The organism is Pseudomonas sp. RIT778 (assembly GCF_019718735.1).
GTDB lineage: Bacteria > Pseudomonadota > Gammaproteobacteria > Pseudomonadales > Pseudomonadaceae > Aquipseudomonas > Aquipseudomonas aphyarum.
In genome coordinates, this window is the sequence record NZ_JAIHBA010000010.1 from 1 (window position 1) to 114740 (window position 114740).

Sequence of the window (114740 nt, forward strand, 5' to 3'; positions counted from 1 at the left end):
GAGACCGAAGACAAACAAATCCCCCGGCCACGCCAGCAGCACATCGCCGATCAACGAGAAAATCAGACCGAGGCTGATCCAGCGCCGATAGTCGCTGGGCGGCGCATCGTGCAACCAGCCCAGCAACGCCAACACCGGCAGCGGTTTGACCAGCAGGCAAAGCAGCGCCGCATGGGTGCTGACGCCGTAGAGAAAGGTCACGGCGCCCATCAGCGCGAGGATCAGCCAGCCCACGATCAGTTCACCGAAATGGCGCAGTCAAAGGTTTCCACCGGCAACACTTCCGGCGCCCACGGTTGCTGCGAAGTCAGACGCAGGCGACCGGTGCCGGTGGCGAAAGCCTGGAAGCGCCAGGTCGAGAAACCGGCCGCGCCGACCACGCCGGCGTCTTCCGGATTGCTGTAGACCTCGGGGCTGAGGGCGCGCAATACGCCGCCGGCGGAATCCTGGATGGCCCAGCGGTAGCCGGTGGTGGGGTTGCTCGGGAGCATGACGATCAGGTTTTGCCCGTTGGTCAGCCGCACCGGGCATTCGCTCTGTTTTTCCACGGTCACGTTGGTTTTCGGTTGCGTGGCGCAGGCGGCCAGCAGGGCGAGGGACAGGGGGACAAACAGGCGAAGGGGGGACATGGATTCAGTGGCTCCGGCGTTGGCGACGAACGGCGAGCATAACTGAAGATGAGACAAAGTGTGACAACGCCAGGCTTGGCGTGATCGTTCCCACGTCGAGGCGTCGAACCGTCCGCGTGGGAATGCATCCTGTGACGCTCCGCGTCACGCTTGTGAAGGGACGCAGAGCGTCCCGGGCGGCATTCCCACGCAGAGCGTGGGAACGATCAGCAGGGGAGCGTTAGAAAAGCACCTTCGCCACATCCGCAAACTTCTTGGCGAAATGCACTGTAATGCCTTCCTTCAAGTAGTCCGGCAGCTCTTCGAAATTCCCTCGATTCGCCTCCGGCAAAATCAACTCGAAAATCTTCTGCCGCCGCGCCGCAATCACCTTCTCGCGCACCCCGCCAATCGGCAGCACATGGCCGGTCAGCGTCAGTTCACCGGTCATGGCCACGCCTTTTTTCGGCGCCTGATTGCGGGCGAGCGAGAGCAGGGCGCTGGCCATGGTCACGCCGGCGCTCGGGCCGTCTTTCGGTGTCGCACCTTCAGGGACGTGCAGGTGGACGAAGGCTTCGTCGAAGAATTTCGGATCGCCGCCGAAGGATTTGAGGTGCGAACTGACGTAGCTGTAGGCGATCTCCGCCGACTCCTTCATCACATCGCCCAGTTGCCCGGTGAGTTTGAAACCACGATTGAACGTGTGAATCCGTGTGGCCTCGATCGGCAAGGTCGCGCCGCCCATGCTGGTCCACGCCAGGCCGGTAATCACGCCGGTGCCGGACAATACTTGCTCGTTGCGGAACACCGGATGGCCGAGGGACGCTTCGAGGTCTTTCGGGCCGATCTTGATCACCGCTTTCGGATCGTCGATCAGTTTCATCACCGCTTTGCGCACCAGTTTGCCCATCTGTTTTTCCAGCTGACGCACGCCGGCTTCACGGGCGTAGCCGTCGATCAAGGCTTTGAGCGCCGTGTCGCTGATGCTCAGGCTGCCCTTGGATACGCCGGCCTTTTCCAGCAGTTTCGGCCACAGGTGACGCTTGGCAATGGCGACCTTTTCTTCGGTGATGTAGCCCGACAGGCGAATCACTTCCATCCGGTCCAGCAACGGGCCGGGAATCGAATCCAGAGTGTTGGCGGTGCAGACGAACAGGACTTTCGACAGGTCCATCCGCAGGTCCAGATAGTGGTCGAGGAATTCGACGTTCTGTTCCGGGTCGAGGGTTTCCAGCAGCGCCGAGGCCGGGTCGCCCTGGTAGCTCTGGCCCATCTTGTCGATCTCGTCGAGCATGATCACCGGGTTCATCACTTCGACGTCTTTCAACGCCTGCACGAGTTTGCCCGGCTGCGCGCCGATGTAGGTGCGGCGGTGGCCCTTGATCTCGGCTTCGTCGCGCATGCCGCCGAGGCTGAAGCGGTAGAACGGCCGGCCGAGGGATTCGGCGATCGATTTGCCGACGCTGGTTTTACCCACGCCCGGCGGGCCGACCAGCAGCACGATGGAACCGCTGATCTCGCCTTTATAGGCACCGACCGCGAGAAATTCGAGGATCCGGTCCTTGATGTCGTCGAGGCCGGCGTGGTGTTTGTCCAGCACCTTGCGCGCGTGCTTGAGGTCGAGCTTGTCCTCGCCGTACACGCCCCACGGCACCGAGGTCGCCCAGTCGAGGTAGTTGCGGGTGACCGCGTACTCCGGCGATCCGGTCTCGAGGATCGACAGTTTGTTCATTTCTTCTTCGAGGCGCTTCTGCACCTGCGTCGGCAGGACTTTGCCTTCCAGACGCTGCTCGAACTGTTCGAGGTCGGCGCTGCGGTCGTCCTTGGTCAGGCCGAGTTCCTGCTGGATGACCTTGAGCTGTTCTTTAAGGAAGAACTCGCGCTGATGCTCGCCGATCTTGCGGTTCACTTCGGCGGAGATTTCTTTTTGCAGGCGCGCGACTTCGACTTCCTTGCGCAGCATCGGCAGGACTTTTTCCATGCGCTTGAGCATCGGCACGCAGTCGAGCACTTCCTGCAGCTCGGGGCCGGTGGCGGAGGTCAGGGCGGCGGCGAAGTCGGTCAGCGGCGACGGATCGTTGGGGCTGAAGCGGTTGAGGTAGTTCTTCAGTTCTTCGCTGTACAGCGGGTTGAGCGGCAGCAGTTCCTTGATCGCGTTGATCAGCGCCATGCCGTAGGCCTTGACCTCGTCGGTTGGCTCGGTGGGCTGGTGCGGGTATTCGACTTCAACGAGATACGGCGGACGATGGTGCTTGAGCCAGGTCTTGATGCGGACGCGGCTCAGGCCCTGGGCGACGAATTGCAGTTTGCCGTTTTCGCGGCTGGCGTGGTGCACCTTGACCAGGGTGCCGTATTGCGGCAGTGCCTTGGTGTCGAAGTGGCGCGGGTCTTCCTGGGGGGTGTCCATGAAGAACAGGGCCAGGGAGTGGTGTTCGGATTTGCTGACCAGTTCGAGGGTTTCGGCCCAGGGTTCTTCGTTGACGATGACCGGCAGGACCTGGGCCGGGAAGAACGGGCGGTTGTGGATCGGGATGATGTAGACCTTGTCCGGCAGGTTCTGGCCGGGCAGGGCCAGGCCTTTGCCGGGGACGTGGTGTTCGATGTGTTCGGCGTCGGTTTCGGTGATGTCGTCGGGGTTCTCGGGGAATTCTTGCTGGTCGCTCATGGGGCACCTGCGCAATTGGGTATGGGTCTTAGATGGGGCAGGCTTTTGGTGGTTTCAATGGGGGTGGATGTTTCTGCTTGTGTGTTCAGGGTTTTGACAGGGTTTTGGGGTTGGGCTTGGCGGCCTTTGGGCCGGCCATGCTCTGGATGTTTGGGGTGAATATCCGTTTCTGCGGGGGTTGCCGCTGGCGGTTTCGCCCTTACGGCGAGGCACTTTTTTCAAACGCCAAAAAAGTACCCAAAAAGGCTCGTCCCGGCGTTCGGCCCTCGCAGGCTCGGGTTCCTTCGCTCCGGCGTCCCTCCGGGGGCATCGACTTCGTCGATGAGTTCGGCTTCGCCAAACGGCGCTGCGCGCCAATCCCCGGATGAACACCTCCACTCAGCCTTCCGAAGGGACGGGTGGATCAAGATCAAGAGCTTTGTCGAGCTAACGCTCATCCTGTTTTTTGGGGGAGCCATGCGCGGGTTGGTCGACCGGGGAATGGAACCTGGCAGGGCGTAGGCCCACCCGCGCATGGCTGTAACTTGATCGTTCCCACGCTCCGCGTGGGAATGCAGCCCGGGACGCTCTGCGTCCCAATCGAGCTGCCAGCGAATGCGGTCTGTGGCTGGCAGTCGATTTCGTCAGGGTGGCTTTGATCGTTCCCACGCTCTGCGTGGGAATGCAGCCCGGGACGCTCTGCGTCCCAATCGAGCTGCCAGCGAATGCGGTTTGTGGCTGGCAGTCGATTTCGTCAGGGCGGCTTAGCTGTGTGTTGGGTAACGTTGTACTTCGACGTTATCCAGTACTCGATTCACCGCCAGTTCCGCCAGCATGATCACCTGCTGAATCCCCAGGATCCGGTGCCGCTGCGGCGTATCGACAAAAGCCGCTACATCACTGGCCATGACACTGGCTGTGGCCAAAGACTCACACGCATGAGCCAGGAGGGTTTCGTCGTCCATGTCCGGGGATATCTGGAACATCTGGCTCGGTCGGCGGCCGGGGCATTTTTTGGGGATGGGATTGAAATGGTGGTCGAGCGCGCGTTCGGCGGCGTCGTGGAGTTTCTTTGAATCGGCGGATTCGTAGGGCGAGGTGTCGTTTGATTCGGGGGGATTGGGTGTTGGTTTTTTCATTTTTTACTCCTCAGGAATGGGTCCATTCCTCTAATTGCCGCGACGCAAAAAGAGGGGTGGCAGCTGTACGCGGGTTCGCGGACCGACCTGAGGCATTCGGCATACCCGAAGGTATCCCGCGTACAGCCACCATAAACAAGCACTTGAGGTGCTGCTGTTAAGCGGCGGCAATTATGCCTCAGAAGTCGGGCCGCGACGCCCGTTCGCTGAATTTGCAGCGACCCCCAAAGCCTATCCACCCCATTTCCGACCCACAACCGACGCGACATGTCAGAAACATCCCCCGCAAACACCCCGTCTGTAGGACATAAACACCCCGTTTAAAAACCGCAGCCCACAAAAAAAGGCGACACCCCTCACAGGGCATCGCCTTTTTTCTTACCGCCGCTAAAGCTTATTCCGGCAGTTTGTAAGCAATCACATAGTCACCCATCTTGGTGCCCAGCGAGCCGTGACCACCCACCACGAGCAGGACGTATTGCTTGCCGTCCTTGCCGGTGTAGGTCATCGGGGTCGCTTGGCCGCCAGCAGGCAGGCGCGATTTCCACAGTTCTTTACCGGTGTTCACGTCATAGGCGCGCAGGTACTGGTCCAGCGTGCCGCTGAGGAAGCCGACGCCGCCGGCGGTGACGATCGAGCCGCCCATGCTTGGCACGCCCAGGGTGAAGCCGATCGGGATTGGCGAGCTGTCGCGGCTGGTGCCGTTTTTGCGTTTCCAGACGACTTTGCCGGTGGTCAGGTCGATACCAGCGACGTAGCCCCAGGCCGGGGCCTGGCACGGTACGCCCAGTGGCGACATGAACGGGTGCATGATCACCGCGTATGGCGCGCCGGTGTTTGGCTGCACGCCGGCGGTTTCGCTCTCGCGTTTGCTGCCGGCGGCGACTTGCTCGCGTGGCACCATTTTCGAGACGAAAGCCATGTAGTTCGGGCTGGTGAACAGCATCTGGCGAACCGGGTCGACCGAGACGCCGCCCCAGTTGAACACGCCGACGTTACCCGGGTAGATCAGGCTGCCCTGTTCCGACGGAGGCGTGTATTGGCCTTCGTAGCGCAGTTCCTTGAACTGGATGCGGCACAGCATCTGGTCGAACGGGCTGGCGCCCCACATGGCTTTTTCGGTCAGTTCCGGGGCCAGCAGGTTCAGGTCCGAGCGGGCCTGGGTCGGGGCGGTGTGGTCGCCTTTCACGGCACCTTGCGGCACCGGGATTTCCTGGATCGGGATGATCGGCGTGCCGTCACGACGGTCGAGGACGTATAGGCTGCCCTGTTTGGTCGGGGCGATCAGCGCAGGTTTCACGCCGTCGGCGGTTTTCATGTCCAGCAGGGTTGGCTGGCTGCCGACGTCCATGTCCCACAGGTCGTGGTGGGTGAACTGGTAGTTCCAGCGCACTTTACCGGTGCCCAGGTCCAGGGCTACTACGCCGGCGCTGAATTTTTCGGCGCCCGGGGTGCGGTCGGCGCCCCATTGGTCTGGAGTCTGGTTGCCCAGTGGCAGGTAAACCATGCCGAGTTTTTCATCGACACTGGCCAGCGACCACATGTTGGCCGAGTTGCGGCTGTAGGTCTCGCCCGGGGCCAAGGGTTCGGTGGCGTCCGGGTTGTTGCTGTCCCAGTTCCATACCAGATGACCGTCGCGTACGTCGTAGGCGCGGATCACGCCGGACGGTTCGTTGGTCGATTCGTTGTCGGTGACGTGACCGCCCATGATCACCAGATCGCGAGTAATCGCGGCTGGCGAAGTGGAGTAGTAGCCACCGGCGGTGAACGGGCCGATGCCCTGGGTCAGGTCAACCACACCGTTGGTGCCGAAGCCTTCGCAGATCTTGCCGGTGTCGGCGTTCAGTGCGATCAGGCGGGCATCGGCGGTCGGCAGGTACAGGCGACGCGGGCAAGCCTGGGCGACGGCTTTGCCGGCCTCGGAGATGACAGCGGACGCAGCGTTTTCAGACTTGGCGTAAGCGGCTTCGTCGTAGTACGACACGCCACGGCAGGTCATGTGGGCGAAGCCCTTGAAGCCGACCGGGCTCTTGATCTGCGGGTCGAAACGCCACAGTTCCTTGCCGGTGTCCGGGTCCAGCGCCAGCACTTTGCTGTGCGCGGTGCAGGCGTAGAGCATGCCGTTGGCTTTCAGCGGGGTGTTTTCGTTGGTCAGCTCGACCGGATCATCGGCAGTCGGCAGGTCGCCGGTCTGGATGCGCCAGGCTTCTTGCAGCTTGCCGACGTTGGCCGGGGTGATCTGCTTCAGTGGCGAGTAACGGTCACCGAATTCGGTGCGGCCATAGGCCTGCCAGTCGCCGTCCGGCATTTGCGGGGCGGTGCTGGTGGTGTCGGCGGTGTCGCGACCCAGTTCGCCGAAGGTTTCGCCCGGGTGGGTGAACAGGCTGGCCAGGGCGGTGACGCCGGCCAGAACCACGGCCACGGTCAAACCGCCGGTGCCCATCGGTGCAGGACCGTTGAGCAGCAGCGGGCGACGGAACCACGGCAGCAGCATCACGAAACCGAGGACAAACCACAGCGCCAGACGCGGCACCAGTTGCCACCAGTCCAGGCCGACTTCCCACAGCGCCCAGACGGTGCTGGCGAACAGCACGATGGCGTACAGGCCCAATGCTGCGCGACGGCCCATCAGCATCAGAATGCCGGTCAGCGTGATGCCGATACCGGCCAGCAGGTAATACAGCGAGCCGCCGAGCGTACTCAGCTTGATTCCCCCGGCCAGCATGGCCAGGCCCATCAGCAGAAGCAGAATGCCGAGCAGGTTCGGCAGAAGACGGCTTCGACTCGAAGCACCTTCAGTGCTCATAGTGTGGTTCTCCGTGACGTTTCAAGTAGTCCCGCGCTGTAGTCACTGTAGATGACGATCGGGCGCGGGCATGGTTCAGATAAAAACTTGTCTTGCTATCGAATTTCATCTGCAGGCCTGAGCGGCCTGCATTGGGTTAGAACGACGACTGGATCTTGATCCCGCCGATCAGCGCGTTGTCGACCTTGTCCACACCGCCGGGATGGCGGATGTATTGCAGGTTCGGGCGCACGGTCAGCCAGTTGGTGACGTGCACGCCGTAATAAAGCTCGGCGCTGTATTCGGTGTCCTGCGGCGGCAGGAACGACGGATCGTCATAGTCGTAGACGGCGCGGGCCTGGTTGGTCGCTTCGGCATTTTTGCGGTAGGCCGGGTTGACGTGGACGCGGGCCAGGGCGAAACCGATGTCGTCCTTGGCGCGGGCGTCGAACAGGCCTTTGTAGACCACGCCGGCCTGGACGTAGTTGTCGATGGCGTTGGTCTTCTTGTCGTGCATCGTGCCGTTGGCGAACACGCTCAGACCACGGGAGTTGTCGCTGGCGACGCTGGTGACCTGCTGCTGCACGCCGAGCCACACGCCGTGTTTGCTCGAAGCGCTGCGATAGGCTTCGCCGCTCAGGGCGGCCGGCTGGCCGTTGCTGTCTTTATAGGCGTCGGTGGCCTTGGCGTTGCTGTAGTAGTAACCGGCGCGGTATTCGCCCGGCAGGCCGTTGAGCTTCGGCTTCCACACCAGTTCGATTGGCAGGATCGCGCCCTGGGTGCCGCTGCCGCTGAGCTTGAAGCCGTTGCCGCGATCGAGGTTCGACGGGTTCTGCTCATAGGCACCGACTTGCGCGTACAGCTCCGGCGTCAGGTGATATTTGACGCGCATTGCCCATTGGCTGACCGGCCAGTTGTACCAGATACCGCCGACCCAGTTGCCGACCTGCGAGCCGCAGAACGCCAGGTTCTGGAAGTCGCACGGGAAGGTGTTGAAGTCTTCGCCTTCGCCAAAACGGCCGACCTTGATGTCGAGCTTCTGGTCGAAGAATTTCTGCTGGTACCACATCTGCGTCAGGCGGGTGGTCTGGCCACGGCCCCAGACTTCCTGGGCGGAAGTGAAGCCACCGACGCGCGGGTCGTTGATGCGGTCGTTGCTGATGTTGTTGCCGCTGCGCTTGGTTACGGTCAGCTGGAATTCAGCGTCGTTCCAGCCCAGCAGTTTTTGCAGGTCCAGATGAGTGCCGAGGCCCCATTGGTCGCTGTAGCGCGCGGTGCGGTCGTGGTCGTAGCCGCCGTGCAGGTTGCTGCCCATTTCGCCGGTGTAGTCGAGCTTGAAGTCGATACCTTTTGCCGCGAGTTCGCTGCGGGTGCCGTTCCAGTCACCGAGCATCCACGGTGATTCACTGTCGAAGGCCGGGGCGGCCTGGGTGCAGGTGGCGAGGCCAAGGGCGGTGCAGCCGCCGATCAGGCGCAGGGTTGAGATAGCGCTGTCTCGGGAGAACGGAAAATCGGGCATGAATAGGGTCTTTCTTGATCTTTTTGGGGGATAAGCTGGCCGCTACGATTTGACGCAGGCAGTGAAGCGATTCAGCAGAAGGGCGGCAGGATAATGTCCTGTTACAAAAACACAAAGTGCTTTTGCAGACATGAACCCTTTCGGATTCGGTAACAGTGCGGCAATACAGCGCATTGCGGGCGTTGGCGCAGGCTGCGATCTTCTCCGGTTGGCCTACATTTAACCCAAGGCCTTCCACCCGCCCATGCCCTCGGCTAAGGTGCGCGGCTTCTGCATTTTCACTTCGCCCAAAGGCCCGGCATGAACGACCACAACCCCGATCCGCTGCACGGCGTGACCCTCGAACAGATCCTCAATGCACTGGTGACCCACTACGAATGGTCGGGCCTGGCCGAGCGCATCGACATTCGTTGCTTCAAGAGCGATCCGACCATCAAGTCGAGCCTGACCTTTTTGCGCAAAACCCCATGGGCGCGGGAAAAGGTCGAGCGTCTGTACGTGAAACTGATGCGCACCAAGCGACCACTCTGAGATGAACGCCGTACTGCGGCGACGCCTGATCACTTCGGCTGCGGTGCTGGGCTGGGCCGGGCTGGGGATTCAGCTGTACCTGATTTTCTTCGCGCGCCTGAGCGTCGGCGCCAGTCTGCTGGGCGGGCTGGTGAGTTTCTTCAGTTACTTCACTGTGCTCACCAACACTTTGGTGGCGGTGGTGCTGACCTGCGCGGTGACCGACCGCGAATCCGCAGCGCGACGCTGGTTTCTGCAACCCTGGGTCAGCAGCGGGATTGCCGTGAGCATTGCGGTGGTGGGCCTGGCTTACAGCGTTTTGCTGCGGCATTTGTGGCATCCGCAGGGCTGGCAGTTTATAGCCGACGAATTGCTCCACGACGTGATGCCGCTGCTGTTCCTGGCTTATTGGTGGCTGTGTGTGCCGAAGGGCACTTTGCGTCTGAAGCACCTGCCGCTGTGGCTGATCTATCCGCTGGTGTACTTCGCCTATGCGCTGCTGCGCGGGCATTTGCTGGGGGCTTACGCCTATCCGTTCATTGACGTGGCACTGCTGGGTTATCCACAGGTGTTCATCAATGCCGGGGGGATTTTGCTGGGGTTTGTGCTGATTTCGTCGCTGGTGATCGGGATTGATCGTTGGCAGGGGCGGCGCCTTTAGCAGCGCCGCCGCTCGCTTCACTCTTCTTCGGAGCCCTCGGCACGCCAGTACCCGACGGCTTTGACGAACTGTTCATCCAGCCCGTGCTCATCGAGCAGCACTCGGCGGATCTGCCGCGAGACTTTCGTTTCCGTCGCCACCCACGCGTACAGATTGCCCTTGGGCACCTGCAATTGTTTGACGGTGGCCAGCAGATTGTCCTTGCCGCCTTCGCGCAATACCCAGATCACATTGACCTGTGCGGCACTCTCCAGTGTCTGCTGTTCCTTGCCGTTTTCCACTTCGATCACCACCAGCGCCTTGCGATTGGCTGCCAGGCCTTCGAGGCGGCGGGCGATGGCGGGCAGGGCGGTTTCGTCGCCGATCAGCAGGTAGCTGTCGAAGATGTCCGGCACGATCATCGAGCCACGCGGGCCGCCGATGTGCAGGAATTGTCCGGGCTTGGCCTGTTCGGCCCAGGTCGAGGCAGGGCCGTCGCCGTGCAGGACGAAGTCGATGTCCAGTTCAAGCTTGTCGAGGTCATAACGACGCGGGGTGTAGTCGCGCATCTCGGGCATTGGTACATCGCTCTTGCCGCCGCCGAGCACCAGGGTTTCCAGTGCGGCGGCCTGTTCGGCGTTCTGCGGGAACAGCAGTTTGACGTGGTCGTCGGTACCGAGGCTGATGAAGCCGGCCAGTTCCGGTCCGCCGAGGGTGATGCGGCGCATGCGCGGGGTCAGGTCGACGACGCGCAACACTTCCAGGCGGCGACGTTTGATTTCGTGCATCACACGATGGATGCCTTGAGTCTGTACTTCAGTCATTCGGCTTTCTCCGGGGCAGATTGAACGGCGGGGCCGTCGACGATGGCTTTGGCGGTGTCGTTGAGCAGGTCGCGCACCCGCAGGATTTCTTCCGGGCTCCAGCGCCCGTGGTGCATCTGCAGGGCATGACGCAGGTTGTGCACCGCTTCATGGATTTCCGGCGGCCGGTCGTGGCCGCGTAGCGAGCGCTTGCTGACGTCGATGCGCATGCGCACGCCGTCCAGCGCCACCGCCTGTTCGCTGAGGGATTGGCGACCTGCATCGGTCACCGCGTAGCGCTTTTTGCCGCCCTCGGCGTCGCCGGTGATCATTTCGCTCTCTTCGAGGAATGTCAGGGTCGGGTAGATCACGCCGGGACTGGGGCTGTAGGCGCCATCGAACATGGTTTCGATCTGGCGGATCAGGTCGTAGCCGTGGCACGGCTGCTCGGCGATCAGCGCCAACAGCAGCAATTTCAGATCGCCCGGGGCAAAGACCCGCGGGCCGCGACCGCCGCGCTCGCGGCCGTGGCGTTTTTCGAAGCCGTCACGGCTGTCGCCGTGGTCGCGGTGGGGGGAATGATGGTCTCTCATTTCAGTCTTCTCTCGTCGTGTTTAGATACAACTTAAGATATATCTTTTCGACTGGGCAAGGGCTTTTTGCCGCAGAGCTGACGAGTGGTCAACGGCGAGAAAGGCGCTCCGACAGAGGGACCGCCATGGCTTGTTGATCGAGACAGGAATAACCGGAAAGTTAAAGCTATCACTCTATTAATGCTTGAGCTTATATTCTAAAAAGATTAGAAAGTGCTGACCGGTATTGTCGAAGCTGCTGTAACTTTTTTCATGAATAACTGTAGGTAGGGAATGTCTTACAGCTACTTTTATATATTTTGATTTTTTGATGTTTTTTCTTTCGTGTTGCGAGGTTATTGAACTACAAGCTCGTGGGAAGTTGCCTGCTTACATTCTTGAGACAAGCGTCGATCATGCCCCGGCGTTGAACTTCCATGTTTCGGTACTTATCGACCGGTGTGACATGAACTTCAATGTTCCGATTCCTTAAAAAGAAAACAGGTACTGACCGATGTTCAAGAAAATCGCAATCACCGCTTCTCTCGCTGCCCTGGCCCTGAGCTCGTCCGTGACCTTCGCTGCCGGTGAAGCCCGTCACTCCATCAGCCTGATCGCCCACGTACCGACCAACGGTTTCTACGTGGTGCCGACCGACTCCGACCTGGTCAACAAAGACCAGGACATGAGCTTCCAGCCAAGCACCGGCAAGATGCGTGAAGTCAATGGCTTCTTCGATGTGCGCAATAACAACGGTTCTGTGCATGCCAGCCTGGAAAGCGTGCCGAAACTGATCTCCGGCGCCCAGGCGATCGATCTGCAAGTGCTGTTCAACAACAAGGAACTGACCCTGACCCCGCAAATGGTCGTGGGTGAGTCGGAGTCTGACGTCAACTATCGCGCGCCGCTGAAAATCAGTGCCAAAGGCAGCACTTTCCAGCCGGGTGATTACACCGGTGTTGTCGCCATGACTTTCGACGCCGTGCCGCCGATCGGTGGTGGCAAGTAATCGGTTGATCTGCACTCAACGCAGCTTGCCAGAGTCGCGTTCCCCGGCGGGATAAGCAGCAGTGTCTGTTCCGCCGGACTTCAACTTTTGTAAATCAGAGTACGAGTTCATGTTCCCGATGACACCCGTCGCGGCTGCGCTTGCGCTGTTGTTTTGTGCCAACGCAGCGGCCGCCTCCGAACCCGCCGGCACGACTCCGCGCAGTCTGTTGGCGCAGGCCAAAGGTTTACCGGCAGATTTCGAAGAGCACTTTTTCGATGTGCCGCTGGCGGTGCGGGTCGAACTCGACCAGCAACCGCTGGGGGAAGCCATGGTGGTGTTGTCCCGCGATGATCGCGTCACGTTGCTGGAATTCACTGACACCAGTGAAAACCGCTACACACCCGCCGAACGCGAGAAGTGGGCGGCCTATCTCAAACCTGGCGTGCCGCTGGGCGCGTGCACCGGCTCCTGCCCCGATCAGGTGCTGGCGGTGCATTACAACCTGGAAAATTCGTTGCTCTCGGTTCTCACCGAGAACGCTGAGCGTGACCTGGAAACCAAGCGTTTCTATGACCAACCCGAAGACGGCAGCAGCGGCCTGATGGTGCGCAACCAGCTCAACCTCAATGGCGGCCAGGATCAGGATTTGGGTGGACGTTTTGGCCTCGAAGCCAGCGGCAGCCTGGGCAACTGGAGCCAGACCTTCAACATGCAAATGGCTCGCCTCGGCGGCCCGGACGACAAGCTCTATCACGCGGTCCACGAGCTCTACACCCAGCGCGAACTGCAAGGCAATTTCTTTCGCCTGGGCTATTTCACCCCCAACTCCGAAGGGCTGACCCGCCAGCCGCGCACGTTCGGCACCAGCCCTGACACGGCGGTCGGCGTGATGTACGGCAGCTCCGACAGCCTGGCGATCAACAACGCAGCGCCCAGCGTCTACCCGATTTACGTCACCGCCAATCGCCAAGGTTCGGTGGAGATCTGGCGCGACGGTCTGCTGATCAACACTCAATCGATACCCGCCGGTTTGCAGACCCTCGACACACGACCGCTGCCCGGTGGCATTTACGAGGTGGAAGTGCGGCTGATCGAAGACGGCCAGATCACGTCCAGTACCCAGGAGCTGGTGTACAAGCCCAGCAACTGGCGCAACCTCGACGAGCGCTGGCGTTACAACCTGTTTGCCGGCGAAGAACAGAAACTGCTGAGCAACTGGGATCAACAGTCCAGCGGCAGTCCTACGGCGGGCGCCTCGCTCAACTACCTGCTGCACCCGCGAGTCATCCTCGGCCTGTCGGCGCGGCAGATTCGCGAAAAGCTGCAATATGGCACGTCCATCGACTGGACCCTGGCCAATCACATCAGCCTGTATGCCAACGTCTACAAGACCGAGGATCACGGCACCGGCCTCGATTTGCAGAGCCTGTATAACTACGGTTCCGGCAGTCTGGTGATCAGCCACAACCGCAGCTGGCTCGACACCACCGACCAGTACGAAACCCTGCCGGACGGCACCCGGGTGCGTCAGCGCAATGTGTTCATCGGCGAAACCAGCAACTCGTCGCTGGCGCTCAACCACCGGCTCAACAGCCGCAATTCGCTCAACGCACGGGTCTCCCACAGCGAAGGCAATGTCGAAGGCGTCGGCGTGGATCTGGGCTGGACCCGGCGCAGCGAACTGTTCGGCAATGACGCCAACTGGCGCTTGTCACTGTTCGATCGACCGGGCAGCTACAGCAGTGGCGATGCGCGTAATCGCGGGGTCGACTTGAGCCTGAACATGGCGCTGGGCGCGCCCGGCGAGCAGATCACCGGCAGCATCGGTTCGCGCACCGACCGCGACGGCGGGCGTGACAACAACGCTTCGATCGGCTGGCGCAAGGACCTCAAGGGCCACGTCCTGCAGAACGTCTCGGTGACGGCGCTGACCGACACCTACGGCATCGGCGCTTCCGGCCTGGCCAACTTTCGCACCGACACGATCAATGGCGACGGCTTCATCCAGCGCTCGTCCTACAACGGCAATTTCACCGGCGGTCTCAACCTCGACAGCACGCTGGTGGTCGGCGGCCAGCAGATGCTCATGACCAGCGAATACGAAATGCGCGGGGCCGGGATGATTGTCGACGTCGAGTCGGACATCGAGGGCATTGCCTTGCGCGCCGACGACTTCAGCGGTGGCAGCGCAGCGCTGAAACCGGGGCGCAATTTCATCCCTATCACGGCCTATCAGAACAGCTCGGTGAGCTTCGACTTCGAAGGCAACAACGTGCCGGCGGCGACCATCGAACCGGCGCGCACCCGTTACCACCTGAACAAGGGCGGGGTCGACTACCGCAAGATCCGTGTGATGAAAACCCTGACCGTGCTCGGTCGACTGGTCAACGAACAGGGCCATCCACTCAAGGGGCATCACGTGATCAACCACGCCAGTCGCGGAGTGACCGAGGTCGACGGCTTCTTCTCGATGGAAATGAACGCCGGCTCGCCGACCCTCGAGGTGCGCCAGGATAACCGCCTGCTGTGCCAGTTCCGCCTCGAGGCGGATCAGCACCGCAGCGAAAACAATGTGTTGATGATCGGGGATCTGCGTTGCACACCGGACACCCTGGCCGATGCGACCTCTACCGATCAGAAGGCGGGTTGAGCGTGAAAAAGCTAACCGTATTCATGGCCTTGATCGGGGCACTGAGCCTGCCTTCGGTCGAGGCGGCGAATCAGGAAATCAGGGCATTGTTCCAACCCGACTCCTCGCAGCCGAACAAGAATGTGTTCGTCAACAAGACGCCAAACAGTGGTTATTGCGCGGATTTCCCGAGTGAGTGCGCCAGCAACGGCATGTTCAGCATCCGGGTGCCGATTCGCTTCAGTACGTTTACCCCGCTGTTTTCGGCCAATGGTGTCTGGGTGAAAGTGCCCGCCGCCTGGCAAGTCCTGAACGTAACCAATCAGCAGACCCAGCAGACGCGTGCGGTGGAGGTCCGAATCAGCGGAATCGGCTCGCGCTTTCGCTTGAGCAAGCCCGTCACCGAGTTGACAGGCGAGTCTGATGTGGGGGAGGCGCATCGCAAACTCTGGGAGGGCAGTTCCTGGGTCTACGCCGCGCCCCCCTGCCTCTATAGCGGATGGGGTCTTCCTTCACCGACGACTTATCAGTTTTTCTGGAAGACGCCCGTGCAAGGCAGCTGTATCAAGACTGCCGCGATGGATGTCGGGCATATGGATTTCGAGTATCTCGATATCGCCTACGAGTTGCGCACTCCCGATCCGTTGACCATGCCGACCGGTACGTACACCGGCGCATTGACCTATAGCGTCGGAGCGGGTGGCGCGGACTTCAACATGGGGCCCTTTTTTCGTGCGGATGACTCCAGCCTGACCCTGGACTTCGTGCTCGACGTTCATCACGCCCTGAAAGTCGATCTGCCACCCGGCGGCGACAAGGTGACGATGGAACCGGTTGGCGGATGGCAACGCTGGATCGACACGGGGCGCATGCCGACCGAGATCTATCGCGACCAGCAGTTTTACCTGTCGGCCTCGTCACCCTTCAAGGTGATGATGATCTGCAACTCGCTGGGCGGCACTGAGTGCGGCATCGGCAACAACGAAGTGGGCTTTTCCAAGTTCGAGGTCAAGCTGACCCTGCCCCGAGGTATCACAGGCCCCGGCAACAGCGATGGCTGGTCCGGCACGTTGTCGCACAACACCTGGCTGGGGCCGTTCGAGCCTACTCGTTACGTTGATCGAAAACCCGGCACCTTGCGTTTCCAGATCCCTCGGCGGTGGATCGAATCGCTGCTCAAACCCGGCATGAACGGAACGCTGTGGGGCAACGTCACCATCATTTTCGACTCGGAAGTATGAACCTCCGGGGCTGGCCAATTTTCATTTTCACGAGGTTGAATTCCATGACCCGAATGTTTTTGCTGATGCTGTCCGGCCTGTGTTGCCTGACTGCCCATGCCGGGCCGCAGATCAATGTCGGCACCGTGTACGACTATCTCGACGGCGACAAAAGTACGTACCTGAAGCGTGTTTTCAACAGCGGTGACAGCACCGCTTTCGTCAAGATCAATGTGCTGGAAATCGTCTATGACGCCGACGGCAAACCGCAGGAGATTCCCGTGGTCAACGCGGCCGACGGCGCTTCGCGCAACGGCATCATGGCCAGCCCCGCGCGCCTGATCGTGCCGGCGCAGGGCATGCAGGGCACGCGCTTGCTGTACATGGGCGAGCGGGATCGCGAACGCTACTTCCGCGTGCGTTTCGTGCCGGTCGTACCGGAAAAGGAAGACGAATTCGTGGTCTCCCAAGAGGAGCGCGAAGACTACAAAAAGTCGTTTTCGGCCGGGGTCAACGTGATGACCGGATTTGGCATCGTGTTTTTCGTGCGCCCCAAAGATGCGCGTTTCGACACGGTGATCAGCGACACGCCCGAACGCTACGAGATCCGCAACAACGGCAACACGGTGATGGTGGTCGACGAATTCAAAAGCTGTTCGGTGAGCAATGAAGCCGATTGCGGCGCGACCACCAAACACCACGTGATGGCTGGCAAAAGCTTCGCCTTTGAAAAGGAAGCCGGCCGCGAATACCGCTTCAAACTGGTGGAAGGCGACAGCAGGAAAGACCTCAGGGTCGCGCGCCGCTAAGGCCTCTATCCACGACGCGCCAGGTATCGATCATGAACAAGCAATGCGCCGCTGCGGCACTGATGGCTTTCACCGCCCTGATGAGTATCCCCGCTTGGGCGGTTCGCGAAGAGCTCAACTTCGAAGTGTTCCTGACCATTCCCAGTCGGGCGTTCTACGTCATCCCCGCAGAGTCGGACTGGATTCACCGCCCGCAGCGCCTGCTCTGGGATTACAACACCTCGACCCTGCGCGGCTTGCGTAAATCGTTTGACGTGCGCCATGACAGCAGTGCAATCGAAGCGCGGCTGGAAAGCACCGGACGCCTCTCCAATGGCAGGCTGGGCGAAGAGATCCTGCTGCATGTGAAATTCAACGGCGTGGTGCTGAGCGCAGACGTTCGTCCGCGCGAAGTCCTGTCGCAGGCCGAAGCGGCCGTCGGGAAGCGTGTGCTGCTGGAAATCGATCCGATCAAGCCGCTCGGCGGTTTCAAGCCAGGGGATTACGACGGCACGGTCATGCTGTTGTTCAACGCAAAGGCACCGGGAAGTTGATTGTCACCATCACCCACGCAGAGATCCCAGCCATGATCAAGCGAGTCGCCATCGTACTCTGTCTGAGCGTCCCGACATCGATCCATCCGGCGGTGTTTGCCGCCCAGGAAAAGCACACCTTCGAAGTCTCGGTGGACATTCCGACACTGGGTTTTTACGTGCTCCCCAGCGAAGCCGACTGGATCCATCGTGAGCAGACCCTGCCGTGGGATATCCACACCTCGACGTTGCTCGGGCTGCGCAAGAGCTTTGATGTAAAAACCGACGGCAGTGCCATTGAAGCGCGTCTCGAGAATTTCCCTTACCTGACCGCCGGCGGCGATTCGCGTGACAACATCGTGTTGCGCGTCAGCTTCAACGGCAAGGAACTGGCCCAGGATCCGACGCCCCGGCAAGTGGTGTCCGCAGAGGAGGCGACGGCGGGCCGTCGTGTGCAACTGGAGATCGTGCCTCGCGAGCAGGCCGGTGGCTACAAGCCGGGCGAGTACAACGGCACGGTCAATATCGTGTTCAACGTGGCGGCGCCGGCAGGATGAACAGCGCATGCCGAACAAGGAAAAACGACCTGACAGGCAAGGAAATAGCCAATGGTTTCAGCTGTGCGCAAGTGCTTGAAGAACAGCGTGTTTTGCTTCTGCGGTGGCCTGCTTTCAACGTCGGCGGCTGCCATCACTCAGGAACTTCGCGCGACCTACGTCCCCGATCCCGCCAACCCGCAGAACAATGGGTTCATCAACCAGACGCCGCAGAGCGGTTACTGCGGCCAGTACCCGAATGATTGTCGACGCTACAACCTTATGGGGGTTTCGTTGCCAATGCGTTTCTCGTCGGTACAGGCAATACGGCCAGAAAGCGCTGAGCGCGACGGTGCGACATTCAAGATGCCGGCGCAATGGCGCAGCTTGACGGTGCGCAATATCGTTACCGGTGAGACGCAAACCGTGGAAATGCGTATCGGTGGCTTCGGTACACGTTATGTGCTCAGTGATACGGCAAGTAATCTGACTGGCGTTTCCGGAGAATACGAAGCGCATAACGCGCTTTGGGCAAGGTCGGGATGGCACGTACCGCCCAGGCCGTGCGAACCCGGTGCAATGTCCTCTTATGGTCCGAACTTCTTTCGTTTTTTCTGGTTTACCCCCGCCGAAAACCTGTGCAGCAAACAGTCTGCATTCGTCATTCCGTGGATGTCCTACGACTATCTGGACGTGGCCTATGAGCTGCGTACACCCAACCCGCTGGGCATGTCGGCGGGAATCTATGCGGGTGAACTGACCTATGGCGTGGGTTCCGGTCAGGACATCGACACGGGCAACAACCTGTTGCCTGACACCTCCAGCCTGACGTTCAGGGTTCTTCTCGACGTGCAGCATGTGCTCAAGGTCGACATCCCGCCCGGCGGCAACAAGGTTGCGCTGGTGCCGCAAGGCGGCTGGCAGGCCTGGTTGCAGCAGGGCAGCAAACCGACCCGGCTGTTTCGCGATCAGACTTTCAATATTTCCGCGTCCTCGCGTTTCAAGATGCACTTCGAATGCGAGCACGCCGCCGTCGGTGCCTGCGCATTGCGCGATACGCTCAGCGGCGCCACCGATGCGCAGGTTTTTCTGAGTGTGAGCCTGCCCGACAGCATTTCCGATATCGCAGGCCAACCGGTGAAGCGCCGCCCCTTGAGCAACAATCCTGATGGCGTGGCGTTTCAACCTTCCAGTTTCATGCAGCGAGCACCCGCGACGCTGCACTTCGAGATTCCGGGCGTGTATGTCGAACAGATGCTCCAGCCGGGAAAAGGCAAACGCTATGTCGGCAACGTCACGGTGATCTGGGATTCGGAGGTTTAGCGCTTGGGCCCTGAAGACTTTTGCAGCGAGGCTTCAGGGCGTGATCGTTATGCAGGCGACATTCAGATTCCGGCCCTGCTCATGGCCTCCCGGGTGAGCTGGCGGCGTAGTTCCTTCTCCTGATAACCGATGTCCCGAAGCAGGCGGTCATAGGTTTCGGTGCTCATTTCCATGCCGGTGAAAACCTCCTCTTCGGCAATCGGCAAGCGCTTTGCCAGGTCGCTGAGGGTGCGCCTGCGCAATGCGCGCTCGGCAGGTAACGAGTCGGTTGATTGCGCCCAGTCCCGTTGCGCGGATTTCAGCGCTTCCAGCACGTCGAGCTTTTCCATGTGCAGCTGTTTGTTGGTTTCCATTTCTCCTGGCCAGTTCTTGCGCAAATAGCTTTCCCAGAACGGTAGCTCGATCATCTGATTGACCAGGCCATCGCCTTCTTCTGCCTTGAGCAAAGACTCGATAGCCTTGGCAATGGTCTGATCATCGACACCGGCGACCAGGCGATACCTCATGCTTTCGGATTGCCAGGGCAGCTCCAGTCTGGCCGCCATGCCTGTTTCGTAGGCCAGATGCACTTCGACTTCATCGGGATTGCCCGTGCGGTTCCTGATATCGGCCCGGGCGATTTCAGTGACCTGACCGAGACGCGCCGATCCTTTGGCCAGTGTCACCAGCTTGCGCTCAAGCTCGGCCTGGTTGGTCGAGTACGAGTAGGCTTCCGAAGCCAGCACCTTGACCCCCATGTTGTTGAACAGTTGCGCGCCGGCATCCTCGCAACCTTCAGGATCGGTCGACATCAAAAACAGCTCCTCGCGCAGCGGCGTGTCGATGTCCATGGCGCCAATCATCCGCCAGACGCGGTCGGTCAGTTGATCATTGGCTTTGCCGCCAGCGATGTAATCGGCCGAATGGGTCAAGTCTTCGATCACCGAGAAGAAACCGTCGGCGTTTGGCTCCCCGGCAAGGTCGTGCCAGGCCTCGGGGCGATAGGTGCCGAGCCCGGCCGTTTCGTTGCGCAGCGAGGTGTCGACGAATGCGGGCCAGCGCTCGAGCAGATCTTCCGCCGCCCTGTTATACGTCAGGCGTGGATGGATCCCCACCGAAGTCCGGTAATGTTCGTACTTGACCCGAACCGGGTCCGAGAGCCTGTTGGCGTAGACCCGGGTACGGGCGATCAGCCGCGCGTTATCGGAGCCCGGCGGCACATCCGGGATGCGCTTGAGCGCATTCGCGCCCAGATCAAGAAAGAAGCCGCGTGGCCGGGATTTTTCGAACAATCCCGGTGGCCAGCTCTCGAGGCCGGTGCCGATCAGGCTCAACACCTTGAGCCGTGGCATGCGTTCGACATTCGGCGCAAGGCTCAACGGGTTGTGATCGAGCCTGAGAGTTTCCATGCGCGTCATGTTGCGCAGTTGCTCGACAGTGGTCGGCGTCAGGCGGATCTGGTTGTCGTTCAGGCGCAGGGTTTCCAGCAAATGCATCTTGCCGACAGGCTCCGGCAGAACTGTCAGCCCGCAGTTGCGGGCGCTGAAATGGCGCAGGTGGGGAAGGTCTTTCAACAGGCCGTTCGGCGATTGAGAAAATACCGATCCGTCCAGGTTCAGGGTTGTGACCTGATCGATCCAGGGCTTCAGCTCTTCCGGCAACTGCCGCCACCAACGCTCGATGTCCTTGGGCAACCACTCGCTGGACAGGTCCAGTCGATAGCCTTCCTGCACGCTGAGACTGCGCTCGCCGAACACCTCGGACTTGCGTTCGAAACAGTCCAGCAAGCGTTCGGCGAGAAACTGCCCGCCCTTTTGCTGGTAGTCCCAATAGGCACGTGGCACGTTGCTGTCCGGGTTTTCAGGATCCCAATCAGCCAGGTAGCGCTGACGCCAGGTTTCCAGGGTCTGCTTGAGCTGTTGAATCTCCTGCTCAAGCATCTTGATCTGTGAGTGAGGGGCACCGTTCGCTTGCAGGGATCGACTGAAAGCCAACGCCTCGGCCTGGTCGAAATGCGGGTAGAGGTTCTGGACTTTCTCTTCCACGCTCAACGCTTTTTTCGATTGCCCCGGCCCGCGCAGCAGCAGTTCGGTTTGCAACGGAACCTGCGCGCGAATCGGTGGACGCGCAAGCAGCGTCCTGCGCTCGGCGGGGCGCTCGGTCATGACCAGCACCCATTGTCTGAACAATTGTCCCTGGCCGGCGCGGTAACCCAGCGCGGTACGCTTATCGGCGGGCATGGCCAGCAGGATGGCTTCATACAAGTCTGCGGCAGGATGCAGACTGTCGTTGCGCTCATCGCGCACTTCATAGCGGCCACGCTGATCCCGGACCAGCACGCGCACGATACTGGCCTGCTCGTCGCCCACACTGCAGCGAAGCGCGCCGTCATAGAAGTGCTCGCGTACTTCAATGCGCAGATCGGCGAAGGTATCGGTGCGTTGTCTCAGGACGTTGAGAATCAAGCGCTCGGTATCGGGCAGTCGCAATGCCGGTTCATACAAACCTTCAATGGCACGCGCCGCACTGATTTCAAAGGCGCTTTCCCGGGCCTGATCTTTCAGGCGCAGGGGGATGCGCTGTTCTTCGCGGATGATGGTCTGTTCGGCCGGCGTCGCTTTCTTCAGCAGCGCCTCGGCGACCCGTGAAGGCAATGGTGGAAATTGCTGTTGCAGCAGTTGCACCTGGGCATCGCCACTATGATCTGCGGCCCGATACTGGTAATCGAAAATGTCGGGCGTACGGGTTTCCACGATATCCCCCAGCTGGTTGCGCAACACCTGTGCCCGCTGGCTTTTGGGGTATTGATGGCCGAGCAGGGACTGCATGTCTGCATCGTCGAGAAAGTCCACCAGCCGTTCCGGCAGCTCGCCGGCCAACAGGTCAGGAATGCCGATGCTCATCGTCTGTTCGGCTGTCGCTTGTGGATTGCCGTACAGGTGAAAGTTGTCGCTCGAATCAGCGGTTTCAAATACTTTCAGCGCCTTGTCGGCAGGCCAGCCGGGCATGTCCGGCACCATTCGGCTGAACCAGTAGGCAGTCGGGGCCAGCGGTTGTCCGGAACGAATCAACTGGCCCACGTTGCGGGTTTCGTCCCAGATCCGGAAACGCGTCAGGGTATCGGACAGGAGCGCCGGGGGTGGCGTGTTTTCCACGTACATCCGGCGCAGTGATTCTGGCGCGGTGCCGCTGATGCTGCGCAGGTGTTCCAGTTCGCTATCGTTGTAGCCGTCAACGCCGGGGCCCAACCGGCGCATCAGGATCGAGCCCTGCCAGTCCTGCGGTGTTTCCCCCTCGTGCACCCACGCACCCTGTCCGTTGTGGCGCAATTGTGGCGAGTAAGCTTGTGGGCGGGTCGGATGCTGGACACGATGGCGACCGTTGCTGCGGTCATATTTCACCGCGTAGTACCGACCGTCGAGGGGCAGCAGCACTTTGTCCGCGTGGCGATACAGCCCGGATGCGGACGGTTTCGATGCGGGCGGTGGGGCAATGTCTGTTTGTGCGTAGGGCGTGAGGTCGGTGTGCCACAAGCGGATTTTTCCGTCGTGTCCCGTCACCGGTTTCATGCTTTCGACCCGTGGCGACAGTTTGAGGATTTTTTGCGCGGCCAGGCCACCGACGACAAATGCCGCCAGTTGCACCACATCGTTGACGACACCGACGACATGCTGCGCAGCCTCGGTCCAGTGTTTATAACCAAGCTCCACTGCGCCTTCGACGACTTCATTGGTCAGCTGAAAAGCCGTGTAGACCAGCATCACAACACCGACATACGGCACGAACGGCATCACGACGAACAACGCGGCGTTGAAAATGTCGCCGGCAATCTTCAGAACGTTTTCCCACCACGCCCAGCGCGCATTGTCGTCGGCGTCGGCGGTCGGCACCGCAATCTGGCGGGCGTCATTGAGGATCTTGTTGAGTCGTTGCTGAAAAAGGTACGTCCACAGCGGCGAGCTGATCGGCGGTGCGCTGAATTGCAGTTGCGGTTTCTCCACCGGTGTTTCCCGCCAGGAGGGACGCGAATCTCCCCGTTCCCGCGGATACCATTTCACGTAGCTCAGGCGTTGTTCGAGCCCGGCGAAAAAATGCCCGCGCTGTTCATGATCGACAAACTGACTGAAGAATTGCCGGTAGCTGAGTCCGGAGGAAGGTGATGTCTGGTTGGTCCGCAGCTGGCGGGTCAGCTCTTGCATGAAGTCCAGGGTCGAGGCGTATTCCTTGAGCGGGTGCTCCGGGTCATGGGGGACATAGGCAATCATTTTTTGCGAGTGTTGCGGCTGTTCCGGATCCGGCCGAATGATCAGGATGCCGGTGAACGTCAGGTCCATCATGCCCAGGTCGCAGACCCGCATCGCCTGGCCGTCCAGCAGCAGATTCTGACGGCCAAGCAGCACTTCGCGGATCAGCCCATGGGCACTGTGACCAATGTCTTTTTTGAGCCGGGCCATTTGCGCGGCAGCCTTGAGCGTCGCTTGCAGGCTTTGCTCGACCCGGGTGCGCAGGTACGTTTCGGCCACCGGTTCCTTGTCCAGCAGAATGCTCTCGAGATGGCGCTTGTAGAGCGCGCCAATGTCCAGCTCCCGGCACAACGCTTGAAACTGGCTCACGCTTATTTTCTGGTTGATCGGCGAGGGGTCGAACAAGTCGCGTGCGACATCGGTTTTGATAATGAAGGTCGAATAGTGTTGATAGCGCTCGTCGCGTGCGAAGTTATGCAATGCCGCATCAAGCATCGAAACGGTTCTGGCCTTGGAGCCTTTGCTGAAGTTGTGGACATACCAGGGCGTTTGAGCCGAGGCATACAGTCTCAGGTAGGTGTTCTTGACGTCGATATCGATCTGGAACTGTTCGAGCAGCTTTGCCTTGAGCAAGGGTTCGGCGAATGCGTACACATCCTGAAGTCGTCCGAGCAGGCGATCGATACGGTTCTGTGCGCCCCACGCCTTTCGGTTATCGGCGGACATTCGTTCCAGCTCGTTGGCCGAAGTCTCGATCATCCATGATTCAAGCTGCAGAGGCGTGTTGCTCAGCGCCTGGGCCCGATGTAACTGCATATCGCTGAACACCGGATCAATGCGCGATTTAATTAAGTCGTAATGTTGCCCTTTATATATGGATGTTGCAGTCATGGTGCAGGCCTTGAATAAGTAAAGAATTCTCAGCCTAACGTTCAATGAGCGGATTAATTAGTTTAAAAGCCTGCTGCCGAAGTGTCGGGTTAATACCTGATTTATTGAATATTGGAATGCATAAAACACATAACTACTACCTCGGATCAATTCAGTCCGCTGCGGATGCCACCGTCGCCACTTGCGGCGCCAGACACTGCGAATCACTGCCCGGTTGCAGGTACGGCATCAGAATCGGCGCCATGCCTTTGAGCACCTGTACCGGCAGGGCGGAAGTGAACTTGAAGTTCTCCGCCGAGCGCCCCGGCACGAACGCGGTGAGCGTGCCGAAATGGTGGTCGCCGATGTAGAACACGAAAGTCGCCGTGCGGTTGATCGACTTCGAGCTGAGAATCCGTCCGCCGGAGCCGATCGCCTCGATCCGGTTGTCGCCGGTACCGGTCTTGCCGCCCATGGTCAGCGGTGTTCCATCGTTCAGTTTGAAACTGCCGGAAACACGTTTCGCCGTCCCCGAGTCCACCACTTGCGACAGTGCTTCGCGCATCGCCGTGGCGACTTCGGACGGCATCACCCGTTTGCCGACGTGAGGGTCATTGACCAGTTTGGTTTCGTAAGGCGTGCCGGCGGCGAAGTGCAGGCTGTCGATACGCAGGGTCGGCATGCGCACACCGTCGTTGAGGATGGTGCCGATCAACTCGGCCAGCGCGGCGGGGCGGTCGCCGGAACTGCCGATGGCGGTGGCCAGCGAGGGCACCAGGTGATCGAACGGATAGCCGACTTTCTGCCAGCGCTGATGGATCTCCAGGAATGCCTCGATCTCCAGCATCGTGCGAATGCGGCTGTCGCGGGCGCCCTTGTGCTTGCTCTTGAACAGCCAGCTGTAGACTTCCTGACGCTCGAACTGGCTGGCCTTGACGATGTCCTTGAAGGTCGCGTCGGGGTGGTTGAGCAGGTAGCCGATCATCCACAGGTCCAGCGGGTGAACCTTGGCGATGAAACCCTGATCCGGCAGGTCGTAGGTGCCGGGGCCGTAGGCCAGATAGAGCCGCTCCAGGCGTTCGTCGGTGAGTTTTTCGGTGATTTTTACGCCCTTGAGGTGCGAGCGCACAAAGGTATTGAAGTCTTCCTGACTGGCGTTGGGCAGCAGGTAACGGTGCACGGCGGCCATGCGGATCGGGGTCGGGCGCATGCTGTCGAGGAAGGTATCGAGCCGGGCCTGGGTGTCCTTGTTCCGGTACTTCTTCCAGAACTTGAGCAGGAACGAGGTGCCTTCGCGGTCGGCGAACGAGGCGAGGTATTCCTGACGGCGCGGGTCGCGGTCGTCCTTGAGCAGCTCGGCGCTGTTGTTCGGGCCTGAGTAGGTGGTGTAGCGCACCAGATCGCGCATCAGGCGAATGAACGGCAGGTTGATCGACTCGCGCAGGGCATCGCGCAGGGTCGGCAGGCGGCCGTTGTCTTCCTTGCGAAAGTTATGGAACACATGCAGGCCGCCACCGGTGAAAAACGCCTCGCCGGGGCTGGCCGAGTATTTGCGGTCGAGGGCGGCGGAGAGCATTTTCGACAGGTCGTGATCCTTGTTCTGGATCAGGTAATCGATCACCCACTGGCTCAGGCGATCCTGATCCGGCACGTCGACTTTCTTCAGTTCCGGCACGGTCATGGCGCCGTACTTGTCATGCAGCTCCGCGATGATTTGCAGGTAGGTGGTCAGCACCCGCATCTTCGCCGTGGAGCCCAGTTCCAGCTTGCTGCCTTCGTTGATGTCGAACGGCTGATCGGTGCTGTCGGTCTGCACCCGCACGCGCGAACCGTCCGGGGTCAGCTCGAACAAGGTGAAGCTGTAGCGCACCTGAGTGGTGCTGGTGGGCGTCAGCAGGCGTTCGCCCATCAGGCCGACTTCGGTCGCGTAGGCCGGGTCGGCCAGTTTTTTCAGGTAGGCGGTGGCCTGGGTTTGCAGCTCGCCCTGCAAGGTGCTGGTGGCGGACAGGTCGAGGCGGTCGAGGTCGTACAGCGGACGGTTGAGCATCGATGCCAACCGGCTGCGGGCGACACTGATGCCCTTGTTGGTTTCGATCGGCTGAATGGTCGGTTGGGTCTGCCAGTCGCGATAGCTGATGGTGCTGGCCAGCGCGGCATCGGCCAGGGCGGCGTCGATCACACCGTTCTGTTTCAGCAGGCGCAGGTGGCTGTTGGTCAGTTCGACCAGTTCTTCGCGGCCCTTGGTCAGGTAATGCGAAGGACGGCGCTGGGCGATCATCAGCGAAAGCATTTCGCGCAGGGCCAGGCCTTTGTCCGCCATGGTCTTCGGATCGGTGGCGGTACTCGCGAGCTTGCGGTTGGCCTCGTTGAAATCGGCGCCATACCAGACCCGCAGCCCCTCGGCCATGCCGTGCACTTCGCCATGCCCCGGCACCGCCGACAGCGGCACGCTGTTGAGGTAGTCACGAATGATGTTCTGCCGCGCCGGCAAGGTGTCCGGGCCGCCCTGATAGGCGCGCACGCTGGCGGAAATCATCTGGCGGATTTTCTCCGCGCCGGACACCGTCAGCCCGTCGGGCGAGTGGCGGTATTTCTCAAGCTGGGTGGCCAAAGTACTGCCACCGGCCGACTGCCCCGGCAAGTGCAGCAGCTTGGCGACCTGCGACCACGCGGCCATGCCGAAGCGGGGCCAGTCCACCGCCGGGTTGGCCATCGGTTGCTTGGGGTCGAGCAAAAAGCGGTTTTCGATGAACAGCAGGCTGTTGACCACCACCGGTGGGATCGAGTCGAAACTCGCGTACAGCTGCTGCGGATAGTTGTACTGATACAGCGGCGCGGCACGGCAATCTGTGATCGACAGCCCGGCCTGGATCTTTTCGGAGTAGGGCACGAACAGGCCCTTGTCGGTGTAGTTGAGCAGCGCCGGGGAGAAGCGCGTCTGCTCGGTGATCACATAATTGCGCTTGATCAGCCGCGGCAGGAACTCGTCCAGCGAGCTGTAGCCCAGACGCAGATCGAACGGCCCGTTGCCTGGATAGCGGATCGCTTCACTGGGTCCCGGTTGCAACTCGTACTTGAGCTTGGCGGCGTACTGGCTGACCTCGCGGGACTGAAAACGCGAGGTGCGCATTTCCTTCATCGCAGCCAGGCCCACGACAATCGCAATGATCACCAACAGGAGCCAGAAAGCCTTCCACCCATGCCGGTTACGACGGGGTTTTTCAGGTACAGGCGCTTCATCCACACGTTCAGTCGGAACCACTTTTTCACTCGAATCGGTTTGCCACAAAGCGCCCATAGTCGATTGATCCATTCACGCAGATTGATCGGACTTGACTGAAGCTTAGTCGGTGGTTGGCGCGGGTGAAAAAATTGTGAAGGCGGGACCCTGAACAAATCTGCAAATCTGGCTGCTGCCTTCCGGCAAGTGATCGAAAGCCTGAAAAGGCCGGAACAGAGAGGTCTTCAGGCCGCTGCGACTTTGGTCGCGGCATGACGTTGCACCATTGCTGTGCAATACTCGGCGCCCATTTGTGCGGTGAATAATCCTCGAAATGCAGGATGGTTTGTCTCGTAAACCTTGTGATTGGCGAGGTTTACGTCTGAATCAGATGCCTTATAGAGTGAAAAAACCTGTCGCAAGCTTTTTATACTGCATGCCCCGCTGATCCCGCAGGTTGCTTCTGCGCGACGGTCCTGCCCACGAAGCAGGGCCGGTTTTACCCAGGCGCAGGCTTATCGGCCGACGCTTGAACACTCGGTGGTCACATCCAATAACAAGACGAGGAAGTCCCCCATGCCAGTCGGCAATCACCCGCCCCATGGCGAAACCGCTCAAGGCGGTCCGCTCAAACGCGAACTCGGTGAACGGCATATTCGCCTGATGGCGCTCGGCGCCTGCATCGGTGTCGGTCTGTTTCTCGGTTCGGCCAAGGCCATCGAAATGGCCGGCCCGGCGATCATGCTGTCTTACATCATCGGCGGTCTGGCGATCCTGGTGATCATGCGCGCCCTCGGCGAAATGGCCGTACACAACCCGGTCGCCGGCTCCTTCAGCCGTTATGCACAGGATTACCTCGGCCCGCTGGCGGGCTTTCTGACCGGCTGGAACTACTGGTTCCTGTGGCTGGTGACCTGCGTCGCCGAAATCACGGCGGTGGCGGTGTACATGGGCATCTGGTTCCCCGATGTCCCGCGCTGGATCTGGGCGCTGGCGGCGCTGGTCAGCATGGGCTCGATCAACCTGATCGCGGTGAAGGCGTTCGGTGAATTCGAGTTCTGGTTCGCCCTGATCAAGATCGTCACCATCATCGCCATGGTGCTCGGCGGCATCGGCATCATCGCCTTCGGTTTCGGCAACGACGGTGTGGCACTGGGGATTTCCAACCTGTGGGCCCACGGCGGCTTCATGCCCAACGGTGTGACGGGCGTGCTCATGTCCCTGCAAATGGTGATGTTCGCCTACCTCGGCGTGGAAATGATCGGCCTGACCGCCGGTGAAGCGAAGAACCCGCAGAAGACCATCCCGAATGCGATCGGCTCGGTGTTCTGGCGGATCCTGCTGTTTTACGTCGGCGCGCTGTTCGTGATCCTGTCGATCTACCCGTGGAATGAAATCGGCACTCAGGGCAGCCCGTTCGTGATGACCTTTGAACGTCTGGGCATCAAGACCGCCGCCGGCATCATCAACTTCGTGGTGATCACTGCGGCGCTGTCGTCGTGCAACGGTGGCATCTTCAGCACCGGGCGCATGCTTTACAGCCTGGCGCAGAACGGCCAGGCGCCGGCCGGTTTCGCTCGCACGTCGAGCAACGGCGTACCGCGTCGCGCATTGCTGCTGTCGATCTTCGCGCTGCTGCTGGGCGTGCTGCTCAACTATCTGGTGCCGGAAAAAGTCTTCGTCTGGGTGACCTCGATTGCCACCTTCGGCGCGATCTGGACCTGGGTGATGATCCTGCTGGCCCAGCTGAAATTCCGCAAAGGCCTGAGCGCCAGCGAGCGGGCCGGCCTGAAATACAAGATGTGGCTGTTCCCGGTCAGCTCGTATCTGGCGCTGGCGTTCCTGGTGCTGGTGGTCGGCCTGATGGCGTACTTCCCGGACACTCGCGTGGCCCTTTATGTAGGCCCGGCGTTCCTGGTGCTGCTGACCGTGTTGTTCTACGTGTTCAAGCTGCAACCAAGCGATGCGTCCCAGGGCGCGGTGCGTTCGGCTTCGTAATTCGTTGTCGCTGAAACCTGAAGCCCCGGTCGAAAGTCCGGGGCTTTTTCGTGGGTGCGAGGTTGATGCCGCTGGTCTGAAAGCGCCGCAAAAATCGACTTCTGATTCAGAGTCATGTTCGAAGGTTTATCTACGTTGTTTCCAGCGCAGCCGTGAACAGAGGCGCAGGTATGAGGACCAGCGATTTTCTCGTACAAGAACTCGGCCGTCGTCAGGTCGTGCTGTTCTTCCTGCTCGCCACGCTGCTGTATATCCTGCCGCTGATCCTCGCCGACTTCCCCTACATCGACGACAACTGGCGCACGCTGGCCGCCGGCAACGCCTGGGCCGGGCAGGGGCGATTGTTCATGGACTGGCTGTATCAGGCGCTGACCTTCACCGGCGCTGCGCCGAATATTTTCCCACTGCCGCTGTTACTCGCCACGGTGGCCATGTCGTTCGCGTTGACCCGGCTGACCTTCCACTATTTTCCCGAACCGACGCTGGCCTGTTGTCTGGTGGTGTTGCCGCTCTGGTACAACCCGTTTCTGCTGCAGAACCTGTCCTATCAATACGACGGGGCCGGCATGGCCCTGAGTCTGGTCGCAGTGATTTACGCGATCACTTTTTGCGGCGCTTCACGCATTCAGCGATGGCTGGTGCCGTCGGTGTTGCTGGCGCTGGCGATCGGGCTGTATCAGATCAGCCTCAATGTGTTTCTCGGGCTGTGTTGCCTTGAATTGCTCAGGAATGTTCATCGGCGAGTACCGTGGGAGGAACTCTGGCACCTGTCAGGCTGGCGGCTGGCGCAACTGCTGCTGGCGGTGCTGATTTACAGCGTCACGGCCTATCCGTTCACTGACCACGGGCGCACGCAATTGCTGAATGCAAGCGCTGATCCGTTGCTGCAGATCGGCATCAATATCGGTCGGGTGATGGAGAAGGTTGCGCTGCTGTTTCACGGCGGCTACACGATGGTTTTTATTGTTTTGGTGCTGTGCGCCGTGTTCGGCGCCGTGCAATTGGGGCGGCAGATTCGCGAGCGCAAAATGTCCCGCGCCAAGGGCTTGCTCCTGAGCTTCACCAGCCTGCTGGCATTGCCGCTGATTGTGCTGCTGGTGCCGGGCATGACGCTGCTGTTTCGCGATTTCAACGAAGGCGCGCGCACCCTGATGGGGTTCGGCGTACTGCTGATGTTGCTGTTCTATCTGGCCTGGTTGGGGTTGATGCCGCTGCATCAACGGTTGCCTTTGGTGTTGGCGATTCCGCTTCTGGCCACGCTGTCGTTGTCCTTCGCTTATGGCCGGGTGCTGACGATGGAAAAAACCTTCGCCAGCAATGCGCTCTACAGCCTGAGCCACGACATTTCATCTCATCGCGAACTGCGCGAAGCCAAACGGATTTATATCTCGGTGACGTACTCCGACCGCTGGCTGGCGGGGGCGGTGGGTACGTTCAAGCAGTTGCCGGTGCTGCAATATCTACTCAACATCGATTACTTCATGCTCGCCGAAAATCTGCCCTCGGCCGGCATCACCAACGTGGTCGCCGAGCGCGAACGGCGCAACGCGACCCATGTCGGTCTGATGGGCTATCCACCCTTGGTGGACAGCCTCTATTACCGCCTCTACCTAATTGGCGACTACGGCTTCATCGTGATGAAGGAGCCGCCCCACGGTCGCTTGCTGCAATGGTGACCGTTCAGAGTCTAGGCCGCCGCGATTTCCTGCGGCTCGAAACTGTCCGCCCTCGCCATCTGCCACATCCGCGAATAGAACTCGCCGTTCACTTCCCCGGTGAGCAATTCCCCTGGCTTCAGGAACACGTGCAACTGCGAGAACAGTTTGATCTCGGTCGCCGACATGCGCCGCACCAGATGCTTGGCCGACAGTTGCGACGGATGATCGAGGCCGGCGGCGGCGAGCATTTCCGCCAGGGCCTTGAGCGTATTGCGGTGGAAGTTGTAGACCCGCTGGGCCTTGTCCGGCACCACCAGCGCGCGCTGGCGCAGGGTGTCCTGGGTGGCGACGCCGGTCGGGCATTTGTTGGTGTGGCAGCTTTGCGACTGGATGCAGCCGATGGCGAACATGAAGCCGCGCGCCGAGTTGGCCCAGTCGGCGCCGATGGCCAGCACGCTGGCGATGTCGAAAGCGCTGACGATCTTGCCGCTGGCGCCGAGCTTGATCTTGTCCCGCAGATTCAGGCCGACCAGGGTGTTGTGCACGAACAGCAGACCTTCGCGCATCGGCACGCCGATGTGGTCGGTGAACTCCACCGGTGCGGCGCCGGTCCCGCCTTCCTTGCCGTCAACCACGATGAAGTCCGGCAGGATGCCGGTTTCCAGCATGGCCTTGGCGATGCCCATGAACTCCCACGGATGGCCGAGGCAGAACTTGAAGCCCACCGGTTTGCCGCCGGACAGTTCACGCAGTTGCTGGATGAAATGCATCATCTCGATCGGCGTGGAGAACGCGCTGTGGCGCGACGGCGAGATGCAGTCTTCGCCCATCAGAATTCCACGCGTATCGGCGATTTCCTGGGTGACCTTGTGCTTGGGCAGAATCCCGCCGTGGCCGGGTTTGGCGCCCTGGCTCATCTTGATTTCGATCATCCGCACTTGCGGGGTCTGCGCCTGGGCGGCGAAGCGTTCCGGGTCGAAACGGCCGTCGCTGGTGCGGCAGCCGAAATAGCCGCTGCCCAGTTCCCAGGTCAGGTCGCCGCCGTGTTCGCGGTGATAGGGGCTGATGCTGCCTTCGCCGGTGTCGTGGGCGAAGTTGCCGAGTTTGGCGCCCTGGTTGAGTGCGCGGATCGCGTTGGCGCTGAGCGAGCCAAAACTCATGGCCGAGATGTTGAACACCGACGCCGAATACGGCTGGGTGCACTGCGGGCCACCGACGGTGACACGAAAACTGTTCGGGTCGCTTAGCGGCGCCGGGCGCATCGAGTGGCCGATGAATTCGAAGCCGGATTGATAGACGTCGATCAGGGTGCCGAACGGCTTGTCGGCGGTTTCGTTCTTGGCCCGCGAGTACACCAGCGAACGCTGAGCGCGGGAGAAGGGCAGGGCGTCGCTGTCGGATTCCAGCAGGTACTGGCGGATTTCCGGGCGGATGCCCTCCACCAGATAACGGATGTTGCCCAGGATCGGATAATTGCGACGCACCGCGTGCGGGCTCTGCATCAGGTCGAACAGGCCGATCAGGCTCAATACGCCGGTAACGGCGGTGATCGGCCACAGCCAGTCGTGTTCGAGAAAGGGCAGGCTGGCGAGGGTGAAAATCACGCAGACGGCAAAGAAGGCGTAGCGGCTCAGGAGTGACAGGCTCATACGGTTTCCTTGGTTCGGACGGTTTTTTTGCGGCAGTCAGGCGTTCTGCGCCTGCAGAAAGATCGAAAACAGCTCCGACTGGGATTTGATCCCCAGCTTGCTGTACATGTGTTTCTTATGGACTTTCACGGTTTCAACAGAGATTTCCAGCTTACGGGCGATTTCTTTACTGGAGCAACCGCTGAGCATCAGGCGCCCGACGTCCAGTTCCCGGGCGGTCAGTTGTGCGCCCTTGAGCTGCTGCACCGACGCTTCGAGCTGCACCCGCCAGTCCGGTTGCGCAGGCGCCGGGGCGAGGGCCACGGTTTCGTTGATTTCATAGGGCAGGCGCTGGCGCAACAGGCCGAGCACCCACGGCTGGATCAGCGACAGCAGGGCAATCTGCTCGCCGGTGAAGCGTTGCTGGCTGCCCAGCGACAGGCACAGCGTGCGGTCGCCTTCGAGCTGGCAATTGAACTGGATTTCGTCGGCCACCACATTCAGACGAAAGTATCGCTGGTAATACTCGGTCAGTTCGAAGTGCTCCGGCGCGACCTCCGACAGGCGATACAACCCGGTGCGCGACTGCTCGCGGCAGGCGATATAGAACGGGTCGAGCAGGTACAGACCGCGCAGATAATCCTGAAACAGCTGATCGGGACTGCCGTCGGCGCCGGGGCATTCGGCGAACACCTGCGGGTGGCGGTCGGCGCTGAACAGCAACGCCACCCAGCTATCGAACGGCACGTACTGGTCGAGCAGGCGCACCAGTTGCGCCCAGAAATTCGGCTTGTCGAGGGCGTCGATCAACTGGCCGACGGCGCGGTGCCAGGTGATGTCGTCAAACGAAAGAGTCATGCCTCTACCCCTATCGGGTTACCCCGGCCGCGTAATTCCCTGGCCGGTCGAATGCGAAGCATACTGGCCCACAGACAGCCGCCGGGCAATCTTTCGGCGCCCGGTGCTCATAACAAGGAATACCCATGAAAGTCGAACTCGCCCAACTGGCGGGCCGTGACAAAGACACGGCGTACAACCTCGAACGCGCCCTCGCGGCGATTGCGGCCTGCGCCGCCGACACGCAATTGATCGTGTTCCCCGAGACCCACCTGATGGGCTTCCCGACCGCCGACACCGTGGCGCAGATCGCCGAACCGCTGGACGGCCCCACCGTCAGCGCCGTGCAGGCCGCCGCCCGCGAACGCAACCTCGCCGTGGTGATCGGCATGGCCGAGAACGACAACGGCCGCTTCTACAACACCACGCTACTGATCACTCCCGAAGGCATCGCCCTGAAATACCGCAAGACCCATCTCTGGGCCTCGGATCGCGGTGTGTTCGAGGCCGGTGACCGTTACGCCACCTGTTTGTGGAACGGTGTGCGGGTCGGTCTGCTGATCTGCTACGACATCGAGTTCCCGGAATCGGCCCGCGCCCTGGCGCAACTGGGTGCTGAATTGCTGATCGTCACCAACGGCAACATGGACCCGTACGGGCCGACCCACCGCACCGCGATCATGGCCCGGGCCCAGGAAAACCAGGCGTTTGCGCTGATGGTCAACCGTGTGGAAGCCGGGGATGACGGGTTGATGTTTGCCGGTGGCAGTGCGCTGGTGGATCCGCTGGGCACGGTGCTGTTCGAGGCCGGGCGTGAGGAAGGACGGTTCAGCGTCGAGCTGGATTTCGCTCAGCTGGAGCTGGCGCGCAAGGATTATCGGTATCTGGATGATCAGCGGTTGAGGTTGCCGGGGGAGGTGGTTGAACACGCCTCGGGAGTACGTGAGCTGCTGATCCCTTGACCCGTTGTACCCGATCGTTCCCACGCTCTGCGTGGGAATGCAGCCCGGGACGCTCTGCGTCCCAAGAGCGGACGCAGAGCGTCCATTGAGGCATTCCCACGCGGACGGTTCGACGCCTCGACGTGGGAACGATCAGCAACACCCGAAACATTCGCCGAACTCGGCCTCTGCCATAAATCCAATAAAATCCGGAGTAAGTCGCCCATGGCTCGTTTGCAACGCACCCTTTCGCTAGGGTCGGTGGTGCTGTTCGGCATCGCCTACATGACGCCGATCATTGTCCTCGGCACGTTCGGCATCCTCGCCCAGTCCACCGCCGGCATGGTGCCCGCCGCGTATCTGGCGGCATTGGTGGCGATGTTCTTCACCGCCATGAGCTACGGGCGCATGGCCGCCGCGTTCCCGGTAGCCGGCTCGGCCTACAGCTACGTGCGCAAGGCCATCAGCCCGAAACTTGGCTTCATCGCCGGTTGGGCGGTGCTGCTCGATTATCTGTTTCTGCCGATGGCGATCTGGCTGATCGGCGCCGCGTATCTGGCTTCGGCCTTCCCGTCGATCCCGCAGTGGATCTGGGTGCTGGCGTTCATCGGTATCACCAGCGCGATCAACATCATCGGCCTGAAACTGGCCAACGGCATCAACGCCTTGCTGATGCTGGTGCAGTTTCTGGTGCTGATCGCCTTCGTCGCACTGTGCGTGCATTACGTTGGCGGTGACGCCAGCACGCCGTTGTGGTCGATCAAACCGTTCTTCAACGGCGACATGCAGATGCCGCTGATCATGAGCGGCGCCGCGATTGCCTGCTACTCGTTCCTCGGTTTCGATGCGGTCAGCACCCTCACCGAAGAAACCCGCGATCCACGTCGCACCATCCCTCGGGCAATCATGCTGATCACCCTGATCGGCGGGCTGATTTTTGTCGGTGTCTCGTACTTCGTGCAGATCGCCCATCCGTCGTTCCAGTTCGACAGCGTCGATTCGGCGGCCTACGAAATTGCGCGCAACATCGGCGGCGATCTGTTCGTGTCGATCTTCCTGATCGGCCTGATCGTCGGTCAGTTCGCCTCGGGCCTGTCGGCGCAGGCCAGCGGTTCGCGGCTGTTGTTTGCGATGGGCCGTGACGGTGTGCTGCCCAAGTCGTTTTTCGGCACCTTGCACGAGCGCTTCGGTACGCCGGTCAACAGCATCCTGCTGTGTGCAGTGGTGGCTTTGCTGGCGCTGAAACTCGACGTGACCACCTCGACCTCGTTCATCAACTTCGGCGCATTCCTGGCGTTCAGCCTGGTCAACCTGTCGGTGATTTTTCACTACTGGATCGGCGGCGAGAAAAAGGGCCTGCGCGAGTTGATCCTGTTCCTGATCTTTCCGTTCATCGGCCTGGCAGCGGACTTGTGGCTGATGGTCAGCCTCGATCACCTGGCGGTGTATCTGGGCCTGAGCTGGCTGGCGATTGGCGTGGTGTACCTGGCGGTGCTCACGGGTGGTTTCCGCCGGCAGCCGCCGGAGATGGATTTCCAGGAAGCGACCTGAGGTTCCGGCAGAGTCTTTGCTCACAAATGGCAGGCGTGTGATGCTTGCCGTTTTTTGAGTCAAAGGCTTTCCGTTCATGTCGACCGCAAATAACTCCACGATCCGCATCGCCGCCGCGCTGCTGCTCAACCCCGACGGCCAGACCCTGCTGGTGCGCAAGCGCGGCACTACGGCGTTCATGCAACCGGGCGGCAAGATCGAACCTCATGAACTGCCGGTGCATGCATTGGCCCGTGAGCTGGAAGAAGAGCTGGGGCTGGTGATCGATCCGGCGCAGGCGAGCTTTCTCGGCCAGTTCTCGGCACCCGCCGCCAACGAGCCGGGATTCGTCGTGCAGGCCGAGATCTTTCAGCTGACCATCGACACCGAAGTATCCCCGGCTGCCGAGATCGAGGAGGTGATCTGGATCGACCCGGCTACCGACGGCGATGTGGTTCTCGCCCCATTGACACGCGACCTGATCCTGCCGTTTTATCGAGCCTCGCTGACCGCGTTCGCCTGATCATTCGTGCAAAGGACTTCGTCATGATCCCGCTTCCAGACCTGCTGATTTTTGCCGCCGCCGCACTGCTGATGGTGCTGACGCCGGGGCCGAACATGATCTACCTGATCTCGCGGTCGATCTGCCAGGGACGCCGCGCCGGGGTGACCTCGCTGCTCGGCGTGGTGGCGGGGTTCTTCGTGCACCTGTTCGCGGCGGCCGCCGGTTTGACCGCGGTGTTTCTCGCGGTGCCGATGGCCTATGAAGTGTTGAAGTGGGCCGGTGCGCTGTACCTGCTCTGGCTGGCCTGGCAGGCGGTGAAACCCGGCGCCCGTTCGCCGTTCGAGGCGCAACAATTGCCGGCGGATTCTTCGCGCAAACTGGTCACCATGGGTTTTCTCACCAGCGCGCTGAACCCGAAAATCGCGGTGTTTTACCTCTCGGTATTTCCGCAATTCATTTCGCCAGAGCACGGCTCGGTGTTCACCCAGAGCATCATCCTGGGCCTGACCCAGATCAGCGTCAGCTTCTGCGTCAACCTGTTGATCGCGCTGTTCGCCGCTGGCATCGCGTCGTGGTTCGTCAACAACCCCACCTGGCTGGCAGCGCAGCGTTATTTCATGGGCTTCGTGCTGGGCGGTCTGGCCGTGCGGCTGATGCTTGAACAACGCAAGGCTGCCTGACATGTGGATCGAACGGCTGGACGCCAGTCATGCGCTGGCCTATCGCGAATTGATGCTGGAAGCCTATGACCGGCATCCGCAGGCGTTCACCTCCAGCGTGCGCGAGCGCGCAGTGATGCCGCTGAGCTGGTGGGAGTCACGCCTGACCAGCAAGCTCGACGCGGTGTTCGGCGCGTTCGAAGACGGCCGGCTGGCGGGCATCGTCGGCCTGGCGTTCGAGCCTCGGGAAAAGGCCCAGCACAAGGCAACGGTATTCGGCATGTATGTGTCGGCGGAGTTTCGCCAGCGCGGGCTGGGGCTGAAATTGATGGAGGCGGTGCTGGGTGAAGCGCAGCAGCATCCGGCGCTGAAAGTCATTCAATTGACCGTCACCGCCGGCAATGACGCGGCGTTTCATCTGTACCAGCGCTGCGGCTTCATTCAGTTCGGCCTGGAGCCGATGGCGGTGCGGGTCGGCGAGGACTATTTCGACAAGATCCATATGTGGTGCCCGCCTTTCGTGCCAACCGCCAGCCTCAACGAACCGCGCTGACCCCATCCAGCGTCGAGAACGAAGTGTCCTTGGCCGTCAGCAGGAAGTCGCGCATGTACGGCGCGTCCAGCATGTCGGCGCGGATTGCCGCGTACAGCGTCGCAAACAGACCTTTCTCGCCCAGTCGCTTGCCCTTCACGTAACCGCGCGAGCTGTATTCATGCAGCGCCCAGTGCGGCATGCCGCACACGCCACGGCCGCTGGCCACCAGTTGCATCATCATCACCGTCAGCTCTGAGGTGCGTACCTGCGCCGGTTCGATGTCGGCCGGTTCGAGGAAGCGGGTGAAGATGTCCAGCCGATCGCGTTCGACCGGGTAGGTGATCAGGGTTTCGGTCAGCAGGTCTTCGGGAACGATGTACGGTTTGCTTGCCAGCGCGTGCTGATTGGCGACCGCGAGCATGGCTTCGTAGGTGAACAGCGGCACGTAGGTGATGCCGGCGATTTCCAGCGGGTCGGACGTCACCACCAGATCCAGATCACCCCGGGCCAGCGCCGGCAGCGGGGCAAACGAGAAACCCGAAGCGAGGTCGAGTTCGACTTCCGGCCAGGCATCGCGGAACTGGTCGATGGTCGGCATCAGCCACTGGAAGCAGCTGTGGCATTCGATGGCCATGTGCAGACGCCCGGCGGTGCCACCGGCCAGACGCCCGATATCACGCTCGGCGGCGCGCAGCAGCGGCAGGGTCGCGTCGGCCAGTTGCAGCAGGCGCAGGCCGGCGCTGGTGAAGCGCACCGGTTTGGTCTTGCGCACGAACAACGGCATGCCCATGCGCTCTTCCAGTTCCTTGAACTGGTGGGACAGCGCCGACTGGGTCAGGTGCAGGCGGTCAGCCGCATCCACCAGGCTGTCGGCTTCGCGCAGGGCATGCAGGGTTTTCAGGTGACGGATTTCAAGCACCGCAGGCTCCATGAGGAAAATTTGTGATCAACACGAAAAGGTTGAGTTTGTCTCATGTTGCCCTGGCTGTCGACAATGGCGCCATCTTTTACGCAATGGAGAACACTCGACATGGCCGTGGCACACACTTTGGGTTTCCCGCGCATCGGCGCCGACCGCGAACTGAAAAAAGCCCTCGAAGCCTGTTGGAAAGGCGATCTCGATCAGGCCGCCCTGAATCAGGTTGGCCGTGAGCTGCGCGCCAAGCACTGGCAATTGCAGAAGGAAGCCGGCATCGACCTGCTGCCGGTCGGCGACTTCGCCTGGTACGACCAGGTGCTGACCCACTCGCTGACCTTCGGTGTGATCCCCGAGCGCTTCGACGGTGTGCGTGACGAGCGCGGCCTGCCGACCCTCGACACCCTGTTCGCCATGGCCCGTGGCGCCACGTCGTCCTGCTGCGGCGGCGAGCACGGCAAGACTCAATACGCACAAGAGCTGACCAAGTGGTTCGACACCAACTACCACTACCTGGTCCCGGAATTCAGCGCAGACCAGCAATTCAAGCTGAGCTGGGAACAGCTGTTCGATGAAGTCGAAGAAGCCAAGGCCCTCGGTCACAACGTAAAACCGGTGATCATCGGCCCGCTGACTTACCTGTGGCTGGGCAAGGCGAAAGGCAACGACTTCGACAAGCTCGACCTGCTTGAGCGCCTGCTGCCGGTGTACAACGAAATTCTCGGTCGCCTCGCCGAACAAGGCGTGGAGTGGGTGCAGATCGATGAGCCGATCCTCACCCTCGACCTGCCGCAAGCCTGGAAAAGTGCCTTCGAACGCGCCTATCACATCCTTCAGTACTCGCCGCTGAAGAAACTGGTGGCGACCTATTTCAGCGGTCTGCAAGACAACCTCGGCCTGGCCGTCGGCCTGCCGGTGCAAGGCCTGCACATCGATGCGGTGCGTGCGCCCGATCAGCTCGGTCAGGTGCTTGATCGCCTGCCGACCTACAAGATTCTTTCGGTCGGTCTGGTCAACGGTCGTAACGTCTGGCGCTGCGAACTGGAGCAGGCGCTGGCACAACTGCAACCGGCGCAGGAGCGTTTTGGCGATAACCTGTGGGTCAGCAGTTCCTGCTCGTTGCTGCACAGTCCGGTGGATGTCGAGCGTGAAGACAAGCTCGATCCGGAACTGAAAAGCTGGCTGGCATTCGCCGTACAGAAGTGCAGCGAAATCTCGGTTTTGCGTGATGCGCTGAACGATCCGCAAGCGCCAAAAGTGCAAAGCGCACTGGCCGAAAGCCGCGCCATTCAAGAGAGCCGCGCCCGCTCGCCGCGCATTCACAAGGCCGCCGTGCAGGCGCGGATCGAGGCGATCAACGCCAGCGACAGCCAGCGCCATTCGCCGTTCGCCAAACGCATCGCCGCACAGCAGGCGCGTCTGAAATTGCCGACGTTCCCGACCACCACCATCGGTTCGTTCCCGCAGACCGGCTCGATTCGTCTGGCCCGTCAGGCGTTCAAGCAGGGCAAACTGTCGGCCAACGATTACCACGACGCCATGCGCAGCGAAATCCGCCACGCGGTGCAAGTCCAGGAACGTCTGGGCCTCGATGTGCTGGTGCACGGTGAAGCCGAGCGCAACGACATGGTCGAGTACTTCGCCGAACAGCTCGACGGTTATCTGTTTACCCGTTTCGGCTGGGTGCAGAGCTACGGCTCCCGCTGCGTGAAACCGGCGGTGATTTATGGCGATCTGTCCCGTCCGAACGCCATGACCGTGGACTGGATCACCTACGCTCAGAGCCTGACCGACAAGGTCATGAAAGGCATGCTGACCGGTCCGGTGACCATGCTGATGTGGTCGTTCCCCCGTGAAGACGTGTCGCGCAAAGTCCAGGCGCAACAACTGGCGCTGGCCCTGCGTGACGAAGTGGTGGATCTGGAAAACGCCGGAATCAAGATCGTGCAGATCGACGAGGCGGCGTTCCGCGAAGGCCTGCCATTGCGCCGTGAACAATGGCAGGAATACCTCGACTGGGCGGTGGAAGCGTTCCGCCTGACAGCCTCGGGCGTGAAAGATGAAACCCAGATCCACACCCACATGTGCTACAGCGAATTCAATGACGTGATCAAGGCGATCGCCGACATGGACGCCGACGTCATCACCATCGAAACCTCGCGCTCGGACATGGAATTGCTCGAAGCCTTCGAAGCGTTCGACTACCCGAACGACATCGGCCCGGGCGTCTACGACATCCACTCGCCGCGCGTGCCGGACACCGCTGAGATGGTCAAGTTGATGAGCAAAGCCGTGAAGCGCATCCCGGCGCAGCGCCTGTGGGTCAACCCCGATTGCGGCCTGAAGACCCGCGCCTGGCCGGAGACCGAGGCGGCGCTGGTGAACATGGTGGCGGCGGCGCGGCAGTTGCGCAGTCAGTTGGCGTAACGCGTCGGGCGCGTCGCAAGGTCAGATAACCCGCTGAGTGTTTTCGCTCAGCGGGCTTCTGTCATTGACTCCAGCGTTTCCCCGCAGGACTTTTTTGTGAGTTGAGGGTGTAACTGACGTTGTCGATGTAGGTACGCCCTTTGACCTGAAGAGGATCTGAAGGAAACGAAATCTGCACTTCCGCCCTCACCACATTAGAGGGCATTGTCCCGATGTACCGGTGTGTCTGTTGAGTCACCTCCAGCCACCAGCTTCCGACGTCGAACTGGACAGTTGAGCCATCGGCTGCATAGCCCGTGACGAACATAAACAGGATCGGATGAGTTTCGATTTCACGTGGGTCCTGGTGAAACTGTGCTGTGGGCGCCGTGGCATCCAGCATCAAGGTAAAACGACCCGGGGTGATATCGAATCGGGTGTACAGCACAACGCCGTCGTCCAGACCTGGCTGCACCTCTACCTGGAAGCTTCGGTCATATAAAACAACACTGGCCTTTCCCTGATTGATTTGTAGGCCCCAGCCTGTGAGATCCCTTGTCTCGAAATCTCCGTTCTGAATCTGATTTACGTTCATCTCGCCTCCGCTTTCCATGAATGGGCTGTCAGCCTTGCACGCTAATGAAAGGCTTTAATCAGGTGACAATCCACTGTCAGATCTGACAGTCCGGACAGGTGGTTCGACCTCAATCCTGTCCCGTCATGACGGCACCTGCCCGTGCGCTTCGGAAAGGTCAGGCTTGTCGCCCATTCGACCGCTCGGCACTCTTCATCAAACTGTCATCGAACTGTGGCAGCGCGCTTGAACAAACTTCATCAGACTCGCGCTCTACTGGGGTTCTGCGTTTCGGTGTTTTTCATGTTCAAGGGATTTTTTGCAATCGCGGCGCTGTTGGCCGCGGTTTTTTTCGTTCCGGCGTCTTATGCGGCGTCGCGTTGCGACGTCAATGTACCGACCGAGCGGGTCGATCTGGAGCAGGTGAGCCTGGCGTACCAGAGCATCGGCCGTGCGTCGGATCCGGCGCTGTTGCTGGTGATGGGCCTGGGCGGGCAGTTGATCCACTGGCCGGACGAAGTGGTGGTTGCGCTGTGTCAGCAGGGTTTTCGGGTGATCCGTTATGACAACCGCGATGTCGGTCTGTCGACCTGGCGCCAGACGCCGGTGGAAGCCAACCTGACCTTTGAGGTGCTGCGCTACAAACTCGGCCTGCCGGTGGCGGCGCCTTACAGCCTGACCGACATGGCCGACGATGCGCTGGGCCTGATGGACGCGTTGCACGTCGAGCAATTCCACGTGCTCGGCGCGAGCATGGGCGGGATGATCGCCCAGCACATGGCGGCGATGGCGCCGCAACGGGTCGAGAGCCTGACGCTGATCATGACCAGCTCCGGCGCCGAAGGCCTGCCGGCGCCGAGTGCGGCGTTGGTGCAATTGTTGTCACGGCGTGGCGCTCCCAATCGCCAGATCGCGCTGGAGCAACAGGCTGATCTGCTTGCAGCGTTGGGCAGCCCTTCAGTCAGCGATGATCGGCAGGCATTGCTGCATCAAGCGGCGCTGTCCTATGACCGGGCGTTCAATCCCGAAGGCGTGAAGCGCCAGATCATGGCGATCCTCGCCGAACCGAGCCGGGTGGCGTTGCTCAATCAACTGCGCGTCCCGACGCTGGTGGTGCATGGCACGGCCGATCCGTTATTGCCGGTGATGCACGGCGTGCACCTGGCGGCGCACATTCGCGGCAGTCAGCTGCGGCTGATTCCGGGGCTGGCACACCGCTTTCAGGAAGCATTCAAGGAGCCGTTGCTGGCGGCAGTGTTGCCGTATTTGCGCGAGCATCGCGAAGACACGTCGCACTGGGCGCAAATCGAACCGCTGGCGGAACACAACCTGCTCTGACTCAGGCGTGAAGCCGCACCCACACCGACACCAGCACCGTCGCCGCCATCAGCCACGCCACGGCCGCGACCGCCAGCGAAGCTTCGAGGCGCATGCGGTCGACCATCACGTACAGCGTCGCCAGATAGACGAAGTACGGAATGATTGACCACATGCCGAAAACGATGGTGGTCTTCAGGTCGTCGATCGAACGGCCCTTGCCGACGATGTAATGGGCGATCAAGGCGAAGGTCGGGAACAGCGGCACCAGACCTGCGATGTAGTAGTTCTTGGTCTTGGCCAGCATGGCGAGGATCACCACCACTGCCGCACCGAGCATTGCCTTGAAAATCAGATCCACGTCGTTCTCGCTTAATGGCTCAGGCCGTATTTTTTCACTTTGTCGAACAGCGTGGTCTTGGCCATGCCCAGTTCCAGGCTGGCCTGAGTCAGGTTGCCGCCGCTGCGTTGCAGGGCGTCGCTGAGCAGGTTGCGTTCGAACGCTTCCACCGCTTCGGCGAAGGCCAGGCCCTGGCCTGCACTACCCGCGCCGGTTTTCTTGAACGCCGGCAGACCGAGGGCAAAACGTTCGGCGACGTTGCGCAGTTCGCGCACGTTGCCCGGCCAGTCGTGGCTCATCAGGCTCGACAGGGTCTGGTTGTCCAGCTCCGGCAGCGCGCGGTCGAAACGCAGGGCCGATTGCTGGGTGAAGTGTTCGAACAGTTGCAGGATGTCTTCGCGGCGTTCGCGCAGCGGCGGCAGTTCCAGCGTCACCACGTTGAGGCGGTAGTACAAGTCGCTGCGGAATTCACCGGCCTTGCTCGATTCGTCGAGGTCGGATTTGGTCGCCGCGATCACCCGGCAATCCACCGCCACGCTCTGGTTCGAGCCGAGGCGTTCGAGGGTGCGTTCCTGCAATACCCGCAGCAGTTTGATCTGCAATGGCAGCGGCATGCTTTCCACTTCGTCGAGGAACAGCGTGCCGCCGTCGGCGTGTTCGATCTTGCCGATCCGTCGTTTGCCGGCGCCGGTGAAGGCGTTGGCTTCGTGACCGAAGATTTCGCTTTCGAACAGGTTTTCCGGCAGACCGCCGCAGTTCAGCGCAACGAACTGTTTGGTGTGGCGGCGGCTGAAATCGTGCAGGCAGCGGGCGACCAGTTCCTTGCCAGTGCCGGTCTCGCCTTCGATCAGCACGTTGGCTGAGGTGTCGGCGACATTGGCGATCAGCTCGCGCAGGTTCTGCATGGCCGGCGAACGGCCGATGATCCGTCCTTCAAGGGAATCGCGTTCGGCCAGTTGCCGGCGCAGGGACGAGACTTCGCGATTCAGGCTGCGTTGCTCCAGCGCGCGGCGGGCCACATCGACCAGGCGTTCGGGGGAGAACGGTTTTTCCATGAAGTCGTAGGCGCCTTTCTGCATCGCGCCGACGGCCATGGAGATGTCGCCGTGTCCGGTGATCAGCACCACCGGCAGGCTGCGGTCGCGTTGCTTGAGCCGGGTCAGCAGTTCCAGGCCGTCGATGCCCGGCAGGCGAATGTCGCTGATGACGATCCCGGCGAAGTTGTCACCGACCTGCTCCAGCGCTTCTTCGGCACTGCCCACGCCGATGCAGGGAATGTCTTCCAGCGTCAGCGCCTGCTGGCAGCCGAGCAGGACATGGGGGTCGTCTTCGACGATCAATACACTGAGGTCGTTGTTCATATTGGCTCGGCAGGAGTAGGGCTTACCAACGGTAAACTGAGGACGAAAGTGGTACCACCGCTGGCCGGGTGTTCGACACCCAGATGCCCGCCGGTGGCGGCCGCCAGACTGGCCGACAGGGTCAGGCCGAGGCCCAGGCCCTGTTCGCCGGGCTTGGTGGTGAAGAACGGTTCGAACAGGTGCTTGCGCGCTTCGGCGTCGATGCCGTGACCGTTGTCGCGCACCCGCAGGCGATATTTGCCGTTGAATTCTTCGCCTTCCAGCCACAGCTCCGGCAGCGGTTGCGCCTGCATGGCGTCGAGGGCGTTGCCGATCAGGTTGACCAGAATCTGTTCCAGGCGCGTCTGGTCGATCTGCACCTGCACGTCGTCGAACTGGCGATGCAGTTGCAGGGAGGCACTTTCGACGCGGGCGCCGAGCACTTGCAGCGCGGCATCCACCGCTTTGCCAAGGCTGGCGCGACCCTTGTCGTCACCGCGCCGGGCGAAGGAGCGCAGGCTGGCGGTGATCCGGCCCATGCGGTCGATCAGGTCGTTGATGGTCTTGAGGTTGGTGCTGGCGACATCGAGCTGGCCGCGTTCAAGGAAGCGGATGGTGTTGCCCGACAGTGTGCGCATCGCCGCCAGCGGCTGGTTCAATTCGTGGGCGATGCTGGTGGACATCTGGCCGATGGCCGCGAGTTTGCCGGCCTGCACCAGTTCGTCCTGGGCGCGGCGCAAGGTCTCTTCGGCCTGACGCCGTTCGCGGATCTGGCTCTTGAGCCGGTCGTTGCTGGCGCGCAGGTCGGCGGTGCGTTCGGTAATCCGACGCTCCAGCTGGTTGTTGGCTTCCTGCAAGGCTTCGCGGGCGGCGAGGCGGGTGGCGATGACCTTGCGCCGCTCATTCCAGGCAATCAACAGGAACGCCACCAAGGCAAACGCCACGGCCACCAGAATCCCCTGATTGATCGCCTCGCGCCGCAAATCCTGCAACGGCGTGAGCAGGGTGAAATTCCACGGGGTATCGCTCAGCGGTCGGGTTTGCGCCAGATAGCTGATGTTTTCCTCATCGCCATCCTGTTGGCTCGGCACTTCGCTGTTGGCCGGGAAAGTGAGTTTTTCCACGCCTTCGGACAGGGTTTCGCGGGCCAGCGGTTGCAGCTCGTTCAACGGGAACCAGTAGTACTGCAGGCTGCGGGCGAGTTTTTCCTTGGTCTCGTCGCTCAGCGGTATCACCGATTTCAGGCGCCGGGCCGGATCGCTGGAGAGAATGATGATGCCGTTTTCATCGCTGACGAAGGCTTCGAGGCGCGCCCGTTGCCAGCGTTCTTCCAAGGCTTCCAGGCGCACCTTGACCACCGCGACGCCGATGATCTTGCCGTGTTCTTCGAGGCCGTGGGCCAGGTAATAACCGGGTTCGCCGTTGGTGCTGCCGATCCCGTAGAAACGTCCGGGCTGGCCGCGAATGGCATTCTGGAAGTAGGCGCGGAACGACAGGTCTTCACCGAGGTAGCTGTCGACGTCGCGCCAGTTGCTGGTGGCCATGACGCGGCCGGTGGTGTCCATGACGTAGATGGCCCGACTGCGACTGCGTCGGTTCAGGCCTTCAAGGTAATCGTTGACCGTTTGCCGGTGTTCCGGAGTAGGGTCGTCCAGCAACTGCGAAACGCTCGATTCGAGTTCCAGCAGGCTGGGCAGGTAGGTGTATTTGCTGATCTCGCTTTCGACCGCGCGGGCGTGCAGTTCCAGCTGGCGCTGGCCGTTTTCGCCGAGGCTGCGGATGCCGAAATGTTCGCTGGTCCAGAAGCCGATGTAACCCAGTCCGATCATCAGGGCGATGACCAGCGGCGGCAGGAACAGGTGGCGGATCAGACGGGGTTTCACGGCAAGTGATGGCGGCGTGGCGCGATAGAGAGTGGGGTCGCATTTCATCACAGATGCCTTGGGTCAACCACCTGCATTCCCCGACAGAGGATGTCGGGGAATGCAGCCGTTTTTAGTGCTGCAGGATTTTCTCGAGGAAATGCTGCGCGCGTTCGGAGCGTTGGCTGATGTCGCCAAAGAACTCTTCTTTCTTGCAGTCTTCGATGATCTTGCCGGCGTCCATGAAGATCACACGGTCGGCCACTTTACGGGCGAAGCCCATTTCGTGGGTCACGCACATCATGGTCATGCCTTCGTGGGCCAGTTGCACCATCACGTCGAGCACTTCGTTGACCATTTCCGGGTCCAGCGCCGAGGTCGGTTCGTCGAACAGCATGACGATCGGGTCCATCGCCAGCGCACGGGCGATCGCCACACGCTGTTGCTGACCACCGGACAGTTGGCCGGGGTGCTTGTGGGCGTGAGCCGACAGGCCGACGCGCTCGAGCAGTTGCAGGCCCTTCTTGGTCGCCTCTTCCTTGCTGCGGCCCAGCACCTTGATCTGCGCGATGGTCAGGTTTTCGGTGATGGTCAGGTGCGGGAACAGTTCGAAATGCTGGAACACCATGCCGACGCGCGAGCGCAGTTTCGGCAGGTTGGTCTTCGGATCGGCAATCGACGTGCCGTCGACCACGATGTCGCCTTTCTGGAACGGCTCCAGCGCGTTGACGCACTTGATCAGGGTCGACTTGCCCGAACCGGACGGACCGCAGACCACGATCACTTCACCCTTTTTGACCTCGGTGCTGCAATCGGTCAGCACCTGGAAGTCCCCATACCACTTGTTGATGTTCTTGATAGAGATCATACGGCGAACCTTTTTTGCAGACGCTTGACCAGCACCGAGGCGGCAAAGCTGATGGTGAAGTACACGAGACCTGCGAAGATCAGGAACTCATTCGAGCGGCCAATGATGTCGCCACTGGCGCGCGAGGCGTTGAGGAAGTCCACCAGACCCACGGTGTAGACCAGCGAGGTGTCCTGGAACAGGATGATGCTCTGCTGCAGCAGCAGCGGGGTCATCTTGCGGAACGCCTGGGGCAGGATGATCAGGCGCATCATCTGGCCGTAGGTCATGCCCAGTGCCTGCGCCGCGCCCATCTGGCCTTTCGGGATCGACTGCACGCCGGCCCGGACGATTTCGCAGAAGTACGCCGCTTCGAACATCATGAACGCCACGATGCACGAGGTGAACGCGCCGATCGGGGTGTCTTCGCCGGTGATCCAGCGCAGCACGAACGGCACTGCCAGGTAGAACCAGGTGATCACCAGCAGCAGCGGGATCGAACGGAAATAGTTGACGTACGCGCCGGCGATGCTCGACAGCAGTTTGCTGTGGGACAGGCGCATCAGCGCGAGGATGGTGCCGAGGATGATCCCGCCGACCACGCCCAGCGCCATCAGCTTGAGGGTCATCAGCATGCCGTTCCACAGGCCGGGAATGGCCGGAACGATGCCACTGAAATCGAATTCCATTATTTACCCCCCACGGAGATCAGGCCGGGCACGGCGACTTTCTTCTCGACCATGCGCATCAGCAGCATCAGGCTCATGTTGAGGGTGAAATAGATCAGGGTCGCCAGGGTGAAGGCTTCAAACAGGTTGGCCGAGAATTCGGCGGTCTGTTTGGTTTGCGCCAGCAGCTCCATCAGACCGATCAGGGACGCCACGGAGGAGTTCTTGAACACGTTCAGGAATTCCGAGGTGAGCGGCGGAATGATGATCCGGTAGGCCTGGGGCAGCAGCACGTTCCAGTAGATCTGCGGCAGCTTGAAACCCATGGCGCGAGCGGCGGATTCCTGGCCGCGTGGCAGCGCCTGGATACCGGTGCGAACCTGTTCGCAGACACGGGCGGCGGTGAACAGGCCCAGGCACACGACGACGCTCAGGTAAGCCGAGGTGGTCGGGTTCAGGTCCTGCTTGTACCACTCCTGCAGATCCGGCGGCAGCAGATCGGGCACCAGGAAGTACCAGATGAACAGCTGAACCAGCAGCGGCACGTTACGGAACAGTTCGACGTAGCAGGTCGCGATGCCCGACACGATGCGGTTTGGCACGGTGCGCATGATGCCCAGCAGCGAGCCGAGCAGCAGGGCGATGATCCAGGCCACGATGGCGATGGCGATGGTCCAGCCCAGACCGGAAATGAACCAGTCGAGATACGTCTCGCTGCCCACGCCGGTGGACTTGAAGAACACGCCCCAGTCCCAGTTGTAATTCATTAGGGTCTCCCCTCGATTCGATCGATGTACAAGTGCCCGCCTGGGGAAGCTCCGTTCCCACCCTGATTGTGAAAATCAGGCACACGCGATCGGCTCGACAGCCACCGGTTCGAGTGTTTCCAGAAAATGCCAGCAGGGAGTGACCATCCCCTGAAAAGGCAGGCGCCTCCTCAGGGGATAAGGTTAGTCAGAAATCAGGATTTCTTGTCGTCAGCCGCTTTGTCGGTCGGATTGGCGATCAGGGCCTTGAGCTCGTCGCTCATCGGGAAGTTCAGGTTCAGGCCTTTTGGCGGAATCGGCTGCATGAACCATTTTTCGTAGATCTTGTTGATCTCACCCGAGGCGTAGGTCGCCTTGATGGCGTCGTCGACAGCCTTTTTGAACGGCTCGTCGCCTTTGCGCATCATGCAGCCATAGATTTCGTACGACTGCGGAGTGCCGGTCACGGCCCAGTCAGAGGCTTTCTTGGCTTTGGCGGCTTCGCCGGCCAGCAGGGCGTCGTCCATCATGAACGCAACGGCACGACCCGATTCCAGCATCTGGAAGGATTCACCGTGGTCCTTGGCGGAGATCACGTTCATGCCCATCTGCTTGTCGGCGTTCATCGCCTTGAGGATGCGCTCGGAAGTGGTGCCGGCGGTGGTCACGACGTTCTTGCCTTTCAGATCGTCGAAATCCTTGTACTTGGAGTCAGCCTTGGACAGCAGACGGGTACCGATTTCGAAGATGCCGACGGAGAAGTCGACCTGTTGCTGACGCTCGACGTTGTTGGTGGTGGAGCCGCACTCGACGTCCACGGTGCCGTTCTGCACCAGCGGGATACGGGTTTGCGAGGTGACCAGGTTGTATTTGACCTGCAGGTTTGGCAGGTCCAGGTCTTTCTTGATCGCTTCGACGATGGCCAGCTGGATATCGTGGGAGTAGCCGACCGGCTTGCCGGAAGCGTCAGCGATGTAGGAGAAAGGAATGGAAGCGTCACGGTGGCCCAGGGTGATGACGCCGGACTCTTTGATCTTCTTAAGGGTGCCGGTGAGTTCGGCAGCGAAAACTGGTGTGCTGATCAGAGCGGCAGCAATGGCTGCGCCCAGGATATGGGGAACGATGCGCATCAAATTTTCCTCGACATTGTTTTTTTTATGGAGCCGGTTGAGCGGGCCCTTTGTACTTCGAATGCCTGACGGCTCCTGTTGTGTTGGCGCAACAGGCATTCGTCGAAGGAGTGTAGAGCATGAGTCGTGCCAGACCAGTCGGTACGGGTTAATTCGTTGATTTATAACGTTATTAAAGTTTTGTGATGGTGTTTTTCCGTGAATCTGATCCGGTTAACCGAATTGACCGTCAGGTCGCGTTCGGAAAACCGAACGTCCTCATTGCGCCTTGTTTCAGCCTGAATGCAAAAAGCCCCTGAATCTTTCGATTCAGGGGCTTTTTATTCGGCGACGAACGGATCAGGCCGCTTCGATCTTGCTGCGGTTCTGCTCGACCTTGTTCAGGTATGCCGCCAGTCGCTCTTGCTCGTTCGACGTGGTGAACAGGCCCAGTTTGCTGCGACGCCACAGGATGTCATGCGCGGTGGTGGCCCACTCTTCAGTGCACAGGTAATCGACTTCACGGGTGTAGAGCCCGCCACCGATGTGTTCGCCCATGTCGGCCAGGGTGTCGACGCCTTCGAGCATGCGCCAGGTGCGGCTGCCGTAGGTGGTGGCCCAGCGGCGTGCAATTTCGGTCGGCACGAAGTCAAACTTGTCGCGGATCAGCGCGCTCAGGGCCTGTGGCGTGGTCATGTCCTCGCCGCCGGGCAGGGTGGCAGTGGCCGTCCAGCTCGGGCGCATCTGGGTGAAGTACGGCATCAGCTGCGCCATCGCTGACTCGGCGAGCTTGCGATAGGTGGTCAGCTTGCCGCCGAACACCGACAGCAGCGGGGCTTCTTCGGTGCTGCCGGACAGCGCCAGGGTGTAGTCGCGGGTCACGGCCGAAGGGTTGTCGGACTCGTCGTTGCACAGCGGACGTACGCCCGAGTAGGTGTGCAGGATGTCGTCACGGCTGATCTGCTTCTTGAAGTGGGCGTTGACCACTTTCAGCAGGTAATCGGTTTCGCCGTCGGTGATCGCCACTTTGGCCGGATCGCCGGTGTACTCGCGGTCGGTGGTGCCGATCAGGGTCAGGTTGTTCAGGTACGGAATGGTGAAAACGATGCGCTGATCTTCGTTTTGCAGGATGTGCGCGTGATCGCCTTCGTACAGCTTCGGCACGATGATGTGGCTGCCCTGGATCAGACGGATGCCGTACGGCGATTCCATCTTCAGGTCGTCACGAATGAACTTGGCAACCCACGGGCCAGCGGCGTTCACCAGCGCTTTGGCGGTGATCGAAAACAGGCTGCCGTCGGCGCGTTCCAGGTTCAGGTGCCACAAGCCCTTGGCGCGGCGGGCGCTGACACAACGGGTCTGGGTGTGGATGTGCGCGCCTTTTTCACGGGCGGCCATGGCGTTCAGAACCACGAGGCGGGCGTCGTCGACCCAGCAATCGGAGTATTCGAAGCCTTTGCTGATTTCGCTTTTCAGTGCGCTGTCGGCGCCGAACTTCAGGCTTTTCGAGCCTGCGAGTTTTTCGCGCTTGCCGAGGTGGTCATAAAGGAACAGGCCTGCACGGATCATCCACGCCGGACGCAGGTGCGGACGGTGCGGCAGCACGAAGCGCATTGGTTTGACGATGTGCGGGGCCTTGGCCAGCAGCACTTCGCGTTCGGCCAGGGCTTCGCGCACCAGACGGAATTCGTAATGTTCGAGGTAGCGCAGGCCACCGTGGATCAGCTTGCTGCTGGCCGACGAGGTGTGGCTGGCCAGGTCGTCCTTTTCGCAAAGGAACACCGAAAGACCGCGACCGGCGGCATCCGCTGCGATCCCCACGCCATTGATCCCGCCGCCGATGACGGCGATGTCGTAGATCTCGGAGATAGGGGGCGTACGCAAGGTAGATGTGGACATCGGCTGGCCTCGGGCTCTTTTGATTTTCTGTCTTGGAAATCGAACATGAATGTTCATTTGCGAAAATGGTAGCCCATAAAGACGCGCGCAGCCAGTCGACTTCGATTGAAAAAACTCATCGAAGGACGGGTAAAAGAAAATTTTCGAACATAAGATGCGCGTTAGAGCACTGATCGTTGCACGCAGAGCGGACTGATCGTTCCCACGCAGAGCGTGGGAACGAGAACTCACCGGGAGGGAGTTATATGTGGGAGGGGGGTTAAACGACTTCCAGGCGAATCTTGTGCTGGCTCAGCAGTTGCGCCAGGGCCGGCACCGGTTGCTGATCGGTCACCAGGCAATCGATCAGGCTGATCGGGCCGAGGCGGATCATCGCGTTACGGCCGAACTTGCTGGAGTCCGCCGCCAGGATCACCTGCCGGGCATTGGCGATGATCGCCTGGGACACCCGGACTTCCTGGTAATCGAAGTCGAGCAGGCTGCCGTCTTCATCGATGCCGCTGATGCCCACCAGTGCAAAGTCGACCTTGAACTGGTTGATGAAGTCCACGCTCGCCTGACCCACCACGCCGCCGTCGCGACGCACATTGCCGCCGGTCAGCAGCACATCGAAATCATCTTTGGCACTGAGCATCGAAGCGACGTGCAGGTTGTTGGTGATGATCTTCAGGTGGCTGTGATTGAGCAGGGCGCGGGCAATCGATTCGGTCGTTGTGCCGATGTTGATGAATAGCGAGGCGTGATCGGGAATCTGCGCGGCTATGGCTTCACCGATGCGTTGCTTTTCATCGCGCATCTGATCGGCGCGCATCGCGTAGGCGGTGTTTTCGACGCTGGAATCATAAGCGGCGCCGCCGTGGTAGCGACGCAGCAGATTGGCTTCCGCCAGTTGATTGATATCGCGGCGGATGGTTTGCGGGGTAACAACGAACAGCGTGGCCATTTCCTCGATGCTCACATAGCCGCGTTCGCGGACCAGCTCGAGGATTTGCTGCTGACGGGGAGGCAGATTCATGGGGCTTCCTTTGGGCTGCCGTGCAAAATTTGCCCATGATGACGCAGGAATCCGCTCCCTACCAGTTTCCAAACAACGTGAAAGCTACTGCGCTCGGCAATCCTGCGTTAAAAACAGGCTCGGACTGCTCATTTACAAACCCGTAAACTCCGCGTCCTCGCCTGTTTTTGCCTTGTCTTGCCTTCGCTCGCTACGCTTTCACGCTGTTTGGACCAACAGGTTACGAGTACTCAGCTTGGCTTATTCAGCGTCTTCGCGTTCCCAGTCACGGGTGCGGCTGACGGCTTTTTTCCAGCCTTTATACAGCTTCTCTTTTGCCGCTTCGTCCAGGCTCGGTTCGAACTCGCGCTCGATCACTGCCTTGCCGCGCAGTTCTTCCAGGCTGCCCCAGAAACCGCACGCCAGGCCGGCCAGATACGCTGCACCGAGCGCCGTGGTTTCGCGCATTTTCGGACGCTCGACCTGAGTGCCGAGGATGTCGGCCTGGAACTGCATGAGGAAGTTGTTCGCCACCGCACCGCCATCTACGCGCAGGGCCTTGAGGCGTTCGCCGGAGTCCTGTTGCATGGCATCGAGGACGTCGCGGGTCTGGTAGGCGATCGATTCCAGCGCCGCGCGGATGATGTGATCCACACGCACGCCACGGGTCAGGCCGAACAGGGCGCCTCGGGCATACGGGTCCCAGTAGGGAGCACCGAGGCCGGTGAAGGCTGGCACCAGATAGACGCCGTTGCTGTCCTTCACTTTATTGGCGAAGTATTCGGTGTCGTGGGCGTCGTTGATGATCTTCAGTTCATCGCGCAGCCACTGCACGGTCGAACCGCCGTTGAACACAGCGCCTTCCAGTGCGTAAGCCACTTCGCCGCGTGGACCGCAGGCGATGGTGGTGAGCATGCCGTGCTGGGATTTCACGGCTTTGTCGCCGGTGTTCATCAGCAGGAAGCAACCGGTGCCGTAGGTATTTTTTGCCTGGCCCGGCTCGACGCACATCTGGCCGAACAGAGCGGCCTGCTGGTCGCCGGCGATACCGCCGATGGCGATGCCGCTCTTGGTGCGACCGTAGATTTCCGAGGAGGCTTTGACTTCCGGCAGCATCTCGCGCGGGATGTCGAGGATCTCCAGCATCTTCGCGTCCCACTCAAGCGTGTGGATGTTGAAGAGCATGGTGCGCGAGGCGTTGGTGTAGTCGGTGACGTGGACCTTGCCGCCAGTAAATTTCCAGATCAGCCAGCTGTCGACAGTGCCGAACAGCAGTTCGCCGTTGCGCGCACGCTCGCGGCTGCCTTCGACGTTGTCGAGGATCCACTTCAGTTTGGTGCCGGAGAAGTACGGGTCGGTGACCAGACCTGTGGTGTCGCGGATGTAGTCTTCATGACCGTCGCGCTTGAGCTGTTGGCAGATCTCGGTGCTGCGGCGGCATTGCCAGACGATCGCGTTGTACACCGGGCGGCCGGTGGTCTTGTCCCAGACCACGGTGGTTTCACGCTGGTTGGTGATGCCGATGGCGGCGACCTGATCGTGGTGCAGACCGGCCTGGGCCAGCGCTTCGACCATCACCGCGCTCTGGGTGGCGAAGATTTCCATCGGGTCGTGTTCGACCCAACCGGCTTGCGGGTAATGCTGAGCGAATTCGCGTTGTGCGGTGCAGACCACGTTCGCGTCGCGGTCGAAAATGATCGCGCGGGAGCTGGTCGTACCCTGATCGAGGGCAATGATGTAGTTCTTATTCTGAATGTCGGTCATGTCGATTGCCTTGGACGAAATAAGGGAGAGTGGGCCGTGGCGCGGGCTCTATAAGGGCAGCAGCCCGCGCCGACTGTTTCAAGAAGTTCTTGGTTTGCCGTCAATGGCCGGTTCTGCATCCTTTGTAGCAGGTGTGGCGCCGGTCAGGTGACGGGCAATCAGCCCGCGATACCCGGCAGCGCCGAGGCAGGCACCGACAATCGGTGCAAAAATCGGAATCAGGAAGTACGGGATTTCTCGTGCGCCGGTGAAGGAAATTTCACCCCAGCCGGCGAAGAAAGTCATCAGTTTCGGACCGAAGTCCCGGGCCGGGTTCATCGCGAAACCGGTCAGCGGGCCCATCGAGCTGCCGATCACGGCAATCAGCAGGCCGATCAGCAGCGGCGCCAGCGGGCCTTTCGGCAGGCCGTTGTTGTCGTCGGTCAGGGACATGATCACGCCCATCAGGATCGCGGTGATGATCACCTCGACCAGGAACGCCTGGGCAGTCGACAGCGCAGGGTTCGGGAAGGTGGAGAACACCGACGCCAGTTCGAGGCTGGCTTCAGTGCCACGAACCATATGGTGAGTTTGTTCGAAATCGAAGAACAGGTTGCTGTACAGGGTGTAGACCAACAGCGCGCCGCAGAAGGCGCCGGCGACCTGGGCCAGAATGTAGAACGGCAGTTTGCGCTTTTCGAAGTCGGCAAAAATGCTCAGGGCAATACTGACGGCAGGGTTGAGGTGCGCGCCGGAAACGCCGGCGGTGAGGTAGATCGCCATGCTCACGCCGACGCCCCAGATGATGCTGATTTCCCACAGGCCGAAGCTGGCGCCCGCGACCTTGAGCGCGGCGACACAACCCGTACCGAAAAAGATCAGGAGTGCAGTACCCAGAAACTCGGCCAGGCACTGGCTCGAGAGCGAAGGTTGCTGTAACGCAGTTGTCATTGAAAACCTCGGTTTTTGTTGTTGTCTGGCGCGTTGCCGACAGGGCAAGGCGCGATTTTCGCCGAGGCAGGATCCCCATCCTGTTCCCGGTTTACTGCTGGGTGCTGCGATGACGATAATTCTTACATTATTCAGATTCGAAAAAATATAGACAAGAAACAAACCTGTCAAAGGTCGAAAGTGAACCGTCAGTCACAAATAAACTATCAGTCACGTGAATGATCCTGCGGGTCACCCTTGTGCAGGAACGTCATCGGCCTGCAAACCCCGGGAAACGTGGCGCGTGGTAGAGCCTTTTACACTGCGATGACCTAAAATCCGCCGCAGGTTTTTTTGCCACTGCCGAACCCGGAGCTGCCATGACCCCTGCGTTGGACTTGTTGAAAAAAGTTCGTGCCGAACATCGCGTGCACAGTTACGAACACGACCCGAAGGCGGCGTCGTATGGCCTGGAGGCCGCGGAAAAACTAGGGCTCTATCCGGCGCAGGTGTTCAAGACGCTGCTGGCGGCCAGTGAGAAGGGTGAGTTGCTGGTGGCGGTGGTGCCGGTCGTCGGAAGTCTCGACCTCAAGGGGCTTGCCCACGCCGCCGGCGTGAAAAAAGTCGAAATGGCCGACCCGGCCGCCGCGCAACGGTCCACCGGTTACCTGCTGGGAGGCATCAGCCCGCTGGGGCAGAAAAAACGCCTGCGTACCTTCATCGACAACTCGGCCCAGCCTTTTGCGACCATTTATGTCAGCGCCGGTCGGCGCGGGCTGGAAGTGGAGCTGGCACCGGCGGTTTTGGCAGAGCACACCCAGGCGAAATTTGCCGACATTGGTCGCCCTTGACGTCTGTATGAAGAAAATTGGCCGGTACTGTCACTGGCGCTGATCCGGCCGGCGCTGCATGCTCGTTCGACTGACACAGGGAGAAGGTTATGCAGCTCGAGTTTCATCAGGTCGACGCGTTCAGTGATCGGCCGTTCAGTGGCAATCCGGCAATGGTCTATCGGCTCGACGCGTGGCTCGCGGATGAGCTGATGCAAAAGATCGCCGCCGAGCACAATCTGGCGGAAACCGCGTTTCTGGTGCGCGAAGGGCTGGCGTGGCACATCCGCTGGTTCACGCCGACAACCGAGGTGCCGCTGTGTGGTCACGCGACCCTGGCCAGCGCCTATGTACTGTTCGAGATCTATAAGGAAAGCGCCGAGCGTCTGGACTTCACCTGCAAGTCCGGGCCGTTGAGCGTCAGCCGCGAGGGTGGCAGGTTGTGGCTGGATTTCCCGGCCATCGAAGCGGTGGAGAAAGGCGTCACCGTGGAGATCGAACGGGCGCTGAATGTTCAGGCGGTGGATGTTCTGAGTTCCAACGAGCTGTTCGTGGTGCTGGAGTCCGAGCAGGCGGTGCTCGATTGCCAGCCGGACATGGTCGCCCTCGCCAAGCTGCCTTGGCTGGGTGCGATCGTCACCGCCCGGGGCAATCAGCATGATTTTGTCTCGCGCTATTTCGCCCCGGCCATCGGCATCAATGAAGACCCGGTGACCGGCTCGACACATTGCAGCCTGATTCCGTACTGGTCGAAACGTCTGGGCAAATCCAGCCTTACTGCATGCCAGCGTTCGGCGCGGGGTGGTGAACTGTTCTGTCGGCTGGAAGGCGAGCGGGTGAAGATCGGCGGGAATGCGACGCTGGTGGCCAGCGGCACATTGATGCTGGGCTGAAGCCAAAAAACAAGGGAGCCATCAGGCTCCCTCATTGTTTGTGCAGAGATCAGTGCGCGGTGCTGTAGCGGCGAACGCCGTTTTCCACCGCCGGAATCTGCGCTGCAGTGCTGCCGGAGGCCTGGAACAGCACCAGATGTTCCGCCGCCACACGAATCCCGACATCCGCACCCACCTGATGGTCGGCATGGCTCGGGAAGATTGATTCCAGCTGTGCGCCGGTCGGCAGTTGCAGGCGATACAGGGTCGAGGCGCCGAGGAAAGTCTTGCCGACGATCCGTGCTTTCAATCCACTGTCCGGCGCGTAAACGATGTCGTCCGGACGCAGCAGCACATCCACCGCGCCACCGATCGGCCAGGTGTAGGCGCGATTGCCGCGCAGTTCACCGAGTTCGGTCTGCACCGATTCCGGGCTGCCGAGCTGACCGCGAATGAAGTAACCCTGACCGATGAAGCTGGCCACAAACGGCGTCGCCGGCTCGTGATAGAGGTTGTACGGCGTATCCCACTGCTCCAGCCGGCCTTCCTTGAACACGCCGACGTGATCGCTCACGGCGAAGGCTTCTTCCTGGTCGTGAGTCACCAGAATCGCACTGGTGCCACGGGCCTTGAGGATGTCGCGCACTTCGTGGCTGAGCTTGCGACGCAACTCGCCATCGAGGTTGGAGAACGGCTCGTCGAGCAGCAGCAGTTGCGGCTCCGGCGCCAGGGCGCGGGCGAGGGCGACACGTTGTTGCTGGCCACCGGACAACTCGTGTGGGAAGCGCTTGCCGAGGTTCTTCAGGTTGACCAGCTCCAGCAGCTCTTCGGTGACGCGCTCCTTGTTCGGGTGCTTGCGGATGCCGAAGGCGATGTTGTCCGCGACACTCAGGTGCGGGAACAGCGCGTAGTCCTGGAACACCATGCCGATCCGGCGTTTTTCCGGGGCGAGGGTGAAGCCGGCGCTGGAGATCACTTCACCGCCGAGAGAAATTTCCCCTTCGTGCACCGGTTCGAAACCGGCAATCGCACGCAGGGTGGTGGTCTTGCCGCAGCCCGAGGAGCCGAGCAGGCAACCGATGTCGCCGGCGTTGAGGTGCAGGTTGAGGTTCTGCACCACACGTTGATCTTGATAGCCGCAAGCGAGGTTGCGCAGGTTCAGCAGTAATTCATGGCTCATGCGTGGTGATATGCCGGTTCAACGAGGAACTCGAGCAGGGCCTTCTGTGCGTGGAGACGGTTTTCTGCCTGATCCCAGGCGACGGAGCGCGGGTCATCAAGCAGGTCGAGGCTGATTTCTTCGCCGCGGTGGGCGGGCAGACAGTGCAGGAATAACACGTCCTCGGCCGCGAGGTCGAGCAGGGCACGGGTGACCTGGTACGGCGCGAACAGCTTGAGGCGCTTGGCGGTCTCTTCTTCCTGGCCCATGGAGGTCCAGACATCGGTGCTGACCAGGTGCGCGCCACGCACGGCGTCTTTCGGGTCACGGACGATGGTCACGCGGTCACCGGCCTTGGCCACGAACTCAGGGTTTGGTTCGTAGCCTTCGGGGCAGGCCACGCGCAACTGGAAGTCGAACTGGATCGCCGCTTCTATATAGCTGTTGCACATGTTGTTGCCGTCGCCGATCCAGGCCACGGTCTTGCCCTGGATCGAGCCGCGGTGTTCGAGGAAGGTCTGCATGTCGGCCAGCAACTGACACGGGTGCAGGTCATCGGACAGGCCGTTGATCACCGGCACGCGGGAGTTGGCGGCGAATTCGGTCAGGGTGCTGTGGGCAAAGGTACGGATCATCACTGCGTCGAGCATGCTCGACATGACGATGGCGCAGTCGCCGATCGGCTCGCCGCGGCCCAGTTGGGTGTCGCGCGGCGACAGGAAGATTGCCTGGCCGCCGAGCTGGATCATGCCGGCCTCGAAGGAGATCCGGGTACGGGTCGAGGATTTCTCGAAGATCATCCCCAGGACGCGGTTTTTCAGAGGCTCGAACAGTACGCCGCGGTTACGCAGGTCCTTGAGCTCAACGCCTCGACGGATCACGCTGACCAGCTCTTCGGGCGTGCAATCCATCAGGGAGAGAAAGTGCCTTGCGCTCATCATTGACTACCTTTTTGCTACAAACCGCAGATGCTCAAAGCCTTGTTTATCGGAACAACGGGCGAGACCTGCGGCGTAAGCCGCACGGGGGCGACGAAATAGGGGAAGGCGCGATATTGACACTAAATGTCGCGTTTTTCCAATAGGCTACGGTTTTTGCAGAAATGCGCCGGGTGATAACAGTGCGAACACTGTGATTTCCGGTCAGTTTTCGAGGGGGCAACGAGGCATTTGTACACTGGCCTCACCGGGCTTGGCAATCAGGCGCGGCGGGGATGGCACGGCTCTGGTCGGTTTGCGACCGTTGAGCCACCGGTTCGCTTGGTCGGATGCGCAGGTTGAAACATTTGCTAAAGCAAAGTGCTGGGTTATAAATAAATCACGAGCGACGCAGGAAGCCTCCGCATGGAATCGAAAGAAAAACTGTTAATGGAACTGCTGGGCCACACGGCACGCTCATTGACCCACCTCACCGCCTCGATGACCTCGATGTCCTTCGAACTGCTGCGCAGCGATGACGACGTGGTCAAGGCCGCCAGCCGGCAGATGATCGACCGCATGGCGACCATCAGCGCCGGACTCGACGAGCATTGGCGACTGATCGGCGAACTCACCGGCGTCCACGTCGCCCACGAGCAGATCGAGACCATCCAGGAAATCCAGCTGGCCGCACCGCCTCAGCTTCCGGCGAACTGACGCGTCTATCGGCGGGCCTGATGGCCGCCGATTCACAAGACGAACGTCGCTGGCGCTGCACCGGGTCGCGGGCCATAGTTTTGTTCCCGCAGGCGTGATTGCCTGCCCAGAACAAGACAGAGACTGGCCATGACCAAGACTCTCCATCACCGTGCCTGCCACCTGTGTGAAGCCATCTGCGGCTTGACCATCGAAACCACCGAAACCGACGGCCAGGTGCAGATCACCTCGATCAAGGGCGACGCCCTGGACACGTTCAGTCGTGGCCACATCTGCCCCAAGGCCGTGGCGCTGCAAGACATCCAGAATGATCCGGATCGCCTGCGCCAGCCGATGCGCCGGGTCGGCAGCGAATGGCTGCCCATCGAGTGGGAAGAAGCGTTCGAACTGGTCGCCGAAAAACTCTCGGCGATTCAGGAGCGTCATGGGCAGAACGCGGTCGCCGTGTATCAGGGCAACCCCAGCGTGCATAACTACGGGCTGATGACCCACAGCAATTACTTCCTTGGCCTGTTGAAAACCCGCAACCGCTATTCGGCGACGTCGGTCGATCAACTGCCCCATCACCTGACCAGCTACCTGATGTACGGCCATGGCCTGCTGCTGCCGATCCCGGATATCGATCACACCGACTTCATGTTGATCCTGGGCGGTAATCCGCTGGCGTCCAACGGCAGCATCATGACTGTGCCGGATGTGGAGAAGCGTCTGAAGGCGATCCAGGCCCGGGGCGGCAAAGTGGTGGTGGTCGATCCGCGGCGCAGCGAGACGGCGGCGATGGCCGACCAGCATTTGTTCGTGCGCCCCGGCGGCGATGCGGCGTTGTTGTTTGGTGTGCTCAACACGCTGTTCAGCGAAGGGCTGACGTCTGACAGTCATTTGCCGGTGGACGGTCTGGACGACGTGCGCGCGGCGGTGGCGGGGTTCACCGCCGAGGCCATGAGCCCGTTGTGCGCGGTTCCTGCCGCACAGATCCGCCAACTGGCCCGGGACTTCGCCGCCGCGCCAAGCGCCGTTTGCTACGGCCGGATGGGCGTTTCCACTCAGGCCTTCGGCACGCTGTGCCATTGGGTTGTGCAGTTGATCAATCTGGTGACCGGCAACCTGGACCGCGTCGGCGGTGCCTTGTGCACCGAGCCGGCGGTGGATCTTGTGGCCTCGACTTCGGGCGGGCACTTCAATAAATGGCAGAGCCGCGTGTCCGGGCGTCCGGAATACGGCGGCGAATTACCGGTCTCGGCCCTGGCTGAAGAAATGCTCACCGAAGGCGAGGGGCAGATTCGCGCGCTGATTACCGTGGCCGGCAATCCGGTCCTGTCCACGCCCAACGGCCGGCAACTGGAGCAGGCGCTGGACGGGCTGGAGTTCATGGTCAGCGTCGATCTGTACATCAACGAAACCACACGCTATGCCGACCTGATCCTGCCGTCGACCTCGGCGCTGGAGAACGATCACTACGACACCACCTTCAATCTGTTCGCGGTGCGCAACGTCACCCGGTTCAACCGGGCGATCCTCGCCAAACCCGAAGGGGCGCTGCACGACTGGGAAGTCTTCGTCGGCCTGGCCAAGGCCTTTGCCGCGAAGACCGGCAAGGAGCTGAAACCGACGATGCCGCCGGCGAAGATGATCGACATGGGGTTGCGCATGGGCTTGTATGGCGATGCATCCGAGCAAAAATTGTCGCTTGCGACGCTGTTCGATCATCCGCACGGTGTTGATCTGGGAGCGCTCAAACCCAACCTGACATCTCGATTGAAGAGCGCCAATCAACGAGTTCAGGCAGCGCCGCCGGAAATCCTGGCCGACCTTGCGCGCTTCGCCGCGTTGCAGGCGCCCGCCGCCGATGAGCTGTTGATGATCGGCCGCCGTCATGTGCGCAGCAACAATTCGTGGATGCACAATTACCATCGACTGGTGAAGGGCAAGCCGCGTCATCAGCTGTTGATGAACCCGGACGATCTCGCCAGTCGCGGGCTCAGTGATGGTCAGCTTGTGCGGGTGAGTTCGCGGGTCGGGCAGATCGAGGTAGAGGTGCTGGGCAGTGCGGACATGATGAAGGGCGTGGTCAGCCTGCCGCATGGATGGGGCCATGCCCGACCGGGCGTGCAGATGGCGATTGCCAGCGGTCAGCCGGGTTCCAGCGCCAATGACCTGACCGATGAATGCCAGCTCGACGAGTTGTCAGGCAACGCGGCGCTCAATGGCGTGCCGGTGACGGTGGCGGCGGCGTGAGCAAGTCTGTCGGGGAGACCGAGCAGGGCGCTCGGGATTCCGTTACAATGCGCCACCGTGCCGACCCATGAGTCGGAAAGTTCAGCCGAGGTGCTCCATGGATATCATCGAAACGATTAAAGAGCAGATTGCCAACAACACCATTCTGCTTTACATGAAAGGCTCGCCGAATGCCCCGCAGTGTGGCTTCTCCGCGAAAGCTGCGCAGGCCGTGATGGGCTGTGGCGAGAAGTTCGCCTACGTCGACATCCTGCAGAACCCGGAAATCCGCGCCAACCTGCCGAAGTACGCCAACTGGCCGACTTTCCCGCAACTGTGGGTCGGCGGTGAACTGGTCGGCGGCAGCGACATCATGGCTGAAATGTTCGCCAACGGTGAGCTGCAGACTCTGGTCAAGGAAGCATCCGCCAAGGCTGCTGCGGCCAAGTCCGAAGCCTGATTGGCTTCTGCACGGATTTCGGCGAGTCTGAAGTCCGGGCAATAAAAAGCCCCGCCTCTCGAAAGAGGGCGGGGCTTTTTAGTGTCTCGAGTTTAGCGCTGGCTGATTACTCGTCTTCGCCCATCTGCGATTGCAGATAGTTCTCAAGACCGACTTTATCGATCAGGCCCAGTTGGGTTTCCAGCCAGTCGATATGTTCTTCCTCGGATTCAAGGATGTCTTCGAGCAGTTCGCGGCTGCCGAAGTCACCAACGGATTCGCAGTGGGCGATGGCGGCCTTCAGATCGGCGTGGCCGGTCTTCTCGATACGCAGGTCGCACTCCAGCATTTCCTTGGTGTGCTCGCCGATGTGCAGCTTGCCCAGGTCCTGCACGTTCGGCAGGCCTTCGAGGAACAGGATGCGCTTGATCAGCTTGTCCGCGTGCTTCATCTCATCGATGGATTCGTGGTACTCGTGCTTGCCGAGCTTGTTCAGGCCCCAATCTTCATACATGCGCGCATGCAGGAAGTACTGATTGATCGCGACCAGCTCATTGGCAAGGATCTTGTTGAGATGCTGGATGACTGTTACGTCGCCTTTCATGATGGGAGTCCTGCCCTAAGTAGCGGTATATAGGGCAGAGTTTGAGCTTGGTATTTATAAGTGTCAAACCTAAGTTATTGAATAATAAATGAAAATTAATCGGAATAAGAATGTTTGTGTTCCGCGTCTAGACGCTAAGCAGTTGATTTTCAGGCATAAAAAAACCGGACATAAGTCCGGTTCTTCGAATTCGGGATAATTACGCGGCGGTAAATTCTGCCGGGTAGGGGATCGCAGCCTGGGCGGTTTGCAGCTTGGTCAGGGTTTCGCGAACCACTTCCTTCGCCAGGCACGCACATTTGCCGCATTGGCTGGCTACGCCGGTGGCCTGACGGACTTCTTTATAGCTGCAGCAACCTTCATAGATCGCTTCGCGGATCTGTCCGTCGGTGACGCCAGTGCAGAGGCAAACATACATAAGTGAGAACCGTCGCTGGTTGTGACTCAATTGCGATGGATCTTAATGTTAACGAGAATGATTGTCAAAGTGCTTTCCCAGTGGTTTTCATCGCCAACGGCTGTGACTGACGAACGGTGGTACATGGCCGGATGCCAGCCGGGATTTCGCGAAAAACCTTTAAGGACAGTCGAAAAACGCAGTGTATGATGGTCGGCCCTTGCGAAGGGGGTTCGTGTCACAGGGCTGTCGCCTGAGGGTGGCAGGCTGGCCCGAACCCTGAACTTCAAGTTTTTACACCAGGAGATATCAATGAGCGTACTCGTAGGCAAACAAGCCCCTGACTTCACCGTCCCGGCCGTACTCGGCAATGGCGAGATCGTTGACAGCTTCACCCTGTCCTCGGCCATCAAAGGCAAATACGGCCTGGTGTTCTTCTACCCGCTGGACTTCACCTTCGTCTGCCCGTCCGAGCTGATCGCTCTGGACAACCGCATGGCCGACTTCAAGGCACGCAACGTAGAAGTGATCGCCGTGTCGATCGACTCGCACTTCACCCACAACGCCTGGCGCAACACCCCGGTCAACAATGGCGGCATCGGTCAGGTGAAATACACCATGGCTGCCGACATGAAGCACGACATCGCCAAGGCCTACGACGTTGAGTCCGAAGGCGGCGTGGCTTTCCGTGGCGCGTTCCTGATCGACGACAAAGGCGTTGTCCGCTCGCAGATCGTCAACGACCTGCCGCTGGGCCGTAACATGGAAGAGCTGATCCGTCTGGTCGACGCTCTGCAATTCCACGAAGAGCACGGCGAAGTCTGCCCTGCCAACTGGAAAAAAGGCGACAAAGGCATGAACGCTTCGCCAGAAGGCGTTGCGGCTTACCTGACCGAGAACGCTGCTGCCCTGTAAGGCGCAACGTCGAGGTACAAAAAAAACCGGCCCACGTGGCCGGTTTTTTCATGCTTGGAAGAAACCCGACGAGGATCAGTCGTCGAAGTCTTCCCAGCCGCCCATCTGTTTCCAGCGGTTGACGATGCCGCAGAACAGCTCGGCCGTCTTCTCGGTGTCGTAACGCGCCGAATGCGCTTCACGGCCGTCGAAATCAATGTCGGCTGCCTGACAGGCCTTGGCCAATACGGTCTGGCCGTACGCCAGACCGGCGAGGGTCGCGGTGTCGAAGCTGGAGAACGGGTGGAACGGATTGCGCTTCATGTCCAGCCGCGCGACGGCAGCATTGAGGAAGCCCAGGTCGAAGCTGCTGTTGTGGCCGACCAGGATCGCCCGCTTGCAGCCGTTGGCCTTCAAGGCCTTGCGCACGCCACGGAAGATGTCGGTCAGGGCCGTCTCTTCGCTGACGGCCATGCGCAACGGGTGATCGAGCTTGATCCCGGTGAACTCCAGTGCCGCCGCTTCAACGTTGGCGCCTTCGAACGGCTCGACGCGGAAGAAGTAAGTGTGATCCGGGTAGACAAAACCCTTTTCATCCATGGCGATGGTGGTCGCGGCAATCTCCAGCAGAGCGTCGGTGGCCGAGTTGAAGCCACCGGTTTCTACGTCGACGACAACCGGCAGGTAGCCGCGAAAGCGTGCTGCCATTGGATGGCGCGAACCGCCGCCACCTTGACCGTCCAGTTCGTCGTCGAAATGGTCTTCACTCACGCGTGTTCCTCCAGCAGGCGCCAGCGCAGTTTTTCACCGGCGCGCAGCGGGATAACGGTCAGCTCGCCGAAAGGCAGGCTGGTCGGGGCGGTCCATTCGTCACGAACCAGGGTGATGCGATCGGTGTTCGCCGGCAGGCCGTAGAAACGCGGGCCATTGAGGCTGGCGAAGGCTTCGAGCTTGTCCAGCGCATTGCGCTGTTCAAAGGCTTCGGCATACAACTCGATGGCGGCGTACGCGGTGTAGCAGCCGGCACAGCCGCAGGCGGCTTCCTTGGCGTGCTGGGCGTGCGGCGCCGAGTCGGTACCGAGGAAGAACTTCGCGCTGCCACTGGTGGCGGCGTCGAGCAGGGCTTCCTGGTGCGTGTTGCGCTTGAGGATCGGCAGGCAGTAGAAGTGCGGCCGAATCCCGCCCACCAGCATGTGGTTGCGGTTGTAGAGCAGGTGATGCGCGGTGATGGTCGCGCCGACGTTGGCCGAAGCCTCGTTGACGAACTGCACGGCATCGCCGGTGGTGATGTGTTCGAACACCACTTTCAGCGTCGGGAAACGCTCGACCACGCGGCGCATGTGCTCGTCGATGAAGATTTTTTCGCGGTCGAACACGTCGACATCGCCACGGGTGACTTCACCGTGGATCAACAGCGGCATGCCGACTTCGGCCATGGCTTCCAGCGCCGGGAAAATCTTGTCGATGCTGGTGACCCCGGAATCGGAGTTGGTGGTGGCGCCGGCCGGGTACAGCTTGGCGGCGTGCACGAAACCGCTGGCCTTGGCCTCACGGATTTCTTCGGGCTGGGTGCGGTCGGTGAGGTACAGCACCATCAGCGGCTCGAAACGACTGCCGGCCGGGCGGGCAGCGAGAATCCGCTGGCGATAGCCGTCGGCTTCAGCGGCGTTGCGCACCGGAGGTACCAGGTTGGGCATGATGATGGCGCGACCAAAGGTGCGCGCGACATCCGCAACGGTATTGGTCAACACGGCACCATCGCGAAGATGAATGTGCCAGTCGTCGGGACGCAGCAGGGTCAGGCGGTCGGACATGAGGGGATTCCAGGCGGGTCAAACTGAGGCGAATGCTACCGGAAAAGACTCTTGCAGGCACTCGCTATCAAGTTTTGCGACGAGCGTCCGATATCCCATAGGTATGCCGTAAAGATGTATGTCTCGGTCTTTTTTGTTGTAGAAGCCAATGGAGCCTCCCGTGCGCCAGCGATATTTAGCCTTGCTCAGTGTGTTTGCCAGCCTTCCAGCGATGGCACTGACCTACCAGACCCGTCTGGAGAACATTGAGTGGACGGTCGAGGGCGACAAGTTCGAGTGCCGCCTGACGCAGCCGATCACCGACTTCGGCTCGGGGCAATTCGTGCGCAAGGCCGGCGAGCAGGCGACCTTTCGCCTGAACGCCTACAACGCCATGCTCGGCGGCGGGTCGGCGACCTTGCTGGCGGCGGCTGCGCCGTGGCAGCCGGGACGTGGCGACATCAATCTGGGCACGGTTCGACTGGGCAGCGGCAACGTGCTGTTCAACAGTTCTCAGTCCCAGGCCGGACAACTGATCAGCGGGCTGATGGACGGTCGCAGCCCGGTGGTACGCCGGGCATCGGGCGATGGTCGGGTGTCGGAAGTGCGCCTGTTGCCGGTCAAGTTCAGCAAGGCGTTCAATGACTATCAGACCTGCGTGGCGAAACTGCTCCCGCAGAATTTCGATCAGGTCAAACAATCGCAGATCGGCTTCCCCGGCGAGGGCATCGAACTGGACGCCGCCGCCAAGGCCAAGCTGCAAGTGATGCTCGAGTACATGAAGGCCGATCCGACGGTCAACCACATCGAGCTCGACGGCCACTCCGACAACAGCGGCAATCGCCTGACCAATCGCGAACTGTCGCGTCGCCGCGCACTGGCCGTGGTCGACTTCTTCAAGGCCAACGGCATCCAGGAATCGCAGATCACCGTGCGCTTCCATGGCGAACGTTATCCGTTGGTGCCGAACACCAATGCCGCCAATCGGGCCAAGAACCGTCGGGTCAACGTGCACCTGGCGCGGGTGGCACCGACGACTGCTCCGGCACCTCAGGCCAGCGCGCCTGCCAACACTGCGGCGACTTCCTGACCTGCCGGTCATCGTCGCCCTCTCGACAGATTCTGTCGCTTTGTCGTCTTAAGCTGTCGCGCCTCTGTAAATTATCGCGTTTGAGCGGTAGACTCCTCGGCTTTCCGTAGAACCCCGTGGAGTGATGGCATGGCGGACGTAAACAAGGTCGTTCTGGCGTATTCCGGCGGCCTGGACACTTCGGTGATCCTCAAGTGGCTGCAGGATACTTATAACTGTGAAGTCGTGACCTTCACCGCTGACCTGGGTCAGGGCGAAGAAGTCGAGCCGGCTCGCGCCAAGGCGCAGGCCATGGGCGTCAAAGAAATCTACATCGACGACCTGCGCGAAGAATTCGTGCGTGACTTCGTGTTCCCGATGTTCCGCGCCAACACCGTTTACGAAGGCGAGTACCTGCTGGGTACTTCCATCGCGCGTCCGCTGATCGCCAAGCGTCTGATCGAAATCGCCAACGAAACCGGCGCCGACGCCATTTCGCACGGCGCGACCGGCAAGGGCAACGACCAGGTCCGTTTCGAACTGGGTGCCTACGCACTCAAGCCAGGCGTGAAAGTGATCGCCCCTTGGCGCGAGTGGGACCTGCTGTCCCGCGAAAAATTGATGGACTACGCCGAGAAGCACGCGATCCCTATCGAGCGTCACGGCAAGAAGAAATCCCCGTACTCGATGGACGCCAACCTGCTGCACATCTCCTATGAAGGCGGCGTGCTGGAAGACACCTGGACCGAGCACGAAGAAGACATGTGGCGCTGGACCGTCTCCCCGGAGAAGGCTCCCGACACCCCGCAGTACCTGGAACTGACCTACCGCAACGGCGACATCGTCGCGCTGGACGGCGTTGAAATGACCCCGGCCACCGTGCTGGCGACGCTGAACAAGATCGGTGGCGAGCACGGCATCGGCCGTCTGGACATCGTCGAGAACCGTTACGTCGGCATGAAATCCCGTGGCTGCTACGAAACCCCGGGCGGCACCATCATGCTGCGCGCTCACCGCGCCATCGAATCGATCACCCTGGACCGCGAAGTCGCTCACCTCAAAGACGAGCTGATGCCGAAGTACGCCAGCCTGATCTACACCGGTTACTGGTGGAGCCCTGAGCGTCTGATGCTGCAACAGATGATCGACGCCTCCCAGGTCAACGTGAACGGCGTCGTGCGCCTGAAGCTGTACAAGGGCAACGTGATCGTGACCGGCCGCAAGTCCGACGATTCGCTGTTCGACGCCAACATCGCGACCTTCGAAGAAGACGGCGGCGCCTACAACCAGGCCGACGCGGCAGGCTTCATCAAGCTCAACGCGCTGCGCATGCGCATTGCTGCCAACAAGGGCCGCAAGCTGTTCTGAGTCCTTCGGGCCTGATGTGAAAAAACGGCCTTGTCGTAGTGACAAGGCCGTTTTTTTTGATTTTCCCTCCTTTGGATTGATCGTTATCGGTCAACGCTCCTGTCTCCTTCAACTGCGCATCGTGCATTGCATGGGGCTCTTGTTCCGCATTTTATTCTCTTTCAAATCTTTCCCAATACGCATGTGTTCAACGAATGAGTGTCGTAAATAATACAGAACGTTGCTCTTTGGCCATGTTTGTCTTGTTTGCTCAAGGTGTCGATGTGTTCTTTGAGTAAAATATCTGACACTGAATCGGTTAAGAACAGGAATAATCTCGGCGAATGCTTGTTTGGATGTAGGACTTTTTCCAATAGCTCCTCTATTTCCGGTTCGGTATGTGTCTTTCGAATGTCGATGATATACATCCGGTTTACCGGTTTTGGCAATTTTATAGTGTTCGGTTCGATATTCGATGACGCAGGGATTACCTCGGTGGCAGGTATGTTTTCCTCTTCGAAAGCCTTGAGAAAGTTTTTGTCATTGTCGAAGTCGGAAGGCGCATAGAGAGAGCGGTAATTGAAGTTTAGTGTGATGAAGAACAAAAACAAGAGATAGAACGGAAAGCTGATCAGAAACCAGATATAGATCTCCCGCTCATCATTGTCGAGGAAGGGCAGGGAGACCGCAGCGGAAGTCTCCGATATAAAGGCGAAGATGGCAATAACGGTGATGGGGTTGGGGATCTTCCTGTTGATTTTTAGCATGGTCTTTACTCATGAATGGTCTTTCTCGTCGTCTGGGTTGGATTGATTGGTCGTGTTTAAGTTGTCGGGTAAACAGGGCTGTCGGTGTCTGGTGTTTATATTAAATTTCGGGGGTGCGATATATGTAAGTTGTTTCAGTTGTTTTTAATGTCTGGTCGTTGATCTTTGTTTCGGAGTTTTTTCAGTCTGTCGTGAAGGCTCTGAAGGAGGGCGTGGCAGACGCCGAACTTCCTGATGTGAATTCATGATTTTCAGTAAGTGAGTCTTTTCTGTAGGAATAATCTTTATTGCCTGTAGGAGGCGTCTCTCGGTGCTGGTCTAGAGGAACTTATCCATGCCATGGGTGAAATGACTACGTTATTGTGCCGGTTCTAAAAATTCGAACAGCGAAACTGGACTTGCCCATGAATAAAGTGCTGATCGTGGATGATCACCCCGTCATTCGTCTTGCGGTACGTATGCTGATGGAACGTCATGGCTACGAAGTCATTGCAGAAACCGATAATGGCGTGGATGCGTTACAACTGGCTCGTGACCAGATGCCGGATATCGTCATTCTGGATATCGGCATACCGAAACTGGATGGACTGGAAGTCATTGCGCGTCTTACGACAAGTGCGATGCCGTTGAAAGTGCTCGTGCTGACATCCCAGTCACCGGGACATTTTTCCATGCGCTGCATGCAATCGGGGGCGGCGGGATATGTTTGCAAGCAACAGGATCTGACGGAGTTGCTGAGTGCAATCAAGGCGGTACTGTCCGGATACAGCTACTTCCCGAACCAGGCGTTGCACACCGTGCGGACCAGTCTTGGTAACGCCAGCGAAGCAGACATGGTTGATCGTCTGTCCGGGCGTGAAATGATGGTGTTGCAGCAATTGGCGCGCGGCAAGACCAACAAGGAAATTGCCGACGGGATGTTTCTCAGCAACAAGACCGTGAGCACTTACAAGACCCGGTTGTTATTGAAGCTCAACGCGCGCTCGCTGGTGGATCTGATCGAACTGGCGCAGCGAAACGGCCTGGTTTGAGGTTTGTAGTGGCTGACGGATCATGGGCGGGTCGGAATCAGCGTGTGACAGAAAGAGAAAAGCCTCCGTTTCGGGAGGCTTTCAAATGTCAGAGATCAAAATCGTAATCGGCCAATTGCTTCTGCAGTCGGCGCTCCTCAAGCAGGTTGTCGATGGTTCGGCGCTTGCTCAAGTTGGTCTTGGCGACTTCAACCACAGGTTCGGCATCATCGGCCTCCGTGGCGATAAAGTCGTCATCCGCTTCCAATTGCTCTTTGCTGGTGCTCATAAGGTCAACTCCAGGCTAAGACTGCCTTTGGCGCTCCTTATATCGATATTCCAGCAGATGGTAAAAAAGATTTTTTCAATCGATAAATCAATAAAACCAATAGCCGCTCAATCGTCAGAAGTTTTGTGCTTGTAGTCGCACAGATCTTCGATCCGACAGCTGCCACAGCGGGGTTTGCGTGCCAGACACACGTAACGCCCGTGAAGAATGAGCCAGTGGTGCGAGTCGAGCAGGTATTCTTTTGGCACAAACTTCATCAGCTTCTTTTCCACCTCGACCACATTTTTACCCGGTGCAATGCCGGTGCGGTTGCTGACCCGGAAGATGTGGGTGTCCACGGCCATGGTCAATTGGCGGAACGCGGTGTTGAGAACGACGTTGGCGGTCTTGCGGCCAACGCCGGGCAAGGCTTCCAGTTCTTCGCGCGTCTGCGGGACTTCACCGTTGTGCAATTCGACCAGCAGGCGGCAGGTCTCGATCACGTTTTTGGCCTTGCTGTTATAGAGGCCGATGGTCTTGATGTACTCGGACAACCCTTCGACGCCCAAGGCGTGAATGGCCGCTGGCGTGTTCGCCACCGGGAATAGCTTCGCCGTCGCCTTGTTCACTCCGACGTCCGTGGATTGCGCGGACAGAATCACCGCAATCAACAGTTCGAAAGGCGAGGAATAGGCCAGTTCGGTCTTGGGCTCGGGGTTGTCCTCGTGAAGCCTGCGGAAGATCTCCAGACGTTTTGCGGCATTCATGGGTGATGCGTTTCCTCGGGTAGGGCGGCAGGGCGAGTCCAGGCCTGACGGGCGGCCAGTAACAGTCCAAGCAATAGGAAGGCGCCGGGCGCCAGCGTCGCGAAATGCAGGCCTTCGCTGAACAGAATCAAACCTTGCCAGCGTGCCGACAAATGATGGCCGATGCTGCCCTGACCGATCAGCTCACGCAACAGCGCGAGCACAATCATCAGTACGGCAAACCGCGCGTACAGTTTCAGTCGATTACGGACAGGCTGGCGAAAAAATCCATTGTGCTCCAGCACGATGCACTGCAAGCCGATCAGCCCGGCATAAAGACTGATCAGTTGATGCCACTGCATCGCACCGCGCTGCAGAACAATATCGGCGCAGCCCGCCAGGGTAGCGGCCAGCATCAGGCTGACCGGCAACACGCTCTCGCTGCTCAGGCGCGAGCGCAGCGGTGTCATGCAAAAACCGTAAACGCCCACGACAGCCGCAAACATCAACAGAGTCGCCAGCGCACCCGCCACGGAGTCGGTGGCACCAATCAACAGCACCAGCATCATCGAGTTCGATAGTGTTGCTGACGTATTCATGGCGCGCTCCCGAGCAGGGTCGTCCGGTGTTCATCGAAGTAACGCAGAGCATCGTGGATGGCGTTGATGGCCGCGCGAGACGTAATGGTTGCGCCAGCGATCTGGTCGAATTGCCCCTGATCCTTCTTCAGGGCCCATCCCGCGTCCGTCGGTTGGTTGCTCGATTTTCCGCTAAAGGTCTGAAGCCAGCTATTTGGCCAGTCGCCGATATGTCCACCCAGCGAAGGTGTTTCGTTTTGCTCGAGGGTTTTGACACCGAGCAATCGGCCGTTGGCGTCGATGGCAATCAGCAACTCGATATTCCCGGCATAACCTTGGGTCTGGCTGCGCAACAGCACCGCTACAGGTTGGCCGCTTTTGCTCGCCCGATAACCGCCCAGCAACAGACTGTGGCTCAGGTTGATGTCGGTCAGCGTCAGAGGTTGTTCAAGCGGCAGATTGTCGTAAGCGTCGAGCGGCAGTACATCCAGCAGCTTGCGACTTTCAAGCAGACGCTTTTCGGCGGCGATCTGAGGTGCGTTGCTTCGTTGCACCAGCCACGTCACGCCGATGCCCAACGCAGTAATCAACGCCAGTGTGATCAGGCTGCTCGTGCGGTTCATTGCGTCACCTGCGTCTGACGGGCCACCGCGAAGCGCTCCAGCGCCGGCACGCACAGATTCATCAACAGCACCGCAAACGCCACGCCGTCGGGGTAACCGCCCCAGGTACGAATCACGTAAGTCAGCAACCCCACGCCCACGCCGAACAGCAGGCGGGCGAGCGGACTTTTTGCCCCCGATACCGGTTCAGTGACGATGAAGAACGCCCCCAGCATCGTCGCGCCACTCAGCAGGTGAAACAGTGGCGAGCCGTGGGAGTCCGACCCCGAACCGTTCCAGCACAACAGGCTGATCACGAACAGGCTGGCAAGCATGCCGACCGGCGCATGCCAGCCAAACACCCGACGCTGCAACAGAAACAACCCACCGGCGAGGAACGCCAGGTTCACCCATTCAACGCCGTGCCCGCCAAAGCGACTGAATGCCGGATTGCCGGCAAACAGTTCGTCCATGGTCAGGCTTTTATTGATACGCAGACTGTCCAGTGCAGTGGCCTGAACCCAGGCGTCGGGTTGCGCGCCCAGATTGAACACCTGGCCAAAAGCTGCCGTCAGATCCAGGCCATGGGCCGGCCAATGGGTCATCGGTTGCGGGAACATCACCATGGCCAGCGCGAAGCCGAGCATGGCCGGATTGAAAGGGTTTCGGCCCACACCACCGTACAAATGTTTGCCCAGCAGCAGGCCCGAGGCGATCGCCGTGACCGTCAGCCACCACGGGCAATAAGGCGGCAGGGCAATCGCCAGCAGCGTGGCGCTGACCACCGCGCTGCCATCGCTCAAGGTGGACTGCAGCGGTTGCCGACGCAGATGAGTCACGGCGGCTTCAACGCCCAAGGCCGTGACAACGGACAGGACCAGGTTGATCAGCACGCCCCAACCATAAAACCAGAACAACGCCAGTAATCCCGGCAATGTCGCCAGCAAAACCAGCTTCATTGCCTGTTGCAGGCGCTCGTCTCTGGTTTCAATGGATGACATGGGCTTGTACCTGCCGCTCTGCTTCTTGCAGGCGGGCGCGGGCCTTTTCGAGGATATCGGCGGGCGTGCCGTCGCGCCGTTGCAGTTTGTTCAGATCGGCGCGAGCGTAGGCCAGTTCGGTTTTCAGCTGACGCAGTTGGTCGTCGATCGGACGTTTCTCGACACGCACAAGCTCCGGCGCCGGTTGATCGCTGGCTGCTTCGGCGCTGTGCAGCGCCTGTTCGGCGTCACGCAGCGCTTGCTCCAGCGCGGTAATCTCGGCTGGCGGGGCCTCTGCGGTTTGCGCCTTTTTCAGCTCGGCGCGGCGCATCGCCAACTGGATTTTCGCCCGTTTCAGTTCGGCGTCCTTCGCCGGGGCGGCTATGACTGGCGCGGGTGCCGCGCTGCTTTCCAGTTTCGCCAGTGCCTGTTCGGCCGCTTCGAACTGTTGTTGCAGGACGATCAACTGCGATTGCTGATCGAATGTCGGCGGATGACCGAACGCCTTGAGCGACTTGTTCAATTGCGCCCGGCTCATGGCCACGTCGATCTTGGCTTTTTTTAGCGCGGCATCGGCGGTCGCGGCTTTTTGTGCACGGACCCGTTCCAGCGCCGCCTGCACCGGATCCAGCGTGGTGGTGGCGACTTCGACCTGTGCCGCGCGCTGCGTCCGGGCTTCGCGTTCGGCCTGCTTCTGCTGTTCTTCGCGTTGCAGGCGAGCATTGCGCCGTTCGAAGCGCTGACGGGCGTGATCGCGTTTGGCCGCGCGGGCCTGCTGTTCTTCAAGGCTGGTGGCCAGGCCACCCACTACCGGCAGCGTGCCCAAAGGCAGCGGATGCATCTCGATGCAGTCGACCGGGCAGGGTGCCACGCACAGATCGCAACCGGTGCATTCGTCGATGATGACCGTGTGCATCAGTTTTGCCGCGCCGACGATGGCGTCGATCGGGCAGGCCTGAATGCATTTGGTGCAGCCGATGCATTCGGCTTCGCGGATGTAGGCCACTTGCGGCGGCGCCGAACCACGACTGATGTCCAGCTCCAGCACCGGGATTTTCAACAGTTCGGCCAGCGCCGCGATGGTTTCGTCACCGCCCGGCGGGCACTTGTTGATCGGCTCGCCGTCAGCGATGCCTTCAGCGTAGGGTTTGCATCCGGGATGGCCGCACTTGCCGCATTGGGTCTGCGGCAGCAGGGCATCGATGCGTTGAATCAGACTCATGTTTTGATCAGTCCACTGAATCCGAGAAAAGCCACGGCCATCAGTCCGGCGCCGATCAACAGGATCGGCAGGCCACGAAAGGGCAGGGGAATATCGTTGTCGGCCGTGCGCTCACGCAAATCGCTGAACAGGCTCAACACCAGCCAGAAACCCAGACCGGCGCCAAGGCTCAGCGCAATCGCATGAAACAGGCCTTTGTCCGCTTGCGCGTTGATCAGCGTCAGCCCCAGCACTCCGGCATTGCCCAGCAACAGCGGCCACAAACCATCGAATGGCAGCGCGGGTCGCCAATGTGCCAACAGCTTCAGCAACGGCGTGATCAGCAAGACGCACAACGGCAGAAACACAAACAGGCGCAGGAATTCCAGTTGCAACGGCACCAGCAGCCAATGCCAGAGCACGTAACCCGCCACACCGACAAGCAGCATCAGACACAACGTCGCCAGCCCCAGCGCATGCACTTGTCGACGCTCACTGCCCAGCAGCGGATCGACGCCCAGCGGCCAGTGCAACACGAAGTTGTTGATCAGCGCAGCACTGAAGAGCGTAAGCACGAGTTCGGTCATGGTTCTGCCGGCAGGAACGGGCGTGTGTCACTTAAGGTTAGGCATTATCCGGCAGCCGTGGAGGGCGGGCCAGATATGAAAAATCCCACAGGCGCACGGAGCACGCCTGTGGGATCTGTCAGGGCAGAACCTTACTTGATGCGCTGACCCGGCTTGGCGCCGCTATCCGGGCTCAGCAGGTAGATTTCTTCACCGCCAGGGCCGGCCGCCATCACCATGCCTTCGGAGATGCCGAACTTCATTTTCCGTGGCTTGAGGTTGGCGATCATCATGGTCAGGCGACCGTCGAGCTTGGACGGATCCGGGTAGGCGCTCTTGATCCCCGAGAACACGTTGCGTTGCTCGTCACCGATGTCGAGGGTCAGACGCAGCAGCTTGTCCGCGCCTTCGACGTGTTCGGCCTTGACGATCAGCGCCACACGCAGGTCGACGGCGGCAAAGGTGTCGAAGTCGATTTCCGGCGACAGCGGATCCTTGGCCAGTTCACCATTGCCGGCAGGTGCGGCGGCGCCGGTGTCGGTCTGGCTGGCGGTCAGGTCTTCTTTCGAGGCGTCGGTCATGGCTTGCACTTTTACCGGGTCGATGCGGGTCATCAACGGTTTGAATTCGTTCAGCTGGTGGTTGGCCAGTAGGGTGGTGTGGTCGTTCCAGGTCAGCGGGGCGACGTTGAGGAACGCCTCGGCATCGGCGGCCAGCAGCGGCAGCACCGGCTTGAGGAAGATCACCAGCTGGCGGAACAGGTTGATCGCCGTGGCGCAGACCGCCTGGACTTCATCCTGCTTGCCTTCCTGCTTGTTCAGCGACCATGGCGCCTTGTCGGCGATCCAGGCGTTGGCGCGGTCGGCCAAAGCCATGGTTTCGCGCATGGCGCGGGCGAAGTCGCGGGCCTCATAGGCGTCGGCGATGCTCGGCGCAGCGGCCAGGAACGCTTCAGTCAGTTCCGGCGCGGCGTTGGTGTCCACCAGCAGACCGGCGTTGCCCTTCTGGATGAAACCGGCGCAACGGCTGGCGATGTTGACCACTTTGCCGACCAGGTCGGAGTTGACCTTCTGCACGAAGTCTTCGAGGTTCAGGTCGAGGTCGTCCACGCCACGGCCCAGTTTGGCCGCGTAGTAGTAGCGCAGGTATTCCGGCGACAGGTGATCCAGGTAGGTACGGGCCTTGATGAAGGTGCCGCGGGACTTGGACATCTTCTGACCGTTGACGGTCAGGTAGCCGTGCACGTTGATCCCGGTCGGCTTGCGGAAACCCGCGCCTTCGAGCATCGCCGGCCAGAACAGGGCGTGGAAGTTGACGATGTCCTTGCCGATAAAGTGGTACAGCTCGGCGGTGGAGTCCTTGCCCCAGAACGCGTCGAAGTCCAGCTCCGGCGTGCGGTTGCAGAGGTTCTTGAAGCTGGCCATGTAGCCGATCGGCGCGTCCAGCCACACGTAGAAATATTTGCCTGGCTCGCCCGGGATCTCGAAGCCGAAGTACGGCGCATCGCGGGAGATGTCCCACTGTTGCAGGCCGGCGTCCAGCCATTCGGCGATCTTGTTGGCCACGGCATCCTGCAGGGTGCCGCTGCGGGTCCAGGCCTGCAGCATTTCCTGGAAGTCCGGCAGCTTGAAGAAGAAATGCTGGGAATCCTTGAGCACCGGGGTGGCGCCGGAGATTGCCGACTTCGGATCCTTCAGGTCGGTCGGTGCGTAGGTCGCACCGCATTTTTCGCAGTTGTCGCCGTACTGGTCTTCAGTGCCGCACTTCGGGCAGGTGCCCTTGATGAAGCGGTCGGCCAGGAACATTTTCTTTTCCGGGTCGAAATACTGGGTGATCGAACGTTGGGCGATGTGCCCGGCGTCACGCAGCTTCAGGTAGATCTGGCTCGACAGTTCACGGTTTTCTTCGGCGTGAGTGGAGTGGAAGTTGTCGAAGTCCACCAGGAACTCGGCAAAGTCGGCGCTGTGTTCAGCCTGGACGTTGGCGATCAGTTGTTCCGGGGTGATGCCTTCCTTTTCCGCGCGCAGCATGATCGCCGAACCATGGGCGTCGTCGGCGCAGACGTAAATGCACTGATTGCCACGATGCTTCTGGAAGCGCACCCACATATCGGTCTGGATGTATTCCAGCATATGGCCAAGGTGGATCGAACCGTTGGCGTAGGGCAGGGCGCTGGTGACGAGAATCTTGCGTGGTTCGGACATGTGGGGCTTCGCTACTTGATGAAACGGAGGTCGGCCACTATAAAGCGCCGGGAAAGATATTTCACCTCTGCAAATCGTTGCCGGACATGCCGTCCGGAGGACAGAAGGGGTAGGATACCCGCCATCTTTTCCCAGTCTTGTTATCGGAGTTGCCCATGAGTGCCGTCACTCGCGCAGCGGTGGAAGCCGTCCTCAGCCAATACACCGACCCTTACCTGAACCAGGATCCGGTCAGCGCCGGTTGCGTGCGCAACATCGAAATCACCGGCGATCGCGTCAGCGTGCAGCTGGAAATCGGCTATGCCGCCGGTCTGTTCAAGAGCGGCTGGGCGCAATTGCTGCAACTGGCCATCGAAAACCTCGACGGCGTGGTGACTGCCAAGGTCGAGGTCAATAGCGTGATCGCCGCGCACAAGGCCCAGGCGCAGATTCCGGGGCTGGCCAACGTCAAGAACGTGGTCGCGGTGGCCTCAGGCAAGGGCGGTGTGGGCAAATCCACCACCGCCGCCAACCTGGCGCTGGCATTGGCTCGCGAAGGCGCGAAGGTCGGGATTCTCGATGCCGATATCTATGGCCCGAGCCAAGGCATCATGTTTGGCATTCCCGAGGGCACCCGTCCGCAGGTCAAAGATCAGAAATGGTTCGTGCCGCTGCAGGCCCACGGCGTGGAAGTAATGTCGATGGCGTTCCTGACCGACGACAACACGCCGATGGTCTGGCGCGGGCCGATGGTGTCCGGCGCGCTGCTGCAACTGGTGACGCAAACCACTTGGGGCGACCTGGATTATCTGGTGATCGACATGCCGCCAGGCACCGGCGACATCCAGCTGACCCTGGCGCAGAAAGTCCCGGTGGCTGGCGCCGTGATCGTCACCACACCGCAGGATCTGGCGCTGCTCGACGCGCGCAAAGGCGTGGAGATGTTCCGCAAGGTCAACATTCCGGTGCTGGGCGTGGTGGAAAACATGGCCGTGCACATCTGCTCGAACTGCGGACACGCCGAGCATCTGTTCGGTGAGGGCGGTGGCGAGAAGCTGGCGACCCAGTTCGGCGTCGAGTTGCTGGCCTCGTTGCCGCTGTCGATGCTGATCCGCGAGCAGGCCGACGGCGGCAAGCCGACGGTGATTTCCGAGCCGGACAGCCAGATCGCCATGGTCTATCAGGAACTGGCCCGTCACGTCGGCGCGCGGATCGTGTTGCAGGAAGCGGCCTCGCCGGCGATGCCGAATATCACCATCAGCGACGATTGATGCCTGTGGTTTAAACAAAAACGCCCCGGTGCCTGTGCACCGGGGCGTTTTTCATTGCGCGACAGAGGTCAGATGCGCAACCCGCCATCCATCTCCAGAATCCGGCCGGTGTAGTAGTCGTTCTCGAAGATGTAGGCCGCCGAATGGGCGATCTCTTCCGGCTTGCCCATGCGCTTGAGCGGAATGCCCGAGGTCATTTTTTCCAGCGCTTCGGGCTTCATGCCCAGGGTCATCTCGGTTTCGATGAAGCCCGGTGCGATGCCCGCCACGCGAATGCCGTAGCGCGCCAGTTCCTTGGCCCAGGTCACGGTCGCCGCAGCGACGCCGGCTTTGGCGGCGGAGTAGTTGGTCTGGCCGACGTTGCCCGCGCGGGAGATCGACGAGATGTTGATGATCGCGCCGCTGTTCTTCAGCTCGACCATTTTTGCCGCCACTTCACGGGTGCAGAGGAATACGCCGGTCAGGTTGACGTCGATCACCGCCTGCCATTGGGCCAGGCTCATCTTGGTCATCTCGCCGTCCTTGACCTTGAGCAGCAGGCCGTCGCGCAGGATCCCGGCGTTGTTGATCAGGCCGTGGATCGCGCCGAAATCTTCGGCGACCTGGGCAACCATGTGCGTCACCTGCTCTTCATTGGCGACGTTGCACAGATAGCTGCGTGCCTCGACACCCTTGGCCTTGCAGGCCGCGACGGCGTCATCGAGTTTTTCCTGGTTCAGGTCGACCAGCGCCAGCTTCGCGCCCTTGCCTGCGAAATACTCGGCCATCGAGCGGCCCAAGCCTTGGCAACCGCCAGTGATAATGATTACTTTGTCGTTGAGTTGCATTCGCATGCCCCCGAGAGCAGGTCAGAGTGGTCCTTATAGGTAGCCTCTCGATCTGCACCGGCCAGGGGCCTGTTGCACATGAGAACTGCCCGATGGCGTGTGGGACAAATCCCATGCGCCCGTCCGTTTTTTCGACGGATTCTATTTAAGGAGTCATAAATTGAGCGTTGAAGCGGCTAAGAATGCCCGAGAATTGCTTCTCAAGGAATACCGTGGCGTGCTGTCGACCCACTCCAAATCGATGCCCGGTTTTCCGTTTGGCTCCGTGGTTCCCTACTGCCTGGACGAGCAGGGCCGGCCGCTGATCCTGATCAGCCGCATCGCCCAGCACACCCATAACCTGCAGAAAGATCCGAAATGCTCGCTGCTGGTGGGTGAGCGTGAGGCCGACGATGTGCAAGCCGTTGGTCGCCTGACCTATTTGGCCGAAGCGGAAAAACTCGAAGACGCTGCCGCCATCGAAGCCGCCGCCGAGCGTTACTACCGTTATTTCCCCGATTCGCAGAATTACCACAAGGCTCACGATTTCGATTTCTGGGTGCTCAAACCCGTGCGCCATCGTTACATCGGCGGCTTCGGCGCGATCCACTGGGTCGATCACCTGACCCTGGCCAACCCGTTCGCCGGCAAGGCCGAAATCAGCATGGTCGAGCACATGAACAGCGACCACGCCAAGGCCATCGCCCATTACGTCGACCTCGCCGGTCTGCCGAAAACCGTACCGGCGCAACTGGCCGGGATCGACACCGAAGGCATGCACTTGCGCATCGGCCAGGCACTGTACTGGCTGCCGTTTCAAGCGCCTTGTCATACGCCGATACAAGTGCGCGAGGCCTTGGTTTCTCTGGCTCACGCCGAGGTCTGGCCAAAAAATGCGGTGGCCGACGCTTGAATTCACGAAAGGGCGACGTCATCTAAGGCTTACTGCAAGGCATTTCTTGCGTTGAGGAAACTTTGATGCGCCCTTTTTTGTTGCTCTTTCTGCTGTTCCCGGTGTTGGAGCTGTTCGTATTCGTCAAAGTGGCAGGCTCGATCGGATTTTTCCCGGCCCTGCTGCTGATCATTCTCGGCTCGATGTTCGGCGTGTTCGTGCTGCGCGTCGCCGGGCTGGCCACCGCACTGCGTGCCCGTGAAAGCCTGAACCGCGGCGAACTGCCTGCGCAAACCATGCTCGAAGGCCTGATGCTGGCCCTGGCCGGTGGCCTGTTGATCCTGCCGGGCTTCATCAGCGATGTGGTCGGTCTGGTGCTGCTGTTGCCGTTCAGTCGTCGACTGGTCGCCAACAAGATGCGTCAGCGCGCCGAAGAACAGGCCATGCGCCAGCGAGCGTTCGCCGATGACCTGCAACCTCGCGGCGGTCCTGCACCGCGCCAGCCGCTGGGTCGCGAAGGTGATGTGATCGAAGGCGAATTCGAACACCGCGATACCAAGTAACTTCTGCATCGACACGGCACCTTCGGGTGCCGTGTTCGTTTGTGGGGCGAATTCATGCAATGTGCGTGAAAATTTTTTAGCCCCCGCCCTTGTAATAAGCTTATGCGCCCTTATGTATCGGTCACCGAAAGGTTTCCGACATTTTGAGTCGGACAGACTTCCGCGGTTCGCTCGACGAGCCGCAACCGGCGCAGGCCGGATTCGTTAAACCCGCCGGGACTACACCGGCCGATGAAAACCACAATTAGGAGAGATCGACAATGAAGCTTCGTCCTCTGCATGACCGCGTCGTTATCCGTCGCAGCGAAGAAGAAAAGAAAACCGCTGGCGGTATCGTCCTGCCAGGTTCGGCTGCTGAAAAAGCCAACCACGGTGTGATTCTCGCTGTAGGCCCGGGCAAAGTTCTGGAAAACGGCGAAGTGCGCGCACTGTCCGTGAAGGAAGGCGACAAGGTTGTGTTCGGTCCTTACTCCGGCAGCAACACTGTGAAAGTCGACGGCGAAGACCTGCTGGTAATGAGCGAGAACGAAATCCTCGCTGTTATCGAAGGCTGATTACCCGCTCATTTTCCCGCTACTACAAAGTATTTAAGGAATATCGATCATGGCTGCTAAAGAAGTTAAATTCGGCGATTCCGCCCGCAAGAAAATGCTGGTTGGCGTAAACGTCCTGGCTGACGCGGTAAAAGCGACCCTGGGCCCGAAAGGCCGTAACGTGATCCTCGAGAAGAGCTTCGGCGCTCCGACCATCACCAAGGACGGCGTTTCCGTCGCCAAAGAAATCGAACTCGAAGACCGTTTCGAAAACATGGGCGCGCAGCTGGTCAAAGACGTTGCCTCCCGTGCCAACGATGACGCTGGTGACGGTACTACCACCGCTACCGTTCTGGCTCAGTCGATCGTCAACGAAGGCCTGAAAGCCGTCGCTGCCGGCATGAACCCGATGGACCTGAAGCGCGGTATCGACAAAGCGACCATCGCGATCGTCAAAGAACTGAAAGCCCTGTCCAAGCCATGCGCTGACACCAAGGCTATCGCTCAGGTGGGCACCATCTCCGCCAACTCCGACAACTCCATCGGCGACATCATTGCCGAAGCCATGGAAAAAGTCGGTAAAGAAGGCGTGATCACCGTTGAAGAAGGCTCGGGCCTGGAAAACGAACTGTCGGTTGTAGAAGGCATGCAGTTCGACCGTGGCTACCTGTCCCCGTACTTCGTCAACAAGCCGGACACCATGGTTGCCGAGCTGGAAGGCGCGCTGATCCTGCTGGTCGACAAAAAGATCTCGAACATCCGCGAAATGCTGCCAGTACTGGAAGCCGTTGCCAAAGCCGGCCGTCCACTGCTGATCGTTGCCGAAGACGTTGAAGGCGAAGCCCTGGCGACTCTGGTCGTGAACAACATGCGTGGCATCGTTAAAGTCGCAGCCGTCAAGGCTCCAGGCTTCGGCGACCGTCGCAAGGCCATGCTGCAGGACATCGCCGTTCTGACCGGCGGTACCGTTATCTCCGAAGAGATCGGCCTGAGCCTGGAAAGCACCACCCTGGAACATCTGGGTAGCGCCAAGCGCGTGACCCTGTCCAAGGAAAACACCATCATCGTTGACGGTGCTGGCGTTCAAGGCGACATCGAAGCCCGTATCGCTCAGATCCGTGCCCAGGTTGCCGAGACTTCCTCGGACTACGACCGTGAAAAACTGCAAGAGCGTCTGGCCAAGCTGTCCGGCGGCGTTGCAGTGATCAAGGTTGGCGCCGGTTCCGAAGTTGAAATGAAAGAGAAGAAAGCCCGCGTTGAAGACGCCCTGCACGCAACCCGCGCAGCCGTTGAAGAAGGCGTGGTACCTGGCGGTGGCGTTGCGCTGATCCGCGCTCTGGAAGCCCTGACCGAACTGAAAGGCGACAACGCTGACCAGAACGTCGGTATCGCTGTACTGCGTCGCGCTGTTGAAGCGCCGCTGCGCCAGATCGTTGCCAACTCCGGCGACGAGCCAAGCGTGGTTGTCGACAAGGTCAAGAACGGCGAAGGCAGCTTCGGCTACAACGCTGCTACCGGCGAATACGGCGACATGATCGAAATGGGCATCCTGGACCCAACCAAGGTCACCCGTTCGGCTCTGCAAGCTGCAGCCTCCATCGGCGGTCTGATCCTGACCACCGAAGCTGCTGTTGCTGACGCACCGAAGAAAGAAGGTGCAGCTGGCGGCGGTATGCCAGACATGGGCGGCATGGGTGGCATGGGCGGCATGATGTAAGCCAGCCTTACCCCTGTAACGAAAAACCCCGTCTGCGAGAGCAGACGGGGTTTTTTATTGCCCGCGTTTCAGAGTTTCAGACGTTGACCGGATGGGCCTGCGTGTTTGTTTCAGCCTTGACTGCCGGGCGATACAGAATCCAGTAATACGAGCCCAGACAGATCAGCCAGCAGAAGATCGCCGTCCACACGTTGTGGGAGAAGAAGTGCGCGCCCTGCATCATCCGGCTGATCGAGAATACCGAACCCAGCGCGAAGGCGAAGATGAACGCCTGACGGGCCAGCCGTGGGCGACGGTCACGCAGCACGAAGAACAGCGCAAACAAGGTAAAACCGGTGGCCGCATGACCACCCGGCCAGCAACGACCGGGCTTGTCGGTCGGCGGGCGATGATCCAGCAGTTTGCTGTAGGTTTCGTGGCCGCCGAACTGTTCGAGACTCCATGGGCATTGCACCGCTGTCACCGCTTTCACCGGCGTGACAAACGAGGTGGCCAGACCCAGCGACAACACCAGACAACCCAGCTCACGCTTGAACGGTTTGAGCCGATCAATGAAAAACGCACCGATGAACCCGAGGATGGCAAACACCGAAAAGGCGATCACCACTTGTTTGGCGCGGTCGTGGAGGATGTCTTCGAGAAAGTAACTGTGCCGGCCGATGAAGTCGCCCGCGACCGGATCGTAAAACAGCTGCGCCAGATCCATGTCCAGGTCGGTCAGCTCCAGCAACACCAGAATGACCGCCGCGACGGCGGGAATGCCCAGGCAAAGCCATACATTCAAAGGCCTTGAAGCGGGGCGGGCAGAGATCGAAACCATGGCAATTCCTTCATCGATAAGGTCTTCAAAGAAGCACAACCGCGTGAGTCTGCGCCTGGTTCTGTCGGCGATTTGTCGGCCGCTCGTGAAAAACTCGTCAAGTCCGGCGATCCGTGCAATTAAGTCAAATCAACCCACCCGGCGCCTAGCCGTGAGCCACACTTGGCCGTAAGCTGCGCGGGCCAAGACGGCCGTTACTGTGTACGTAGGAGGTGCCCATGCGAATTCTATTGGTCGAAGACAACCGCGATATCCTGGCCAATCTGGCCGATTACCTGGGGCTCAAAGGCTATACCGTCGATTGCGCCCAGGACGGTCTGTCGGGCCTGCATCTGGCCGCCACCGAGCATTACGACCTGATCGTGCTCGACATCATGCTGCCGGGCATCGACGGCTACACCCTGTGCAAGCGCCTGCGCGAAGACGCCCGTCGCGATACGCCGGTAATCATGCTCACCGCTCGCGATCAGCTCGATGACCGCTTGCAGGGCTTCAAGTCCGGAGCCGACGATTATCTGGTCAAGCCGTTTGCGCTGTCGGAACTGGCAGCCCGGGTCGAAGCCGTGATGCGCCGCACCCAGGGCGGCGGCCGTCGTGCCCTGCAGGTCGGCGATCTGAGCTACGACCTCGATACCCTCGAAGTGACACGCGAAGGCAAATTGCTCAAGCTCAACCCTGTAGGCCTCAAATTGCTGGCGGTGCTGATGCAAAAGAGCCCGCATGTTTTGCGTCGGGAAATTCTCGAAGAAGCGCTGTGGGGCGATGACTGTCCGGACAGCGACAGCCTGCGCAGCCATGTCCACCAATTGCGCCAGGTGATCGACAAACCATTCGCCAAGCCACTGCTGCACACCGTGCACGGCGTGGGTTACCGCCTGGCCGAGGGCCGCGATGGAGTTTAAGCAAAGCCTTGCCCAGCGGATCATCATCGCCTTTGCGCTGATGAGTGCGCTGGTGGCCGGGGCGTTTGCGATGGGCATCGTCGCGACCGTGCACCTGGTCGAGGAAAAACTGATTTCCGCCGGGCTGGGCGGGGATCTGCAACGCCTGCTGTTGATGGACAACGTCTCGGACTGGAGCCACCGGCCGGAGCCGGATCAGCTGTTCTACTTCAGTGGCGGGCCGGGCGACTTCGAGCTGCCCAAGGACCTGCGGCACCTGGATTCGGGTTTCCATGAAGTCTTTCGCGAGCAGCTGTCGTACCACGCGATGGTCGAGGTGGTCGACGGTCGTCGTTATGTGCTGCTGCAGGATCAAAGCGATTTCGAAGAGCGCGAGCGCGTGCTGTTCGCCGTGGTGCTGGTGGGCTTTGTGCTCAGTCTGGCGCTGGCGGTGTTCCTCGGCTGGGTTCTGGCGCGCAAGGTGATGGCTCCGGTGGTGCGGCTGGCGCGCCAGGTACGCCATCGCGACCAGTTGCTCGGGCTGGCGCCTCCGCTGGCGCCGGACTACGCGGCAGACGAGGTGGGCGAACTGGCGGTGGCGTTCGACGCTACGCTTGGGCGCCTGCGTCAGGCGCTGACGCGGGAGCGGCTGTTCACCAGCGACGTCAGCCACGAATTGCGCACGCCGCTGATGGTATTGGCCAGCTCTTGTGAACTGTTGCTGGAAAATCCGGGTATCGATCAGCGCGGCAAGGCCCAGGTTCAGCGCATTGCGCGAGCCAGTGAGGAAATGCGCGAGCTGGTGCAGACCTTCCTGATGCTCGCCCGTGCTCAGCGCGAAGACGCTGGCGCCGCCCCTCGGCACACCCTCGCGCAAGTGGCCGACAGCTTGCTCTGCCTGTGGCGCGCGCCTATCGAATCCAAGGGTTTGCAGCTGATGTTCGAACCGGGCAACCCGCCGGATACTCGTTACAACGCGACGCTGCTCAATGCCGTGATGGGCAATCTGCTGCGTAACGCCTTGCACTACACGGAGCAGGGGTTTATTCGCCTGACGCTCAATGAGAACGGTTTTGTGGTTGAGGATTCGGGCGTGGGCATTCCCGAGGAAAAACGCGAAGCCATGTTCCAGCCGTTTGTGCGCGGCAACGAAAAGCGTGGCGAGGGGCTTGGATTGGGCTTGTCGCTGGTTCAGCGCATTTGTGAAAACGAAGGCTGGAGCGTCACGCTGAGCACGATGGAGCCCAATGGTTGCCGTTTCGAGGTCGATCTGGGCAAGCGCTGAAGATCAGCCGGTTGTTGAGGGTACTCCCGCCAACCTGTCTAATTCCTGTATAACCTTGAAATAGTTTGCCGATTTACATGACGTTTTTTTCACAAAGGGATGACCTGACGCTGACACACCGCTGCTTAAGGTGGCGTCATCAGTAATTCAGGAGTCCTGGTGATGGCCGGCCCGATCAAACTCGATTTTTCCGAAAAGTACGACGACAACCATGCGCAGAAATACCTGCGTAAACACCAGGATGGTCTGGGGCGTCGTTTGTCCAACTGGCGGGATCAGCAGTTGGCCCGCAAGGCGTTGACCCTCGTTGGTGAGCCGGGACTGGTGCTCGACCTGCCATGCGGCGCAGGACGTTTCTGGCCATTGCTGGCGGAAAAGCCCAATCGGGTGATCATCGGAGCGGACAACTCCGAGTCGATGATCAAGACCGCCATGCAGGCGCAACCGGCAGATGTGGTGAAACGGGTACAACCCTTGCACACGTCTGCGTTCGACATTGCCTTGCCTGATAACGCCGTCGACAGCATTTTCTGCATGCGACTGCTGCATCACATCGGCGAAGCCGAGCACCGCCGGGCGATTCTGCGTGAGTTCGAGCGTGTCACCCGGGACAGCGTGATCATTTCGCTGTGGGTGGACGGCAATTTCAAGGCCTGGAAACGCAAACGCGCCGAGCAAAAGCGTGGCCAGGAGGGTTACCAGAACCGGTTTGTGTTACCGGCCGCAACAGTTGAAAAGGAATTCGAAGAGGCAGGATTCCGGATCCAGGAACAACTGGACTTTATTCCGCTCTATGCCATGTGGCGAGTTTACGTATTACGCAAGAGGTAAGAGGATGGCAGTGCAATTTGCAGCAGAAGCGGAAGTCGCTCCCGAGGATCGCTTCGACTACTACTGGAACCAGCGTGGCGAATGGGTCGAGGAACCCAATGTGCGCCGTGGTGGCGAAAGTGGTGTGCAACGAGTCAAGGGGCGCGATGGCCAGCTGCTGTATGCCAAACGCCAGACCGGACATATCTATCGCAGCTGGCGGCATCCGTTCGGACGTCCGACCGTATTGCGCGAGCTGGATGCATTGACCGGGGTTTCACGTCTGGGTGTCCGGGTGCCCGAAATTGTGTTCTGCGGTGCCCAGCCAGATCCAGAATTCAAGTGGCGTGCACTGCTGGTGACCAAATCGCTCGATGGCTTTCAGGAGCTTGAGCATTGGGAAGCCGGCGGCGGTCGCGAGCAATATGGCGAAGCCGTCTATGAGCGCGTGCTCAAGGACCTCGCCGAAAACCTGGCGCGCATGCACAAGGGCCGTTGGCAGCACAGCTGCATCTACATCAAGCACGTGTTTGTGCGGGTGACGGGCGAAGGTGAATCGGCCAAGGTCGAAGTCGCCCTGATCGATCTGGAAAAATGCCGTCAGCGTCTGACCGCTCATCGCGCGGCCGCCCATGACATGAAGCAATTGCGCCGCCACTCGTCGTTCAGCGCGACAGACTGGAAAAAACTCGTCTACTTTTATGAGACGGCGTTTGGCAGCGCTATCAAAGGTTTATAGCGATGAAACTAGAAATTGCTCGAGGTTTGTTTCTGGTAGGAGCCTTGGCAGTTGCATCATTGGCGGTGGCGGCCTGGGAACAGCCACGCATGCAGGTGATCGGCGCCTCGGCGAGCGACCCGCATTGCCCGATGCCACGGGTGGCGAAAGCCGCCGTGGCCACACAACCCGATCATGATCTTTTGCTGTTCATGTTCGGACTTTCTCAAGGGATGAGGCCGCAGAGTTGAATCGATTGAAATCTCTTTCTACAAGAGCCAAAGGCCTCGCTGATGCGGGGCCTTTTTTATTGCGTCATGGCTTTTTTACTGCGTCATGTCTTGGGATCGGGTTTCGCCAGCACGGTGTAAACGCACGGCAGGACAAACAGCGTAAACAATGTCCCGATCGACATCCCCGTGGCAATCACCGTCCCGATATCGAAACGGCTGACCGCCCCGGCGCCGGTAGCCACGATCAGCGGCACCATGCCGAAGACCATCGCCGCGGTGGTCATCAACACCGGGCGCAGGCGAATCGCTGCCGCTTCCTCCACCGCCTCACGGGGTGTCAGGCCCTTCTCCTTGCGTAACTGGTTGGCGAACTCGACGATCAGAATCCCGTGCTTGCTGATCAGCCCGATCAATGTCACCAGCCCGACCTGGGTGTAGATGTTCATGCTCGACCAGCCGAGGAACAGCGGAATCAGCGCTCCGCAGATCGACAACGGCACGGTCACCAGAATCACCAGTGGATCGCGGAAGCTCTCGAACTGCGCCGCCAGCACCAGGAAAATGATCGCCAGCGCCAGCGCGAAGGTCACCCACAGCGCACTGCCTTCCTGGACGAACTGCCGGGAGGCGCCGCCGTAATCGAAGGCAAACCCGGCCGGGGCCTCCTCCCGAGCGATCTGCAACACACTGTCGATAGCTTCGCCCATGCTCACCAGCGGGAACCCGGACAGCTTGGCCGCGTTGAGTTGCTGGAACTGGTTGAGCTGTCGCGGTCGTGCGCGGTCGGTCACGGTGATCAGGGTCGACAGCGGCAGCAGTTCGCCCTGGGTGTTTTTCACGTAGTAATTGTTCAGCCAGTCCGGGTTGTCGCGGTAGGCCCGTTCGACCTGGGCGATGACCTTGTAACTGCGGCCTTCGATGGTGAACCGGTTGATCTCGGCTTCGCCGAGCAAGGTGGCGAGGGTGCCGCCCAGATCCTGCATCGACACGCCCATTTGCGCAGCCTTGGAGCGGTCGATGTCGACCACCACTTCGGGTTTGTCGAAAGCCAGGTCGAGGTCGACGAAGGCGAACTTGCCCGACTCCATGGCGCGCTTCTTGATCCGGTCGGCCACCTGCAGCAACAGCTCGTAGTCATTGGCGGTGTTGATCACGAATTCGAACGGCAGGCCTTCACCGGTGCCAGGCAGGGACGGCAGGTTGAAGCCGAAGATCTGCAGGCCCGGAATGCCCTCGAGTCTGCCCTGTACCTCGGGGAGGATTTCCATTTGCGTGCGGCTGCGCTCGTTCCACGGCTTGAGCAGGAAACCGCCGATGCCGCTCTGAACCCCGTTATAGCCGTTGATCTGGAACGAGGAGTAGTACTCCGGGAACTCCTTGAAGATCTTGATGAACTCGTCGGTGTAGGTGTTCAGGTAATCGAGGTTGGTCGGCTGCGGGGCGTTGGCCATCATGAAAATGATGCCCTGGTCTTCGTCCGGCGCCAGTTCCGACTTGGTGAACTTGAGCAGCACCGGAATCAGGCACAGCACGATCACCGCAAACACCAGCACCACCGGCCGGGTATTGAGCGTGCCGTGCAGCATGCTCTGATAGCGGCGCTTGAGGCTGTCGAAAATCCGGTCTAGGCGATGGGCCAGGCCGCTGGGGTTTTCGTCATGACGCAACAACACGGCGCACATCATCGGCGACAGGGTCAGGGCGACGACGCCGGAGATCACCACCGCCCCGGCCAGGGTCAACGCAAACTCCTTGAACAGTGCCCCCGTCAGCCCGGTGAGAAATCCGATCGGTGCGTACACTGCCGCCAGGGTGATGGTCATCGACACCACCGGCATGGCGATTTCGCGGGCGCCTTCGAGCGCGGCGTCCATTGGTGTCTTGCCTTCCTCGATGTGCCGGTGGATGTTTTCCACCACCACAATTGCGTCGTCGACCACCAGCCCGATGGCCAGCACCATTGCCAGCAGGGTTAGCAGGTTGATCGAGTAGCCCATCATCTGCATGAAGAACATCACGCCGATCATCGACAGCGGAATCGTCACCACCGGAATGACCACTGAACGCAGCGCACCAAGGAACAGGAACACCACCACGATCACGATCAGCACCGCTTCGAACAGGGTTTTCACCACTTCGTCGATGGAGGCCTGGATGAACAGCGTGGCGTCGTAGGCGATCTCGCTCTTGAGGTTGGGCGGCAGCTGGGCTTCCAGCTCCGGCATGATCTTGCGCACTTCCTTGATCACTTCCAGCGGGTTGGCGCCGGGCGTGGCCTTGATCCCGATGTACACCGAGGGCGTGCCGCCGAACGAACTGATCGAGTTGTAGTTTTCCGCACCCATCTCGACCCGTGCCACATCGCTGAGCAACACCCGGCTGTCACCGCTGACCTTGAGCGGGATCTTGCCGAAGGCTTCGGCGGACTTCAGTTCGGTGTTGGCGTTGATGCTGGTGACCACGTACTCGCCTTTCACTTCGCCGGCGGCGGAGAGGAAGTTGTACTGGCGCACCGCGTTGGTCACGTCGCTGGCGCTGAGGCCGAAGCCGGCGAGTTTCACCGGGTCGATCCACAGGCGCATGGCGAACACCTGGTTGCCGAGAATCTCCGCCTCGGCCATGCCCGGCAGGGTCGCCAGTTTCGGCTGGATCACCCGCGACAGGTAGTCGGTGATCTGCGGGTTGTTCAGCTCCTTGCTGAAGAAGCTGATGTACATCAGCGCCGAGGCGTCGGCGGCTTCCTTGCTCAGCACCGGATCTTCGGCGTCCTGAGGCAGCTTGTTCTTCACCTCGTTGGCCTTGGCCAGCAGTTCGGTGAACAAACGGTCGCTGTTGGAGCCGATGCGCGCGTAGATCGAAATCACCGAGAAGTTCTGGCGACTGACCGAGGTCATGTAGTCGATGCCCTCGGCGCTGGCCAGGCTCTGTTGCATCGGCTGGGTGATGTAGCCCTGAATGGTTTCGGCGTTGGCCCCGGGGTACGCGGTGGTCACCGTGATCAGGGCGTTTTCCATTTGCGGATACTGGCGCAGCGGCAGCTTGCTCCAGGCCTGGAAGCCCAGCAGCACAATCAGCAGGCTGACCACGGTGGCGAGCACCGGGCGGCGGATGAACGGATCGGTAAAAGCCATGGGGTTTCCTTGATCAGTCGGCGCGGGGCGGACTGTTCTGCTCGCCGAGGGTCTTGTCGTCGCTGATGGCAATGTGGGCGCCGTTGTCCAGTTTGATCTGGCCGGCCGTCACCACCTGTTCGCCGCTCTGCACGCCCTTGTTGATCATCACCTGGCCATCGCGGCGTTCGCCGGTCTCGACGAACCGACGCTCGGCGATCAGCACAGGCTGGCCCTTGTCGTCCTTTTCGACGGAGCCGTCTTCGGCTTTCTTCTGGGTGACCACGTACGTCGAGTTGCCGTAGAGGGTGTAGGTGATCGCGCTTTCCGGGACCACGATGTGTTTCTGCGGATCCGGCAGCAGCACCTCGATGCTGGTGAACATGCCCGGCAGCAACTTGCCGTCGGGGTTGGCCAGGGTGGCGCGCACCAGAATGTTACGGGTGGTGCTTTCGACGATCGGGTTGATCGCGGTAATGGCGCCGGTGAAGCTCTGGCCGGGGTACGCCGCGACCGTGATCTGTACCGGCTGACCGATGGCCAGTTTCGGCACCGACTGTTCGGGCACGTAGAAGTCGGCGTAGAGGCTGCTCAGGTCCTGCAGGGTGGCGATCTTGGTGCCGCTGGCGAGGTAGTCGCCGATGTCCACGAGGCGGATGCCGATGGTGCCGCTGAAGGGCGCGACGATGCGCTTTTTCGCCAGCGCCGCATTGAGTTGATTGACCGTGGCCTTGTTCTTTTGCAACTGCGCCGAGAGCCGGTCGAACTCGCCTTTGGAGATGGCGCTGCTGCCGACGAGCTGGCTGCCGCGACCGTAATCCAGCTGTGCGAGGCCGAGATCGGCCTTGGCGGTTTCGAGAAAGGCGGCTTCGACGGCGCTGTCCAGTTGCAGCAAGGGCTGGCCGGCCTTGACCTTCTGCCCCGATTCGAATTTCAGCTCGGTGACGGTGCCGGCGTTCTCCAGACTCAGGTCGACGCCTTGCAGCGCCTTCAGCGTGCCGACGGTGGGCAGACGCATCTGCCACGGGCGCTCGACGGCCGTGGCCACGGCGACGCTGATCGGCGGCTTCGGCTTGGAAAAGCCCTGGATCATCGTATAGATCGAGAAGGCCTTGTAACCGGCGAGAAGCAGAACGATCAGCAGTACAACACCCAACATGATCAGCATGCGGCGACGCAGCATATTTCCAGTTCCTTGGAGAAAATCAGGCGAGACAGGCGGGCACATTACCCCGAGTCCGGCAGGGATTCCAACTGCCAGTTTTTACCGGGTGTAAGGGAAGAAGTTGGAGAAAAGCGGGGCCGCCGACCGAACGGTCGGCGGCGAATTTCAGGCCATCAGATGAAGATGGTTGTCCCAGAGCCCTGCGGGCAAATCCAGCGGTTTGGCCAGAAGATCGTCCTGACGGCAATCGTAGTAGCGGCAGCGTCCCTGACCGGAGGTCACGACGAACCCGTCTTTCACCGCACCGACGCCGGCGCAGTCAGGCAATGGGGCATCGAGGCGAACTTCGCCGCTGTCCAGATCCCAGATGAAGAAGCGGTTGCCGCGCGGTGCGGTCAGTGCCACCAGACGCAGGTCGCTGTGCACGGCGACGCTCGCGGTGTAATGACCCATCGACTGCAACTGATGGTCCGGCACCGGGAACGCCACGAACGGCTGGCCGGGACGTTTGATCGCCAGCAGCTCCGAGCGCTCATGAGACGGCCCCATGAATTGCTGGCCGGCGACGATGGTGCCGTCGCTGGCGATTCCCAGGTGGCGCACGCTGTTCATCTGCTGGGCGAGGGTTTCCTTGCTCAGCAGGGTGCCATCGCGCTGCATCAGCACCAGGCTTGGTTCCATGGCGTCGAGGTTCATGTCGACCCGGCTTTCGGCCTCGGTGCGGATGCCGCCATTGGCCACCACCAGGGTTTCACCGTCGGGCATCCACGACACCTGATGCGGGCCGAGACCGTGGGTGGAAATCTCGCCGCTGTGCACCAGCCGTTCGCCTTCGAATTTGTACACCCCGAGCAGGCCACGGCCCGGATCGGTGGTGTCGTTTTCGGTGGCGTACAAGTAGTCGCCGCTGTGGTGGATCACCGCATGTCCGTAGAAATGCCGGTTCGGCTGCGACGTCACGGTTTGCAGCAATGCACCGTTGCGCAGGTCGATCAGGTAGCTCTCGGTGCCCGGCCGGCGGGCAACGAACAGCGCGATCGGCAGCGTCGGGTGATTGATGATGTCGTGGCAGCGCTGGCCGACTTCCGTGGCGAACACCTGAGTGCCGTCCAGCCGATAACCGACGGCGTAATGCTTGCCGTCGGTGTCGTCCCGCGCCGACAGCAGCAGCGGGCTTTGGTCCTTGCGTTTGAACAGCGTCCAGCCGCCCAGCGTCACTGCTCCCAGCAGCAAACTACCTAAAGTCAGAGCCTGGCGTCGCAGCATGGCACGTGCCCTCATCAGTCACCGTCGTTGGCGTTGAAGCCCAGTTGGATGCCCAGCGCCTTGGCCAGCTCGCCTTCGTGCAGGCGGTGGACGACGTTGAGGCTGTCGTAGATGTCGTTGAGCTGCTGGCGACCGGCGTCATCGTTGAGCATTTCAGTCAGCGAGCGCTGAGTGCTGCCGAACAGTTTGAGCGACGCCGCGTAGGCTGCATCGATCTTGTCCGCCAGCGGCTTTTGCTCGGCCGGCAACAAGCCGCGCAGGCCTTTGTTGTCGACGCCTTCCCAGACGGTTTTGGCCGCTGCGAGGCTGGCTTCCAGCGACTCCATGGACGACTGGCTGCGCCATGCATCAGCCTGGAACGGCTGAGGTACGCCCTTGCTCTGGCGGCCCATCGGCGTGCCGAGTTTTTTCTTCAGGGTATCGAGGGCGGTGACCTGCACGCGCAGCAGATCGGCGATCGCTTCGTGGGAGTCGGCGTAGCGCTGGTTCGGGAACTTGCTCATCTGCGCGAGCATGCCGTCGGTGTTGTTCCAGCTGCTGAGAATCTCTTCCGCCAGTTGTTTCTGACGCTCGCCGATGGCCACCAGCAGTGGGCAGTACTTGGCTTTCTGCGCGTCGTTGGCCACGTCAGGCTTGGCGTCGAACAGGATGTACTCGTAAGCGGACAGGCCTTGAACCACGACGCTGGACTTGGCCAGTGCGGCGGCGTCGATCTGCGGCTGCGCGGTCACCAGTTGCTCGACCTGACGGCCGACCAGGTTTTTCTTGTCCGGCCAGAACTGCACTTGCCACGAACGGTTGCCTTCGGCCAACGGGCCGATCAGCAGCGGTTGCAGCTCGGCCCAGGCTTTCTGCGCGTGCAGGAAGTCGGCACGGGCGGTGTCCAGCGACTCTTTGCCCTGGCAGTAGGCGAGGGCGCTGACGGCCAGTTGCTTGTCGGCTTCGACCCAGCGGGTGTAGGTCGGCAGGATCACCGATTTGGCGATGGCCGCCGAAGTGACGGCTTGCGGATCCTGCGGCGAGCACGCGCCGAGGGCCAGTGCGGCAAGGCTGGTGAACAACAGCTTGGGACGGAACATGTCGGGCTCCCGATTCTTTTAAGTGTTTAAAGTGAGTTCAAGAACGCCAGCAGCGCGGCACGCTGCTCGGCGTTGAAAGACAAAACCTGTTGCTGCGCCGCCTTCGCTTCGCCGCCGTGCCAGAGCACGGCTTCGAGCAGGTTGCGGGCGCGGCCGTCATGCAGAAACTGGGTGTGGCCGCTGACCGCCTGCGTCAGGCCGATGCCCCACAGCGGCGGGGTGCGCCAGTCGCGGCCGGAGGCCTGGAATTCGGTGCGGTTGTCCGCCAGACCTTCGCCCATGTCATGCAGCAGCAGATCGCTGTACGGGCGAATCACTTGATTGGCCAGTTCAGGTTCGGCCGCGTTGGCGGCGGTGGTGTATTTCGGTGTGTGGCAGGACTGGCAGCCAGCCTGGAAAAACAGATTCTTGCCGGCCAGCACTTGCGCATCGTTGACGCCACGGCGGGCGGGAACGGCGAGGTTGCGGCTGTAGAACAGCACCAGGCGCAGGATGTTGTCGCTGACTTCCGGTTCGCCGTCCGGGCCGTTGCCGTTCGGCGCCTGTTTGCAGGCGGTTTGCGCGTCGGTGCAGTCATCAAACGGTCTCAGGCTGGTGGTGAGGCCCATATCACCAGAAAACGCGTGAACATTTTGTTGATTGAGGTTCGGTTGGCCGGCTTTCCAGCCAAATCGGCCCATGACGGTCTTTTGCTGCTCATCGTCCCAGACCCGGTTTGGCCGGCCGTTGATGCCGTTGTTCTCTTTGGCTTGCGCGGCGGCGTTGGCGAGGATCGCTTCTTCCGGGATCGCTTCGAGCAGGCCCAGGCCGATCATCGGCGGCGCAACGCGGGCCGAGAAACGTGTGTCCGGGTGCATCGGGCCGTAGCCGAGCTGGGTGATCTGCAGGACCGGTTTGCGCAGCTCGACCTCGGTGCCGTCCTTGAAGCGGATCGGCACCGGCGTGTAATCGACCCGCACCTTGCCTTCCGGCGCGACGCCGGGGACGGCCATGTCCTGGAACTGGCCGCCGTAGACCGGCTCGGGCACCACGCCCACCTGTTCGATGACTTTGGCATAGGCCGGCGCATTGGGGATCGACAGGCGCACCAGCATCGACACCGCGTTGGCCGCATCCGGCGTCGGCGGATGGCCGCGGCCGTCCTTGATGTGGCAGTTCTGGCAGGCGTTGGTGTTGAACAGCGGGCCGAGGCCATCGCGGGCGGTGGTGGTCGACGGCGCGATCACCCACGGGCTGCGAAAAAAGCTGTTGCCGACGCTGAAGTCCACTCGCCGCGACGGTGGCAGATTGGAGGACGGCAGGGAAAACGCGTTCTGATCGCTCTTGCGCACGGTCGCGGTGCCACCGGAACGAGCCTCACCCGGCTCGGCCTTGGTGAAACGCGGGGCGTCATCGCAGGCACTCAGGCCCAGGGCCAGAAACAGTGCGGACAAGCGAAGAGGCAGCGAGGGCATCAGACATCCTGCAAGAGGGGCGAATTTAAAGGCGCAAAGTCTAACAGGGCGAGGGGGTTTGAATAAGAGGAATTATCGTTTGCTTGATGCACGTCAGGTCAGCCAGAACGAAAAAGGCGACCCGAAGGTCGCCTTTTTTAACGCGGACGCTGTGATCAGAACTCGTGATCGGCGTTGTCCGGGTTCAGGTCGCTGATGCCCAGTTTGCCGGCAGCGGCTTCGATCGAACCGGTCTGCTTGACCAGCGAAGCGATGGCGTCACGGACGATCTGGTTGCCGGCGGTGTTGCCGGCCGCGATCAACTGGTCGTAGTGCTCACCCTTGTTGGCGTGATCGACCATGACCTGGATCTTGGCTTCGGTGGCGGCCAGATCGGCTTTCAGCGCGGTGTCGGCAGCCGGATCAACCTTGGCCACCAGCGACGACAGGCTGGCGCCGGTCATTTTGGTGCCGTCGACGCGGGTGTACTCGCCCAGGTAAACGTTACGAATGCCCTTGGCATCGTAGAAGTGCGAGTTGTGGGTGTTGTCGCTGAAGCAATCCTGTTCGTCTTCCGGGGAGTTCGCCTCCAGGGACACCTTCATGCGCTCGCCGGCCAGTTCGCCCAGGGACAGGCTGCCCATGCCGAACAGCATTTTGCGCAGGCCGCTTTCAGCCGGTTCGGCTTCCAGGGTGGCGCGATAGTTGTCGGCCACGTTCGGCTTCCAGTTGCCGACCATTTCTTCCAGGTCGCTGACCAGCAGCTGGGTCACGGCTTTCAGGTAGGCACGACGACGATCGTTGTGACCGCCGGTGGCGCCGGCGCCTTCCAGGTAGTCCGACGCAGGACGGTTGCCGGCGCCAGGGCCGGTGCCGTTCAGGTCCTGGCCCCAGAGCAGGAATTCGATGGCGTGGTAGCCGGTGGCAACGTTGGCTTCGGAGCCGCCCAGCTCGTTCAGGCTGGCGAGTTTTTCCGGGGTGATGTCCTTGACGTCGACCTTGTCTTCGCCGACCTGTACTTCGGTGTTGGCGATGATGTTGGCGGTGGCGCCGGGGTTGCCCAGTGCGTGTTCGTAGGACTTGTCGACGTAGTCGATCAGGCCTTCGTCCAGAGGCCAGGCGTTCACCTGACCTTCCCAGTCGTCGATGATGGTGTTGCCGAAGCGGAACACTTCGCTCTGCAGGTAAGGAACGCGAGCGGCAACCCAGGCAGCCTTGGCGGCTTTCAGGGTGTCGGCGTTCGGCTTGGCGAGGAACGCGTCGATGGCGGTTTGCAGGGTTTTCGCGGTGGATTCGGCATCGCTGTAAACGGCGAAGACCATGTCGGCGTAGTGCGAGACAACGGCTTTGCCGGCGGCCTCGTCGACTTTACCGGCAGCAGCAGGCGCAGCCGGTGCAGCGGTGCTCGCAGCCGGAGTCGGCGCAGGAGCGGCGGCCTTTTCTTTGTCTTTACCTTCGCCGCAACCGGCGAGGGAAATAGCGATGGCCAGCAGACTGGCGGTAGCCAGAGGCATACGAATCATGGCGAACATCCTGCTTCGGTAATTGAGTGGACAGGCGCGGGGGTGCGCAAAAGCTGCGACATAATGCAAATCTTTCGCATTATGTGTAAAGGGTTGTAGCTGGAAATATTTCCTATTTGCGTGGGGGTTGCGCTGGATCAACAGCGTAGACCACGCCCGGCGGATCAAGGGTTTTGCCGGGCTTCGCAGGGAGACTTCAGAGGATGGCCGCGTTGCTGCGCTGGGCCTGCTTGAGATAAACGCTCAGCTCGCGCGCCGGCAGCGGTTTGCTGTAGTGGTAACCCTGACCTTCGTGGCAGCCTTCGGAGATGATGTAGGTTTCCTGTTCGGCGGTTTCCACGCCCTCGGCGATCACCTGCATGCCCAGGCTCTTGCCCAGTTGAATGATGGCGCGAACGATGGTCGCGTCATCGTCGTCATCCAGCAGGTCCTGGACGAAGCTCTTGTCGATCTTGATCTTGTCCAGCGGCAGACTCTTGAGATAGCTCAGTGAGGAGTAGCCGGTGCCGAAGTCGTCAATGGCGATCAAGGCGCCGGAGCGGCGCAGGCTCAGCAGGTGCTGGGCGGCGGTGCTGATGTCTTCCATCAGGCCGGTTTCGGTGACTTCCAGCTCCAGGCTCCGCGGTGGCAGGCGGTACATCTGCAACAGATTGTTGACCACCCGTGGCAGCTCGGCGTGGTGCAGTTGCACGGTGGACAGGTTGACCGCCATGCGCAGGTCGACGAAGCCCTGATCGTGCCAGTCGCGCAGTTGCTTGCAGGCCTGATCCAGCACCCATTCGCCGATGGCGATGATGGTGCCGTTCTGCTCGGCCAGCGGGATGAACAGGTCCGGCGGCACCAGACCGTGTTCCGGATGTTGCCAGCGGATCAATGCTTCGACCCCGACTACACGGTGATCGCGGTAGCTGATCTGCGGCTGATAGACGAGGTAGAACTGATCGCGCAGCAAGGCATCGCGCAGGTCTTTTTCCAGTTCGCGACGGCGGCGCATCTCGCTGTCGACGCTGGCGATGTAGAACTGATAGCGGTTGCGCGAGCGGGTCTTGGCCAGGGTCATGGTCTGCTCGGCTTTCTGCAACAGCTTCTCGGTGCTGTCGCCGTCCTCCGGGAACAGGGTGATGCCGATGGTCGCGCGCAGGCGGATTTCCTGATGATCGAGGGCGAACGGCGCTTCCAGGTCATCGAGAATGCTTTGCGCCAGTTCCGCCGCTTCGTAAGGCTGTTCGATATCGGCCTGCACCAGCGCGAACTGGTCGCCGCCGAGACGGGCGAGGGCGCCGAGGCGACCGCTGTGGGCGCGTAGCCGGTCAGCCAGGGCCAGCAACAACTGGTCGCCGGTCTGGTAGCTGAATTGTTCGTTGATGCCTTTGAAGTCATCCAGTCCGACACACAACACCGCAACCCGACGCTGCAGCTTGCCGGCATCCACCAGGATCTTGTCCAGTTGCTGCTGCAATTGCTGGCGGTTCGGCAGGCCGGTGAGGAAGTCGTACTGGGCCATGCGCAACAGACTGTTTTCCGCCTCGTGGCGCAGGTGGGTGTTGCGTTCGATGGATTCGAGCAACTGGTTGGCGGTGTTGATCCAGATACCCAGTTCGTTTTTCTCGTGGCCCTTGAGCTGCGGAATCTTGTGTTCGCTGGGGCGGTCCGGGTTGATCTCGGTGAGGTGTTCGATGATCCGCGACAGCGGTTTGGTCAACAGCCAGTGATAGACCAGGTACAGCACCAGACCCATGGCCAAGGCACGCAACACGCCGGAAATGAAGATGATCACCGAGCTGACAATGAAACCCTGACCGTAGGTGGCGGTGTCGAGGGTGATGCTCAGGTCGCCGTAATATTCGCTGTAGGGGCCACGTCCCACCAGTTGGGTGGTGAAGGTGCGTTCCTGGCCAAGAATCAGGTCGGTCAGCCAGCGGCTGTTGGAATGCTGCAGCTCACGCGACTTTTGCGCGAGCATCGCTTCGTTGGGATGGCCGATGGAGGCCTGGCGCACGGCGTCGTCCTGGAACAGGCCTTCGATCACCTGCATGCCCATCTCCCGGTCCAGGCTGTAGACCGCCTGGGTAGAGGGATCGCGGAACATGTCGAGGATGCGTTCGGCATCGCCGGCGACGGCCTGGCGTGTTTTATAGGCATCGAAAACGATCTGCGCGCAGCTCAAGACCACGCCGACGATCAATGCCGACAGGAGCACGACCCGGAGCAACTTCACCGACAAGCTGTTCTTGAGTTCCAGCTTCAAAGGGTTATTCCTTGTTCCGTGCGGGTAGCGTCAAGTTGCCATGAGTATTGGCAATCCCGTGTTGGCAGTCAAAGGGACAATCGAGCCGCGGAAAATTTGTCCGTGGCCTTGGCCGAAATGCTGCTGTCTGGAGTATTTGCCCTATTTGTACTGTGTCGGTAGTTTCGGTCTCCAACTTGAGGGGCGTCGGACAATTTTTCCTCTTTTGATGGTAGTTCGCCGTGGCTTGGGAGCAAGGCGAGAAGGGCTGCTTTACGTGTGGGAAAAGGCCCTGTTTGTGATGCGACTCACCCATGATGATTTCTGCGGGCAGAAAAAAACCCGGCAATGGCCGGGTTTTTTGTCTGGCGTGCAGCTTAAGCGGTGAAGGTCTTGCCTTCGAACTGCTCGGCCACGAACTTCCAGTTGACCAGGTTCCAGAACGCCTCGACGTATTTTGGACGCAGGTTACGGTAGTCGATGTAGTAAGCGTGTTCCCACACGTCGCAGGTCAGCAGCGGGGTGTCGCCGCTGGTCAGCGGGTTGCCGGCGCCGATGGTGCTGGCCAGAGCCAGGGAACCGTCAGCCTTTTTCACCAGCCAGCCCCAGCCGGAACCGAAGGTGCCGATCGAGGTTTTGCTGAACTCTTCCTTGAACTTGTCGAACGAACCGAAAGCCGCGTTGATGGCTTCAGCCAGTGCGCCGGTTGGTTGACCGCCGGCGTTTGGCGCCAGGCAGTTCCAGTAGAAGGTGTGGTTCCAGACCTGAGCGGCGTTGTTGAAGATGCCGCCCGAGGAAGTCTTGACGATTTCTTCCAGGGTCTTGCCTTCGAACTCGGTGCCTGGCACCAGGTTGTTCAGGTTCACGACGTAGGTGTTGTGGTGCTTGTCGTGGTGGAATTCCAGGGTTTCCTTGGAAATGTGCGGCTGCAGGGCATCGTGTGCGTAAGGCAGCGGCGGCAATTCGAAAGCCATGATGATTCTCCTAATCAGGTCTGTTGCGGTGAGCGCAAGGCCGATCACGGGCGGCCAGAAATGCACCGGCGAGTTTTTACTCTTTGCGGCGCAGGGTTCGGATCATAGCACCGGGGGTGCGGCTTAACCACGCAACAACTGTGTGGGATAGAGGTTCCAGAGCTGTTTGGAATAATCACGAAGCCAGAATGAGCTGACCCGCCACCGTGAACATCATCACCGCGACCAACAGATCGAGAATCCGCCACGTACTCGGCCGCGCCAGCCACGGTGCGAGCCATGCCGCGCCGAACGCCAGGGTGAAGAACCACAGCAGCGAAGCACTCGCCGCGCCAATCACATAAGCGCCGGGCACCGACTGTTGCGCGCCGAGAGAACCGATCAGCAAAACGGTGTCGAGATAGACGTGCGGGTTGAGCAGCGTCACCGCCAGTGCGCTGAGCATCACCGCCCGCAGCGAACGTACGGTCTGGTTTTCACCCTGCTGCAAACTCTGTTTCGAGAAGGCCCGGCGCAACGCCTGGCTGCCGTACCAGATCAGAAACACCGCGCCGCCCCAGCGGGCGACCGCCAGCAAGGTCGGGTTCTGCGCCAGCACCGTGGCTAGACCGAATACTCCTGCCGCCACCAGCAACGCATCGCAGGCGACGCACAGCGCCGCGACCGGCAGGTGATGTTCACGCCGCAGGCTCTGCGCCAGGACAAAGGCGTTCTGGGTGCCGATCGCCATGATCAGCCCGAACGCCACCAGCAAACCGTTGGTATAGCTTTGCCACATGACGGTTACTCCGCGTTGGCTGCGAGATCGCGCAGCACTTGCATGGCACGTTCGGCGTCGGCCTGACCGACGAACAGATGGTCGTGGTAATAACCGGCGATCACGTTGCAACTGATCCCGGCCTTGCCCAGTGCGGTGGCGAATGCGGCGGTCAGGCCGACGGCTTCCAGCGCCGAATGCACGTTCAACGTGATCCAGGCCGCGACGTAGTCGAAACTGAAACCGGCGCGCTCGGCGTGGGACCGTTCAAGAATCACCGTCAGGCCTTCCTGTTCACGGAAACTGCCCACGACCTCCAGGCCGCTCGGCAACTGGCCGTCGCGCAAGGTGCAGAAGACGTATTCGCCGGCATTGAGCTGCGGGCTCATGCTGCGCAACAGGGTGGTCAACGAGGTTTCGCCAGCCATGGGGATGGTCCTTGATAAAGAGTGCTTGCTGGCTATTCTCCCGGTCGACGCTGTATAAGAATAACAAATAGTGCTGATCGCTCATTAGGAAAACTGATGTTCGACTACAAATTGCTTTCCGCTCTGGCCGCTGTGGTCGAGCAGGCCGGATTCGAACGGGCGGCGCAGGTGCTTGGCCTTTCGCAATCGGCGATTTCCCAGCGGATCAAACTGCTGGAAGCGCGGGTCGGCCAGCCGGTTTTGGTGCGTGGCACGCCGCCGTCGCCGACCGAGATTGGCCGACGTCTTCTCAACCATGTGCAGCAAGTGCGCCTGCTCGAGCGGGATTTGCAGACGCTGGTGCCGGCGCTGGACGAAGAAGGCCTGCCGGAGCGCCTGCGCATCGCCCTGAATGCCGACAGCCTCGCCACCTGGTGGGCCGAGGCGGTGGGCGAATTCTGCGCCGAACAACATCTATTGCTCGATCTGATCGTCGAAGACCAGACCGTCGGCCTCAAACGCATGCGCGCCGGTGAAGTGGCCGGTTGCCTGTGCGCCAGTGAGCGACCGGTGGCAGGCGCGCGCAGCGTGTTGCTCGGGGCGATGCGCTATCGAGCGCTGGCCAGTCCGGCGTTCATCGAGCGGCATTTTCCCGATGGCGTGCGGGCCGAACAATTGCCGCGCACCCCGGCGCTGGTATTTGGCCCGGACGACTTTCTGCAGCATCGATACCTCGCGTCCCTCGGCGTCGATGGCGGTTTCGAACATCACCTGTGCCCGTCGTCCGAAGGTTTTATCCGCCTGACCGAAGTCGGGCTCGGCTGGGGACTGGTGCCGGAATTGCAGGTGCGCGAGCAGCTGGAGCGCGGCTTGCTGCGCGAACTGTTGCCAGATAAACCGATCGACGTGCCCTTGTACTGGCATCATTGGCGCAATGGCGGTCAGTTGCTCGGGCTGTTGACCGAGCAATTGGTGCGCTCGTCGGCGCAATGGCTGGTGCCGTTGGACTGACGGCCAGCGTCAAGACTCACGAATCAGGCAAAACGAAAGACAGCGGAGCTCTACATGAAAATTCTGGTCACCGGCGCAAGCGGCTTCATTGGCGGACGCTTTGCGCGTTTCGCCCTGGAGCAGGGCCTGGACGTGCGGGTCAACGGTCGCCGGGCCGAGGGTGTCGAGCATCTGGTGCGTCGCGGCGCCGAGTTCGTTCAAGGCGATTTGAGCGATCCGGATCTGGTGCGTGCGCTGTGCAGCGATGTCGAAGTCGTGGTGCATTGCGCCGGTGCGGTCGGCTTGTGGGGCCGGTATCAGGACTTCCATCAGGGCAACGTCCAGGTCACCGAAAACGTGGTCGAGGCCTGCCTGAAACAACGGGTTCGGCGGCTGGTGCATCTGTCGTCGCCCTCGATCTACTTTGACGGTCGCGACCACCTCGGCCTGACCGAAGAACAAGTGCCCAAGCGCTTCAAGCATCACTACGCCGCGACCAAATACCTGGCCGAGCAAAAGGTCTTCGGCGCCCAGGAATTCGGTCTCGAAACCCTCGCCCTGCGCCCGCGTTTCGTCACCGGCGCCGGCGACATGAGCATCTTCCCGCGCTTGCTGAACATGCAGCGCAAGGGCCGTCTGGCGATCATCGGCAACGGTCTGAACAAGGTCGATTTCACCAGCGTGCACAACCTCAACGAAGCGTTGCTCAGCAGTCTGCTGGCCGACGCCTCCGCACTGGGCAAGGCCTACAACATCAGCAACGGCGCCCCGGTGCCGCTGTGGGATGTGGTCAATTACGTGATGCGCAAGATGGAAGTCCCACAGGTCACCAAGTACCGTTCCTATGGTCTGGCCTACAGCGTGGCGGCGCTTAACGAAGGTGTGTGCAAGCTCTGGCCCGGGCGTCCCGAGCCGACCCTGTCGCGCCTGGGCATGCAGGTGATGAACAAAAATTTCACCCTCGACATCAGTCGCGCCCGGCATTATCTGGACTACGATCCGAAAGTCAGTCTGTGGACGGCCCTCGATGAGTTCTGTGGCTGGTGGAAGGCCCAGGACATTCGTTGATACGAATCTGCCGGCCGGCACTGAACCGCGCCACGGCTTGAGGGTCAACCCCAGCGGCCGCGGGGTTTATACTTCGCCCCAATCTGCCATCACCGCGTTTCACAAAGGTTGCCTCAATGTCCATGCGTAACGATGCCCACGACGATTTCGACGATGTACCGAGCCTGCGCGCCGATACCCTCGATGACGACGATTTTCCGGCCACCGCCCGCACCACCTTGCATTCGCGCACGCCGCCGGTGGTCAAGGTCAAAGCCGCCAGCACCGGGCCGTTGTGGGCACTGGTCGGCGCATTGTTCTTCGCCTTCATCGGTCTGGCCTGGTGGAGCTTCCAGCAGATTTCGCTGATGGAGCAGCAACTGGTGGCGACCCAGGAAAGTTTCGCGCGCATCAGTGAGGAAGCAGCGGGGCGCTTGCAGGACATTTCCGGCAAGGTCGTGGCCAGCCAGACCAACGTCACCACCGACAGCGAAGCCCTGAAGCTGCAGATCAAACAGCTGCAAAGCGCGCTTCAGGATCAGAGCAAACAGCAGCAGGGCGTGGCCGGGCAGGCGACGGATCTGGACAAGCGCCTGGCGCAGATGACCGCCCAGACCACCGAACAACAGAACGCCAACACCCAGTTGCAAGCCCAGGTCAAAGCCCTGAGCGCCGAACTGGCCACGCTGAAAAGCACCCCGGCCGACACCAGCAAGCTTGACGCCCAGCTCAAGAGCTTCGATGCACAGGTGAAGGGTTTCGATGCGCAGTTCAAGAGCCTCGGTGCCGACATCACGGCCCTGAAGAAACAAAGTGGGTCGAACCCTGCAATCGATCGTCTGGAGCAGGAAATCGTCATCCTCAAAAGCGAGCAGGACAACCGTCCGGCCGCTGCGCAGGGCGGCACCAACACTGCCGAGTTCGATGCCTTCCGTGGGCAGATGACCCGCAACATCAACACCCTGCAAGCGCAGATCCAGAACCTGCAGCAGCAACTCAACGCCCGTCCGTAAGCCTCTTGTGTGGCGAGGGAATGAACGCCCTCGCCACAGCAACATTCAGAAGCTTTCTGAATATCCATACATGCCTTCAGGCCGTCTACGCTCTTGAAACACCAACAAGAACGAGGGATGCGTCATGGGGTTTGTGCACAAGCTGGCCTGGCTCGGCGCGGTGCTGCTGTTGAGTTTCGGTCAGGCCAACGCGGCCACCACGGAAAAAGACGACAGCAAGGCCGCCATCGCCTTGCTGGAAAAGGCTCTGGCCTATTACCACGACAACGGCGACAAGGCGTTCGCGGCGTTCAGCCGACAGGGCGAATTCGTCGACAAGGACCGTTACGTGTTCGTGGTCGACACCAAGGGCGTGATGCTCGCCAGCGGTGGGCCGTCGTCGGCATTGATCGGTCGCGACGTCAGCGAAGTCCTCGGGCCGGACTTGCAGAAGTCCTTCAAGGACGCCTTGAAAGTGCCGGAAGGCAACGGCATCCAGCAGGCCGAATACCGCTGGCAGAACTGGTCCGACGGCAAGGTCGAGCGCAAGCACGTTTACTATCAACGCATCGGTCAGCGGATTCTGGCGGTGGGTTATTACCTGCCGCGTGCGTCGGCAGAACAGGCGAAAGCGTTGCTCGACAAAGCGGCCACCGATTTGACCAAGGACGAGAAGGGCACGCTGTCCGCAATCAACTCGCTCAAGGGTGGTTACCTGCAGGACGACCTGTATGTGTTCGTGGTCAATCTCGACAACCGGCGCTACGTCGCCCACGGCACCAACCTGCGGTTGATCAACACCGATTTCGCCAAGGTCGATGACCCGGAAGGCAAACCGGTGGGCGAACCGATTCTGGCGCTGATCGGCAAACAGGATGAGGGCGAGTACGAGTACCGCTGGAAAAACCCGGTGACCGGCAAGGTCGAGGACAAGCATGCCTACCTGAAGAAGGTCGGGAACATGCTGGTGGCGGTCGGTTATTACAGTGCTTGATTGCACTTCCCCTGTGGGAGCGAGCTTGCTCGCGATAGCAATGTAGCAGTGACGCAAATGTCGACTGATCAACCGCAATCGCGAGCAAGTCGAGTCGTCGCACCGTCGCTCCCACAGGTCATACGGTGTTCTACAGTCAGCGGGCGCCGTGTTCACGGCCCCGCAGCAACCGGTTCGGCATCGCAATCGCCGCCGCCAGCCCGAGCAGCGACACCGCCGCGCTGACCATCAGCAAATGCCGGAACGTCACCAGCAGTTCGGCACGCAAGGCATTCTTCGCATCGCCGGGCGCCGCGTTCAGGCCATCGAGCAGCACGTTACCGGAATGCCCTTCGCTCATCAGCGAGCTGCCGGCCAGGTGGGCGAAACTGGAATCCTGCAACAATGCCAGCAACAGCGCCGACATCAATGCCACGCCCACCGCGCCGCCCAGGGAGCGGAACAGGTTGGTGGTGCTGGTGGCGACGCCGATGTCCTTTTGCTCCACCGAATTCTGCGTACCGACCAGCGAGGTCGGGAACTGCATGCCACCGGCGATCCCGCTGAGCAGCATGAACAGGCTGCTGAGCAACGTCGCATCCGGCGGGCTGAAGGCCATGCCGAGGATCGAGATCGGCATCAGCAGCGCGCCGGTCAGAATCTGCGGTTTGTAGCGTCCGGTGATCGAGGTGCGACGTCCGGCGAAATACGCGCCGATCGGCAAACCCATCGCCAACGGCAGCAGGTGCAGTGCGGCGCTGTCGGCGCCAGCACCGGTTACGCTCTGGAAGCGCAGAGGCATCAGCACAATCAACGAAATCGCCTGGAAGCTGCAAAAGAAAATCGTGCACCAGCACAGCAGGGCGCTGCGGTTGGTGAACAGGTGCATCGGCAGCAACGGCTCCCGGGCGCGCCGCTCATGCCAGACGAACACCGCCAAAACCGCCACCGCGCAAGCGAACAGCCCGAGCACTTCGCTGCTGCGCCACGCGTAACCCTGGCCGACCTGAGTGATCGCCAACAACAGCGCCGTCAGACCGATGATCATTAGCAGCGTGCCGAGGTAGTCGATGATTGGTTTGCGCTGGGGAATCGGCAGGCCGATCAGGTTGCGTCGCGCCACCCAGTAAGCGCCAAGGCCCAACGGCAGGTTGATCAGGAACACCCAGCGCCATGACAGGTACTCGGTCATGTAACCGCCGAGCACCGGGCCGGCGACGCTGGCCACCGCGTACATGCTGCTGAAATAACCCTGATAACGCCCGCGTTCGCGAGGCGGCACGATGTCGCCGATGATCGCCTGGCTCACCGAAATCATCCCGCCGGCGCCGATGCCCTGGAAAATCCGCGCCAGCACCAGTTGCTCCATGCTCTGGGCCATGCCGCAGAACAGCGAGGCGAGGGTGAACAGGCCCATGCCGAACAGCATCAGTTTGCGCCGCCCGTACAGGTCACCGAGCTTGCCGTAGATCGGCACCGCCACGGTCATCGCCACCATGTAGCCGGAAATCACCCAGGCCAGCAGGCTGACGTCCTTGAACTGGGCGGAGATGGCCGGCATGGAAACGGCGACGATGGTCTGGTCCAGCGCACCGAGAAAGATCGCCATCATCAGCGCGACCAGCACGCTGCGAATGGCCGGTTTGGGCGTTTCGGGATGGTTGAGATTGGTCACGGGCAAAACCTGCGGGCAGTGAGTGTCCCGCAGATCGCCAGGCGAGCGGGGATGCTCGCCAGTGTAACAGGGTGTGTCATCCATTATTTCCCGCGCCGCGTTGCCACCTGAAAGCGGGCCAGGCAAGGCGCAGCCCGAAGGTAAGGGTTGTTTCCTTGCCGAGGGCTGCAACGCCGCATGGCCCGCTTTCAGGTGACAACCCGAAGGGCCGGGCGTGCTGTTACGCAGGGCTGCGTTGCTCGGAGCTTATTTGGAATGACCAAACTACGCTCCTCGCGCCTTGCCCTGCGTAACAGCACACCCGGCGCGGCGCGGGAAATAATGGATGACACACCCTCTGGTAGCAGGCTATTCGATAGCCTCATAAGGAAGCCCGACGTAATTTTCTGCAATGGTTTTTTGCCCCGCCTCTGAGCTGACAAAGTAGTCCAGTTCCGAAGCGCAGATCCGCTGGCTGAAATCATCATGCTCGTCGAAGCGGTGCAGCATCGAGGTCATCCACCAGGAAAACCGCTCGGCTTTCCACACCCGGCGCAGGCAGATCTCCGAGTATTTTTCCAGCAACTCGGTGCGACCTTCGCGGTAGACCTTCAGCAAAATCCTGAACAGCGTGCTGACATCGCTGGCCGCCAGATTCAGACCTTTGGCACCGGTCGGCGGAACAATGTGCGCCGCATCCCCGACCAGAAACATCCGCCCGTACTGCATCGGCTCGACCACAAAACTGCGCAGCGGCGCGATGCTCTTTTCAATCGACGGACCGGTCACCAGTTTCTGCGCCAGATCCTCCGGCAGACGATTGCGCAGTTCATCCCAGAAACGCTGATCCGACCAGTCATCGACGTTTTCTTCGGCCGGCACTTGCAGGTAATAACGGGTGCGAGTCGCCGACCGCATGCTGCACAGGGCGAAGCCGCGTTCGTGGCGGGCGTAGACCAGTTCATCGTGAATCGGTGGAGTATCGGCGAGAATCCCCAGCCAGCCAAACGGATAAACCCGTTCGAAGACTTTCAGGCAATCCTCGGGAATCGACTGCCGGGCCACGCCGTGGAAACCGTCGCAACCGGCGATGTAGTCACAATCGACACGCCAGGTTTCGCCGTCCTTTTCGAAGGTGACATAAGCTTCGTCGCTTTTCATGTCACAGGGAACGACATGGCTGGCTTCGTAAATTGTCTGCCCACCGGTCTCCCGACGAGCGGCCATCAGGTCGCGAGTGACCTCGGTCTGGCCGTAGACCGTCACGGTTTTTCCACCGGTCAGGGCTTGCAGATCGATGTGGATCCGGCGCCCGTCGAGGGCCAGTTCGAAACCACCGTGCACCAGCCCTTCGGCATCCATCCGCTGACCTACGCCAGCCTCGCGCAACAGCTCTACCATGCCTTGTTCAAGCACGCCGGCGCGGATTCGGCCGAGCACATAGTCAGGTGTCTGGCGCTCCAGAATCAGGGTGTCGATGCCGGCGTTGTGCAACAGTTGGCCGAGCAATAATCCGGACGGACCGGCGCCGATGATGGCGACTTGGGTTTTCAGCGTTTTCATTGTTTTTATGACTCGCAAGCTTCACGCGACAACGGCCGGTGAATGATTTTCAGGATTCGAGTGCTTGCATTTTTCCCTTGCGGGTCTGTCAATTGAAGGTGAAAACTGAGCCGATACCTGTACATTCTGCCAATCGGTGCGATTATCGCCCGCAAACCTCGAGGCCTGGATTGAAGTGATGAACAAGCCTGACCTGCCTTCGATTCCGGTGTTCAAGCTCTACGGTGAAAGCCTGGACTGGCCGACCCCTGACTTGCTGCACTGTGAAACCATTTCCAAACGCAGCCGCGAACACCAATGGGAAATCAAACCCCACCGCCACGCCGATTTGTGCCAGTTGCTCTTCGTATTCAAAGGTCAGGCAGAGCTTGAAATCGAAGGCCAACGCACGCAACTGAACGAAGCCGCGATCCAGATCCTGCCGCCGTTATCGGTGCATGGATTCCGTTTTTCCGAGGACGTCGAAGGATTTGTCGTCACCCTCGCCACACCGTTGATCAACCATTTGCAGGCGCAACTGGGCAGCGCGGTGCAGGCCCTGGCCCAGGCCGAAAGCTATCCGGCGGGCAAGGACGCGGAGTACCTCAACAGTTTGTTTGCCGCGTTGCAGGCCGAGTACAACGGCCATCAACCGGCGCGTGAAATGCTCATGCATTCGCTGGTCAGCGTGATCATGGTCTGGGTCAGCCGTCAGGCGATCCACCGCCACAACGCCACGCTACGCCCGCAGCGTCAGCGCGAATACCTCAACGGGTTCATTCAACTGGTCGAAGAAACCTACCGCCAGCACGTCAAGGTCGAAGACCTGGCCCATCGCCTGGGGATTTCCGTCTCGCACCTCAACGGCACCTGCCGTGAACTGGCGGGGCAGCCGGCGTTGCAGATCATGCACGAGCGTCAATTGCTGGAAGCCAAGCGTCTGCTGACTTATACGAGCATGACGATTTACGAGATGTCCGAGGTGTTGGGGTTTTCCGATCCGACCAACTTCACGCGCCTGTTCCGGCGCCGGGTGGGGATCTCGCCAAAGGCGTTCCGCGACCGACTCAAATCCGAACAACAAGAGAGTGAATAGGTGGGAGCGAGCTTGCTCGCGAAGACGGTGTATCAGCCGGCAGTTTTGCCACCTGACACGCCGCCTTCGTGAGCAAGCTCACTCCCACAGACGTCCTGCGTCAGCGCAGGGCGTTGAGGGTGGCGTTGTGAGGGATGCAGCGCTCGAAGTTGCAGCTCGCGTATTCACGGGGCAGTTGCCGCAACTGCTCCACGCGCCACGCCGCGGTGCCATACAGCGCCAGCGTGGCCGCGCAGGTGATGAAAATCGCGAGGTATCTTCTTGTTCTGGTGTTCATGGCGTTGACCTCTGAACGAATACCCTTGGGTACTACTTTCAGCATAGGTCAGCGCCGTGGAGTTGCCAGCGGCTATGCGAACGGGATTACAGCCCGATATCCCATTGCGGGTTTTCGGGAAAACGCTGCACCAGAAAATCCAGCATGCAGCGCAGCGCCGCCGGCATGTGCTTGCGCGAGGCGTACACGGCGTAGATGTTCATCTGTCGCGGCTCGGCGTGGGGCAGCAGGCGAACCAGTTCGCCGCTGTGCACATGCACCCCGGCCTGATAGGTCGGCAGCATCGCCACGCCGGCGCCGGCCAGGGTCGCGCGCAGCAGGGTGCTGGCCTCGTTGGCGCTGATGTTGCCCTGCACCGGCACCGAGACCGGTTCGCCATCTTCCTCGAAATGCCACAGGCTCTTGCCGAAATAGGAATGGGTCAGGCAGTTGTGCCGGCTCAGATCTTCAACCCGCTGCAGCTGCGGATGTTCCTGCAGATAGGCGGGCGCGGCGCAGACCACCGAACGGCAGACCGTCAGGCGCCGGGCGATCAGGTTGGGGTCGAGGTCGTTGCTGGTGCGGATCGCCAGGTCGATGCGCTCGTCCACCAGGTTCACGGTGCGATCGAGCATTTGCAGATCGATGTTCACCCCCGGATACGCTTTGACGAACGCCGCCACGGCATCGGCCAGTTGCGCCTGACCGAAAGAGGTACTGACGCTGATCCGCAGCAAACCCCGTGGCGCATCGGCAGGTTCGCTGACGGCGGCCTGCATGTCGCCGGACAGCTCCAGCATCTGCCGGCAGCGCGGCAGGATTTCGTTGCCGGCGGCGGTCAGGCTCAACTTGCGCGTGGTGCGGTGCATCAGGCGCGCGCCGACCCAGTCTTCCAGTTCCGCCAGATAGCGCGACACTACCGGGCGCGACAGGTCCAGGTGATCGGCCGCCGCCGACTGGCTGCCCAGATCCACTACCGTGACAAACACCCGCATTGCTTGGAGACGATCCATGATTTGCCCGCTTTCAGAAACAAACTATGTTCAAGCATCGCATTTTTTGTAACGAGTCTGGCAACTAAGCTCTGTCCCCATCGCCAAGCACGGCATTCGAACAGCGGAGCAACCCATGATCGGCTTCACCATCCTCAAGCGCGTTTTACTGGCCACCGCCACCCTCGGTTTTGCTGCCCATGCAGCGGCCGCGAATCTGACCCTCGACGTTTACAACCCGGGCACCAACGCGATCTTCCCGGTGACTTCGGTGCTGGTCAGCGGTGAGAAAGACGCGATTCTGGTGGACGCGCAATTCGGCAAATCCCAGGCCGAGCAAGTGGTGGAGAAGATCCGCGCCAGCGGCAAGCAACTGACCACCATCTACATCAGCCACGGTGACCCGGATTACTACTTCGGTCTCGACACCCTGACCAAAGCCTTCCCGGATGCCAAGGTGCTGGCCTCGCAACCGACCGTTGATCACATCAAAAAAACCGTCGACGGTAAACTCGCCTTCTGGGGCCCGAAAATGGGCGCCGACGTGCCGGCCAAAACCATCGTGCCGGGCGTGCTCAAGGGCGACAGCCTGATGCTCGAAGGTCAGAAACTGCAGGTGGTCGGCCTGGAAGGCAAACAACCGGATCGCAGCTTCGTGTGGATTCCTTCGTTGAAAGCCGTGGTCGGTGGTGTGGTCGTCGCCGAGAACATCCACGTGTGGATGGCCGACACCCAGACTGCGCAATCCCACGCCGACTGGCTGGAAACCCTGCACTCGATCGAAACCCTGAAACCGAAAACCGTGGTGCCGGGTCACTACCTGGGTGACAGCGCCCGTTCGCTGGCGGCCGTGAAATTCACCGCCGACTACATTAAGGCTTTCGACGCAGAAACCGCCAAGGCCAAGGACTCTGCCGCGCTGATCGCCGCGATGAAAAAACGCTACCCGACACTGGGCGAAGAAAGCTCGCTGGAGCTGAGCGCGAAAGTCGCCAAGGGCGAAATGCAGTGGTAACCCGATTCTGAAAAACGCAGCACTCTCAAGCCAACTGGAGAATGTCATGAGCAAGATCGCAATCATTGGTGCCACCGGCCGTGCCGGCAGCCAACTGCTGGAAGAAGCCCTGCGTCGCGGCCACAGCGTCACCGCCATCGCTCGGGATACCTCGAAGATCGGCGCCCACGCCGGTGTGGTCAGCAAGAATGTCGACGTGCTGGACGCCGCCGCGTTGCAGGACGCCGTCGCCGGTCACGATGTGGTGATCAGCGCCGCGCATTTCGCCACGGTACCGGCCAGCGCGCTGATCGGCCCGGTGAAACAGGCCGGGGTGAAACGTCTGCTTGTGGTCGGTGGTGCCGGTTCGCTGTTGCTGCCGGACGGCACTCGCGTGATCGACAGCGCCGGTTTCCCGGCCGAGTACAAGGCTGAGGCCAGTGCTGGTGCGGCGTTCCTTGATGCGCTGCGTCAGGAGAAGGAACTGGACTGGACGTTCCTGTCGCCTTCGGCGCTGTTTGTCGAAGGCGAGCGCACCGGCAAGTTCCGTATCGGCAAGGATGACTTGCTGGTGAGTGCTGATGGTCAGAGCTCGATTACCTTTGCCGATTACGCGATTGCGCTGATCGACGAAGTGGAAACGCCGAAGCATTCGCGTCAGCGGTTTACGGTCGGTTACTGACCGTATTGATCGTTCCCACGTCGAGGCGTCGAACCGTCCGCGTGGGAACGCCTCATTGGACGCTCCGCGTCCGCTTCGGCATGGGACGCGGAGCGTCCCGAGCTGCATTCCCACGCGGAGCGTGGGAACGATCAAAGAAGGGGAGCGTGGGAACGATCATCAGGTGAGGCCGGGCTCAACGCGTATGAGCCTGCTCAACCAACCACCCCATCAATTCCTGCAATTTCGCCGACGGCTCCGACGCCGGCGCCACGATGTAATAACCCAATCCCGTCTTCACCTTCAGATCGAACGGCATCACCAGTCGCCCGGCGTTCAAGTCGTCGCCGATCAGTGACCAGTCGCCGATCGCCACCCCCGTCCCGTGGGACGCCATCGACATCGCCTGATCCAGCGTCTCGAAATGCTGACCGCTGGCGATGTTGCTCAAATGCAGTTCGGCGGCTTCGAGCCAGAGTGTCCAGTCGTCATCCGTGTGAGTCGGGTGCAGCAACAGATGCTGTTGCAAGTCTGCCGGTGTGTGCAGGGCCGGCCCACCGTTGAGCAGCGTCGGCGAGCAGACCGGCGTCAGTTGCTCATCGAACAGATGCAAGGTCGCAGGCGAATCGTGGGGCGCGGTGCCATAGATCACCGCCGCGTCGAACTGCTCGCGATGAAAATCCACCCCGTGTTGCAGCGACGCCGTGAGTTTCACCGGCACGTCCGGGCGCTCGCGCTGCCATTGCAGCAGGCGTGGCAACAACCAGCGCATCACGCAGCTCGGCGCCTTGAGTTGCAGGGTCTCGCGCTTGGCGCCGATCTGCTCCACCGAGTCGCCGATCAGGCTGAACACCTGCTGCACCCGTGGCAGCCATTCGCGACCTTCGGCCGTCAGCTCCAGGCCCCGGGCCAGGCGAATGAACAGCTCATAACCCAGATGCTCCTCCAGCCCGGCGATCTGCCGGCTCACCGCACCCTGAGTGATGTGCAACTGCTCGGCGGCCCGGGTGAAGTTGCAGCACTGCGCGGTAATCAGAAACGTATGCAGGGCGGGCAGGGGAGGCAGTCGTTTCATGTGGATCCAAGGTATGACGTGAGGACATGGCTAGTATGAGCTTTTATCGATTGTTGCGGCTACGGGTCGCCCGTTTCAATGAGGCCAATCACCGGTTCCTTTAAAGCCCGGTGCCTCAACGAACAAGAAGGGCAAAGACATGGCGACGTGTGGCGAAGTACTGGTCAAGTTACTCGAAGATTATGGGGTCGAGCAGGTGTTCGGCATTCCCGGGGTGCATACCGTGGAGCTGTATCGCGGGCTGGCCCGTTCGAGCATCAACCACGTCACCCCGCGCCATGAACAGGGCGCCGGCTTCATGGCCGACGGC

General features: G+C 60.6%; 102 protein-coding genes (1 of these 102 running past the window's edge). 45 read left to right on the plus strand and 57 right to left on the minus strand.

Features of this window, described 5'->3' with window-relative positions; translation table 11 throughout:
* From K5E37_RS07705 to K5E37_RS07730, 6 genes are all read right to left on the minus strand, one after another.
* On the minus strand, positions 1-234 hold a 234-nt coding region (locus tag K5E37_RS07705), incomplete at its 3' end, for a lysoplasmalogenase family protein (RefSeq protein WP_221533529.1).
* Positions 235-236: 2 nt separating this feature from the next.
* Entirely contained in the window at positions 237-629 is a 393-nt protein-coding gene (locus tag K5E37_RS07710; protein WP_221533530.1) for a protease inhibitor I42 family protein, read from the minus strand.
* Positions 630-849: 220 nt separating this feature from the next.
* A complete protein-coding gene (gene lon, locus K5E37_RS07715; RefSeq protein WP_127799742.1) occupies positions 850-3273 on the minus strand; it encodes an endopeptidase La in 2424 nt (807 codons plus the stop codon).
* Positions 3274-4016: 743 nt separating this feature from the next.
* The gene (locus K5E37_RS07720; RefSeq protein WP_108563166.1) at positions 4017-4391 is read right to left on the minus strand and encodes a DUF6124 family protein; all 375 of its coding nucleotides are present in this window, start codon (positions 4389-4391) and stop codon (positions 4017-4019) included.
* 394 nt (positions 4392-4785) lie between these two features.
* Entirely contained in the window at positions 4786-7197 is a 2412-nt protein-coding gene (locus K5E37_RS07725; protein WP_221533531.1) for a glucose/quinate/shikimate family membrane-bound PQQ-dependent dehydrogenase, read from the minus strand.
* Between the two features lie 136 nt (positions 7198-7333).
* Positions 7334-8695, minus strand: a complete 1362-nt coding sequence (locus K5E37_RS07730) for a carbohydrate porin (RefSeq protein ID WP_221533532.1) — start codon at positions 8693-8695, stop codon at positions 7334-7336.
* 300 nt (positions 8696-8995) lie between these two features.
* Here K5E37_RS07730 and K5E37_RS07735 point away from each other — a divergent pair, with 300 nt between their 5' ends.
* Positions 8996-9226: a VF530 family DNA-binding protein gene (locus K5E37_RS07735; RefSeq protein ID WP_007956650.1), complete on the plus strand. Its 231-nt coding sequence runs from the start codon at positions 8996-8998 to the stop codon at positions 9224-9226.
* Between the two features lies 1 nt (position 9227).
* Entirely contained in the window at positions 9228-9866 is a 639-nt protein-coding gene (locus tag K5E37_RS07740; protein WP_221533533.1) for a Pr6Pr family membrane protein, read from the plus strand.
* A 17-nt stretch (positions 9867-9883) separates the two neighbouring features.
* On the opposite strand, the gene K5E37_RS07745 is transcribed toward K5E37_RS07740, so the two are convergent.
* Both K5E37_RS07745 and K5E37_RS07750 read right to left on the minus strand, forming a co-directional pair.
* Positions 9884-10669 carry a siderophore-interacting protein gene (locus K5E37_RS07745; RefSeq protein ID WP_221533534.1) on the minus strand — a complete coding sequence of 262 codons (786 nt, stop codon included), beginning with the start codon at positions 10667-10669 and terminating at the stop codon, positions 9884-9886.
* Positions 10666-11241, minus strand: a complete 576-nt coding sequence (locus tag K5E37_RS07750; RefSeq protein ID WP_011335784.1) for a PadR family transcriptional regulator — start codon at positions 11239-11241, stop codon at positions 10666-10668. Before K5E37_RS07750 ends, K5E37_RS07745 begins: the two co-directional genes overlap by 4 nt.
* 493 nt (positions 11242-11734) lie before the next feature.
* On the opposite strand from K5E37_RS07750, the gene K5E37_RS07755 reads away from it, so the two are divergent.
* The 7 genes from K5E37_RS07755 (at position 11735) to K5E37_RS07785 (ending at position 19240) form a co-directional block, all read left to right on the plus strand.
* Positions 11735-12229 (plus strand): CS1 type fimbrial major subunit, encoded by a 495-nt coding sequence (locus K5E37_RS07755; RefSeq protein ID WP_127799732.1) that lies wholly within the window; start codon positions 11735-11737, stop codon positions 12227-12229.
* Positions 12230-12338: 109 nt separating this feature from the next.
* Positions 12339-14861: a CS1-pili formation C-terminal domain-containing protein gene (locus tag K5E37_RS07760; RefSeq protein WP_221533535.1), complete on the plus strand. Its 2523-nt coding sequence runs from the start codon at positions 12339-12341 to the stop codon at positions 14859-14861.
* Positions 14862-14863: 2 nt separating this feature from the next.
* Positions 14864-16081 carry a hypothetical protein gene (locus tag K5E37_RS07765; RefSeq protein ID WP_311776179.1) on the plus strand — a complete coding sequence of 406 codons (1218 nt, stop codon included), beginning with the start codon at positions 14864-14866 and terminating at the stop codon, positions 16079-16081.
* Positions 16082-16125: 44 nt separating this feature from the next.
* Entirely contained in the window at positions 16126-16869 is a 744-nt protein-coding gene (locus K5E37_RS07770; RefSeq protein ID WP_221533536.1) for a molecular chaperone, read from the plus strand.
* Positions 16870-16901: 32 nt separating this feature from the next.
* Entirely contained in the window at positions 16902-17402 is a 501-nt protein-coding gene (locus tag K5E37_RS07775) for a CS1 type fimbrial major subunit (protein WP_085606800.1), read from the plus strand.
* Between the two features lie 32 nt (positions 17403-17434).
* Entirely contained in the window at positions 17435-17938 is a 504-nt protein-coding gene (locus tag K5E37_RS07780) for a CS1 type fimbrial major subunit (RefSeq protein WP_085606798.1), read from the plus strand.
* Between the two features lie 51 nt (positions 17939-17989).
* Complete coding sequence (locus K5E37_RS07785) at positions 17990-19240, plus strand: hypothetical protein (RefSeq protein ID WP_221533537.1); 1251 nt, start codon at positions 17990-17992, stop codon at positions 19238-19240.
* Positions 19241-19302: 62 nt separating this feature from the next.
* Here the strand turns inward: K5E37_RS07785 and K5E37_RS07790 are convergent, their stop codons facing one another.
* Positions 19303-24279, minus strand: coding sequence for an NEL-type E3 ubiquitin ligase domain-containing protein (locus K5E37_RS07790; RefSeq protein WP_311776180.1), 4977 nt, complete (start codon positions 24277-24279; stop codon positions 19303-19305).
* A gap of 226 nt (positions 24280-24505) precedes the next feature.
* Positions 24506-27631 carry a transglycosylase domain-containing protein gene (locus K5E37_RS07795; RefSeq protein ID WP_221533539.1) on the minus strand — a complete coding sequence of 1042 codons (3126 nt, stop codon included), beginning with the start codon at positions 27629-27631 and terminating at the stop codon, positions 24506-24508.
* Positions 27632-28129: 498 nt separating this feature from the next.
* Here K5E37_RS07795 and K5E37_RS07800 point away from each other — a divergent pair, with 498 nt between their 5' ends.
* Positions 28130-29551, plus strand: a complete 1422-nt coding sequence (locus tag K5E37_RS07800) for an amino acid permease (protein WP_115079077.1) — start codon at positions 28130-28132, stop codon at positions 29549-29551.
* 170 nt (positions 29552-29721) lie between these two features.
* The gene (locus K5E37_RS07805) at positions 29722-31227 is read left to right on the plus strand and encodes a glucosyltransferase domain-containing protein (protein WP_221533540.1); all 1506 of its coding nucleotides are present in this window, start codon (positions 29722-29724) and stop codon (positions 31225-31227) included.
* Positions 31228-31238: 11 nt separating this feature from the next.
* Here the strand turns inward: K5E37_RS07805 and K5E37_RS07810 are convergent, their stop codons facing one another.
* On the minus strand, positions 31239-32858 hold the full coding sequence (locus K5E37_RS07810) for an FMN-binding glutamate synthase family protein (RefSeq protein WP_085606786.1): 1620 nt from the start codon (positions 32856-32858) through the stop codon (positions 31239-31241).
* 36 nt (positions 32859-32894) lie between these two features.
* Complete coding sequence (locus K5E37_RS07815; protein ID WP_011335770.1) at positions 32895-33695, minus strand: LuxR C-terminal-related transcriptional regulator; 801 nt, start codon at positions 33693-33695, stop codon at positions 32895-32897.
* Positions 33696-33820: 125 nt separating this feature from the next.
* Between K5E37_RS07815 and K5E37_RS07820 the strand changes: the two genes are divergently transcribed.
* From K5E37_RS07820 to K5E37_RS07840, 5 genes are all read left to right on the plus strand, one after another.
* The gene (locus tag K5E37_RS07820) at positions 33821-34636 is read left to right on the plus strand and encodes a carbon-nitrogen hydrolase family protein (protein WP_221533541.1); all 816 of its coding nucleotides are present in this window, start codon (positions 33821-33823) and stop codon (positions 34634-34636) included.
* 204 nt (positions 34637-34840) lie between these two features.
* A complete protein-coding gene (locus K5E37_RS07825) occupies positions 34841-36166 on the plus strand; it encodes an APC family permease (protein ID WP_221533542.1) in 1326 nt (441 codons plus the stop codon).
* A gap of 76 nt (positions 36167-36242) precedes the next feature.
* Complete coding sequence (locus K5E37_RS07830) at positions 36243-36668, plus strand: NUDIX domain-containing protein (protein ID WP_221533543.1); 426 nt, start codon at positions 36243-36245, stop codon at positions 36666-36668.
* Positions 36669-36691: 23 nt separating this feature from the next.
* Positions 36692-37330, plus strand: a complete 639-nt coding sequence (locus K5E37_RS07835) for a LysE family translocator (RefSeq protein ID WP_007953155.1) — start codon at positions 36692-36694, stop codon at positions 37328-37330.
* A 1-nt stretch (position 37331) separates the two neighbouring features.
* Positions 37332-37862: a GNAT family N-acetyltransferase gene (locus K5E37_RS07840; protein WP_221533544.1), complete on the plus strand. Its 531-nt coding sequence runs from the start codon at positions 37332-37334 to the stop codon at positions 37860-37862.
* Here K5E37_RS07840 and metR read toward each other — a convergent pair.
* On the minus strand, positions 37846-38763 hold the full coding sequence (gene metR, locus K5E37_RS07845) for a transcriptional regulator MetR (protein ID WP_007953158.1): 918 nt from the start codon (positions 38761-38763) through the stop codon (positions 37846-37848). The two genes, K5E37_RS07840 and metR, sit on opposite strands and share 17 nt — an antisense overlap.
* A gap of 111 nt (positions 38764-38874) precedes the next feature.
* On the opposite strand from metR, the gene metE reads away from it, so the two are divergent.
* On the plus strand, positions 38875-41187 hold the full coding sequence (metE, locus tag K5E37_RS07850) for a 5-methyltetrahydropteroyltriglutamate--homocysteine S-methyltransferase (protein WP_221533545.1): 2313 nt from the start codon (positions 38875-38877) through the stop codon (positions 41185-41187).
* Positions 41188-41248: 61 nt separating this feature from the next.
* Here metE and K5E37_RS07855 read toward each other — a convergent pair whose 3' ends face one another.
* Positions 41249-41761: a hypothetical protein gene (locus K5E37_RS07855; RefSeq protein WP_221533546.1), complete on the minus strand. Its 513-nt coding sequence runs from the start codon at positions 41759-41761 to the stop codon at positions 41249-41251.
* Between the two features lie 282 nt (positions 41762-42043).
* Between K5E37_RS07855 and K5E37_RS07860 the strand changes: the two genes are divergently transcribed.
* Positions 42044-43078 (plus strand): alpha/beta fold hydrolase, encoded by a 1035-nt coding sequence (locus tag K5E37_RS07860; RefSeq protein ID WP_221533547.1) that lies wholly within the window; start codon positions 42044-42046, stop codon positions 43076-43078.
* Between the two features lies 1 nt (position 43079).
* Here K5E37_RS07860 and K5E37_RS07865 read toward each other — a convergent pair whose 3' ends face one another.
* The 11 genes from K5E37_RS07865 to K5E37_RS07915 all read right to left on the minus strand — a co-directional run bounded on the left by K5E37_RS07865 (position 43080) and on the right by K5E37_RS07915 (position 55556).
* Positions 43080-43409: a GlpM family protein gene (locus tag K5E37_RS07865; protein ID WP_162831789.1), complete on the minus strand. Its 330-nt coding sequence runs from the start codon at positions 43407-43409 to the stop codon at positions 43080-43082.
* A gap of 20 nt (positions 43410-43429) precedes the next feature.
* A complete protein-coding gene (locus tag K5E37_RS07870) occupies positions 43430-44758 on the minus strand; it encodes a sigma-54 dependent transcriptional regulator (protein WP_085606770.1) in 1329 nt (442 codons plus the stop codon).
* Positions 44755-46668, minus strand: a complete 1914-nt coding sequence (locus tag K5E37_RS07875; protein ID WP_102687199.1) for a sensor histidine kinase — start codon at positions 46666-46668, stop codon at positions 44755-44757. Before K5E37_RS07875 ends, K5E37_RS07870 begins: the two co-directional genes overlap by 4 nt.
* Before the next feature lie 64 nt (positions 46669-46732).
* On the minus strand, positions 46733-47467 hold the full coding sequence (locus K5E37_RS07880) for an amino acid ABC transporter ATP-binding protein (RefSeq protein WP_007953170.1): 735 nt from the start codon (positions 47465-47467) through the stop codon (positions 46733-46735).
* Positions 47464-48135 (minus strand): amino acid ABC transporter permease, encoded by a 672-nt coding sequence (locus K5E37_RS07885; protein WP_007953172.1) that lies wholly within the window; start codon positions 48133-48135, stop codon positions 47464-47466. The genes K5E37_RS07880 and K5E37_RS07885 overlap by 4 nt, the downstream gene beginning before the upstream one ends.
* Positions 48135-48881, minus strand: coding sequence for an amino acid ABC transporter permease (locus K5E37_RS07890; protein WP_007953174.1), 747 nt, complete (start codon positions 48879-48881; stop codon positions 48135-48137). Before K5E37_RS07890 ends, K5E37_RS07885 begins: the two co-directional genes overlap by 1 nt.
* 194 nt (positions 48882-49075) lie before the next feature.
* Positions 49076-49990, minus strand: coding sequence for a glutamate/aspartate ABC transporter substrate-binding protein (locus tag K5E37_RS07895; RefSeq protein WP_011335750.1), 915 nt, complete (start codon positions 49988-49990; stop codon positions 49076-49078).
* Positions 49991-50329: 339 nt separating this feature from the next.
* Complete coding sequence (gene glpD / locus K5E37_RS07900) at positions 50330-51868, minus strand: glycerol-3-phosphate dehydrogenase (RefSeq protein WP_085745277.1); 1539 nt, start codon at positions 51866-51868, stop codon at positions 50330-50332.
* Positions 51869-52127: 259 nt separating this feature from the next.
* Positions 52128-52883 carry a DeoR/GlpR family transcriptional regulator gene (locus K5E37_RS07905; RefSeq protein ID WP_007953179.1) on the minus strand — a complete coding sequence of 252 codons (756 nt, stop codon included), beginning with the start codon at positions 52881-52883 and terminating at the stop codon, positions 52128-52130.
* A gap of 240 nt (positions 52884-53123) precedes the next feature.
* The gene (gene glpK, locus K5E37_RS07910) at positions 53124-54626 is read right to left on the minus strand and encodes a glycerol kinase GlpK (protein WP_007953181.1); all 1503 of its coding nucleotides are present in this window, start codon (positions 54624-54626) and stop codon (positions 53124-53126) included.
* 78 nt (positions 54627-54704) lie between these two features.
* Positions 54705-55556, minus strand: a complete 852-nt coding sequence (locus tag K5E37_RS07915) for an MIP/aquaporin family protein (RefSeq protein ID WP_007953183.1) — start codon at positions 55554-55556, stop codon at positions 54705-54707.
* A gap of 359 nt (positions 55557-55915) precedes the next feature.
* Between K5E37_RS07915 and ybaK the strand changes: the two genes are divergently transcribed.
* Together ybaK and K5E37_RS07925 are read left to right on the plus strand one after the other, a co-directional pair.
* Positions 55916-56386, plus strand: a complete 471-nt coding sequence (gene ybaK, locus K5E37_RS07920) for a Cys-tRNA(Pro) deacylase (RefSeq protein ID WP_221533548.1) — start codon at positions 55916-55918, stop codon at positions 56384-56386.
* An 89-nt stretch (positions 56387-56475) separates the two neighbouring features.
* On the plus strand, positions 56476-57258 hold the full coding sequence (locus K5E37_RS07925; RefSeq protein ID WP_221533549.1) for a PhzF family phenazine biosynthesis protein: 783 nt from the start codon (positions 56476-56478) through the stop codon (positions 57256-57258).
* Positions 57259-57307: 49 nt separating this feature from the next.
* On the opposite strand, the gene K5E37_RS07930 is transcribed toward K5E37_RS07925, so the two are convergent.
* Positions 57308-58417, minus strand: coding sequence for an ABC transporter ATP-binding protein (locus K5E37_RS07930; protein ID WP_179693896.1), 1110 nt, complete (start codon positions 58415-58417; stop codon positions 57308-57310).
* A complete protein-coding gene (gene argF, locus K5E37_RS07935) occupies positions 58414-59334 on the minus strand; it encodes an ornithine carbamoyltransferase (RefSeq protein WP_045121707.1) in 921 nt (306 codons plus the stop codon). Before argF ends, K5E37_RS07930 begins: the two co-directional genes overlap by 4 nt.
* Positions 59335-59739: 405 nt before the next feature.
* Between argF and K5E37_RS07940 the strand changes: the two genes are divergently transcribed.
* The 3 genes from K5E37_RS07940 to grxD all read left to right on the plus strand — a co-directional run bounded on the left by K5E37_RS07940 (position 59740) and on the right by grxD (position 62704).
* Positions 59740-60030 (plus strand): hypothetical protein, encoded by a 291-nt coding sequence (locus tag K5E37_RS07940; protein WP_007953190.1) that lies wholly within the window; start codon positions 59740-59742, stop codon positions 60028-60030.
* Positions 60031-60159: 129 nt separating this feature from the next.
* Positions 60160-62265, plus strand: a complete 2106-nt coding sequence (locus K5E37_RS07945; RefSeq protein ID WP_221533550.1) for a molybdopterin oxidoreductase family protein — start codon at positions 60160-60162, stop codon at positions 62263-62265.
* A gap of 97 nt (positions 62266-62362) precedes the next feature.
* Positions 62363-62704, plus strand: coding sequence for a Grx4 family monothiol glutaredoxin (grxD, locus tag K5E37_RS07950; RefSeq protein WP_003227729.1), 342 nt, complete (start codon positions 62363-62365; stop codon positions 62702-62704).
* Between the two features lie 106 nt (positions 62705-62810).
* On the opposite strand, the gene bfr is transcribed toward grxD, so the two are convergent.
* Positions 62811-63287 carry a bacterioferritin gene (gene bfr / locus K5E37_RS07955; RefSeq protein ID WP_011335740.1) on the minus strand — a complete coding sequence of 159 codons (477 nt, stop codon included), beginning with the start codon at positions 63285-63287 and terminating at the stop codon, positions 62811-62813.
* 199 nt (positions 63288-63486) lie between these two features.
* Positions 63487-63705 carry a bacterioferritin-associated ferredoxin gene (locus K5E37_RS07960; RefSeq protein WP_007953193.1) on the minus strand — a complete coding sequence of 73 codons (219 nt, stop codon included), beginning with the start codon at positions 63703-63705 and terminating at the stop codon, positions 63487-63489.
* Positions 63706-63996: 291 nt separating this feature from the next.
* Between K5E37_RS07960 and K5E37_RS07965 the strand changes: the two genes are divergently transcribed.
* Positions 63997-64599, plus strand: coding sequence for a peroxiredoxin (locus K5E37_RS07965; RefSeq protein WP_007953195.1), 603 nt, complete (start codon positions 63997-63999; stop codon positions 64597-64599).
* Between the two features lie 75 nt (positions 64600-64674).
* Here the strand turns inward: K5E37_RS07965 and rnt are convergent, their stop codons facing one another.
* On the minus strand, positions 64675-65349 hold the full coding sequence (rnt, locus tag K5E37_RS07970; protein WP_007953196.1) for a ribonuclease T: 675 nt from the start codon (positions 65347-65349) through the stop codon (positions 64675-64677).
* Positions 65346-66392, minus strand: coding sequence for a dihydroorotase (gene pyrC / locus K5E37_RS07975; RefSeq protein ID WP_039765844.1), 1047 nt, complete (start codon positions 66390-66392; stop codon positions 65346-65348). Before pyrC ends, rnt begins: the two co-directional genes overlap by 4 nt.
* 160 nt (positions 66393-66552) lie before the next feature.
* Here pyrC and K5E37_RS07980 point away from each other — a divergent pair, with 160 nt between their 5' ends.
* On the plus strand, positions 66553-67461 hold the full coding sequence (locus K5E37_RS07980) for an OmpA family protein (RefSeq protein WP_085606752.1): 909 nt from the start codon (positions 66553-66555) through the stop codon (positions 67459-67461).
* Positions 67462-67590: 129 nt separating this feature from the next.
* Positions 67591-68808, plus strand: coding sequence for an argininosuccinate synthase (locus tag K5E37_RS07985; protein ID WP_007953201.1), 1218 nt, complete (start codon positions 67591-67593; stop codon positions 68806-68808).
* A gap of 161 nt (positions 68809-68969) precedes the next feature.
* On the opposite strand, the gene K5E37_RS07990 is transcribed toward K5E37_RS07985, so the two are convergent.
* Positions 68970-69554 carry a hypothetical protein gene (locus K5E37_RS07990; protein WP_085606750.1) on the minus strand — a complete coding sequence of 195 codons (585 nt, stop codon included), beginning with the start codon at positions 69552-69554 and terminating at the stop codon, positions 68970-68972.
* A 404-nt stretch (positions 69555-69958) separates the two neighbouring features.
* On the opposite strand from K5E37_RS07990, the gene K5E37_RS07995 reads away from it, so the two are divergent.
* Positions 69959-70585 carry a response regulator transcription factor gene (locus K5E37_RS07995; protein ID WP_007953203.1) on the plus strand — a complete coding sequence of 209 codons (627 nt, stop codon included), beginning with the start codon at positions 69959-69961 and terminating at the stop codon, positions 70583-70585.
* A gap of 88 nt (positions 70586-70673) precedes the next feature.
* Here K5E37_RS07995 and K5E37_RS08000 read toward each other — a convergent pair whose 3' ends face one another.
* The 8 genes from K5E37_RS08000 to metG form a co-directional block, all read right to left on the minus strand.
* Positions 70674-70853 carry a PA3496 family putative envelope integrity protein gene (locus tag K5E37_RS08000; RefSeq protein WP_007953204.1) on the minus strand — a complete coding sequence of 60 codons (180 nt, stop codon included), beginning with the start codon at positions 70851-70853 and terminating at the stop codon, positions 70674-70676.
* A gap of 107 nt (positions 70854-70960) precedes the next feature.
* Positions 70961-71599: an endonuclease III gene (gene nth / locus K5E37_RS08005; protein ID WP_007953205.1), complete on the minus strand. Its 639-nt coding sequence runs from the start codon at positions 71597-71599 to the stop codon at positions 70961-70963.
* Positions 71596-72177 carry an Rnf-Nqr domain containing protein gene (locus K5E37_RS08010; protein ID WP_221533551.1) on the minus strand — a complete coding sequence of 194 codons (582 nt, stop codon included), beginning with the start codon at positions 72175-72177 and terminating at the stop codon, positions 71596-71598. Before K5E37_RS08010 ends, nth begins: the two co-directional genes overlap by 4 nt.
* Positions 72174-72779 carry an RnfABCDGE type electron transport complex subunit G gene (locus K5E37_RS08015; protein ID WP_085606746.1) on the minus strand — a complete coding sequence of 202 codons (606 nt, stop codon included), beginning with the start codon at positions 72777-72779 and terminating at the stop codon, positions 72174-72176. Before K5E37_RS08015 ends, K5E37_RS08010 begins: the two co-directional genes overlap by 4 nt.
* Positions 72776-73759: an RnfABCDGE type electron transport complex subunit D gene (locus K5E37_RS08020; RefSeq protein WP_085606744.1), complete on the minus strand. Its 984-nt coding sequence runs from the start codon at positions 73757-73759 to the stop codon at positions 72776-72778. Before K5E37_RS08020 ends, K5E37_RS08015 begins: the two co-directional genes overlap by 4 nt.
* Entirely contained in the window at positions 73746-74960 is a 1215-nt protein-coding gene (gene rsxB / locus K5E37_RS08025; RefSeq protein ID WP_085606742.1) for an electron transport complex subunit RsxB, read from the minus strand. The genes K5E37_RS08020 and rsxB overlap by 14 nt, the downstream gene beginning before the upstream one ends.
* On the minus strand, positions 74957-75526 hold the full coding sequence (locus tag K5E37_RS08030) for an electron transport complex protein RnfA (RefSeq protein ID WP_085606740.1): 570 nt from the start codon (positions 75524-75526) through the stop codon (positions 74957-74959). The genes rsxB and K5E37_RS08030 overlap by 4 nt, the downstream gene beginning before the upstream one ends.
* 131 nt (positions 75527-75657) lie before the next feature.
* On the minus strand, positions 75658-77709 hold the full coding sequence (metG, locus tag K5E37_RS08035; protein WP_085606738.1) for a methionine--tRNA ligase: 2052 nt from the start codon (positions 77707-77709) through the stop codon (positions 75658-75660).
* 155 nt (positions 77710-77864) lie between these two features.
* Between metG and apbC the strand changes: the two genes are divergently transcribed.
* Positions 77865-78959: an iron-sulfur cluster carrier protein ApbC gene (gene apbC, locus K5E37_RS08040; protein ID WP_085606736.1), complete on the plus strand. Its 1095-nt coding sequence runs from the start codon at positions 77865-77867 to the stop codon at positions 78957-78959.
* Positions 78960-79027: 68 nt separating this feature from the next.
* Here apbC and K5E37_RS08045 read toward each other — a convergent pair whose 3' ends face one another.
* Positions 79028-79786 carry an SDR family oxidoreductase gene (locus K5E37_RS08045; protein ID WP_011335726.1) on the minus strand — a complete coding sequence of 253 codons (759 nt, stop codon included), beginning with the start codon at positions 79784-79786 and terminating at the stop codon, positions 79028-79030.
* Between the two features lie 160 nt (positions 79787-79946).
* Here K5E37_RS08045 and K5E37_RS08050 point away from each other — a divergent pair, with 160 nt between their 5' ends.
* The 4 genes from K5E37_RS08050 to groL all read left to right on the plus strand — a co-directional run bounded on the left by K5E37_RS08050 (position 79947) and on the right by groL (position 83470).
* Positions 79947-80678, plus strand: a complete 732-nt coding sequence (locus tag K5E37_RS08050) for a HugZ family protein (protein WP_221533552.1) — start codon at positions 79947-79949, stop codon at positions 80676-80678.
* 65 nt (positions 80679-80743) lie between these two features.
* On the plus strand, positions 80744-81220 hold the full coding sequence (locus K5E37_RS08055; protein ID WP_007953217.1) for an FxsA family protein: 477 nt from the start codon (positions 80744-80746) through the stop codon (positions 81218-81220).
* 260 nt (positions 81221-81480) lie between these two features.
* Positions 81481-81774 carry a co-chaperone GroES gene (locus tag K5E37_RS08060; protein ID WP_085606734.1) on the plus strand — a complete coding sequence of 98 codons (294 nt, stop codon included), beginning with the start codon at positions 81481-81483 and terminating at the stop codon, positions 81772-81774.
* 49 nt (positions 81775-81823) lie between these two features.
* Positions 81824-83470 (plus strand): chaperonin GroEL, encoded by a 1647-nt coding sequence (groL, locus tag K5E37_RS08065; RefSeq protein WP_007953220.1) that lies wholly within the window; start codon positions 81824-81826, stop codon positions 83468-83470.
* Positions 83471-83546: 76 nt separating this feature from the next.
* On the opposite strand, the gene K5E37_RS08070 is transcribed toward groL, so the two are convergent.
* A complete protein-coding gene (locus K5E37_RS08070; protein WP_221533553.1) occupies positions 83547-84290 on the minus strand; it encodes a phosphatase PAP2 family protein in 744 nt (247 codons plus the stop codon).
* A gap of 218 nt (positions 84291-84508) precedes the next feature.
* Here K5E37_RS08070 and colR point away from each other — a divergent pair, with 218 nt between their 5' ends.
* The 5 genes from colR (at position 84509) to K5E37_RS08095 (ending at position 88235) form a co-directional block, all read left to right on the plus strand.
* A complete protein-coding gene (gene colR / locus K5E37_RS08075; RefSeq protein WP_007953224.1) occupies positions 84509-85192 on the plus strand; it encodes a two-component system response regulator ColR in 684 nt (227 codons plus the stop codon).
* Positions 85182-86456 carry a HAMP domain-containing sensor histidine kinase gene (locus K5E37_RS08080; RefSeq protein ID WP_221533554.1) on the plus strand — a complete coding sequence of 425 codons (1275 nt, stop codon included), beginning with the start codon at positions 85182-85184 and terminating at the stop codon, positions 86454-86456. The genes colR and K5E37_RS08080 overlap by 11 nt, the downstream gene beginning before the upstream one ends.
* Before the next feature lie 162 nt (positions 86457-86618).
* Positions 86619-87287 (plus strand): class I SAM-dependent methyltransferase, encoded by a 669-nt coding sequence (locus K5E37_RS08085; RefSeq protein ID WP_007953228.1) that lies wholly within the window; start codon positions 86619-86621, stop codon positions 87285-87287.
* Positions 87288-87291: 4 nt separating this feature from the next.
* Positions 87292-88005, plus strand: a complete 714-nt coding sequence (locus K5E37_RS08090; protein WP_085606726.1) for a lipopolysaccharide kinase InaA family protein — start codon at positions 87292-87294, stop codon at positions 88003-88005.
* A 2-nt stretch (positions 88006-88007) separates the two neighbouring features.
* Complete coding sequence (locus tag K5E37_RS08095) at positions 88008-88235, plus strand: hypothetical protein (RefSeq protein ID WP_011335717.1); 228 nt, start codon at positions 88008-88010, stop codon at positions 88233-88235.
* Between the two features lie 83 nt (positions 88236-88318).
* Here the strand turns inward: K5E37_RS08095 and K5E37_RS08100 are convergent, their stop codons facing one another.
* From K5E37_RS08100 to K5E37_RS08145, 10 genes are all read right to left on the minus strand, one after another.
* The gene (locus K5E37_RS08100) at positions 88319-91348 is read right to left on the minus strand and encodes a multidrug efflux RND transporter permease subunit (RefSeq protein WP_221533555.1); all 3030 of its coding nucleotides are present in this window, start codon (positions 91346-91348) and stop codon (positions 88319-88321) included.
* Between the two features lie 13 nt (positions 91349-91361).
* The gene (locus tag K5E37_RS08105) at positions 91362-92510 is read right to left on the minus strand and encodes an efflux RND transporter periplasmic adaptor subunit (protein WP_127799667.1); all 1149 of its coding nucleotides are present in this window, start codon (positions 92508-92510) and stop codon (positions 91362-91364) included.
* Positions 92511-92657: 147 nt separating this feature from the next.
* On the minus strand, positions 92658-93758 hold the full coding sequence (locus tag K5E37_RS08110; protein WP_085606720.1) for a DUF1513 domain-containing protein: 1101 nt from the start codon (positions 93756-93758) through the stop codon (positions 92658-92660).
* Positions 93759-93772: 14 nt separating this feature from the next.
* Positions 93773-94837, minus strand: a complete 1065-nt coding sequence (locus K5E37_RS08115; protein WP_007953243.1) for an imelysin family protein — start codon at positions 94835-94837, stop codon at positions 93773-93775.
* A 26-nt stretch (positions 94838-94863) separates the two neighbouring features.
* Positions 94864-96291, minus strand: coding sequence for a di-heme oxidoredictase family protein (locus K5E37_RS08120; protein WP_221533556.1), 1428 nt, complete (start codon positions 96289-96291; stop codon positions 94864-94866).
* 155 nt (positions 96292-96446) lie between these two features.
* Complete coding sequence (locus K5E37_RS08125) at positions 96447-97793, minus strand: imelysin family protein (RefSeq protein ID WP_007953245.1); 1347 nt, start codon at positions 97791-97793, stop codon at positions 96447-96449.
* Positions 97794-97989: 196 nt separating this feature from the next.
* Positions 97990-100041, minus strand: a complete 2052-nt coding sequence (locus K5E37_RS08130; protein ID WP_007953246.1) for a bifunctional diguanylate cyclase/phosphodiesterase — start codon at positions 100039-100041, stop codon at positions 97990-97992.
* A gap of 356 nt (positions 100042-100397) precedes the next feature.
* On the minus strand, positions 100398-100994 hold the full coding sequence (locus K5E37_RS08135; protein WP_003227660.1) for a superoxide dismutase: 597 nt from the start codon (positions 100992-100994) through the stop codon (positions 100398-100400).
* Between the two features lie 175 nt (positions 100995-101169).
* On the minus strand, positions 101170-101772 hold the full coding sequence (locus K5E37_RS08140; RefSeq protein WP_221533557.1) for a LysE/ArgO family amino acid transporter: 603 nt from the start codon (positions 101770-101772) through the stop codon (positions 101170-101172).
* 5 nt (positions 101773-101777) lie between these two features.
* A complete protein-coding gene (locus tag K5E37_RS08145; protein WP_007953258.1) occupies positions 101778-102179 on the minus strand; it encodes an ACT domain-containing protein in 402 nt (133 codons plus the stop codon).
* 96 nt (positions 102180-102275) lie between these two features.
* On the opposite strand from K5E37_RS08145, the gene K5E37_RS08150 reads away from it, so the two are divergent.
* From K5E37_RS08150 to K5E37_RS08165, 4 genes are all read left to right on the plus strand, one after another.
* On the plus strand, positions 102276-103169 hold the full coding sequence (locus K5E37_RS08150; protein ID WP_221533558.1) for a LysR family transcriptional regulator ArgP: 894 nt from the start codon (positions 102276-102278) through the stop codon (positions 103167-103169).
* Positions 103170-103223: 54 nt separating this feature from the next.
* The gene (locus K5E37_RS08155; RefSeq protein WP_221533559.1) at positions 103224-104216 is read left to right on the plus strand and encodes an NAD(P)-dependent oxidoreductase; all 993 of its coding nucleotides are present in this window, start codon (positions 103224-103226) and stop codon (positions 104214-104216) included.
* Between the two features lie 116 nt (positions 104217-104332).
* A complete protein-coding gene (locus K5E37_RS08160) occupies positions 104333-105208 on the plus strand; it encodes an ATPase (protein WP_085606708.1) in 876 nt (291 codons plus the stop codon).
* A 124-nt stretch (positions 105209-105332) separates the two neighbouring features.
* Positions 105333-106181: a cache domain-containing protein gene (locus K5E37_RS08165; RefSeq protein ID WP_085606706.1), complete on the plus strand. Its 849-nt coding sequence runs from the start codon at positions 105333-105335 to the stop codon at positions 106179-106181.
* A 136-nt stretch (positions 106182-106317) separates the two neighbouring features.
* Here the strand turns inward: K5E37_RS08165 and K5E37_RS08170 are convergent, their stop codons facing one another.
* Together K5E37_RS08170 and pobA are read right to left on the minus strand one after the other, a co-directional pair.
* Positions 106318-107835 carry an MDR family MFS transporter gene (locus tag K5E37_RS08170; protein WP_221533560.1) on the minus strand — a complete coding sequence of 506 codons (1518 nt, stop codon included), beginning with the start codon at positions 107833-107835 and terminating at the stop codon, positions 106318-106320.
* 348 nt (positions 107836-108183) lie between these two features.
* Positions 108184-109368 carry a 4-hydroxybenzoate 3-monooxygenase gene (gene pobA / locus K5E37_RS08175; RefSeq protein ID WP_221533580.1) on the minus strand — a complete coding sequence of 395 codons (1185 nt, stop codon included), beginning with the start codon at positions 109366-109368 and terminating at the stop codon, positions 108184-108186.
* 187 nt (positions 109369-109555) lie between these two features.
* On the opposite strand from pobA, the gene K5E37_RS08180 reads away from it, so the two are divergent.
* Complete coding sequence (locus K5E37_RS08180; protein ID WP_221533561.1) at positions 109556-110452, plus strand: helix-turn-helix domain-containing protein; 897 nt, start codon at positions 109556-109558, stop codon at positions 110450-110452.
* 100 nt (positions 110453-110552) lie between these two features.
* On the opposite strand, the gene K5E37_RS08185 is transcribed toward K5E37_RS08180, so the two are convergent.
* Both K5E37_RS08185 and K5E37_RS08190 read right to left on the minus strand, forming a co-directional pair.
* A complete protein-coding gene (locus tag K5E37_RS08185; protein WP_007953274.1) occupies positions 110553-110729 on the minus strand; it encodes a hypothetical protein in 177 nt (58 codons plus the stop codon).
* Positions 110730-110815: 86 nt separating this feature from the next.
* Entirely contained in the window at positions 110816-111721 is a 906-nt protein-coding gene (locus tag K5E37_RS08190; RefSeq protein ID WP_221533562.1) for a LysR family transcriptional regulator, read from the minus strand.
* Between the two features lie 115 nt (positions 111722-111836).
* On the opposite strand from K5E37_RS08190, the gene K5E37_RS08195 reads away from it, so the two are divergent.
* Together K5E37_RS08195 and K5E37_RS08200 are read left to right on the plus strand one after the other, a co-directional pair.
* Entirely contained in the window at positions 111837-112715 is an 879-nt protein-coding gene (locus K5E37_RS08195) for an MBL fold metallo-hydrolase (RefSeq protein WP_221533563.1), read from the plus strand.
* Between the two features lie 46 nt (positions 112716-112761).
* Positions 112762-113376, plus strand: a complete 615-nt coding sequence (locus K5E37_RS08200) for an NAD(P)-dependent oxidoreductase (protein ID WP_221533564.1) — start codon at positions 112762-112764, stop codon at positions 113374-113376.
* A gap of 175 nt (positions 113377-113551) precedes the next feature.
* Here K5E37_RS08200 and K5E37_RS08205 read toward each other — a convergent pair whose 3' ends face one another.
* Positions 113552-114430, minus strand: a complete 879-nt coding sequence (locus K5E37_RS08205) for a LysR substrate-binding domain-containing protein (protein WP_074688417.1) — start codon at positions 114428-114430, stop codon at positions 113552-113554.
* A gap of 139 nt (positions 114431-114569) precedes the next feature.
* Between K5E37_RS08205 and K5E37_RS08210 the strand changes: the two genes are divergently transcribed.
* Positions 114570-114740, plus strand: the 5' end (the start) of a protein-coding gene (locus K5E37_RS08210; protein ID WP_127799643.1) for a 5-guanidino-2-oxopentanoate decarboxylase. Its footprint extends 1467 nt past the window's final position; only the first 171 of its 1638 coding nucleotides appear in the window; it begins with the start codon at positions 114570-114572; its stop codon lies beyond the right edge, outside the window.

What these genes read in the sequence shown, in the direction of transcription:
- K5E37_RS08155 (WP_221533559.1), top strand. Translation starts at nt 103,224, where the DNA reads ATGAAAATTCTGGTCACCGGCGCAAGCGGCTTCATTGGCGGACGCTTT.
- K5E37_RS07770 (WP_221533536.1), top strand. Translation starts at nt 16,126, where the DNA reads ATGACCCGAATGTTTTTGCTGATGCTGTCCGGCCTGTGTTGCCTGACT.
- K5E37_RS07755 (WP_127799732.1), top strand. Translation starts at nt 11,735, where the DNA reads ATGTTCAAGAAAATCGCAATCACCGCTTCTCTCGCTGCCCTGGCCCTG.
- K5E37_RS07890 (WP_007953174.1), bottom strand. Translation starts at nt 48,881, where the DNA reads ATGAATTACAACTGGGACTGGGGCGTGTTCTTCAAGTCCACCGGCGTG.
- lon (WP_127799742.1), bottom strand. Translation starts at nt 3,273, where the DNA reads ATGAGCGACCAGCAAGAATTCCCCGAGAACCCCGACGACATCACCGAA.
- K5E37_RS08185 (WP_007953274.1), bottom strand. Translation starts at nt 110,729, where the DNA reads ATGAACACCAGAACAAGAAGATACCTCGCGATTTTCATCACCTGCGCG.
- K5E37_RS07870 (WP_085606770.1), bottom strand. Translation starts at nt 44,758, where the DNA reads ATGAACAACGACCTCAGTGTATTGATCGTCGAAGACGACCCCCATGTC.
- K5E37_RS07915 (WP_007953183.1), bottom strand. Translation starts at nt 55,556, where the DNA reads ATGACAACTGCGTTACAGCAACCTTCGCTCTCGAGCCAGTGCCTGGCC.
- K5E37_RS08160 (WP_085606708.1), top strand. Translation starts at nt 104,333, where the DNA reads ATGTCCATGCGTAACGATGCCCACGACGATTTCGACGATGTACCGAGC.
- K5E37_RS07995 (WP_007953203.1), top strand. Translation starts at nt 69,959, where the DNA reads ATGAATAAAGTGCTGATCGTGGATGATCACCCCGTCATTCGTCTTGCG.
- K5E37_RS07830 (WP_221533543.1), top strand. Translation starts at nt 36,243, where the DNA reads ATGTCGACCGCAAATAACTCCACGATCCGCATCGCCGCCGCGCTGCTG.
- K5E37_RS07805 (WP_221533540.1), top strand. Translation starts at nt 29,722, where the DNA reads ATGAGGACCAGCGATTTTCTCGTACAAGAACTCGGCCGTCGTCAGGTC.
- K5E37_RS07985 (WP_007953201.1), top strand. Translation starts at nt 67,591, where the DNA reads ATGGCGGACGTAAACAAGGTCGTTCTGGCGTATTCCGGCGGCCTGGAC.
- K5E37_RS07820 (WP_221533541.1), top strand. Translation starts at nt 33,821, where the DNA reads ATGAAAGTCGAACTCGCCCAACTGGCGGGCCGTGACAAAGACACGGCG.
- K5E37_RS08105 (WP_127799667.1), bottom strand. Translation starts at nt 92,510, where the DNA reads ATGCTGCGTCGCCGCATGCTGATCATGTTGGGTGTTGTACTGCTGATC.
- K5E37_RS07990 (WP_085606750.1), bottom strand. Translation starts at nt 69,554, where the DNA reads ATGCTAAAAATCAACAGGAAGATCCCCAACCCCATCACCGTTATTGCC.
- K5E37_RS08150 (WP_221533558.1), top strand. Translation starts at nt 102,276, where the DNA reads ATGTTCGACTACAAATTGCTTTCCGCTCTGGCCGCTGTGGTCGAGCAG.
- K5E37_RS08015 (WP_085606746.1), bottom strand. Translation starts at nt 72,779, where the DNA reads ATGAACCGCACGAGCAGCCTGATCACACTGGCGTTGATTACTGCGTTG.
- metE (WP_221533545.1), top strand. Translation starts at nt 38,875, where the DNA reads ATGGCCGTGGCACACACTTTGGGTTTCCCGCGCATCGGCGCCGACCGC.
- K5E37_RS07965 (WP_007953195.1), top strand. Translation starts at nt 63,997, where the DNA reads ATGAGCGTACTCGTAGGCAAACAAGCCCCTGACTTCACCGTCCCGGCC.
- K5E37_RS07810 (WP_085606786.1), bottom strand. Translation starts at nt 32,858, where the DNA reads ATGAGCCTGTCACTCCTGAGCCGCTACGCCTTCTTTGCCGTCTGCGTG.
- K5E37_RS08145 (WP_007953258.1), bottom strand. Translation starts at nt 102,179, where the DNA reads ATGGCTGGCGAAACCTCGTTGACCACCCTGTTGCGCAGCATGAGCCCG.
- K5E37_RS07790 (WP_311776180.1), bottom strand. Translation starts at nt 24,279, where the DNA reads ATGCAGTTACATCGGGCCCAGGCGCTGAGCAACACGCCTCTGCAGCTT.
- K5E37_RS07895 (WP_011335750.1), bottom strand. Translation starts at nt 49,990, where the DNA reads ATGCGCATCGTTCCCCATATCCTGGGCGCAGCCATTGCTGCCGCTCTG.
- K5E37_RS07740 (WP_221533533.1), top strand. Translation starts at nt 9,228, where the DNA reads ATGAACGCCGTACTGCGGCGACGCCTGATCACTTCGGCTGCGGTGCTG.
- K5E37_RS08180 (WP_221533561.1), top strand. Translation starts at nt 109,556, where the DNA reads ATGAACAAGCCTGACCTGCCTTCGATTCCGGTGTTCAAGCTCTACGGT.
- apbC (WP_085606736.1), top strand. Translation starts at nt 77,865, where the DNA reads ATGAGTGCCGTCACTCGCGCAGCGGTGGAAGCCGTCCTCAGCCAATAC.
- K5E37_RS07945 (WP_221533550.1), top strand. Translation starts at nt 60,160, where the DNA reads ATGACCAAGACTCTCCATCACCGTGCCTGCCACCTGTGTGAAGCCATC.
- K5E37_RS08165 (WP_085606706.1), top strand. Translation starts at nt 105,333, where the DNA reads ATGGGGTTTGTGCACAAGCTGGCCTGGCTCGGCGCGGTGCTGCTGTTG.
- K5E37_RS08195 (WP_221533563.1), top strand. Translation starts at nt 111,837, where the DNA reads ATGATCGGCTTCACCATCCTCAAGCGCGTTTTACTGGCCACCGCCACC.
- K5E37_RS07940 (WP_007953190.1), top strand. Translation starts at nt 59,740, where the DNA reads ATGGAATCGAAAGAAAAACTGTTAATGGAACTGCTGGGCCACACGGCA.
- ybaK (WP_221533548.1), top strand. Translation starts at nt 55,916, where the DNA reads ATGACCCCTGCGTTGGACTTGTTGAAAAAAGTTCGTGCCGAACATCGC.
- K5E37_RS08070 (WP_221533553.1), bottom strand. Translation starts at nt 84,290, where the DNA reads ATGGTTTCGATCTCTGCCCGCCCCGCTTCAAGGCCTTTGAATGTATGG.
- colR (WP_007953224.1), top strand. Translation starts at nt 84,509, where the DNA reads ATGCGAATTCTATTGGTCGAAGACAACCGCGATATCCTGGCCAATCTG.
- K5E37_RS08190 (WP_221533562.1), bottom strand. Translation starts at nt 111,721, where the DNA reads ATGGATCGTCTCCAAGCAATGCGGGTGTTTGTCACGGTAGTGGATCTG.
- K5E37_RS08110 (WP_085606720.1), bottom strand. Translation starts at nt 93,758, where the DNA reads ATGCTGCGACGCCAGGCTCTGACTTTAGGTAGTTTGCTGCTGGGAGCA.
- K5E37_RS07775 (WP_085606800.1), top strand. Translation starts at nt 16,902, where the DNA reads ATGAACAAGCAATGCGCCGCTGCGGCACTGATGGCTTTCACCGCCCTG.
- K5E37_RS07885 (WP_007953172.1), bottom strand. Translation starts at nt 48,135, where the DNA reads ATGGAATTCGATTTCAGTGGCATCGTTCCGGCCATTCCCGGCCTGTGG.
- K5E37_RS07750 (WP_011335784.1), bottom strand. Translation starts at nt 11,241, where the DNA reads ATGAGAGACCATCATTCCCCCCACCGCGACCACGGCGACAGCCGTGAC.
- K5E37_RS07730 (WP_221533532.1), bottom strand. Translation starts at nt 8,695, where the DNA reads ATGCCCGATTTTCCGTTCTCCCGAGACAGCGCTATCTCAACCCTGCGC.
- argF (WP_045121707.1), bottom strand. Translation starts at nt 59,334, where the DNA reads ATGAGCGCAAGGCACTTTCTCTCCCTGATGGATTGCACGCCCGAAGAG.
- K5E37_RS07735 (WP_007956650.1), top strand. Translation starts at nt 8,996, where the DNA reads ATGAACGACCACAACCCCGATCCGCTGCACGGCGTGACCCTCGAACAG.
- groL (WP_007953220.1), top strand. Translation starts at nt 81,824, where the DNA reads ATGGCTGCTAAAGAAGTTAAATTCGGCGATTCCGCCCGCAAGAAAATG.
- glpD (WP_085745277.1), bottom strand. Translation starts at nt 51,868, where the DNA reads ATGTCCACATCTACCTTGCGTACGCCCCCTATCTCCGAGATCTACGAC.
- metG (WP_085606738.1), bottom strand. Translation starts at nt 77,709, where the DNA reads ATGTCCGAACCACGCAAGATTCTCGTCACCAGCGCCCTGCCCTACGCC.
- K5E37_RS08100 (WP_221533555.1), bottom strand. Translation starts at nt 91,348, where the DNA reads ATGGCTTTTACCGATCCGTTCATCCGCCGCCCGGTGCTCGCCACCGTG.
- K5E37_RS08205 (WP_074688417.1), bottom strand. Translation starts at nt 114,430, where the DNA reads ATGAAACGACTGCCTCCCCTGCCCGCCCTGCATACGTTTCTGATTACC.
- K5E37_RS07855 (WP_221533546.1), bottom strand. Translation starts at nt 41,761, where the DNA reads ATGAACGTAAATCAGATTCAGAACGGAGATTTCGAGACAAGGGATCTC.
- glpK (WP_007953181.1), bottom strand. Translation starts at nt 54,626, where the DNA reads ATGACCGACATTCAGAATAAGAACTACATCATTGCCCTCGATCAGGGT.
- K5E37_RS08000 (WP_007953204.1), bottom strand. Translation starts at nt 70,853, where the DNA reads ATGAGCACCAGCAAAGAGCAATTGGAAGCGGATGACGACTTTATCGCC.
- K5E37_RS07780 (WP_085606798.1), top strand. Translation starts at nt 17,435, where the DNA reads ATGATCAAGCGAGTCGCCATCGTACTCTGTCTGAGCGTCCCGACATCG.
- K5E37_RS08135 (WP_003227660.1), bottom strand. Translation starts at nt 100,994, where the DNA reads ATGGCTTTCGAATTGCCGCCGCTGCCTTACGCACACGATGCCCTGCAG.
- K5E37_RS08200 (WP_221533564.1), top strand. Translation starts at nt 112,762, where the DNA reads ATGAGCAAGATCGCAATCATTGGTGCCACCGGCCGTGCCGGCAGCCAA.
- K5E37_RS07905 (WP_007953179.1), bottom strand. Translation starts at nt 52,883, where the DNA reads ATGAATCTGCCTCCCCGTCAGCAGCAAATCCTCGAGCTGGTCCGCGAA.
- pyrC (WP_039765844.1), bottom strand. Translation starts at nt 66,392, where the DNA reads ATGTCCGACCGCCTGACCCTGCTGCGTCCCGACGACTGGCACATTCAT.
- K5E37_RS08030 (WP_085606740.1), bottom strand. Translation starts at nt 75,526, where the DNA reads ATGACCGAACTCGTGCTTACGCTCTTCAGTGCTGCGCTGATCAACAAC.
- K5E37_RS07825 (WP_221533542.1), top strand. Translation starts at nt 34,841, where the DNA reads ATGGCTCGTTTGCAACGCACCCTTTCGCTAGGGTCGGTGGTGCTGTTC.
- K5E37_RS07795 (WP_221533539.1), bottom strand. Translation starts at nt 27,631, where the DNA reads ATGGGCGCTTTGTGGCAAACCGATTCGAGTGAAAAAGTGGTTCCGACT.
- K5E37_RS07815 (WP_011335770.1), bottom strand. Translation starts at nt 33,695, where the DNA reads ATGACTCTTTCGTTTGACGACATCACCTGGCACCGCGCCGTCGGCCAG.
- K5E37_RS07840 (WP_221533544.1), top strand. Translation starts at nt 37,332, where the DNA reads ATGTGGATCGAACGGCTGGACGCCAGTCATGCGCTGGCCTATCGCGAA.
- K5E37_RS07835 (WP_007953155.1), top strand. Translation starts at nt 36,692, where the DNA reads ATGATCCCGCTTCCAGACCTGCTGATTTTTGCCGCCGCCGCACTGCTG.
- nth (WP_007953205.1), bottom strand. Translation starts at nt 71,599, where the DNA reads ATGAATGCCGCAAAACGTCTGGAGATCTTCCGCAGGCTTCACGAGGAC.
- K5E37_RS07930 (WP_179693896.1), bottom strand. Translation starts at nt 58,417, where the DNA reads ATGAGCCATGAATTACTGCTGAACCTGCGCAACCTCGCTTGCGGCTAT.
- K5E37_RS08125 (WP_007953245.1), bottom strand. Translation starts at nt 97,793, where the DNA reads ATGATTCGTATGCCTCTGGCTACCGCCAGTCTGCTGGCCATCGCTATT.
- K5E37_RS07725 (WP_221533531.1), bottom strand. Translation starts at nt 7,197, where the DNA reads ATGAGCACTGAAGGTGCTTCGAGTCGAAGCCGTCTTCTGCCGAACCTG.
- K5E37_RS07760 (WP_221533535.1), top strand. Translation starts at nt 12,339, where the DNA reads ATGTTCCCGATGACACCCGTCGCGGCTGCGCTTGCGCTGTTGTTTTGT.
- K5E37_RS08010 (WP_221533551.1), bottom strand. Translation starts at nt 72,177, where the DNA reads ATGAATACGTCAGCAACACTATCGAACTCGATGATGCTGGTGCTGTTG.
- K5E37_RS07875 (WP_102687199.1), bottom strand. Translation starts at nt 46,668, where the DNA reads ATGAAATGCGACCCCACTCTCTATCGCGCCACGCCGCCATCACTTGCC.
- K5E37_RS07785 (WP_221533537.1), top strand. Translation starts at nt 17,990, where the DNA reads ATGGTTTCAGCTGTGCGCAAGTGCTTGAAGAACAGCGTGTTTTGCTTC.
- K5E37_RS08090 (WP_085606726.1), top strand. Translation starts at nt 87,292, where the DNA reads ATGGCAGTGCAATTTGCAGCAGAAGCGGAAGTCGCTCCCGAGGATCGC.
- K5E37_RS08095 (WP_011335717.1), top strand. Translation starts at nt 88,008, where the DNA reads ATGAAACTAGAAATTGCTCGAGGTTTGTTTCTGGTAGGAGCCTTGGCA.
- K5E37_RS08120 (WP_221533556.1), bottom strand. Translation starts at nt 96,291, where the DNA reads ATGCCCTCGCTGCCTCTTCGCTTGTCCGCACTGTTTCTGGCCCTGGGC.
- K5E37_RS08055 (WP_007953217.1), top strand. Translation starts at nt 80,744, where the DNA reads ATGCGCCCTTTTTTGTTGCTCTTTCTGCTGTTCCCGGTGTTGGAGCTG.
- rsxB (WP_085606742.1), bottom strand. Translation starts at nt 74,960, where the DNA reads ATGAGTCTGATTCAACGCATCGATGCCCTGCTGCCGCAGACCCAATGC.
- K5E37_RS07860 (WP_221533547.1), top strand. Translation starts at nt 42,044, where the DNA reads ATGTTCAAGGGATTTTTTGCAATCGCGGCGCTGTTGGCCGCGGTTTTT.
- K5E37_RS08080 (WP_221533554.1), top strand. Translation starts at nt 85,182, where the DNA reads ATGGAGTTTAAGCAAAGCCTTGCCCAGCGGATCATCATCGCCTTTGCG.
- K5E37_RS07960 (WP_007953193.1), bottom strand. Translation starts at nt 63,705, where the DNA reads ATGTATGTTTGCCTCTGCACTGGCGTCACCGACGGACAGATCCGCGAA.
- K5E37_RS08140 (WP_221533557.1), bottom strand. Translation starts at nt 101,772, where the DNA reads ATGTGGCAAAGCTATACCAACGGTTTGCTGGTGGCGTTCGGGCTGATC.
- K5E37_RS07745 (WP_221533534.1), bottom strand. Translation starts at nt 10,669, where the DNA reads ATGACTGAAGTACAGACTCAAGGCATCCATCGTGTGATGCACGAAATC.
- bfr (WP_011335740.1), bottom strand. Translation starts at nt 63,287, where the DNA reads ATGAAAGGCGACGTAACAGTCATCCAGCATCTCAACAAGATCCTTGCC.
- K5E37_RS07925 (WP_221533549.1), top strand. Translation starts at nt 56,476, where the DNA reads ATGCAGCTCGAGTTTCATCAGGTCGACGCGTTCAGTGATCGGCCGTTC.
- K5E37_RS08020 (WP_085606744.1), bottom strand. Translation starts at nt 73,759, where the DNA reads ATGTCATCCATTGAAACCAGAGACGAGCGCCTGCAACAGGCAATGAAG.
- K5E37_RS08060 (WP_085606734.1), top strand. Translation starts at nt 81,481, where the DNA reads ATGAAGCTTCGTCCTCTGCATGACCGCGTCGTTATCCGTCGCAGCGAA.
- K5E37_RS08085 (WP_007953228.1), top strand. Translation starts at nt 86,619, where the DNA reads ATGGCCGGCCCGATCAAACTCGATTTTTCCGAAAAGTACGACGACAAC.
- K5E37_RS08045 (WP_011335726.1), bottom strand. Translation starts at nt 79,786, where the DNA reads ATGCAACTCAACGACAAAGTAATCATTATCACTGGCGGTTGCCAAGGC.
- grxD (WP_003227729.1), top strand. Translation starts at nt 62,363, where the DNA reads ATGGATATCATCGAAACGATTAAAGAGCAGATTGCCAACAACACCATT.
- K5E37_RS07800 (WP_115079077.1), top strand. Translation starts at nt 28,130, where the DNA reads ATGCCAGTCGGCAATCACCCGCCCCATGGCGAAACCGCTCAAGGCGGT.
- K5E37_RS08115 (WP_007953243.1), bottom strand. Translation starts at nt 94,837, where the DNA reads ATGTTCCGTCCCAAGCTGTTGTTCACCAGCCTTGCCGCACTGGCCCTC.
- K5E37_RS07710 (WP_221533530.1), bottom strand. Translation starts at nt 629, where the DNA reads ATGTCCCCCCTTCGCCTGTTTGTCCCCCTGTCCCTCGCCCTGCTGGCC.
- K5E37_RS07720 (WP_108563166.1), bottom strand. Translation starts at nt 4,391, where the DNA reads ATGAAAAAACCAACACCCAATCCCCCCGAATCAAACGACACCTCGCCC.
- K5E37_RS07880 (WP_007953170.1), bottom strand. Translation starts at nt 47,467, where the DNA reads ATGATCTCTATCAAGAACATCAACAAGTGGTATGGGGACTTCCAGGTG.